Annotated in this window: 125 protein-coding genes and 1 riboswitch (1 of these 126 running past the window's edge); of the genes, 81 read left to right on the top strand and 44 right to left on the bottom strand. The window is 33.6% G+C overall.

The window, feature by feature from the left end; genetic code table 11:
* From KF896_16220 to KF896_16210, 3 genes are all read right to left on the bottom strand, one after another.
* Positions 1–936 carry the 5' end (the start) of a peptidylprolyl isomerase gene (locus KF896_16220; protein MBX3045260.1) on the bottom strand. It extends 1260 nt beyond the left edge of the window, so the window shows 936 of its 2196 coding nt (coding positions 1–936); the start codon lies at positions 934–936; its stop codon lies off the left edge, out of view.
* A gap of 218 nt (positions 937–1154) precedes the next feature.
* Positions 1155–1883 carry a hypothetical protein gene (locus KF896_16215; protein ID MBX3045259.1) on the bottom strand — a complete coding sequence of 243 codons (729 nt, stop codon included), beginning with the start codon at positions 1881–1883 and terminating at the stop codon, positions 1155–1157.
* Between the two features lie 136 nt (positions 1884–2019).
* Positions 2020–3591: a 30S ribosomal protein S1 gene (locus KF896_16210; GenBank protein ID MBX3045258.1), complete on the bottom strand. Its 1572-nt coding sequence runs from the start codon at positions 3589–3591 to the stop codon at positions 2020–2022.
* 348 nt (positions 3592–3939) lie between these two features.
* Here KF896_16210 and KF896_16205 point away from each other — a divergent pair, with 348 nt between their 5' ends.
* The 6 genes from KF896_16205 (at position 3940) to KF896_16180 (ending at position 8908) form a co-directional block, all read left to right on the top strand.
* Complete coding sequence (locus KF896_16205; protein ID MBX3045257.1) at positions 3940–6138, top strand: sodium-translocating pyrophosphatase; 2199 nt, start codon at positions 3940–3942, stop codon at positions 6136–6138.
* Between the two features lie 537 nt (positions 6139–6675).
* Positions 6676–6858 carry a hypothetical protein gene (locus tag KF896_16200; GenBank protein ID MBX3045256.1) on the top strand — a complete coding sequence of 61 codons (183 nt, stop codon included), beginning with the start codon at positions 6676–6678 and terminating at the stop codon, positions 6856–6858.
* A 4-nt stretch (positions 6859–6862) separates the two neighbouring features.
* Entirely contained in the window at positions 6863–7096 is a 234-nt protein-coding gene (locus KF896_16195) for a DUF2283 domain-containing protein (GenBank protein ID MBX3045255.1), read from the top strand.
* 149 nt (positions 7097–7245) lie between these two features.
* Positions 7246–7455: a HEPN domain-containing protein gene (locus KF896_16190; GenBank protein MBX3045254.1), complete on the top strand. Its 210-nt coding sequence runs from the start codon at positions 7246–7248 to the stop codon at positions 7453–7455.
* 152 nt (positions 7456–7607) lie between these two features.
* Positions 7608–7871, top strand: coding sequence for a hypothetical protein (locus KF896_16185; GenBank protein MBX3045253.1), 264 nt, complete (start codon positions 7608–7610; stop codon positions 7869–7871).
* A 323-nt stretch (positions 7872–8194) separates the two neighbouring features.
* The gene (locus KF896_16180) at positions 8195–8908 is read left to right on the top strand and encodes a hypothetical protein (protein ID MBX3045252.1); all 714 of its coding nucleotides are present in this window, start codon (positions 8195–8197) and stop codon (positions 8906–8908) included.
* Positions 8909–9253: 345 nt separating this feature from the next.
* On the opposite strand, the gene KF896_16175 is transcribed toward KF896_16180, so the two are convergent.
* The 4 genes from KF896_16175 to KF896_16160 are packed head-to-tail and all read right to left on the bottom strand — an operon-like array spanning position 9254 to position 12908.
* A complete protein-coding gene (locus tag KF896_16175; GenBank protein MBX3045251.1) occupies positions 9254–9781 on the bottom strand; it encodes a hypothetical protein in 528 nt (175 codons plus the stop codon).
* Positions 9778–11721, bottom strand: a complete 1944-nt coding sequence (locus KF896_16170; protein ID MBX3045250.1) for a TonB-dependent receptor — start codon at positions 11719–11721, stop codon at positions 9778–9780. Before KF896_16170 ends, KF896_16175 begins: the two co-directional genes overlap by 4 nt.
* Positions 11714–12304, bottom strand: coding sequence for a hypothetical protein (locus KF896_16165; GenBank protein ID MBX3045249.1), 591 nt, complete (start codon positions 12302–12304; stop codon positions 11714–11716). The genes KF896_16170 and KF896_16165 overlap by 8 nt, the downstream gene beginning before the upstream one ends.
* Positions 12297–12908 (bottom strand): hypothetical protein, encoded by a 612-nt coding sequence (locus KF896_16160; GenBank protein ID MBX3045248.1) that lies wholly within the window; start codon positions 12906–12908, stop codon positions 12297–12299. Before KF896_16160 ends, KF896_16165 begins: the two co-directional genes overlap by 8 nt.
* Before the next feature lie 97 nt (positions 12909–13005).
* A riboswitch (molybdenum cofactor riboswitch) is annotated at positions 13006–13134 on the bottom strand.
* A gap of 279 nt (positions 13135–13413) precedes the next feature.
* Here KF896_16160 and KF896_16155 point away from each other — a divergent pair.
* Entirely contained in the window at positions 13414–15669 is a 2256-nt protein-coding gene (locus tag KF896_16155) for an NADP-dependent malic enzyme (GenBank protein ID MBX3045247.1), read from the top strand.
* A gap of 95 nt (positions 15670–15764) precedes the next feature.
* Here the strand turns inward: KF896_16155 and KF896_16150 are convergent, their stop codons facing one another.
* The 4 genes from KF896_16150 to KF896_16135 all read right to left on the bottom strand — a co-directional run bounded on the left by KF896_16150 (position 15765) and on the right by KF896_16135 (position 22807).
* A complete protein-coding gene (locus KF896_16150) occupies positions 15765–17117 on the bottom strand; it encodes an OmpA family protein (GenBank protein MBX3045246.1) in 1353 nt (450 codons plus the stop codon).
* Between the two features lie 115 nt (positions 17118–17232).
* Positions 17233–18690, bottom strand: a complete 1458-nt coding sequence (locus KF896_16145; protein MBX3045245.1) for a hypothetical protein — start codon at positions 18688–18690, stop codon at positions 17233–17235.
* A gap of 42 nt (positions 18691–18732) precedes the next feature.
* On the bottom strand, positions 18733–20451 hold the full coding sequence (locus KF896_16140; protein ID MBX3045244.1) for a hypothetical protein: 1719 nt from the start codon (positions 20449–20451) through the stop codon (positions 18733–18735).
* Positions 20452–20521: 70 nt separating this feature from the next.
* Entirely contained in the window at positions 20522–22807 is a 2286-nt protein-coding gene (locus KF896_16135) for a hypothetical protein (GenBank protein MBX3045243.1), read from the bottom strand.
* Between the two features lie 356 nt (positions 22808–23163).
* Here KF896_16135 and KF896_16130 point away from each other — a divergent pair, with 356 nt between their 5' ends.
* The gene (locus KF896_16130) at positions 23164–23787 is read left to right on the top strand and encodes an HD domain-containing protein (protein ID MBX3045242.1); all 624 of its coding nucleotides are present in this window, start codon (positions 23164–23166) and stop codon (positions 23785–23787) included.
* Between the two features lie 5 nt (positions 23788–23792).
* On the opposite strand, the gene sprA is transcribed toward KF896_16130, so the two are convergent.
* The 3 genes from sprA to ispE form a co-directional block, all read right to left on the bottom strand.
* A complete protein-coding gene (gene sprA, locus KF896_16125; protein ID MBX3045241.1) occupies positions 23793–30716 on the bottom strand; it encodes a cell surface protein SprA in 6924 nt (2307 codons plus the stop codon).
* A gap of 259 nt (positions 30717–30975) precedes the next feature.
* The gene (locus KF896_16120; protein ID MBX3045240.1) at positions 30976–31383 is read right to left on the bottom strand and encodes a CoA-binding protein; all 408 of its coding nucleotides are present in this window, start codon (positions 31381–31383) and stop codon (positions 30976–30978) included.
* 91 nt (positions 31384–31474) lie between these two features.
* Entirely contained in the window at positions 31475–32314 is an 840-nt protein-coding gene (ispE, locus tag KF896_16115; GenBank protein ID MBX3045239.1) for a 4-(cytidine 5'-diphospho)-2-C-methyl-D-erythritol kinase, read from the bottom strand.
* A gap of 52 nt (positions 32315–32366) precedes the next feature.
* Here ispE and KF896_16110 point away from each other — a divergent pair, with 52 nt between their 5' ends.
* The 5 genes from KF896_16110 (at position 32367) to KF896_16090 (ending at position 36767) form a co-directional block, all read left to right on the top strand.
* Positions 32367–33119, top strand: a complete 753-nt coding sequence (locus tag KF896_16110; GenBank protein ID MBX3045238.1) for a dolichol kinase — start codon at positions 32367–32369, stop codon at positions 33117–33119.
* Between the two features lie 7 nt (positions 33120–33126).
* Positions 33127–33648, top strand: coding sequence for a hypothetical protein (locus KF896_16105; GenBank protein MBX3045237.1), 522 nt, complete (start codon positions 33127–33129; stop codon positions 33646–33648).
* 6 nt (positions 33649–33654) lie between these two features.
* The gene (locus KF896_16100) at positions 33655–34695 is read left to right on the top strand and encodes an aminotransferase class I/II-fold pyridoxal phosphate-dependent enzyme (protein MBX3045236.1); all 1041 of its coding nucleotides are present in this window, start codon (positions 33655–33657) and stop codon (positions 34693–34695) included.
* The gene (locus KF896_16095) at positions 34695–35171 is read left to right on the top strand and encodes an acyl-CoA thioesterase (GenBank protein MBX3045235.1); all 477 of its coding nucleotides are present in this window, start codon (positions 34695–34697) and stop codon (positions 35169–35171) included. The genes KF896_16100 and KF896_16095 overlap by 1 nt, the downstream gene beginning before the upstream one ends.
* Positions 35172–35492: 321 nt before the next feature.
* Positions 35493–36767 (top strand): site-specific integrase, encoded by a 1275-nt coding sequence (locus tag KF896_16090; protein MBX3045234.1) that lies wholly within the window; start codon positions 35493–35495, stop codon positions 36765–36767.
* 8 nt (positions 36768–36775) lie between these two features.
* Here KF896_16090 and KF896_16085 read toward each other — a convergent pair whose 3' ends face one another.
* Positions 36776–37180, bottom strand: coding sequence for a hypothetical protein (locus KF896_16085; protein MBX3045233.1), 405 nt, complete (start codon positions 37178–37180; stop codon positions 36776–36778).
* Positions 37181–37463: 283 nt separating this feature from the next.
* Between KF896_16085 and KF896_16080 the strand changes: the two genes are divergently transcribed.
* The 10 genes from KF896_16080 to KF896_16035 all read left to right on the top strand — a co-directional run bounded on the left by KF896_16080 (position 37464) and on the right by KF896_16035 (position 44017).
* Positions 37464–37715 carry a helix-turn-helix domain-containing protein gene (locus KF896_16080; GenBank protein ID MBX3045232.1) on the top strand — a complete coding sequence of 84 codons (252 nt, stop codon included), beginning with the start codon at positions 37464–37466 and terminating at the stop codon, positions 37713–37715.
* 99 nt (positions 37716–37814) lie between these two features.
* Complete coding sequence (locus KF896_16075) at positions 37815–38135, top strand: hypothetical protein (protein ID MBX3045231.1); 321 nt, start codon at positions 37815–37817, stop codon at positions 38133–38135.
* Positions 38136–38202: 67 nt separating this feature from the next.
* Positions 38203–38988, top strand: a complete 786-nt coding sequence (locus KF896_16070; GenBank protein ID MBX3045230.1) for a hypothetical protein — start codon at positions 38203–38205, stop codon at positions 38986–38988.
* 55 nt (positions 38989–39043) lie between these two features.
* Complete coding sequence (locus tag KF896_16065) at positions 39044–39556, top strand: hypothetical protein (protein MBX3045229.1); 513 nt, start codon at positions 39044–39046, stop codon at positions 39554–39556.
* Between the two features lie 179 nt (positions 39557–39735).
* The gene (locus KF896_16060; protein ID MBX3045228.1) at positions 39736–40425 is read left to right on the top strand and encodes a hypothetical protein; all 690 of its coding nucleotides are present in this window, start codon (positions 39736–39738) and stop codon (positions 40423–40425) included.
* Between the two features lie 63 nt (positions 40426–40488).
* On the top strand, positions 40489–41052 hold the full coding sequence (locus tag KF896_16055; GenBank protein ID MBX3045227.1) for a hypothetical protein: 564 nt from the start codon (positions 40489–40491) through the stop codon (positions 41050–41052).
* Positions 41053–41075: 23 nt separating this feature from the next.
* The gene (locus KF896_16050; protein ID MBX3045226.1) at positions 41076–41540 is read left to right on the top strand and encodes a hypothetical protein; all 465 of its coding nucleotides are present in this window, start codon (positions 41076–41078) and stop codon (positions 41538–41540) included.
* 304 nt (positions 41541–41844) lie between these two features.
* Positions 41845–42249, top strand: coding sequence for a hypothetical protein (locus KF896_16045; protein MBX3045225.1), 405 nt, complete (start codon positions 41845–41847; stop codon positions 42247–42249).
* A gap of 118 nt (positions 42250–42367) precedes the next feature.
* Positions 42368–43384, top strand: coding sequence for a hypothetical protein (locus KF896_16040; GenBank protein ID MBX3045224.1), 1017 nt, complete (start codon positions 42368–42370; stop codon positions 43382–43384).
* A 12-nt stretch (positions 43385–43396) separates the two neighbouring features.
* Positions 43397–44017: a hypothetical protein gene (locus tag KF896_16035; GenBank protein MBX3045223.1), complete on the top strand. Its 621-nt coding sequence runs from the start codon at positions 43397–43399 to the stop codon at positions 44015–44017.
* Between the two features lie 354 nt (positions 44018–44371).
* On the opposite strand, the gene KF896_16030 is transcribed toward KF896_16035, so the two are convergent.
* The gene (locus KF896_16030) at positions 44372–44971 is read right to left on the bottom strand and encodes a hypothetical protein (protein ID MBX3045222.1); all 600 of its coding nucleotides are present in this window, start codon (positions 44969–44971) and stop codon (positions 44372–44374) included.
* A gap of 495 nt (positions 44972–45466) precedes the next feature.
* On the opposite strand from KF896_16030, the gene KF896_16025 reads away from it, so the two are divergent.
* The 4 genes from KF896_16025 to KF896_16010 all read left to right on the top strand — a co-directional run bounded on the left by KF896_16025 (position 45467) and on the right by KF896_16010 (position 54072).
* Entirely contained in the window at positions 45467–49276 is a 3810-nt protein-coding gene (locus KF896_16025; protein MBX3045221.1) for a class I SAM-dependent DNA methyltransferase, read from the top strand.
* A 10-nt stretch (positions 49277–49286) separates the two neighbouring features.
* A complete protein-coding gene (locus KF896_16020) occupies positions 49287–50723 on the top strand; it encodes a hypothetical protein (GenBank protein MBX3045220.1) in 1437 nt (478 codons plus the stop codon).
* A 658-nt stretch (positions 50724–51381) separates the two neighbouring features.
* The gene (locus tag KF896_16015) at positions 51382–52125 is read left to right on the top strand and encodes a hypothetical protein (GenBank protein ID MBX3045219.1); all 744 of its coding nucleotides are present in this window, start codon (positions 51382–51384) and stop codon (positions 52123–52125) included.
* Between the two features lie 231 nt (positions 52126–52356).
* Positions 52357–54072: a multicopper oxidase domain-containing protein gene (locus tag KF896_16010; protein ID MBX3045218.1), complete on the top strand. Its 1716-nt coding sequence runs from the start codon at positions 52357–52359 to the stop codon at positions 54070–54072.
* A gap of 59 nt (positions 54073–54131) precedes the next feature.
* On the opposite strand, the gene KF896_16005 is transcribed toward KF896_16010, so the two are convergent.
* The 12 genes from KF896_16005 to KF896_15950 all read right to left on the bottom strand — a co-directional run bounded on the left by KF896_16005 (position 54132) and on the right by KF896_15950 (position 67157).
* Positions 54132–54683, bottom strand: coding sequence for a CueP family metal-binding protein (locus KF896_16005; GenBank protein MBX3045217.1), 552 nt, complete (start codon positions 54681–54683; stop codon positions 54132–54134).
* 113 nt (positions 54684–54796) lie between these two features.
* Positions 54797–56371, bottom strand: coding sequence for an efflux RND transporter periplasmic adaptor subunit (locus tag KF896_16000; protein ID MBX3045216.1), 1575 nt, complete (start codon positions 56369–56371; stop codon positions 54797–54799).
* A gap of 1 nt (position 56372) precedes the next feature.
* On the bottom strand, positions 56373–58430 hold the full coding sequence (gene cadA / locus KF896_15995; protein MBX3045215.1) for a cadmium-translocating P-type ATPase: 2058 nt from the start codon (positions 58428–58430) through the stop codon (positions 56373–56375).
* Positions 58431–58432: 2 nt separating this feature from the next.
* Entirely contained in the window at positions 58433–59665 is a 1233-nt protein-coding gene (locus tag KF896_15990) for a TolC family protein (protein MBX3045214.1), read from the bottom strand.
* Positions 59662–63486 carry an efflux RND transporter permease subunit gene (locus KF896_15985; protein ID MBX3045213.1) on the bottom strand — a complete coding sequence of 1275 codons (3825 nt, stop codon included), beginning with the start codon at positions 63484–63486 and terminating at the stop codon, positions 59662–59664. The genes KF896_15990 and KF896_15985 overlap by 4 nt, the downstream gene beginning before the upstream one ends.
* Positions 63487–63544: 58 nt before the next feature.
* Positions 63545–63895: a hypothetical protein gene (locus KF896_15980; GenBank protein ID MBX3045212.1), complete on the bottom strand. Its 351-nt coding sequence runs from the start codon at positions 63893–63895 to the stop codon at positions 63545–63547.
* A 30-nt stretch (positions 63896–63925) separates the two neighbouring features.
* Positions 63926–64297: a hypothetical protein gene (locus tag KF896_15975; GenBank protein ID MBX3045211.1), complete on the bottom strand. Its 372-nt coding sequence runs from the start codon at positions 64295–64297 to the stop codon at positions 63926–63928.
* A gap of 12 nt (positions 64298–64309) precedes the next feature.
* Entirely contained in the window at positions 64310–64969 is a 660-nt protein-coding gene (locus tag KF896_15970) for a T9SS type A sorting domain-containing protein (GenBank protein MBX3045210.1), read from the bottom strand.
* An 84-nt stretch (positions 64970–65053) separates the two neighbouring features.
* Complete coding sequence (locus tag KF896_15965; GenBank protein ID MBX3045209.1) at positions 65054–65644, bottom strand: hypothetical protein; 591 nt, start codon at positions 65642–65644, stop codon at positions 65054–65056.
* A 116-nt stretch (positions 65645–65760) separates the two neighbouring features.
* The gene (locus tag KF896_15960) at positions 65761–66078 is read right to left on the bottom strand and encodes a four-helix bundle copper-binding protein (protein MBX3045208.1); all 318 of its coding nucleotides are present in this window, start codon (positions 66076–66078) and stop codon (positions 65761–65763) included.
* Between the two features lie 16 nt (positions 66079–66094).
* Complete coding sequence (locus tag KF896_15955; protein ID MBX3045207.1) at positions 66095–66475, bottom strand: hypothetical protein; 381 nt, start codon at positions 66473–66475, stop codon at positions 66095–66097.
* 112 nt (positions 66476–66587) lie between these two features.
* A complete protein-coding gene (locus KF896_15950; GenBank protein ID MBX3045206.1) occupies positions 66588–67157 on the bottom strand; it encodes a hypothetical protein in 570 nt (189 codons plus the stop codon).
* Positions 67158–68033: 876 nt separating this feature from the next.
* Here KF896_15950 and KF896_15945 point away from each other — a divergent pair.
* The 8 genes from KF896_15945 (at position 68034) to KF896_15910 (ending at position 71957) form a co-directional block, all read left to right on the top strand.
* Positions 68034–68672 (top strand): hypothetical protein, encoded by a 639-nt coding sequence (locus KF896_15945; protein MBX3045205.1) that lies wholly within the window; start codon positions 68034–68036, stop codon positions 68670–68672.
* Positions 68673–68727: 55 nt separating this feature from the next.
* Positions 68728–69594: a DUF1738 domain-containing protein gene (locus KF896_15940; GenBank protein ID MBX3045204.1), complete on the top strand. Its 867-nt coding sequence runs from the start codon at positions 68728–68730 to the stop codon at positions 69592–69594.
* A gap of 79 nt (positions 69595–69673) precedes the next feature.
* Positions 69674–69856 carry a hypothetical protein gene (locus KF896_15935; GenBank protein ID MBX3045203.1) on the top strand — a complete coding sequence of 61 codons (183 nt, stop codon included), beginning with the start codon at positions 69674–69676 and terminating at the stop codon, positions 69854–69856.
* 4 nt (positions 69857–69860) lie between these two features.
* Positions 69861–70067 (top strand): hypothetical protein, encoded by a 207-nt coding sequence (locus KF896_15930; GenBank protein MBX3045202.1) that lies wholly within the window; start codon positions 69861–69863, stop codon positions 70065–70067.
* Complete coding sequence (locus KF896_15925) at positions 70064–70423, top strand: hypothetical protein (GenBank protein ID MBX3045201.1); 360 nt, start codon at positions 70064–70066, stop codon at positions 70421–70423. The genes KF896_15930 and KF896_15925 overlap by 4 nt, the downstream gene beginning before the upstream one ends.
* Positions 70424–70425: 2 nt before the next feature.
* On the top strand, positions 70426–70683 hold the full coding sequence (locus tag KF896_15920) for a hypothetical protein (GenBank protein MBX3045200.1): 258 nt from the start codon (positions 70426–70428) through the stop codon (positions 70681–70683).
* Positions 70684–70956: 273 nt separating this feature from the next.
* Positions 70957–71157: a hypothetical protein gene (locus KF896_15915; protein ID MBX3045199.1), complete on the top strand. Its 201-nt coding sequence runs from the start codon at positions 70957–70959 to the stop codon at positions 71155–71157.
* A 161-nt stretch (positions 71158–71318) separates the two neighbouring features.
* Positions 71319–71957: a recombinase family protein gene (locus tag KF896_15910; protein MBX3045198.1), complete on the top strand. Its 639-nt coding sequence runs from the start codon at positions 71319–71321 to the stop codon at positions 71955–71957.
* 313 nt (positions 71958–72270) lie between these two features.
* Here the strand turns inward: KF896_15910 and KF896_15905 are convergent, their stop codons facing one another.
* Complete coding sequence (locus tag KF896_15905; protein ID MBX3045197.1) at positions 72271–73266, bottom strand: tyrosine-type recombinase/integrase; 996 nt, start codon at positions 73264–73266, stop codon at positions 72271–72273.
* 246 nt (positions 73267–73512) lie between these two features.
* Here KF896_15905 and KF896_15900 point away from each other — a divergent pair, with 246 nt between their 5' ends.
* Both KF896_15900 and KF896_15895 read left to right on the top strand, forming a co-directional pair.
* Entirely contained in the window at positions 73513–73668 is a 156-nt protein-coding gene (locus tag KF896_15900) for a hypothetical protein (GenBank protein ID MBX3045196.1), read from the top strand.
* On the top strand, positions 73649–73909 hold the full coding sequence (locus KF896_15895) for a hypothetical protein (GenBank protein MBX3045195.1): 261 nt from the start codon (positions 73649–73651) through the stop codon (positions 73907–73909). Before KF896_15900 ends, KF896_15895 begins: the two co-directional genes overlap by 20 nt.
* 69 nt (positions 73910–73978) lie before the next feature.
* On the opposite strand, the gene KF896_15890 is transcribed toward KF896_15895, so the two are convergent.
* A complete protein-coding gene (locus tag KF896_15890; GenBank protein ID MBX3045194.1) occupies positions 73979–74131 on the bottom strand; it encodes a hypothetical protein in 153 nt (50 codons plus the stop codon).
* A gap of 38 nt (positions 74132–74169) precedes the next feature.
* Here KF896_15890 and KF896_15885 point away from each other — a divergent pair, with 38 nt between their 5' ends.
* Together KF896_15885 and KF896_15880 are read left to right on the top strand one after the other, a co-directional pair.
* Positions 74170–76194 (top strand): N-6 DNA methylase, encoded by a 2025-nt coding sequence (locus KF896_15885; GenBank protein MBX3045193.1) that lies wholly within the window; start codon positions 74170–74172, stop codon positions 76192–76194.
* The gene (locus tag KF896_15880; GenBank protein MBX3045192.1) at positions 76188–77780 is read left to right on the top strand and encodes a restriction endonuclease subunit S; all 1593 of its coding nucleotides are present in this window, start codon (positions 76188–76190) and stop codon (positions 77778–77780) included. Before KF896_15885 ends, KF896_15880 begins: the two co-directional genes overlap by 7 nt.
* A gap of 30 nt (positions 77781–77810) precedes the next feature.
* Here the strand turns inward: KF896_15880 and KF896_15875 are convergent, their stop codons facing one another.
* Positions 77811–78002, bottom strand: coding sequence for a hypothetical protein (locus KF896_15875; GenBank protein MBX3045191.1), 192 nt, complete (start codon positions 78000–78002; stop codon positions 77811–77813).
* A gap of 107 nt (positions 78003–78109) precedes the next feature.
* Between KF896_15875 and KF896_15870 the strand changes: the two genes are divergently transcribed.
* The 5 genes from KF896_15870 to KF896_15850 are packed head-to-tail and all read left to right on the top strand — an operon-like array spanning position 78110 to position 82282.
* Positions 78110–78802: a hypothetical protein gene (locus KF896_15870; protein MBX3045190.1), complete on the top strand. Its 693-nt coding sequence runs from the start codon at positions 78110–78112 to the stop codon at positions 78800–78802.
* On the top strand, positions 78787–79545 hold the full coding sequence (cas6, locus tag KF896_15865; protein ID MBX3045189.1) for a CRISPR-associated endoribonuclease Cas6: 759 nt from the start codon (positions 78787–78789) through the stop codon (positions 79543–79545). Before KF896_15870 ends, cas6 begins: the two co-directional genes overlap by 16 nt.
* Positions 79532–80980 carry a hypothetical protein gene (locus tag KF896_15860; protein MBX3045188.1) on the top strand — a complete coding sequence of 483 codons (1449 nt, stop codon included), beginning with the start codon at positions 79532–79534 and terminating at the stop codon, positions 80978–80980. The genes cas6 and KF896_15860 overlap by 14 nt, the downstream gene beginning before the upstream one ends.
* Positions 80973–81677 (top strand): phosphoadenosine phosphosulfate reductase family protein, encoded by a 705-nt coding sequence (locus KF896_15855; protein MBX3045187.1) that lies wholly within the window; start codon positions 80973–80975, stop codon positions 81675–81677. Before KF896_15860 ends, KF896_15855 begins: the two co-directional genes overlap by 8 nt.
* Positions 81674–82282: a hypothetical protein gene (locus KF896_15850; protein ID MBX3045186.1), complete on the top strand. Its 609-nt coding sequence runs from the start codon at positions 81674–81676 to the stop codon at positions 82280–82282. The genes KF896_15855 and KF896_15850 overlap by 4 nt, the downstream gene beginning before the upstream one ends.
* 145 nt (positions 82283–82427) lie before the next feature.
* Here KF896_15850 and KF896_15845 read toward each other — a convergent pair whose 3' ends face one another.
* The 6 genes from KF896_15845 to KF896_15820 all read right to left on the bottom strand — a co-directional run bounded on the left by KF896_15845 (position 82428) and on the right by KF896_15820 (position 86526).
* A complete protein-coding gene (locus KF896_15845; protein MBX3045185.1) occupies positions 82428–83393 on the bottom strand; it encodes a DNA/RNA non-specific endonuclease in 966 nt (321 codons plus the stop codon).
* Between the two features lie 7 nt (positions 83394–83400).
* On the bottom strand, positions 83401–83898 hold the full coding sequence (locus KF896_15840) for a tetratricopeptide repeat protein (GenBank protein MBX3045184.1): 498 nt from the start codon (positions 83896–83898) through the stop codon (positions 83401–83403).
* Between the two features lie 383 nt (positions 83899–84281).
* Entirely contained in the window at positions 84282–84773 is a 492-nt protein-coding gene (locus KF896_15835) for a hypothetical protein (GenBank protein MBX3045183.1), read from the bottom strand.
* 76 nt (positions 84774–84849) lie between these two features.
* Complete coding sequence (locus tag KF896_15830; GenBank protein ID MBX3045182.1) at positions 84850–85602, bottom strand: hypothetical protein; 753 nt, start codon at positions 85600–85602, stop codon at positions 84850–84852.
* A gap of 26 nt (positions 85603–85628) precedes the next feature.
* Positions 85629–86075 carry a S24 family peptidase gene (locus KF896_15825; GenBank protein ID MBX3045181.1) on the bottom strand — a complete coding sequence of 149 codons (447 nt, stop codon included), beginning with the start codon at positions 86073–86075 and terminating at the stop codon, positions 85629–85631.
* Positions 86076–86085: 10 nt separating this feature from the next.
* Complete coding sequence (locus tag KF896_15820; protein MBX3045180.1) at positions 86086–86526, bottom strand: hypothetical protein; 441 nt, start codon at positions 86524–86526, stop codon at positions 86086–86088.
* Between the two features lie 235 nt (positions 86527–86761).
* On the opposite strand from KF896_15820, the gene KF896_15815 reads away from it, so the two are divergent.
* The 29 genes from KF896_15815 to KF896_15675 all read left to right on the top strand — a co-directional run bounded on the left by KF896_15815 (position 86762) and on the right by KF896_15675 (position 104128).
* On the top strand, positions 86762–86941 hold the full coding sequence (locus KF896_15815; GenBank protein MBX3045179.1) for a hypothetical protein: 180 nt from the start codon (positions 86762–86764) through the stop codon (positions 86939–86941).
* Between the two features lie 76 nt (positions 86942–87017).
* Positions 87018–87260: a hypothetical protein gene (locus KF896_15810; protein MBX3045178.1), complete on the top strand. Its 243-nt coding sequence runs from the start codon at positions 87018–87020 to the stop codon at positions 87258–87260.
* Positions 87257–88255, top strand: a complete 999-nt coding sequence (locus tag KF896_15805) for a ParB N-terminal domain-containing protein (GenBank protein ID MBX3045177.1) — start codon at positions 87257–87259, stop codon at positions 88253–88255. The genes KF896_15810 and KF896_15805 overlap by 4 nt, the downstream gene beginning before the upstream one ends.
* Positions 88256–88317: 62 nt before the next feature.
* On the top strand, positions 88318–88566 hold the full coding sequence (locus KF896_15800; protein MBX3045176.1) for a hypothetical protein: 249 nt from the start codon (positions 88318–88320) through the stop codon (positions 88564–88566).
* A gap of 3 nt (positions 88567–88569) precedes the next feature.
* On the top strand, positions 88570–88809 hold the full coding sequence (locus KF896_15795) for a helix-turn-helix domain-containing protein (protein ID MBX3045175.1): 240 nt from the start codon (positions 88570–88572) through the stop codon (positions 88807–88809).
* Positions 88810–88902: 93 nt separating this feature from the next.
* A complete protein-coding gene (locus tag KF896_15790; GenBank protein ID MBX3045174.1) occupies positions 88903–89154 on the top strand; it encodes a hypothetical protein in 252 nt (83 codons plus the stop codon).
* Complete coding sequence (locus KF896_15785) at positions 89151–89393, top strand: hypothetical protein (protein MBX3045173.1); 243 nt, start codon at positions 89151–89153, stop codon at positions 89391–89393. The genes KF896_15790 and KF896_15785 overlap by 4 nt, the downstream gene beginning before the upstream one ends.
* A gap of 3 nt (positions 89394–89396) precedes the next feature.
* Positions 89397–89774, top strand: a complete 378-nt coding sequence (locus KF896_15780) for a hypothetical protein (protein MBX3045172.1) — start codon at positions 89397–89399, stop codon at positions 89772–89774.
* Positions 89771–89962 (top strand): hypothetical protein, encoded by a 192-nt coding sequence (locus KF896_15775; protein ID MBX3045171.1) that lies wholly within the window; start codon positions 89771–89773, stop codon positions 89960–89962. The genes KF896_15780 and KF896_15775 overlap by 4 nt, the downstream gene beginning before the upstream one ends.
* Before the next feature lie 10 nt (positions 89963–89972).
* On the top strand, positions 89973–91265 hold the full coding sequence (locus KF896_15770) for a hypothetical protein (protein MBX3045170.1): 1293 nt from the start codon (positions 89973–89975) through the stop codon (positions 91263–91265).
* 18 nt (positions 91266–91283) lie between these two features.
* Entirely contained in the window at positions 91284–91928 is a 645-nt protein-coding gene (locus tag KF896_15765) for a hypothetical protein (protein MBX3045169.1), read from the top strand.
* Between the two features lie 36 nt (positions 91929–91964).
* Positions 91965–92543, top strand: a complete 579-nt coding sequence (locus KF896_15760) for a hypothetical protein (GenBank protein MBX3045168.1) — start codon at positions 91965–91967, stop codon at positions 92541–92543.
* A gap of 93 nt (positions 92544–92636) precedes the next feature.
* Positions 92637–93002: a hypothetical protein gene (locus KF896_15755; protein MBX3045167.1), complete on the top strand. Its 366-nt coding sequence runs from the start codon at positions 92637–92639 to the stop codon at positions 93000–93002.
* Positions 92968–93210 (top strand): hypothetical protein, encoded by a 243-nt coding sequence (locus tag KF896_15750; protein MBX3045166.1) that lies wholly within the window; start codon positions 92968–92970, stop codon positions 93208–93210. The genes KF896_15755 and KF896_15750 overlap by 35 nt, the downstream gene beginning before the upstream one ends.
* Positions 93200–93478 carry a hypothetical protein gene (locus KF896_15745; GenBank protein ID MBX3045165.1) on the top strand — a complete coding sequence of 93 codons (279 nt, stop codon included), beginning with the start codon at positions 93200–93202 and terminating at the stop codon, positions 93476–93478. Before KF896_15750 ends, KF896_15745 begins: the two co-directional genes overlap by 11 nt.
* Complete coding sequence (locus tag KF896_15740) at positions 93475–94191, top strand: 3'-5' exonuclease (GenBank protein MBX3045164.1); 717 nt, start codon at positions 93475–93477, stop codon at positions 94189–94191. The genes KF896_15745 and KF896_15740 overlap by 4 nt, the downstream gene beginning before the upstream one ends.
* On the top strand, positions 94191–94712 hold the full coding sequence (locus tag KF896_15735) for a hypothetical protein (GenBank protein MBX3045163.1): 522 nt from the start codon (positions 94191–94193) through the stop codon (positions 94710–94712). Before KF896_15740 ends, KF896_15735 begins: the two co-directional genes overlap by 1 nt.
* 1003 nt (positions 94713–95715) lie before the next feature.
* Complete coding sequence (locus tag KF896_15730) at positions 95716–96183, top strand: DNA cytosine methyltransferase (GenBank protein MBX3045162.1); 468 nt, start codon at positions 95716–95718, stop codon at positions 96181–96183.
* 324 nt (positions 96184–96507) lie between these two features.
* Positions 96508–96765 (top strand): hypothetical protein, encoded by a 258-nt coding sequence (locus tag KF896_15725; protein ID MBX3045161.1) that lies wholly within the window; start codon positions 96508–96510, stop codon positions 96763–96765.
* Positions 96766–96862: 97 nt separating this feature from the next.
* On the top strand, positions 96863–97207 hold the full coding sequence (locus KF896_15720) for a hypothetical protein (GenBank protein MBX3045160.1): 345 nt from the start codon (positions 96863–96865) through the stop codon (positions 97205–97207).
* Between the two features lies 1 nt (position 97208).
* Positions 97209–97418: a hypothetical protein gene (locus KF896_15715; GenBank protein MBX3045159.1), complete on the top strand. Its 210-nt coding sequence runs from the start codon at positions 97209–97211 to the stop codon at positions 97416–97418.
* Between the two features lie 47 nt (positions 97419–97465).
* Positions 97466–97657 (top strand): hypothetical protein, encoded by a 192-nt coding sequence (locus KF896_15710; protein MBX3045158.1) that lies wholly within the window; start codon positions 97466–97468, stop codon positions 97655–97657.
* Positions 97658–97660: 3 nt separating this feature from the next.
* Positions 97661–97873: a hypothetical protein gene (locus KF896_15705; protein ID MBX3045157.1), complete on the top strand. Its 213-nt coding sequence runs from the start codon at positions 97661–97663 to the stop codon at positions 97871–97873.
* Positions 97866–98228 carry a hypothetical protein gene (locus tag KF896_15700; protein MBX3045156.1) on the top strand — a complete coding sequence of 121 codons (363 nt, stop codon included), beginning with the start codon at positions 97866–97868 and terminating at the stop codon, positions 98226–98228. Before KF896_15705 ends, KF896_15700 begins: the two co-directional genes overlap by 8 nt.
* Before the next feature lie 22 nt (positions 98229–98250).
* Positions 98251–100866, top strand: coding sequence for a hypothetical protein (locus KF896_15695; protein MBX3045155.1), 2616 nt, complete (start codon positions 98251–98253; stop codon positions 100864–100866).
* 833 nt (positions 100867–101699) lie between these two features.
* Entirely contained in the window at positions 101700–102260 is a 561-nt protein-coding gene (locus KF896_15690; GenBank protein ID MBX3045154.1) for a hypothetical protein, read from the top strand.
* A complete protein-coding gene (locus KF896_15685; GenBank protein ID MBX3045153.1) occupies positions 102260–103504 on the top strand; it encodes a DEAD/DEAH box helicase in 1245 nt (414 codons plus the stop codon). Before KF896_15690 ends, KF896_15685 begins: the two co-directional genes overlap by 1 nt.
* Complete coding sequence (locus tag KF896_15680; protein MBX3045152.1) at positions 103494–103763, top strand: VRR-NUC domain-containing protein; 270 nt, start codon at positions 103494–103496, stop codon at positions 103761–103763. The genes KF896_15685 and KF896_15680 overlap by 11 nt, the downstream gene beginning before the upstream one ends.
* A 74-nt stretch (positions 103764–103837) precedes the next feature.
* Positions 103838–104128 (top strand): hypothetical protein, encoded by a 291-nt coding sequence (locus KF896_15675; protein MBX3045151.1) that lies wholly within the window; start codon positions 103838–103840, stop codon positions 104126–104128.
* A 56-nt stretch (positions 104129–104184) separates the two neighbouring features.
* Here the strand turns inward: KF896_15675 and KF896_15670 are convergent, their stop codons facing one another.
* Complete coding sequence (locus tag KF896_15670) at positions 104185–104430, bottom strand: hypothetical protein (protein MBX3045150.1); 246 nt, start codon at positions 104428–104430, stop codon at positions 104185–104187.
* Positions 104431–104722: 292 nt separating this feature from the next.
* Between KF896_15670 and KF896_15665 the strand changes: the two genes are divergently transcribed.
* Positions 104723–104920, top strand: coding sequence for a hypothetical protein (locus tag KF896_15665; protein ID MBX3045149.1), 198 nt, complete (start codon positions 104723–104725; stop codon positions 104918–104920).
* Positions 104921–104943: 23 nt separating this feature from the next.
* Here KF896_15665 and KF896_15660 read toward each other — a convergent pair whose 3' ends face one another.
* From KF896_15660 to KF896_15635, 6 genes are read right to left on the bottom strand one after another with little or no spacing between them, the layout of a single operon-like run.
* On the bottom strand, positions 104944–105405 hold the full coding sequence (locus tag KF896_15660) for a phage virion morphogenesis protein (protein MBX3045148.1): 462 nt from the start codon (positions 105403–105405) through the stop codon (positions 104944–104946).
* Complete coding sequence (locus KF896_15655) at positions 105396–106079, bottom strand: hypothetical protein (protein MBX3045147.1); 684 nt, start codon at positions 106077–106079, stop codon at positions 105396–105398. Before KF896_15655 ends, KF896_15660 begins: the two co-directional genes overlap by 10 nt.
* Positions 106072–107586 (bottom strand): DUF935 family protein, encoded by a 1515-nt coding sequence (locus tag KF896_15650; protein ID MBX3045146.1) that lies wholly within the window; start codon positions 107584–107586, stop codon positions 106072–106074. Before KF896_15650 ends, KF896_15655 begins: the two co-directional genes overlap by 8 nt.
* Positions 107587–107595: 9 nt before the next feature.
* Positions 107596–108804 (bottom strand): PBSX family phage terminase large subunit, encoded by a 1209-nt coding sequence (locus tag KF896_15645; protein MBX3045145.1) that lies wholly within the window; start codon positions 108802–108804, stop codon positions 107596–107598.
* A gap of 7 nt (positions 108805–108811) precedes the next feature.
* On the bottom strand, positions 108812–109489 hold the full coding sequence (locus KF896_15640; protein ID MBX3045144.1) for a hypothetical protein: 678 nt from the start codon (positions 109487–109489) through the stop codon (positions 108812–108814).
* Positions 109489–110904: a DNA modification methylase gene (locus KF896_15635; GenBank protein ID MBX3045143.1), complete on the bottom strand. Its 1416-nt coding sequence runs from the start codon at positions 110902–110904 to the stop codon at positions 109489–109491. The genes KF896_15640 and KF896_15635 overlap by 1 nt, the downstream gene beginning before the upstream one ends.
* Positions 110905–111159: 255 nt before the next feature.
* Between KF896_15635 and KF896_15630 the strand changes: the two genes are divergently transcribed.
* From KF896_15630 to KF896_15600, 7 genes are read left to right on the top strand one after another with little or no spacing between them, the layout of a single operon-like run.
* The gene (locus KF896_15630) at positions 111160–112365 is read left to right on the top strand and encodes an ATP-dependent Clp protease proteolytic subunit (protein ID MBX3045142.1); all 1206 of its coding nucleotides are present in this window, start codon (positions 111160–111162) and stop codon (positions 112363–112365) included.
* 1 nt (position 112366) lies between these two features.
* Positions 112367–113338: a major capsid protein gene (locus KF896_15625; protein MBX3045141.1), complete on the top strand. Its 972-nt coding sequence runs from the start codon at positions 112367–112369 to the stop codon at positions 113336–113338.
* Positions 113331–113642 (top strand): hypothetical protein, encoded by a 312-nt coding sequence (locus tag KF896_15620; protein ID MBX3045140.1) that lies wholly within the window; start codon positions 113331–113333, stop codon positions 113640–113642. Before KF896_15625 ends, KF896_15620 begins: the two co-directional genes overlap by 8 nt.
* Positions 113632–113985: a hypothetical protein gene (locus KF896_15615; protein MBX3045139.1), complete on the top strand. Its 354-nt coding sequence runs from the start codon at positions 113632–113634 to the stop codon at positions 113983–113985. The genes KF896_15620 and KF896_15615 overlap by 11 nt, the downstream gene beginning before the upstream one ends.
* A gap of 7 nt (positions 113986–113992) precedes the next feature.
* The gene (locus tag KF896_15610) at positions 113993–114451 is read left to right on the top strand and encodes a DUF1320 family protein (GenBank protein ID MBX3045138.1); all 459 of its coding nucleotides are present in this window, start codon (positions 113993–113995) and stop codon (positions 114449–114451) included.
* Entirely contained in the window at positions 114441–114866 is a 426-nt protein-coding gene (locus KF896_15605) for a hypothetical protein (GenBank protein MBX3045137.1), read from the top strand. The genes KF896_15610 and KF896_15605 overlap by 11 nt, the downstream gene beginning before the upstream one ends.
* A complete protein-coding gene (locus KF896_15600; GenBank protein MBX3045136.1) occupies positions 114863–115294 on the top strand; it encodes a hypothetical protein in 432 nt (143 codons plus the stop codon). The genes KF896_15605 and KF896_15600 overlap by 4 nt, the downstream gene beginning before the upstream one ends.
* Positions 115295–115343 lie beyond the last annotated feature (49 nt).

Genomic DNA, 115343 nt, shown 5'->3' with positions numbered 1-115343 from the left:
TAAATATAAATCAAAAATGCTGTCACGGGAATCATCATCTTCAACACTTTCAAGGTCGTCAAGAATGTTTGTAACTCTTTGTATATATTTAGAGCTGTCATCGCTTGAAGGCAGCATATTAAATGTAACATATTTTAATCTTCTTTGAGCTTTTTGCTTGAAAAGATGCTTGTTTTCATTATAAAATTTTTCAATATCTTCTTTTTTAATTTCCATTGCTTCTTGCGGAACATCTTTTGTAGTAACTGCAATGAATTTAATATCAGCTATACTATTTTCTTCTGTATATTTCAATTTTGCAAATGCAGGCGATATAAATCCTGTTGCAGTTCCGACAGCACTTTGTAATTCGTTGGTAGCAAGATTCTGACGTAAATATTTTTCGATATTCATTAAGTCTTTTCTGAAATTATTAACAGCAGCTTCGCGCTCTTCAATAGGAATCTGAGATGGGTCAGCACCTAGATAATTAACATAGCTCTGAGGGCTTGTAATTAATTCTACATATACATCACGCATAAAATTTCCGGCTGAATCTCTGAACATATTTGCTAGATAATCTGGCGGATTGTCAAGCATTTGCTCTCGAACCTGAGCATCTGAAATTGTTATTCCATATTTATCCATTTGCTGCCGAAGTAGAATCTCGTCAACCATCTGGTCCCAAACTCTTTGTCTGATAGTCTTATCGTCAGTTACATCCTGATTCTGGCGTTTCATGTTTTCGATTTCATCACGAACACGTGTTTCATAATCAACATAGAGAATTTCGTCTCCATTAATCTCTGCCAAAACCTGTGATGTAGGACTTCCCGAAGAACCTCTAAGTCCTTCGATAACAGTTGGGTCACCAATTGTAAAAAATGCTACTAACAGTACTGCAAAAATTCCAAACACATAAGGTGAAACTCTTCTAATCTGTTGCAAAGTTCCCATTCTTTAGAATACTCCTAATATTTGCTTTTAATAATGTTCTTTTTTCAAATGCGAAATAATTCAAGCTACAAAATTAACTGTTTATTTATTAATATGCAATTATTTTTACTAACTATATGATAATTATAAAAATAGAGCTGTTGAAAACTCGATATTTTTTTACATTTTTCACTTTAGTAACAAAAGTAAATAATTTTCATACCGGGATTTTTGTAAAATTATTTTATAACAATTCTTTTTCTGATATATTTTTCATTGCCAATTCGAACTTCTGCGATATAATCGCCGGCTGGCATAACCTTTCCTTCCTGATTTCTACCATTCCAGGTAAGGGTATAACTGCCGGGTGTTTGAAGTCCGTTAAACAAGGTGGCAACAACTACTGACCTGATTGAATATATAACCACTTCGACATTGGTTGAATAGTCAATCGAATACTGAATTTTTGGCGAAACATCCTCCACAAGTCCGAAAAATGAGAGTATTTCCTGCAAATCAAATCTATTCATAAAAGGATCATAAGTCCGTACAAAAGGTACTTCGAAGGCGCTCATCTTCATAATTTCACGGTGAACCATTTCGACAGGTGAAGGATTATAGAACTCCGGCGGTATATTTCTTACATTTTGAAGTGCAATTTGCCAAGGCGTTCCTTCAGCAATTCTCTTTTCGAAATTCCATATATCATCTGTAAAAGTGAGATTATTCATTAATATTACATTGACCGGAAGTTGAAGATTTACAATTCTATAAAATGCACTATCCTGCTCAGGTAAATAAGTTTCCTGTCCACTGGGGAGCTCGCTTTCGGAAAGCTTTTGGTTTAGGGCTGCTTCCTGCATTATTTGCAAGGGGGTTTTGGGTTCTGATTTTTTTAATATTGTACTTGTATTGTTGGAATCCAATCTGCTATATGCTGAAGCTTGGCTTAAAAAAACCGTTAACATTAAAAAAGTAAATATGTAAATTATTTTATGCATAGTTGATTTTTTTTTAAGATATTCATCTGTTAAAATTTAAAAAAACCGATATTAAATAATTAATATCGGTTTTGCAAAGAAAAAATTTTAAAATAAAATACTTTTATCTGTTAAGTAAGTTATCTTTAGCATTATCCGACAATAAATCAAGCATTGTAAATGCAGATGGTTCTGCAGCAGTAGAAGTAGAAGCTGGTGCTTCTTCTTTCTTTTCTTTCCTTTCACGGCGTTTGCCGTCGAATTTGCCCTGCTCTTTAGGTTGAGAATCGGGTTTGTTTTTGAAAGGTGGAACAACAATCATTGATTCTTTTTCAAGGTCTATGCTGTCAATCATAATTTCAACTATGTTTCCTTCAACAGCAGAATCCTTTGGAAGAAATCTCATTTTGCTGTGTGGCATAAATGCATCTATTTCATCATTTATATTTATGATGCAACCTTGAGGTGCAATTTGCTTGATTTTACCGGTAGTTTCTGATTTAACGGGATATTTATCAGAAAATGTACTCCAAGGATTTTCAGTCAAACGTTTGATACTAAGATTCATATTCTGCTTTTCTTCGTTAACTGAAATCACGTAAACATCAATTTCCTGCTTTGGTTGAACCATTTCTTTTGGATGTTTAATTCTCAAAGTCCATGATAGTTCGCTTACTTTTATGAATCCTTCGACACCTTCTTTAACTTCGCAATGAACACCATATTCATATACTCTGGAAACAACAGCTTTAACAATTGAACCGGCTGGAAATTCTTCAGAAATACCTTTCCATGGCGATTCTTCGAATTCTTTAAGACTAAGTCCGATGCGTTTTTGTTTCTTGTTAACTTCGACAATTTTAGCTTTAACAATTTGGCCTTTTGTAAATTTTGTGCTCAAATCATCAACTCTGTGGTATGAAACTCTCGAAATGTGAAGCAAGCCCTCTACACCGTAAACATCAATAAATACTCCAAATGAAGCAATTGATGTTACTGGTCCTTCAATTACATCACCTACTTTGAGTGAATCCCAGAAATTTTCCTCAAGAATTTGCTTACGACTAACTATAACAGTCAAACGCTTGACATCATCCTTTTGTAATTCATGAATTTTTACTGCAAAAGTTTTTCCGTTTGCTTCCTGTAATGACTGTTCGCTTGGACTTCTTTTCAAATCAAAATGTGAAGCAGGAAGAAACATTGGAAGGTCCTGATATTTAACTCTCAAGCCACCACGAATTCTATCTGTTACAACAACTTCTATAGTTTCACTTCTATCTTTTATTCCAAGCAACTCCTGAAACACAGCTTCAAAACGCTCATTCTGGAGTGCTTTTTCTTTTGCTTTTCTTTCTTTTTCTTCTTGTGTTTCTGCAGTCACCGTTATCTTGGCAGGTGCTTCCTGAACTGGCAATTCCTGAGATGTAGCTTCTGCAACCGGAGCGGGAGCTGCTTCTTTTGCAGGCTCTGCCACAGGAGATTCCATAATTTCTACAGATTCAGCCGGTTTATCATCATTTGGGACATCATCAGCCGTGACGACTTTTTCCGTTGCTTCTGCCGCTTCAGGCGTCTGCTCTGATAATTCAGTTTGGTTTTCAACATTGTCCGAGATTTCTGAAGTCCCGGTTATCTGGTTTTCTACTGATTCCGTTAGCGGAGTCATCTCGTTTTCAGTGATATTTTCTGTCATTCTATGCACCCATAATGATAAAAAACTGCGTATTTCAAAGTATAAAAATACTTTAGAAATATAATTATTTTAAAAATGTATAAATATAGATTACAAAGATAAGTATTTATTGGTAATTATATTTAAAAAAAATTCTGAAATAGCAGTATTTATTGAAAAATAAATGATTTTAAAAAAAATGCAGATATTTAACAATAATTTATGAATTTCAAAGTTTCATAATAATTTGAAATTTACGACGGAAAATTCTGAAAATTTCCGATTATTAAATTTTGGGATATGCTGATTAATTTTGATCAGTTTAATAATTTCGCATTAGTTTTGTTCATTAATAAATTAAATGTTGGTATGAATAACTTATTACTACTTATTCCTGCAGCCGGTTTGCTTGCTCTGGTTTTTACATTTGTTAGAGCGAGATGGGTTGCCGCACAAGACCCCGGTACTGAAAAAATGCAAAATATTGCAAAATTCATTTCAGATGGTGCAAAAGCGTTTCTAAGTGCCGAATATAAAGTCATTTTAATATTTGCTGTTATTATAGCAGTTTTATTAGGAATTCAGGGTGCTACATCAGCAGATTCATCACCCCTAATAGCTGTTTCTTTTCTTATAGGTGCATTAGCTTCAGGCTTAGCCGGAAATATTGGTATGAATGTAGCAACCAAAGCAAATGTTCGCACTACAAACGCTGCAAGAACCGGACTGAATGCAGCACTTATGGTTGCATTCACAGGTGGATCAGTCATGGGAATGGGTGTAGTAGGACTTGGAGTGCTTGGTCTAAGTTCCTTGTTTATAATCTATGCCCTTATGGAAGGAATATTTACAAGCGGTGATGTTAATGCCGTAAATTTAGTGATTTCTGTACTGACCGGTTTTTCTTTCGGTGCATCATTAATAGCACTTTTTGCACGTGTTGGTGGTGGTATTTATACCAAAGCTGCTGACGTTGGAGCTGACCTTGTTGGCAAAGTTGAGGCGGGTATTCCGGAGGATCATCCTCTCAATCCTGCTACAATTGCAGATAACGTGGGTGATAATGTTGGTGATGTTGCAGGTATGGGTGCTGACCTTTTCGAATCTTTTGTTGGCTCGATTCTCGCTACAATGGTACTTGGCGTTGCATTTTTTAATCTACCGGAGTTCCAGAACACTCCTCTCGGAGGTTTTTCTGGCATTCTTTTACCTCTAATTCTTGCCGCATTTGGTATCATAGTTTCAATTTTCGGAACATTTTTCGTCAAAGTAAAAGAAGGCGGTAATCCTCAAACTGCACTTAACACGGGTACTTTCCTTGCATCTATCTTAATGGTAATATTATCATATTTTGTGATTACCTGGATTCTTCCTTATTCTTGGGTATTTGATGACCCCCTTTATGGTGAAACAAAAACTATTACTTCACTTGGTATTTTCCTTGCAACAATAGTTGGATTGGGCGCTGGTGTGGGTATTGGTCTTATTACTGAATATTACACGGGTCTTGGAAAACCTCCTGTAAGAAAAATTGCTGAGCAGTCAGTAACAGGCTCTGCTACGAATATTATAGCCGGTCTTGGTACAGGTATGATAAGCACTGCAGTTCCGATAATTCTTATTTCAATAGCAATTTTAGTTTCATTCCACTTCGCTAACCTTTATGGTATAGCAATTGCAGCTGTTGGTATGCTGGCTACAACAGGTATTCAGCTTGCAGTTGATGCTTACGGACCTATTTCGGATAATGCCGGTGGTATTGCCGAAATGTCAGAACTACCAAAAGAAGTACGTCAGAGAACAGACAAACTTGATGCAGTTGGAAATTCAACAGCCGCTATTGGAAAGGGATTTGCAATTGGCTCAGCCGCTCTTACTGCACTTGCACTTTTCGGTGCATTTATGACATCAGCAGGAATTAAATCAATTGATATATCAAAAGCCAACGTAATGGTTGGATTGTTCATAGGTGGTGTTTTACCATTTGTGTTCTCTGCAATGGCAATGGGTGCTGTTGGTCGTGCTGCCCGTTCTATGATACAGGAAGTGCGTCGTCAGTTCCTTGAAATTCCAAAATTAAAAGCCGCTCTCGATATTATGCGGAAAAACGATGGTAAAGAAATGACTGTTTGGTCAAAAGAAGATTTAGACGTTTATCATCAAGCTGAAGGGGCTGCTGAATACGCTAAATGCGTTGAAATTTCAACAAAAGCATCAATAAAAGAAATGATGTTACCAGGTCTTCTTGCTGTTCTAAGCCCTGTAGTTATCGGCTTTACATTTGGTGCTGAGACACTCGCAGGCATGCTCGCAGGTGTTACTGTTGTCGGCGTTTTGATGGCAATTTTCCAATCAAATGCAGGTGGCGCATGGGATAACGCTAAGAAAATGTTTGAAGAAGGCGTGAATATTGAAGGTGTTATGCACTACAAAGGCTCAGAAGCACACAAGGCTGCTGTTACAGGAGATACAGTAGGTGACCCGTTCAAAGACACTTCAGGACCATCTATTAATATATTAATCAAACTTATGAGCATAATTGCTCTGGTACTGGCAACTTCGTTGTAATACAGATTATTAGTAGCTTTTATAAGGTGGACTCCAATTTGAAAATGGAGTCCATTTTTTTAAATTTCAACTGATTACAGACAAAGAGAAACAAAAGTAATTGATTTTTAAAGTTTATATATTAGAAATTTGTTTAAAAATACTTGTTGTTACTTGAATTGAATTTTGAATTTTATGGATTAATTATCATGTAAATAGAATTGTTTATTTAGTATATTTGTAAGCGTGGCTTACTTTCGTTCTGTCTTGAAAATCGCAAATTTTAGTCAGTAGAACGGCAGGAAGGCACGCTCCGGAAACGGGGCGATATTAATTTTGTCAGTAGCATCATTTACTTATTTTCCCATCATTTTCTCTGCATACATAAAATAATTCAAAGCAAGTAATATTTTTCAATAATTATTTTTTTATTTAAAAATTTGGAATTATTTTGCAGGTTGAAAATTGAACAATTTAGAAATGAATAATTTTCACAATAAAATGAAGTTTTCAAAGCATTATAATGAATATTCATCCAAGTTAAGAGACTATCTTAGTTTGGAATTATGTGAATTCGCCGTGAATAATTATGTAAAACGTGAAGTACAGGATGATGGAAGAGTAAGATATTGGGCATATATAGAAAAATATAACAAGTACTTGCGTGTCATATTAGAAAAAGATAACGAAACAATTTTAACGGCATTTTTTGACAGAGACTTCGAAAAGAAAGGAAAATAAAATTATGAAATTGAAATATTTGGAAGATACTGATACTTTTTATATGATATTAAGTGATAAATCAAGCATTGAATCTGCTGAAATATCCGATGGGCTCATTGCCGATTTTGATATACAAGGCAATTTAGTCGGTTTTGAAATTTTATCTGCAAAAAGCAAAATTGATTTTAATGATTTATTCCTTGAATCTCTTCCTTTAACAAGTATAAGATTTGCAAACGAAGAGATTGATGTATAATACTAATTGAATTAATTCGCATAAGGTTAATTACAAAACCTTTTGAAAAGGAAGTTGTTAGTGTAAGTTAGAAAAAAAAATGTTTTAAAATATTTGTATGCGTGGCTTATTACGTTTTTTTGATAAAATCATTATATGTATAAGAAGATATGAAAGAATCCTTTAGAAATAGAGCATTGGAAAATATTAGAGCCGCGGAAGTCTTGTTTGAGCAAGAATTTTTCAATGCATCTGCAAATAGGGCTTATTATGCCGCTTTCCATGCGGCTATCTCAGCAATATTATCTATTGGTATTGAACCAAAGATAGAGCATAAACCTGTTCATTCGATATTTACTGAAAATTATTTCAATAGATGAAAAATTATATCGTCTAAATTCAAAGGATATTTAGGAGAATTGCAAAGGAAAAGGAATATTGCGGATTACAAATCAGGGGTTGGTAAAAAAGAAGCAAAGGAACAATTAAATAATGCAAAAGAAATTGTTGAAATAATCTTAGAGGTAATATAATGAGGCTAAATCTAAAGCAAGAACAACTTATAGAAGAATTATTTGCAAAAGTTAAAGCAGTATATCCTGAAATTGTTTTTAAGAATTTGGGAGTATCACCTGATGATCCTGAGCATATTTGGATTAATATAATAGCAGATATGGATGAAGACCGTGAAATTGAAATGACTCATTTTTGTTCTGAACTTGAAATTGATATTTTAATGGATTACGGTTATTCAATTTCAATAATGCCCGAAAATCCACAAAAGGTTTATGCTTAAATTGAGGTTATACTTTAAATAATTAATATTACAATGGCTTAGAGCAATTTGTTCGAAATAGTTGCTTGATATTTTGTAATAATAATACTAATATTGAGGTTGATATTTCTAAATGCTTTAATTATATTAAAAAAGTAAATAATAGAAAAGTAATAATAAAATTATTACTATTACTTTTATTAATTCAATATCCCGCTTAATCAAGTGATTTACTATTCATTTTCAAAAGTAATTTTTTTGCTGAATATAATATTGATAATAACATCAATTCTGAAAGTACTATTTACTCTTTTGATATCGGATTTTCGGGACATAGAAAAGTATTGTCACAGAATAACATTGCATTTTTTAGGAATGTTGACGTACTCAGATTAGGATTAAATCATGGCAATAATGTTAATTCATTTAATTTTAATTTAATTCAATTTGAGGAGTCATTTTTTGAGACAACCCGTAAAGAATACTCATATTTTCATAATTCTTACATATTTTATTCCTTTTATGATTTAATAAATTTGAGAAGAGATGTGCTGTATGACAAGAATTATCAATGGTTTAAAATAGGCTTTGGTTATGGTAAGGATTTAATCAGAAATTTCGAAAATATATTAATTTTTGGATTATATTTTAAAACAGGTTATAGCACTTTGGAATTTAACAATTCAAATATTCCTGCAAACCTAAATATGAATACTGCATTTAATGGTTTAGACTTTGAAATTGGACCAAACATTAGATATCAAACAAGAAATCTGAAGATTAAGCTAAATTCAAACTACAGAACATTATTTTTTTCACAAGGATATAATGCATTAGAAAACAGTATTGAGATAGACTATTCTTTTTTTAAGGAAAGGTTTATGCTATATCCTGTAAGTGCAAAAGACATGAACGGTACAGCAGCTATTCCTGAGTATATTGACATGTTAACATTTACTCTTTTTGGTAATTATAATCATTATTATCTCAATGATCATTTTTTTGATTTTTCAAGGATTGGATTAAAAATTAGAGTTTTCGCTGGATTATTCTTTTGAATCTTATACAGATAATCAGTAGCTTAGTGTTATTATTTTTGTAATTCAAAGTTGAATTAGTACAGAATCTAAAGATTTTGTTCGCGGATTGTTTGAAATGTATGGTATTGGCATATCACCTGTGCCGTATAATTTTATAAAATTGGAGTAAATTATTCAAGTGTTTTACAGCAAATGAATTCTTTATTACATCCGGTCATCAAAGCCCTTAAATTACCCGCTAAGTGCTTTAATTGTAGGTGGGTGTTTGATCTTTAACAATTTCTGATTCTCCGAAAGGTTATACTTTCAAGATTATAAGTAATGAACAGCAATCACCTGAAAAAGGACTATGCCGATACCGAACTAATCAATAGAAATTTGAGCTGATATTTCATCAGTCAGCTTTGCAATTTCATTTTCAGAATCAATTTTATAAACTATTGAATTATGAAATTGATATAATTCAATTATTTTATCCAGTACACTTAACCTCAAACTCAGAACAAGAACCTTTACATTTGATTTCAGTAATCTTCTTAGTAATTCAGACCAGCCCTGATTGTCTGCTTCAAGAATTCCGACTTCATCAAGAAAAAATGTCTCAGGGAAATTATCACCTGTAAATGACTCGCCTAATGAAAACGCCTGAGCACTGAAACCATATTTGAATGTGGAAGTTTTAGCAACAAGTCCGCTATGACAAAGTAATTCAGTTTTTTTATCCGATAATCTGACAGATTCAAAGCCCGTTTTCTCCCCTTTGAAATCAAAAACTGCTCGTGATATTATTCCATCGAAATTCAAATTCGATTGCTCTGCACGCGAAATCAAAGAGCCGACAAGCGTAGTCTTGCCGGCTGATTTATTACCTGTTATGATTATTATTCTCATCTTACGTTTAGACGAACACCTGCCTGAAAGCTGAAGCCCTGTTGCGGAAGCCCCCACTCTGTATAGTAAAACTGATTAAGTAAATTATTAAAAACAAAATAAAATGAATGGTATTTGAAATTTCTGTCAAGCGAGAGATTAAGCAGAATATAATCATCTAGCTTTTCGATTTTACGTGTATCAGGATTATTTGTATATTGCTCCAGATAATACAGTCCATCAAGATATATGTTGTAATATTTAAATATACTTACAGAGCCGGAAAATATTAAAGTGTGCATTGGTCTGTTTACCATAGTTTTGGCTTCGGCATTATCACTTAGATTTTCAGCACTCAAATAGCTATATCCGAGAGATAAAAAATAATTTTCTTTACGGTAATCAGTTTTAATTTCTGCACCAGTGAATACTGCTTTTCCAAAATTCTGGAATTGGCGGAAATTATCTGGTAGAAAAACTACTTCGATTAAGTTGGAAACATTATTATGATAAATACTTCCGGAAAATGATATATCCTGAATCTTCTCGGGATAATATGTAAATCCCAACTCGACATTCTGCCCTGTTTCGGCTTTTAAGTTCGGATTTTGAAGAGCTGTACCCGAAATTTCGGAGTAGAATTCTTTTTGAGTCGGGAAGCGGCTTTTCATCGAAATATTAGCAAAAATGTTGATTTCATCAAAGCGGTATGATGTCCCCAAGTGATAGTTTAGGTTATTTGCATTTTCACGTAATTCATTACCATTTGCATTATGAGGCACGAGCATATCATAGCTCAAACCGGCAAGTGCAGTGAATTTATCATAACTGAAATTCTGCTCTGCTGCGAGTGTCATCATACTTGTTTCGTATTCTGTCCAGTCCAGTCCGGTATTTGCCTGCGCCCTGTGATTATCAAGCTGATAATTTATTGATAATTTTGTCAAATCTGCAAGTCCTGTATTGATTTCAGTAATTAAATTTCCGCCGAATTTATAGTCATCATAAATTGAGCTAAACGAACTGCGTGCATTCTGCGAGGAAAATGTACTGTCATCAAAAGATTTTAACAGATTATAACTCTTTTCATAATAAACATTTCCACGTACAGTGAATGCCTCACTTAGCTTATAATAATGAGTGAAATTCACAATATCACGGTTAATTTCAGGCATCTGCCAGTAGCGTGGTCTGGTAGTAAGCTGATTTACAGGAATTTGCTTATCAGCCCTGCCCAAAAGATATGAAAGTGAAAAAATAGAATTATCAGATGCGACAAATCCTACTTTTGCGTAGGTATTCAGCATATTACTTTTACTATTTGGCACAACTTGTGTTGAGAACATATCATCAGGATCAGCGCAACGGAAATTATTATTGGATATATAATTTGCATTTACCTGAAATGAAAATTTCGATAAATTATAATCAAATCCCAATTGATAAGAATCGCTAATTTCACCAACCTGAACATTTCCATAAACCGAATTTGATTTATATATATTATCAGTTACAATGTTAATCGTTCCGCCAATGCTGTTAGAGCCATAATACATAGAAGGCATATTTCGGGAAATATTGATTTTAGAAACATTACTTAGAGAGAAAATGCTCAAATCCAAAGCCCCATCATAAGGACTGCTGATTGGAACACCATCGAAAAAAATACCAATCTGCCTCTGGTCATAGCCCCTAAGTCGTATAAAAGCTTCATTTCGGGTATTCTTCTGGAAAATTATACCTTGCGAAAATTGCAGAACATTGTCAACTGTCAGAAATCTATCAGCAGTAATTTCACTGATTGATATTTCACTTATGCGGCTTGTAAGATTCAGCGGCTCGTCAGCTGGCAAAACAACAAGCTCGCCTGTGTAAAAAACTTTTACGCTGTCTTTTGAAAAAGCAGTATTTAAATTTAAGCAAAAAAGCATTATAATTAAAGCGAGTAGAGTTTTAGTCATTACCTTGCTCCTTGGATTTTTGATTAGGATTAATTAATAGTTCAGCTAAATTCCTTGAAATCAAGTCAATAAAGCTTTCTTTTTTTCCTGATTTTAATTCCTTATAAACATTTTTTGCCCGACCTTTTATGACTGGTACAAGAGCGTCAACTTCAGTTTTAATCTCTTCGTAATTATCAATACCAACTTTTCTCCATAGAATATTTATATCGTTATTTCGATTGGCATTATTCAATAATGATAGTGCTGTCAAAATCATAATTGCCCGCATTACCATACTTATACTTGATTTCATCAAATCAAGATTATAATTAATTGCACCAAATATTTTCAAACTATTTTCAGACTCAGTCATAGGATAAAAAACTATTGTCAATAATAGAAATACCCACAAAAAATAGCTGTTTAAACGTTTGAAAGCAAAAGGACTTGATATTGTAAGGAAAATTATATAGAAGCTGAATAAAAAAAGATTATAATTGAATGGCAGAATAAAAGTACAAACAATCAATATTAGCGGAATAATAAACGCCTTTTTGTACATTTGATTGATTATTCGATATTTTGCGGCTAATTTATCCATTTTGCAACTGTTCGATATGCTTCAAAGTGCGTTTGGAAAATCTGTATCCTGTCAAACCGACGATGCCGCCCACAAAAATATGAAGAATACCATAAATGCTCAATACTACAATAGCTATACTGAAATCATGAGATTCAATATTACTGAAAAGAGTAGAAAAAGTTTTGTCATAGAAAGTGATAATATCAACGCCGAAGAAAAACAGTTGAGCTGCAAGTGAGTGCAGAAATGTATAGAGCAGGACAGCACTCCCTGCAACAATACTGCTAAATGGTGTAATTCTTAAAAACAAAAAAATAAGTTCAGCAACAAAACTTTCTAATAAAATTGCCGCTATAGGATTGATTAAAAATGCGCCCGTTGTAGCTGTTTTCAGCGTTGCACAGATGATGCCTATAACAATTAAAGACCCCTTGTATTGAATTATTCCTTTTGCTGTAACCAAAATTATAGCGGCAATAAATGATAGTAAGAATCCCCGAAAAGGTATTTTTGCCAAATGAAGTGCATTGCCGGCTGTAATCTCAATTATTCCCCATACCACTCCAAAAACAGCGGAGCGGTAAATATCGGTTTTGCTAAGATTATTTTCAACAAATTTCATAAAAAAAACCTTTCCTAAATATAATTTGGAAAAGGCTTTAAAGATTGCCATATTAACGTTATATTCAATAACGTAATAGAGATGTTTTTTTAACATCTTTCCTTAATTGCCTTCTCCTTTCCAATTCAATACACATTCGGGAGGCGGAGCCGTTTCCAGCTCAACCCATCGGCAATATTACCCTTGAAACAACTTTAGGCAATATTGCTCGGAGAAGCAACGCAAAATTAAGTATAATTATAATTATAAAAAAGTGAAATAATTATTTTGTATCATATTTGTTGTTTTTGCTCAAATTCAAAAATAAAACACATAGTTATTACAAATATTATAGTGTTCCGTAAAATTTCTGTTAAACAAACATTTCAGCGTAAGAATTTGATAACAAAAAATAAAAGCAAATAATTTTAAAATATTTCCTTTTTTTGTAGTAAATTAAGAAAAAAATCATTAGATTGCATATATAATAAACTGCAATTTATAACAAAGATTTTTGAGGTTTGTAATGAAAATCAGTCGTGAAGATGCCCTTGAGTATCACAGCATGGGGCGAAAAGGCAAAATTGAAGTTATTCCTACAAAACCGACCGCAACACAAAGAGACTTATCACTTGCATATTCTCCCGGAGTTGCTGAGCCCTGCAGGGAAATTTTCGAAAATCCTGAGAATGTTTTCAAATATACAGCAAAAGGTAATCTTGTAGCTGTTGTATCAAATGGTACAGCCGTTCTCGGTCTTGGCGATCTCGGTGCATTAGGCGGAAAACCTGTAATGGAGGGTAAAGGACTATTATTCAAAATTTTTGCAGACATTGATGTTTTCGATATTGAAATAGAATCCAAGAGTATTGATGAAATAATTCGCACAGTCGAGTTAATTTCACCTACTTTTGGTGGAATCAATCTTGAAGACATCAAGGGACCTGAATGCTTTGAGATTGAAGAAGCACTAAAGAAAAAGTTGGATATTCCCGTATTTCATGATGATCAGCACGGTACAGCAATAATAAGCGGAGCCGCACTGCTGAATGCCTGCGAAATAACAGGGAAGAAAATTGATGAAGTCAAAGTAGTTGTCAATGGTGCCGGAGCTTCGGGTATTGCTTGTGCTAAATTCCATATAAGCCTCGGGGTAAATCGTAATAATGTTCTGATGTGCGATTCAAAAGGAGTAATTTATAAAGGCAGGACAGCTGGAATGAATCATTACAAAGAAGAATTTGCTGTTGAAACCGATTGTCGAACACTTGAAGATGCTATGAGAGGAGCCGATGTGTTTATAGGTCTTTCTCAGGCTGATTGCGTTACTCCCGAAATGCTTAAAAGTATGAATAATGACCCTGTAGTATTTGCAATGGCAAACCCTGACCCTGAAATTAGATATGATATTGCTGTTGCAACTCGAAATGATGTGATTATGGCAACAGGACGCTCAGATTATCCTAATCAAGTAAACAATGTACTTGGTTTTCCATTTATTTTCAGGGGTGCTTTGGATGTACATGCAACTGCAATTAATGAAGAAATGAAGAAAGCAGCCGCTTATGCATTAGCTGATTTGGCAAAAGAAGAAGTACCTGAAAGCGTGATGCGTATTTATAACGTAGATAAAATGAGCTTCGGAAGGGAGTACATCATTCCTAAGCCTTTCGACCCGAGAGTTTTGACTCGTGTAGCTCCTGCCGTAGCTAAAGCTGCTATGGATAGTGGTGTTGCACGTACTCAAATTGATGATTTTGACAAATATCGCTCAGAGCTTGATATAAGAATGGGCAGAGCTTATGAATTTATGTACAGAGTATATCAAAAAGCGAAGAAAAGTCCTAAAAAAATTGTTCTTCCTGAAGGCGATAATCCAAAAATAATAAAAGCTGCTACTCTTGCAAAAGAGATGAATATTGCTCAGCCAATACTACTTGGTGATTTTAATATGATTAAATCTGTTGCTGATAAGCACGCTTACGATATTTCAAATATTGAAATTATTGACCCTAAAACTTATAGCAATACTGATAAATATGTTCATGATTTTTATATTTTAAGACAAAGAAAAGGTTTTATAAAAACCGAATCTGAAACTAAAATTCTCGGCAGCAGAAATTATTTCGGCTCTATGATGGTTCGTTCCGGTGATGCTGATGGTATGGTTACAGGTGTTACTCAACATTATCCTGATGCTCTGCGCCCATCACTTGAAGTAGTAGGAAGAAGCTCTGAGTACAAAGTTGTTTCAGGATTATATCTTGTTAAAAGTAAAAACAAAATGTTTTTCCTAGCTGATACTACGGTAAATATAGACCCAACAGGTGAGGAACTTGCAGATATTACACTTCAAACAGCTAAATTTGCTAATTATTTTGATATCGAACCAAAAGTAGCATTACTATCTTATAGTAATTTTGGTTCAGCAAAAGGTGAAATACCGGACAAACTTCGCCAGGCATTAAAAATAATTAAAGAAAAATCACCTGAACTGATGGTTGATGGAGAAATGCAGGCAGATACAGCTGTAGTGCCGGAAATCATAGAGCGCACATTTCCTTTCAGCAACTTGAAGGGAGGTGCAAATGTTCTTATTTTCCCAAATCTAAGTTCAGGTAATATCGCTTACAAATTGCTCAACAGAGTTGGTGGATCCGGAGTTGTTGGACCAATACTACTTGGCATGAATAAGCCAATTAACATACTTCAACGCGATGATGAAGTTGACCAAATTATAGATATGATAGCTATTACAGCAATGGAAGCACAAAAGTATTAATATATTATGTCATTATCAAATTGATAATAAGTAAAATGTCCGGCACTTAATAAATGTCGGACATTTTTAAATTTTTGAGATTATGCATAAGCAATTTACTTTGCAACTATTATAATCTCAGTTCTTCTGTTTAGTCTACGACCAAATTCATTATTATTCGAAGCCAAAGGCTTTCTCTTTCCGAAACCAGTTGTGGATACACGTCTTGCTTCAATTCCATACTTTACCAGATATGCCTTGACACTTTCCGCCCGTCGTATTGAAAGAGCATCATTAACCTCATGCGAACCAATTGCGTCAGTATGACCTTCAATCATAATTTCGATATTTGGTTTAGCCTGCATAAAGTCTGCTAAGATATCAAGCTCTCTGACAGCGCCGGGAAGATTAGCACTTGCAGTCTGGAAAAGTAAATTCTCAATAATAAGTTTTCTTCCAAGTTCAACTATGGGAATAGTCTTTTTAACAAGTTGACGTTTTTCAGTAGAAAACAAAGCAATTTCTATGGAATCAGGTACAGTTTCCTCATCAGATTTATAGATTAAATTGAAAAGGTTTGTTAGTTGATTTGAAAAATTATCCAAAATAGTTGAAAATGGATAATCTATATCATAGAAAGTACCCCGGGTTTTACTTGCCATCAATTTATAACTTGTCAGTTTTGGTGGCACTATAGAAAAAAGCCTTAAATCATGCTGTTGCATCAATTCGATTGATGATTCAGTAGTCTGGTCGGTAACGCCATGACCATCCTCACCCTTTTGGTGATAAGGTGCATCTGTGATAAGAACAGCAACTCTATTGGCTTCCTTGCGCCATTTAATCTGCTTGCATGCTGCTTCAATAGCTTCAAGAGCATTCTCTTTTTCGTCGCCACCACCTTTAGCCCTAACGGGATTAATCCATGCAAGAAAATCAAGTACATTTGCAGTCGGATTGTATACTTTTTCAATATCATCAGTAAATAATATCAAACCTATTCTATAATCAATGCCTCGTTTCATCAAACTTTGAGTAAAATTTGAAATATTTGATTTAACTGAGTTAATCTGAGGCTGCATAGAGCCGGTAATATCTATCAGAAATACGAAGTCAACAGGAACATTTTCGGCTGCAGGTATTTTTTCAACACTTAAAACTTTCTTTTCTATACCATTTTCAAATACAAATAAATTATCTGAATTTAAAGAATCAAGTGGATTGCCGAGTTTATTATAGGCTTCTATCATAATCTTAATCATTGGAAAATTAGATATATCAACACTGCGAACAGTAATTTCTATTTCCCTTTTTGAAGACTCTACTTTTGCATCCTTTAGAATATCTTTCGCCTTTTGAAGAGTATCCAACTGATTGGAATTTAATAATTCGTCTTGAGAAAATGCAATGTTAACAGTTTGGAGTAAAACCGTCAGTATAATCCCAAAACTTAACATTAATTTCAACATTTATATTTTATCCTCTTTATTTCTAAAAAAAGTAATCTTTCTGATTACCAAAATTAGAAAAAATCCCCTTGAACAAATCATATTGCCGAGGGGATTTTTAATTCATTCACATTAATTAAATAGTAAGTCGAATTACCGGTGAAATCATAAAGAAATTCTTTATTTCGTAAGGTCTTGCATCTCTGAGAGGTGTAGAGTATTTACCTTCAAGATATAACCAGTTGCCAAATAACGGAAGATAAAGTCTTCCAAGGAAAATCTGATTTGATATCTGAACACTCGCACCAAACGGAAACGCTGCCTGACTGCGGTAGTCAACTTTGAAATATAACCATTCAGTAAATTCTTCAGGTTTGTACATTTTAAGACCACGTACACCAGATGTAGTGATATTAGTAATATCACCTGTTTCGGTCGGTTCCTGGTAACCTGCTGCTTCAACAACTTCACTATAGCTTATACCAAGGTCAAATCTGAAATAATTTTCAGGGTTTTTCTTGTCAAGCCACAAATGGTAGAAACCTGTAATCTGACCGGTTGACCTAAGAATAGGAGCAACAAAATCAATTGGATAATTTCTAGGGTCATTCGGGTCGAACTCAATTCTTTCAGATGGAATTATCCTTCCATAAGTATTGATATCAATAGTCTCGGTTGTAAGAGATTGCAAAGGCAATTCCAGATTTAATGAAAGTCCTGCTTCCGGATGGAACCATGCATGCACATCAGTACCGAAAATAATCTTTCCACCGGGACCGGTATTCAGAACTCTTTCAGGTATCCAACTGAGTAACGTATTTTCATTCGATAAACCGGTCTGAATTCTGTAACCGCCACCTAAATAAGCATTAATCAAGTAAGGAATACCTTTTCTTGTATTAGGGTCCTGATTGATATATAGTGGCCTTTGGAGGAGAATCTTAGATTCACCTGCTGTCCAGAAAGGCAGACCAACCTGATCTGTACCCATAATCGAGCGAATCCAGAAACCTGTTTCACCAACTTTCAAGTTCTGCTCAAAGAGTGACAAGGAGAAAGAGTGGTCAACATTAGTCGGACGCTCAATATAGCTTACAATGATATCAGCTTGTGACGGTGTAACAGGGATCTCGCGTGGCACTTCACTAAAGCAGTAATCCCTTTTTATGCGGTTATCAGGATGCTGAAATCCCTTGTCCAGACCTTGATACTGCAATTCGCCTGAAAGAAAACCTATTAAAAGTGAACTCATGGTTGATTGAATTTCAACTGAATTCATACTTTCCCTACCGCATTTCAACATCAAAATTTCAAAGGGATCTGCAGGGTATTCTTTTGGTGCTGCCAAAACTTCAATATCCTCACGGCTCAAATTGCTCTTAGGATAACCTTTGTAAACAAAGGCGGCATAAATTTGAGTCATTAAGTCGGGCTCACAAATTTTCCAACGTGGGAAATATGATACAATTTCCGGGTCTATTGTTGTTAATGAATCAATGATTCCCTCTCGGTCAATCACTTGTGATTTCAGGTTCGGAGTATAAACACCGAGATAAACAATAGCTAAAACAATTATAATTAAATATTTCTTCATAACTTATCTTTTTAATATTTTCAACTTCACAAATTAAATAAATTAGAAATTAACGATAAATCTTGCCATAGGAATAAACACACTGTTATTTTCCCAAGCTCTCGGTTGATTAGCAAATGCTTTGAAATATCCTTTTGCATCTAATCTTAGCGCAAGTGTATTTTCGATTAATGGAACCTGAAGCCAAATATTAGCAAAAAGTCCTTCATCGAAATACTGGGCTGTAACACCAAACGGCGTAGCTACATTTCTTGCCATAAAGTCAATTCTGCCAGAAATTCCGCCCACAGTTTCATCGCTTAGTCTTTCGTATTTGATTGTGTTTCTTCTGGTGTCAGGATCTTCCACATTATTATTGTACCAGCGTTCAACACCATAAACTGTACCGCCGAGACCAAAACGCAGAAGATAGTTATCATCTATAGCAACTCCAAAAGTATAGTGAAGTTGAGCATTATATCTTATTAAGTGGTCATTATCCTGGAAGTCTGTAAGATATGAGTCAGGATTAAGATTACGTTTTACAGGACCTTCAACTGCATCACCAAGTATGTATGCAAAATTTGCATTGAATACACCACTCTTTGGAATAACAGCAATCGGAAAATCTGCTTCGCCTGCTATACCGACGCCTGCATGAGTCAACTTTCTGTCAATATTGTAAACATCTTCCGAAAGTGATGACCATCCGTTAGTTGGAAGTACCAAACCAAGTTTGACGCCCTGCCATACAGCACTTAAAGTTAGTCTTTCACTCCAGAATGATGGGTAGTTGATTGCTTCAGCACCATATTTCAGTTCAAGACCATAAAGCGGCAGACCCATGTTGGTTGTACGGTCTAATGTATCGGCAAAACCATCACTGTAAACAAGCTGAGGATAATCATATCTTCTCCAGCTGATTAAATCAGGACTTACAATGACTTCATTAAATTTGTCTTTGATATCCATAGACTGACCTTCTGAAATTCTCTTGAAGAGTTGAATATCAAAAGCGCTTACAGTTCCTTCTTTGTTGAGGATTGATTTAGTTACACCGGCTTTTGGTGTGTACCACTCAATCAATGTACCAAAACCTTGTGCTTCTAAGGTTCTGTCTTCAACCTGACCCTGCATAAATGCATTCGTAAGCAAATCATACATATTATCAGATCTGTATTCTACAGGGTTTAGAGCAAACTCTTTGAGTTCAGGATATGTATAAATATTCTTTGGACTTGAATTATCCAATTGCTTTTTCATTGTTGCTGCGTCTTCATAATCAACTATCATAGCGATAAGGTTATGAGGCATAATTGCATCGGGTGCCTTACGTGTTGTAACAACATATACATTTCTTACTCTTCTGGTGTCTCCAATTTTAGGAGCATAAAAATTGTAAATGTCTTCAACATTTGTAGGTATTGCTATACCACGTGATGCCAAAGTTCTCTGAACAGTTATCAAAGGGTCACCAGCTTGAGCACCTCTTTGTATAAGCTGAAGAGTAGCCGCATCAACACCCTGAGTTGCTGATGCATCAACTGCTGCGGCTTCACCACCCATTTCTGCTGCATCTTTTTCTCTTATAAGTTTTGATACGTCCCTAATATCTTTCAGTTTATAAACAGAAACCATTGAAAAACGGTAGTTTTTATAACTGTAAAGAATGCTTTCAAGTTTAAGTCTGAATGACTCATCACCCTGAGATTGTAATCCGGCAGGCAATATTACACTTAAAAGAGTCAAACATAAAACTAACTTTGATATTTTATTTATCATTTTATAGCCCTTAATTAAGATATAACTTAACTTTTTCTCTCAAAATTTTACAAATTTATTTAACTATTTATTATCTGCCTTGTCTTCTTGGTCCGCCACGATCCGGCTCGTATTCAATCGGAATAGAAAGAACTGAGCGACTCACATCTGAGCGAACACCATTTACAGGATTGACTGCTGAACCAACAATCGGAATCGAAACTGTACCGCGAATTTTACTTTGTCCCGGTTCTAATTTACCCTGCATTTCAAACTCAAGGGTATAACCGGACTCGGCATCGCCTTCGAGAATTGCTTCTGTCGAGAAATCGTAATTAGTTAAACCGTCAAGTTTTTCGGGTTGTCCCTGAATGCTCAAATTAATTGTCGCATCTCTGCCTTCAATTCCGGTAAGTGGTTTACCAACTGATATACCGGTAGCTAAGACTTTGAATTTAGCAGAAGTGCCGCTGAATGAATAGCGTACCTGATTAGTTCTGATTATCGGTTCTTCCTGCTTAATTTTCGTACTTAAAGCAAAAAGTTCAACTTCGTTATTAGTATATGGTTGATTCCAAACGATTCTAACATTAAGCTGTTTTGATTCAGGAGTAAATGTAATTCCATTTTGACTTGTAACAGCAAGACCTTGAATAGGTGCTCTTTGGTTGTCATTATCTGTTGTTACATAAATTCTGAATTCATTCGGCTTAATCTTACCACCTGATGAAGGCTCAGCAGAGAATGAAAGCGGGTAACCATAGTATGCATAAAGAGGAACATTACTCTTTACAGTATTTTCACTTTGCTCAGTAAGAGATGATTTAAATACTTCAAGCACATTTGTTGTAGGTGTGCTTGCTCTTCCTGATAGTCGGTGAGTAACGGAATATTCATATTTGCCAACTGGCAGAACTTTGTCAACTGAAGCACGATACATACGCATTTCATTGGCAACCGGTTTAGCAAAATTTAATCCTGCAATCTCATCAAGAGCTACAAAGTTTATTGATGCAACTCTGTTGCCACCGGCATCCATAACCACACCTTCGATAGTATTTTGTCCCGGTTGATAAGGACTTATCTGACATTCAAATACAGCTGCCACTTTATCAAATGTTGGAACATAGTCTGGAGTTGTCGCAATTGGCTGAGCAACATTTGGTTTTGGAGTAACAACACGAATGTTAAACTCAATAGCACCACGGTTTTGGTCAAAATTAGTGGACATACCGGGAGCGAGAAGCTTAACAATATAACCATACAGATTTATATTACCAATTACTTCTTCGGCTTTTTCTTCGCTTGCAGCTTTTAGTTTGGATTCAGCAAGTTTTTTATCAAAAGCAAGGATATCGCCGTTTTCAGACAATTCCTCCAAAGTAGGAAGTTCATATTTGTCAAGCCTGGAAGTGAGTTCCTTCTTGACTTTTTTGAGGTCATAAACTTTAAGCTGGACAGTACCAATATTAACTGTAGCATCATCGCTTATATCTTCAGCTTTCTGGCCTGCTTTAACACCAAGGATTCTGTTTGTCTTTGATGCAAATCTTAATTTGTACCAACCGGCTTGAGACGGAGGCTGGAAATTAACAACAAAAGAGCGTTTCAGAATTTCCGAAGTAGTGCTCATATTCTTGTATGTCTCATCACCTGAATAGTAAAATGAACTATCTTCAGGCACATCTTTAGGATTGAACACCGGACCGACTTTTTTCTTAATTGCATCAGGATAAACCGGTGATATCTGCATTATATTGACATCAGACAAGTTGATATTATTAAAAGTAGCATCCTTATCAATATTTAACTCCTGTAAACCTAAAAACTCCCATGATACATCAGGAACATCACCTGAAACACTTGCTCCGGGTTCGAGAGAGCTTAAATCCATTCTTTGTTCAAGCAGATACTCTTCGCTCGGGAAAGGAGGTGCATTGACAGGATTCTGGTCTTTGCTGAAAAACACCTGATACTGAATCTGCTCTACGTTTGCAAGCTCAACCAGCTTCTTGATTCTTGTGACATATTCTTTCTCTGTTTCAAACTCACGCTTCTTCATAGAAGTACTGACATCTGTTACACCAACTTCAATAATGTACTCGCGGCTGGATTTGATATCGCTACCCAATACGTCTTTAATATTCACGCCCGGAGGTGGAATAGTAATTTCATCCTGAGGTCTGGTATTTATACCTTCTGTACCAGCACCGGACTGAAGTTGAGATAGAATACTTTCAACGATTCGCATCGCTTCTTTGGTTTTCTTGTGCAAATGCTCTTCGGCTTCATCACGCTCTACAATGATGATGAGAAGCTCAAGAACCACTGCAAGATACAGCACGAAATAAACTTTACCGGCTCCACCTTTAGACATAATATCTGTCTCCTAAACTATACATATTTTTAATTTCTAAATAATTTTAATTTCAATTTAAGTAATTTAACTATTTTTAAATGATAATAAACATTTTGAAAAAAGTTTTCTGAAATTTTAAAAAATTTCAAAACTAATATACAAAATAATTTTCTAACACAATACAAAAAGTTAAATATTTTTCATAATTTATTTATTTTTTTTCAATAATTCTGAAATTGTACTCAAAAAATATCATAATCAATAATAATAATTTAAATTAAAAAACTACATTTAAAATTACACATAAACAAACTACTAATTTAAAATTTATTTTGTTAATATCGTTAAGATTTTTTTAATTTTGCACTTTTTTTATGAAACTTTTAAACGAAATTATAAATTGTCTTAACAATTCAGACAATCCATCAGAAATATTTGCACAAATCAGGGCAGAAAACCAAATTGGATATCTGACTGAGTTGAACTTATTAATTGGCTGTATTCACGACCCAATCTGGCATCCGGAGGGAGATGTATGGACTCACACTATGATTGTTATAGATGAAGCCGCAAAATATCGTCATTTTTTTAAAACTAATGATGAAAAAACATCATATATGCTCGCGGCTTTATGTCACGATTTGGGTAAACCATACACGAACGATTATCTAAACAGCAGAATCAGGTCAGTTATGCACGACCAGTATGGAATAATTCCGGCTAAATCATTATTGACCAAAATTGGAGTGAATGATACAAATATAATTAATAAGGTATCGGCTTATGTGAGATATCACTTAGTACCGATGCAATTTTACAAAAGCGAAGGGAAAGTTTCGGATAAAGCAATTCGAAAATTAAATGAAAATATTTATATTCCTGACTTAGTTTTGCTGACAAGAGCTGACCATGCCGGACGAACAGACGATGAAGCAAAGATGAATCTCTGCCCTCCGGCAGATTATCTGTTGGATAGATTTAAAAAGCTAAAGTTATGAAAAAACTATCTGCCGCCGGCGATTGAGATTCTTAAATCAAATCCAACTTGAGTTGTATGGAAACCCGGCTGAGCTGCACCTTCTGTAAAAGTACCTTCATATCTGACAAAAAATGATGCTGTCAGTCTGCTGCTAAGAGAATATCTTGCTCTTGGCTCGACAATAATCTGAGTATTTCCGTCAAGAGTTTCACCTTCGCTGTTATCACCTGCATAAGTATCAGAGGGTCTTGTTATATCAAATGTGTGACGTTTGTTGCGCTTGTATGTAAGAAGGAAACTGTATTCAAGGTCATTTTTGAGATTTATACCAAAAATTGGGAACTCGAATCCACGCATAGTATAGCTTGCCTGAGCTGTAATTTCATTTGTAAGCTGAGAATTTACACTTGCACGGGCGGCATTATTAATATTGTATGATTTTGTATTCGACCATCTGAGAGTAGCTGTAAGAATACCATCAAGCATATCTTCATCAAACGCAACATTTACACCTATAAATGGCTGGAAGCCGTACTGAACAGTTTGAGTAAGGACGGCACGCCCGTTATCAGTTATTTGTGCATTCTCCTGATATGTAGATACGTACTGATGGTCAACAGACATTCGTGTAATCAAGTTTTTCCAAAGGGCAAATTTTTCAAGTCCTTCCCATCTGATAGACCAATTTACAGCCGGCAGGAATTTTCCTGCTCCGCCCTTCGATAATGAAAATGCTTCCAATCCTTCATAAAATGAATTATTAAGTGCTTCCTGATATCTTTGATTTCTCTCAACATCATTTATAATGCCTGCTTCCCATGCCTGATCAATGAATACTTTTTCCTGCTCATATAAACGGATTACATTCTCTATACTATTATTGAATACGTTAAGACCGAAAATAGTAGGAAATGTATGGAAAGTTCTGTTAAATGATTCAACTGAAATAATGTTTGTAAAGGAAGGATTACCAAACTCATCAGTAACAACGGTTTGATTTTTGTTAAATCCAACTTCAGTCTTCCAGTTTAAATCAATTCTCGCACCCTCCCAGAGTGGCCTGGAAGTCTTTATTTCAAGGTTTGTAGTTTGTCTGAAATTATCCTGCAATCGTGCATTTGCAGGTCTGAGTCCGGGATAGGTCTCGGCTCTGATAAAAGGAAAACTTGCTGAAGGAAGAAGGTTAAATCCTCCATGCGGATGCTCAATCAAACCCATCTGATATGCCCAACTCGGTCCTTGCGACATTTGACTTTCTCGGAATGTCATACCGTTGACCCAGAAATTATGCATACCTGTACCACCGAACACACCGGGATTTGTTGATGAATTTTGTTGATTGAATACAAAGTCAACTTTTTCCCAGTCAAAGAATATTGTTTTCAATATCAGCAAAGGCATTGAGATTGTGGGTCCTGCTTTTTTGGTTGTGTCCGGAGGTCTGTTTGTTCTCAAACCCGGTGGTGCCTTGGGTGCCTGCTGAATTCCGAACCATTCTTCACCTAATGATTTCAATCTGAATCCTAAGCTGAACCTGATTGAATTGTTAAAACTCGCATTTTTAACAATATCCCTAATTTCAGGATTCGACTGAAGCGGGTCAGTCCAGTTATACGTAGTATTGAAAAGTCCTGTTATATCAAAATACTTATTTATACTAAATACATTGGGTAGCATTGGTCTGAGATTAATAGTTACTACCTGAGTGTGCATATTATTTATACCAAAGTCTATCAACTGTCCGTCTCTAAACATCATTTGATTGAATATTTCACTTCCGGTACGCTGATTTCCAAATTCATCAAATTCATGATTTACCAATGTGCTGTTTGTATTTACCGAGTAATCAATTACAGGATTCAGAAAACCTCCTTCAGTTAATTTCCAGCTGAAACTATATAATCTGTTTGCCGAAAAATCGCGTATAATCGGGCTTGGGAAATCAAGAAAACGTGATTGCTCAGTTTGCCTGCGGCGATTCATTGTAATATTTGTATTAAACATTGCCGGAAGGAAATTTATTTTCCACTCACTATATGCACCAAAAAATGGCACTCCCGCAAGCCATGTCAGTGGTTTAACAACTAGCAACTCAGGGATATTCAGATTATGCTGCAAATTAAGTCGCCACTGCCAGTTAAATCTTTCCTCGTAGATTGGTGTTCTTTCGTACTGCTGATTATAGGAATAACCAACAGTAACCTTATTAAAAGTCTCAGATATCAGCCAATGTTTCACAGGAATACCTAATTTGAAACCGGTTATAGCCCAACTGTCAGTAACCTGCATTGTTTGAGAACGGTTAATGACATTATCTCTTGCCGCCTGAGCTTCACCGGGAGTTTTTCCATCGGCAATAGCTTTGTTATAAGCGGCAGTAGCAGCTTCATTCAAGTTTATATCATTATTAGCAACAAATTCCGGTGTCTGAACGATTTCTGAGTGAGTATATGTTATTGGTATTCGCATCTGATTAAAGCTTTTTGGAGCAAATTTTTCGAGATTTCCTGTCATTGTTACATTCCAGTTCAGAGTATGGGCACGGTCACCGAATCTCTCCTCAAGCTGATGGAAGTTTGGCAATTTTTGCTGAAAATTAGCATGAATTGTACCCAAATCAGCAAGAACTAGATTCATAGAGCCAATACCCGACCAATCAGCACTTTGTTCGGGACTAAGAAGTCTTAGTTCATCAACCCACATAGTTGTAGTAAGGTCATTTGGAAATCTTTCATTCGGATTGGATATACCTAACCCGAAGAATTGCACACGAGTTAAAATTGGATTTCCTTTAACTACGAAAGTTGCATATGGATCACCCGGTACAGGCTGCTCAAATCTGTCATACAATACTAATGAATCACGAATTTGTTTGATTGACGAAAGCTGTATCAGGTCTATACCAACATCAGTCCAACCACGTGTAAGCGGTCGGCGGTACTCATAATAATTAGATGAGTCAATACCAAATCGAATGAATGCATAGGCTTTCGGAACTGCTCCCGGAATTAGAACATCAGGCATCGAACCATCACCATGGATAAAGAATTTCAATTTTTTGTAGAAAAATATGTCCATTGGTCTGAAAAATCTTACTGACATTCTTTCTTCACCGTATCTCAGGTTTTTCACACCGACAGCAATAGACTGTTCGTTCATTCTGACATCACGAGTAGGGTCAGGATTATTAAGTAATCTTGGTGCGGCTACACCGGGAGGCATAGTGTAATAATCAGGAGGTCCTGAGTTTTCCCATAAATTTACAAAAGCAACAGATAAAACACTGTCTTTTTCATCTGTTTCAGTAAGGTTACTGACTCTTTGCCACTGCGAACCGACAAGTCGCCAGTCAGCAATAGATGCATCTAAAAATCCACCTTGAACTCTTACTCTTACATACTGGATATTTGAGAATAATGGATTACCCACTGAAGAATTTGGTTTACGGATTGGAATTCTGTACAAAAACCATCCGGCTTCAGGATTACCACCTATGATTTGCGAATTCTGTTCAGCTTCAAAGTCATATTGAGATAGGTTGACTTCATAAGAAAAATATGAGTTGTCGAGTGAAATTTCTTGTCCGTTATTTCGGTTCAAAACTTCCTGGTCGGGAAACTGTCCAAGTTCGGAAACTGTTGCATTACCTTCATAATTATTATATTTAACAAAGTCATCAGGGGTTCTGTCCCTGTCATCCTTTTGGAAATTAAAAGCGTAGTCGTCACGTGCCGGATCCTGCTCCTGATTTATAGGGAACGGATAGTCTTCACGCTCTCTGTCATTAGCTTTAGCGTCAATACCGATATCTTCACCCGGGTCAATAATCCCGTTTACTCTTGGACTTGCCGGTGTGATACCGTCTTCAGTATCGTTCACTTGATTAGGAATGACATCTTCACTAATTTGACCTAAGTCAATAAACAACCTTGTCTGTCCCGGGTCACGACCATTTACTTTAATCATCAACTCAAGAAATTCTACGTTCTCATTATCAAAATTTGTATTAAATGTAGAAAGCAGACGCATCATACCACCCCAAACACGCGGCTTAACTGTATCTCTCTGAGAGAATCTGTCATTAGGATTGAAGTAGCCCTCATTATTTTCATCAAGGTATTCAGGATTTTTATTATAAATACCGCGGATATTTGGATCAAAATTTATATGCAAAGGATTAAGGAAGTTTCTGCCAGCCTGATATGTCTCATTATTAGGATATACTTCTCTTATCGGAACTCTTGGAATAAAATACTGATACCAGAACATTCTGCCTTTGAAATTAACTGCAATTGTATCGTGTTCCCAATAATCAGTATCAACTGCAGGTGAGGCGTGAGACCACTGACTTGCGTTAAGTCCAAGAGGTATATATCTTTGGGCACCTTCAAAGTCATCAATATAAACAACCGGTTCATTATTATCTGAAGCAATATCTGAGGTTCTCTTATTCGGTGTAGGCAGAATCATAGCCCATTCACCACGCATAGTAAGAGAAGACGGTGCTTTAGTATCATAAAACGGTAAATAATCAAGTGCTTTTGTAAGCCACGGAGCTTGTAAATCAAGTGTACCGTCAAAACCGAAGATTGAATTTGACATTGGCTCTTCTCCAAGTCTTACACGGTCAATAACAGCAGCCTGATCATAATGCATAAATGTAAAACCAAGATTTGCCAAAGTATTTCGGCTTTTGTGAAGTATAAAATCACCTCTTATACCTGCGAGGGTCTTGGTAGCAATATTAAAAATATCACGCTGTTCATATTCTACTTTCAAATTTGCATTAGGAAGAGTTGCCCTTTGATTTCGCAAAGTAAGGGTTCCTGCGAAATAGTCAATCACATAATCCTGATTCTCGATTAATTCCACACCATCCAAAGTAACACGTACTGAGCCGCGAGCAATATTGAAGCCACCAAGCTGAATTCTGTTACTTGCTCTTCCTGATACTTCACCTGAGATGATGAATCTGTCACGTGCTGTATTAAGTCTTGCAATTTCATAAGTCGTATCGTATGGAGCACTGAACATATATTGAAAAGCAAGTTCAGGATTGCCTATTTCCGGTCTTGAGAAATATTTAACAAGTGCAGAATCAAATGGTCTTACATTTGGAAATGTAATCAAACCTTCATTTGCATCAAAGAATGGTGGAACCAAATCAAATAATCCGTCTGGTTGTGGAGCGCCACTTGCATTATTAACCTGATCAACCTGAAATATAGTTACAAGTTTATCAGGTGCTCCTTCTATAACATCAGTTGAGTCGTTGTTTCTATTCAAATACCAAACATTGATATTTGTCTCAGCTACATTGATATTTCTGGAATTAATATCGAAAATATTCTTCATCTGCCTGTCCCATAGTGACTTGAATCCGGGTTGCAGATTTGGGCGATATATAAGTTTTAATATTAATGTATCTTTTGGACCTGCAATTGAAGCAAGATTACCGAAACACAAGTCATCTTCTCTTGCTGAAGTTGGACCTTCAATTCGGTAAGCGACGGCATAATATCTGTCAACTCTCATATTACGTATGTGAATTGTACCAAGATTAGGGTCGTAACGGTATTTTGAACTATCCATTCTTGCAAAGTTTCCACGCTCAACAAAACCTGCACGAATTGGTGTTTCAAGGAGCTGTTCAGGATATTTTTCACCTGCGAGTGCTCTGATTGGCTCTAAGTCAGCAATTGCTATTGAGCGACCGGCGATAATTTCACCTTCGCGAACATCATTGGTTGACTCATAAACTTCAATTTCTTTAATTCGGTAAGGGTCTGCTTCAGGTGGTATTACAGGATTTGAATTTTCAAAATATTTATTATAAATTTTGAAATATGCTGTATCCAAAAAGAAGTGATTTCTTGCGAAATCATAAGCTCTCAATGAAAAATACTGCTTGCTGGCACCACCCTGAACATCAACAAACCTTCTTTCTCCCCGTCTTTGCGAAAACAATGTTTTGAGGAAAAGAGGTCCGAATTGAAAGTCTGCTCTTACACCAAATAATGTCTGTCCGCCTCTGATAAGAGTAGTAGGCAGAGGCAAATTCACATTACCAACTTCGACAAGTTTGATTATATCATCATCATAACCTTCGTATCCAACTTTGAAGGTATTGTCCATATCGAAAGTACGTCGTGTATTCCAGTCAGTATTCAGTTTAAGTTTATCGCCAACTCTACCACTTACATTTACTCTGATATCCTGATGAAAAATAGGAGCTGACTGCGTCTGTCCAAACTGAGATACAGTACCGAGATTCTGAGAATCCCATCTCCAACCTATTCTAAGGTTAACTTCGCCATTGACATTTATTCCGATTTCAGGTTTACCGAATATGCTCATAACAGGATTTGGTGGCACTGGAATCGTAAGTCCCGTCGCAGAGCCGATAAGTCTTGCGAGGTCTCCCTGAGACAGAGCCATTGTCAGGTCATATCTTGTTAGAAGGGAGTCCCAGATTTGCTGTTGTAATTGCTTTTGTCTGATTTTAGTATATTCGTCCAAATTCATCACATAAGGTATGCCGACTTCATTTGAATCAACCATCTCGACAGAAACAAATTTTTCTCCCATTTCATCCATTGATTTTCTGACATTAAGTCCATCAGGCTGATTTTGCTGGTTTAACCCAAACTTATGGTCGTAAAAATTTGTCCTTTGAACATCAGGCTTTTTGAGATATGTTGGTGTAGCAAAGTGATAAGTTGAAACAGTATCACGCTGAAATAGAGGATTATCTTCAAGCTCCCATTCGCTTTGAAGGTATATCGGCAGAAAGAAGTTGTAATTTAAGAAAAACCAGGAGGGCAGTTGGCTACCTGCAAGATTGCTTAAGGGGTTTGAGTAATATATAAAAGAAAAGTTATTATAAGAATAACTTTTCCCTGTAAAAAGCATACAGAGTAACAATATGACCGGAGCTGACTTCTTCAAACTGCAACGCAAAATTTTACTTACACAATAACTGACACATACATTGAGTAAATGTTTTTTATCTCAAATCTCATACCGAATTTTAGTATCTAAAACATTCTTGACGAAAAATTATCTAAATCGTAGCAGTTTTCTATAGAATTCTCCAATTAATTATTTTTTTGCACATTATCAAAAACAAATATAACTAAAAATACTGTTTTGTTACAAATTTTATTTTAATTTGTCGTTAATAGTTGGAAAAATTTAAAAAAATATTTTATTTGCTCAATATGATATATTCTCTGTACATACATTTATCTTCAATGTATTCTATACCATTTGCTTCAGCAAGCAATTTGCCTTCCGGACTGACAATGTCCTGCTGAAGCCAAATAACTTTGATGTCACCACGCGTATTTTTCCGTTCAACTGCCTCCTTTATAACATCCAGAGCTACTTCAGATGGTCTGAAAACATTCAAAATATCAATTTCCTCGGGGATATCAGCGATATTCTTGTATGCAGTTAAATTTGAAATCTGCCCGGTAGTAGGATTAATAGGTATAACGTTGTAACCTTGTTTTTTCATAAATAACGGAACTGTATGAGAAGGTTTATAAGGCTGTTTTGACATCCCGTAAACTGCGATTGTATTATAATTATCAAAAATTTCTTCGATGCTCATAAGATAATATTCTCTTGTAAATTTCAACTTTAAAAACGTAAATGAAATAGATTTCTTGTAAATTTCATGTTAATTAATCTTAAAACAAAAATTATGCCGAAACATAACAAAAATAGTCAGGAAATTCTTTCTGCAAATCGTTTATTTTGATTTCTGTATCAAACAAACCAAATACAGTCGAACCACTACCAGACATAAGTGCAAAATCAGCACCCATTTCGTATAGTCTTTCTTTGATTAGTTTTATTTCAGGATACTTTTCAAAAATTACATCTTCGAAGTCATTAGTCAAGAAGTCCTTAAATCTTGAAGGTTCGTGATGATATTCTTCAATAAATTTCTCATAATCTATATCAACCATATAACGTGAATTGCGATTAAGCATAGAATAGGCTTCAGGAGTGGAAATATGAAGTCCCGGATTGACAATTGCAACATTTGTCAAAATCGGAGCATGTATTACTTTGATATTTTCACCTCTTCCCCACCCTTTAGCAAGTCTGGCACCACTTAAAAAAAAACCACAGTCAGAGCCTATCATATTAGTTACTTTTTGCAAATTGTGATAGGAGGCTGCAACATCATACAGCCTGTTGAGTGCAATTATAGTTGTGGTTGCATCACTACTGCCTCCACCAAGACCACCTCCGAGCGGAATATTCTTTTTAACATCAACTCTGAATCCACCTTTGACGTGAAATTCTTTTAAAAATAATTTTCCGGCTTTGTATATTAAATTTTCCTCTATGGGTATATTTAACTCAGGCTCAGTAATGATTTCGATAGTATCTGATTTCGAAAAAGTCAGCTCATCATATAAATTTATCAAATAAAATACAGTATTTATATTATGATATCCGTCTTTTCTCAAATTTAAAACCTGAAGACCTAAATTTATTTTTGAATATGCGTAATAATTTAATACATTCATATTTTTAAAAAGTGATTATTCAAAAAAAGTTTTTTCAAAAATACAAAACAATATGGAAATATACACAGAAAATAACGAAATAAATGAAAAGGACTTATCAAATGGTAGTCCTCTTGAACAAAATTCCAATAAAAATAAGAAGAAAAACAAAAAAAAGAAACAAATTCCCTATTCACAGGAAGTTTTAAGGAAAAGTGTCCATCTTATATCCCTTAACATTCCTATTATATATATATTCGTATCGCAAAAATTTGCACTATCGATTCTTATTCCAATGGCATTAATTGCAGTAACACTTGATATACTAAGCAGGAAAGAAGATTCATGGGCAAACAAATTTATATATGGGCTTTTTGGTGGTATGCTTCGCAAACACGAACTCAAAAAAAACAAACTCATTCTAAATGGTGCTTCTTGGGTTTTGATTAGTGCAGTACTGACAGTTCTTGTCTTTCCAAAAGTTATCGCCGTAATATCTTTTATAATATTAATTGTATCTGATATTGCAGCGGCTCTTGTTGGAAGGAAATGGGGAACAACCAAACTTGGCAAAAAATCTTTGGAAGGAACCCTGGCATTTATGGTTTCCGGGATTTTAGTCGTGGCTATTGTGGGCATAATTTTTAACGCAAATATTTATTTTTATATAGCAGGAGTTCTTGGGGCTGTCGTAGGTGGTTTTGGTGAACTTTACGCCAAAGAACTTAAACTTGATGACAATTTAAGCATTCCGGTTGGTGTAGGCATTACAATGCTTGCAATTGCAAGACTTTGGAATGATTCTTTTCTTTACTTAATGAATTGATTAAAATATGAATAATTCTGAAAAAAAATCAAGACTGTTACCTTACATATTTGCAGGTTTTGGCGTTGGAATTCTGCTCGTAGCTTTTTATTTCCAATTTTCTAAAGCAAAATTTGAAATATCCGATATTTATACAGACAGCTCAGAAACAGGAAAATATGTTTTCTTATTTGTTGAAACAAAATCCAATAAACACAATGAGCTCCTTAACTGGGCAAACGACATTAAAAACAGTGACGATTTACTCTCGATGCCAGATAAAACAAAACCGGCAATTTTGACAGTGTATTTTTATAATCCAAACGATACAACTGAACTTGATGAAAAAACAACAAATTCACTCAAGGAAAGGTATTCTGATAAAACTGATTTTACTAAAAAAATCAACTACTCGCCTCATGGCTGGCAGTATATCGGACATAACGACAGCTCAATAGAAGAGCTTCCACGCGATACAGTATATAAAACTTATGTATTTGTACCAAAAACAGGTTACCGAGCACATGAAATTATCAAACAAATATATTGATGCCTTATGATTGACTTAAGAAGCGATACAGTAACTGTTCCAAGCGATGAAATGCGTCGCTATATGATGTACGCACAAGTAGGCGATGACGTCTATGGTGAAGACCCAACAATTAATGCTCTGCAAGAAAAGACTGCTGAACTCTTCGGAAAAGAAGCAGCACTTTTTGTACCTTCAGGGACTATGAGTAATCAAATTTCACTAAAAGTACTCACTAATCCTGCTGATGAAGTAATTATTGAAGCAGATGCACACGTCTTTTATTACGAAACAGCCGCACCTGCTGTAATTTCCAATGTGCAGTTTTTTACAATACCATCAGAATCAGGCGAGATTCCACTTGACAAAATCGAAAAGGCTATCAGACCCGATATTTATTATTTTCCTAAAACTAAGGCAATTTTTGTTGAAAATACTCATAACCGTCACGGCGGTACAGTTATTTCAATTGATTATATCAAAAGTTTGAGAGAATTAGCAGACAAATACGGGCTTTATCTTCATCTCGACGGTGCAAGAATTTGGAATGCTCATATAGCTTCTGGTGTCAGTCTCGAAGAATACGGCAAATATTTCGATACAATTTCAGTTTGCCTTTCAAAAGGAATGGGAGCGCCCGCCGGTTCACTAATGGTTTCTGATGCGAGCAAAATTAATGGCGGATTGAAATGGAGAAAGATTTTGGGTGGTGGAATGCGTCAAGCCGGAATTCTGGCGGCAGCAGGAATTTTTGCCATCGAAAATAATCTTCAATTAATAGCTGATGACCACATTCGTACAAGAAGATTTGCTAAAGCTGTCGCTGAAATGGACTCTGTTGAGCTGAATCTTGAAAGTGTTCAGACTAATATGGCAGTATTTAAACTGGATGATAATATATTGACGTCAGATTTTGTAAATGAGTGCAGGAGTCGCGGACTACTGCTTTCAGAAATTGGTGACAACAAAATAAGAACAGTTTTCCATCTACAAATTTCAGATATAATGACTGATAATGCAATTGATATAATTTACGAATCAATAAAAACTATGCTCGGAGAACTATAATGAAAAGATTGACAGAAGAAGAAGTCCAGATTGAAGTATCTAAATTTAAATTTGTTACTCACGACCAAGTAAAATTTCACGAAGTGGATTCATTTGGAGTGGTTCACAATATACAGTATTTCTACTTCTTTGAATGGGCTCGGACAAAATATCTCGAGTGGGTCGGTTTTCCGTTAAATCACCGCACATTTACTGCCGAGCATCCTATAATGACTGTACATCACGAAATGGATTATTTCAATCCTCTATATTTCACAAGCGAATACGAAATATTAACAAGAGTCAGGGTTATCAAAAACTCATCTCTTGTAATGGATAATATCATACGTAATCTTGATGGTAAAATTTCTGCTAAAGCAAGTGTAACACTTGTCTATATGAGCAATGAAGACTACAAGCCTACAAGAATACCGGATGTTCACCGCGATATGATTATTCAAATGGAAGGAGATGATATCGAGGTAATTGATAAGTAAAATTGAATGACAAGTTTAATTTCAAATGAGATTTGTCCAAATTCCGTACAAAATAGATGTAGATGAAAGCTTGAAAATAATCGAAAAAAGGCTGTGATTGATTTCACAGCCTTTCTAAATTTTACGTGGTCAGAGAGGGATTTGAACCCAGTGAATCTACATGAAACCTAATGAAACTAAATAAACCTCAAAACTATGACATATAATGTAGTTATAGAAAATATGAAACTTAATCATTCAGATAATTATTTTTGATTTCACACTAAACTGTCAAAACTTTCGTCAAAACTATTTTGTAAACAATTGAATTATAGGTGTTTAGTGGGTGAGTATAAAATAAACTATTATTTGCAGAAGGTAGTTAAAGAAAAAACATATCATTTTATCCTGATTTCCGTTGCATGGAATAATCAACGAATTCGTACAACTTTAAAAATTAATATTGAAGAAAATCTATGGGATATAAGAAAACAACGTGCAAAAGCATCGTCTAAGAACCCCCGCCAGATAAATGATAAATTAGATGATATTCGTGTAAAAATGAAAAATTATTTTGCAGAAAGCGAAAAAGAATTAAACAGAGTTCCTACAGTTAAAGAAACCAAGACTGTTTTAGATGCTATAATTAATAATCGGGAATTTAAGCAGAGTAAAGATAAAAATGATTCAAAGCAAATATCATTTATGCGGGTATTCGATTTATTTATAGAAGATACAACAACAGGAGCAAGATTATCCGGTAGCGGTAAACGTATTAAAAAATCAACAATAACAAGCTATGTGACCACAAAAAATCATCTTATAGAATTATCTAAAGGCAAAAAAAAAGAATTATATTTTGACGATATAAATGATACTTTTTTTGCAAACTTAACAAATTACCTTACGGAGAAGAAATTAGCAAATAATTCGCAGGGGAGACTTGTGAAAATTGTAAAGACGTTTATGCACTGGTCTCTTGAAAAAGGTTTTCATAACAACCGGACATTCATTAAATCACTTAAAATCTTTGATGAAAAAACAACAAAAATAGCATTGAATAAATCAGAACTTGAAGCAATTGAAAACATAACAGATTTATCACCGCGATTGGAACGAACCCGTGATATGTTCCTAACCCAATGTTATTGCGGTTTAAGATTCTCTGACCTCATAAATTTAAAACCCGAAAATATTAATTTTGAAGAAAAGATAATTTCAATTTACACTGTAAAAACAAAAGATCCGCTGATTGTACCGATTACAACAAAACTACAAGTAATTTTGAAGAAATATAAATCAAAGTTTCCAAAAATATCAAGCCAAAAATATAATGAAGCAATCAAAGAATTGTGTCAAGAAGCAGGTATGACAGATAATATTCAGTTAACATATAATATAGGTTCTGAACGAATAGATGAAATTAAACCTAAATATGAACTTATAAGTTCACATACTGGTCGCCGGACATTTATAACTTTAAGCCTCCGCAGAGGCTTATTGGAAGATGTCATCATGCAGGTATCAGGACATACAAATAAAAAAAGTTTTCAGCGGTATGTTAGAATTGCCAAATCAGATGCAATTAATGAAGTCCGCAGTGCATGGGAAGATTAATATGTTTATTATTTCTGCTTATTTATATTAGATTCAAATCCTGAAATAAGAGAATTAATTGTAGCGCTTGTATTGCTTTTATGAATCGCTTTATATTTTTTTACGAAATTTACCGCTTTATTTATTGTTTTTTGTGTTGCTTCTTCAGAGTATTTCGATTTTAAAACTTCTCTTATACGTTCATAATTAACATAAGAAAGCTTATCTTTTTCAGATCCAGAAGATTTCTTTTTATGAGCAATCCTATATTCTACTTCTTCATCATTCATTTCCCACGTCATAAAAGTAAATCTACAATCCGAACATTCCCTTCTTATTTCAGGAGAATTATATCTACCATTCTTTATAGTCGTCTCATTTCCACAAAATGGACATTTTACTTTATTAATATTCACTATCTTTTGAGTTTTCATACAAAATCCTGTTTTTAAATAATTATTAGTTTAGAAACTTTAAGATTAAGATAATATTGTATAATGATCAAAATTCAATAAATTATTAATATCAGATTATAACATTATAAAATTGAATCCAAATTACTTATTAGAACTTGATGATATTTTAAAATATATTAAAAAGCCACAAAACTCAGTTTGTGAAATAAAAAAAAACACAAACTAACTTCTGATGAATCAAGCGTAAAAAATGGTATTATATTTGAATATAATTTATTATCATTATGAAGGAAAACATATTTTGAAACCTGAAAAGCTTGTAAAATTAGTTAGAGCTACAATACGGCAAGAACTATCGGAGTACAAATTGAATTTCGGAAATCCGGTTCAGGAAGACAAACTTTACACACGTAAAGAAGTAATGCAGGAACTTAAATTAAGTTCTACATCAGTTTGGAAAATGTGCCGATCAGGAGAACTAAAATTCACAAGGATCGGTAGGAAGCTCTATTTTTCTAAGTCAGCAATTGATCATTTATTTAGCCAGAATTAGACAGAGTATTTTATGATTTATGAAATTTATAAATTGAAATTTGAAATTTGGAATAAACAGTACGGCCGTACTTTTAATTAACATTTATGAGGAGTTTTTATGACAGAAAAAATCAGTCCCGTGTCACATCTCTGGGACAGATACGGAATCATCGAAGATTGTATATATGAAATCGATGGTGTTGTAAATGTAATAATTGGTAAAGAAAATCAAATTATCGGAGAATTTGATGCTTTATCCATTATTCAGCAAATAATGGAATGTTCCAATCCGATGATGCATCCCAATTACTCTTATGAGTACCGTCTTGCAGAAAGTTATATTTATTCTTTTGCATGGAATATTGTTGGTACATTTAAGTACAGCGACTATTCTGCTGAGTTAGTAATTAACTTGGTAGAATCGATACAGAATTTGTAAAACTATTTTATTAACAACCCTGCCCTGAATATTAAACAAGCAGGGTATAAATATAGAGATAAATGTTATGGGAAAATCTAAAAAAAGAGTCCGTAGAAATAATGGACAACAAGCGTCAAAAAGCTCATCAGTATTGATGAATAATGGTAATCAAGATGCATTTGCTCCGATACCTAAAGCTACTCAACTCTCAACAAAAAAGTTTTCAATAGAAAAAGTAGAAGAATTAAGGCACTTGCTTGACAACTATGGTGTTTTAATTGTAATGAAAAACCAGGAATCATATTTATATATTCCTTTTCTTAAACTCATCAAAATGAAAGATAAGATTGAATCCGAATACTTAATTTTGGCTCGTGTATTTATGGATGATTTCTTATTCAGACAAGACTTGTTTAGTAATTTTGATTTTGAAACCGTTTCATACTTACGCGACATACCAAAGATGCTGAGCAATACACCAGATTGGTTGGATAGTTTGAGCATTATGAATCAAGCAAATGCTGAACGAGTTCTACCCGAAATATTTTCTTTACCAATTTCAGACCGAAATTCTGCATTGAACAAGTATTTTGGAACTCCCAAATCATCTTCATACAATGATAAGGATGTAAAATCTGTAATTATTGGTAAAGATGCAATTGTTGCAGAAAATGGTATAACCATAGATTTAGATGCCATCAGCAAACTTGATAAGAAAGAATATCCTTTTGTCGTTATTGATTCAACAAATAGTCAGTATCCAATGACAGAAGCGGACTTTGAGAGATTCCGAGAATTAGCAACTAAAGGTAACGAGGGCAAGGAATATCTTGATGAATTATTGTCTAAAAGAAGACAAAGCAACATTTAATTTTTATTAACAAATTACCGGGGGCAACTCCGGTAAAATTTAGAAGGAGACTGAAATGGAGAAATACTATGACGAACCATTGAATGAAGACGAATATGATAATTATTATAATTATGAACTCTTCTATGCAATGGAAAAAGAAGAGGCAGAAGCAATTGATAAAATCAGGATGTCTTATTCAATTAACCCTTGGGAGTTAATAGCTATTGCTATTGGTTTAGATAGAACGGCAAAAAGGCATTATTACAGCAAAGAACACGAAACTCCATATTATGGGGAACCAACCCCAGATTGGTGGATAGGGACGCGATCATTAGCAAAAAAAATTGGACTACATCTTTTTAATCCTTATTCTTTTTACGAATTTGTTTCTGGTAAATGGAGTTATGAAGAACTGATAAAATATTTAGGTTATGAAGTTGACGAATACGGTCTGGTTTGGTACACGGAAGAAGAAAAAGCTAATATTGGCAAAGAAACTACTAAAGTGGATTATCAGGAACAATCAGAAATTATATTACCACCGGAACAAGTTGCTTCGATGAATGAAATTTTGGGGATTCTATAACAATTAACATCCGGCGGTATAAGTGCCGCCGGCAATATTAATTATAAGTTATTTAATATTGATGATATATCTAATCAAGTTTACGGATTTGATATTATTGAATAACTGGAAAATGAAGTCTTTGTTAGAAGAAATTTGAGATTTAAAATAAACTTTTTTTTACTTATTAGGAGGGTATCATGGATTATACCACAATTAAGAATAAGCAACGATGTGCATTCAAGCTATTAGACCCGTTACGTTATTCAATAAACGACTTCGCCATTCAATTTGGTGATGCAGTAATAATCAGGATGAAAGACGATTCATACTTCATATTGGGTTTGGATGAAATTGCGTTATATAGCGAAAACAAAGAAGCTAAAATTCAACAAAATTTAAAAGCACCAGTGGCAATTTATGAATTAGCTGAGATGGGCTTCCGATTGATGAATTACTATTACGAGAACATACCTCATGAAGTACCATTTCTAATTATGGATTCGTATTGTAATAAGGTTGGTAAACGTTTGAAAGTTGACAGAATTGCTTTTGTTGACGAAAAGAAATTCCTGATTAAGATGTCCAAGAAACATATTCAGCAGAATATTGATACATATTTCAAAAAAGAGTCTCCTGTTCCCAGGAATATGAAATTTTACGGGAGAAGCAAGATAACAATGCCAGTAATTTATATGCCAGGAGAGTTTGATGAAATCAACAAAGTTCAAGAATTAGTTTCTAATTCTCGGTCATTAATAGCTGAATCTGGTAATGTAATTATTGACAATGTTGCAGCAACTGTGAACAAGATTGATGATATTGTAATATCAGGTGATATGAGCAATATGAATGTGGATTCTGAAATTCAACTGACGGAAAGTACATAAATCAAATAATACCCGGCATATCATGTGCCGGGACATTTTAAAAAATATATTTTACGGAGAAATATGACAACAGAAGATAGAGCATATTACAACGACTTACTCAAAAGAATGAAAATTGCAGATGCAGATACTTTCGTGTTTTTAAGTAGTGATTATGTTGTATTGGTTATAAGAGATGCTTCAGAGGTGTTTTTTAACGAAAGTGAACCGAATTTAGCTAAAGTATGTGCCGACAAAGGAGAACTATTTGTTTTTTTATCGAATAACGATATATCAATTGAAGAGAACAGAATAAAATTTAGTGAGTTGTCAAACAAGGCACTGGAAACAAGATTGGAATTAGGTTGTTCCCCTAAAGTTTTTATTTTAGATTCAGAAAAACATTTAGCAGCTATGGAACGAATTGAATCGGATTGGGGATATATGTGGGAATTTCTACCTAAACTACTAAGAAGTGAAGCCGAGTATGAGCAGTTCATGGTGGAAGTTAAACAAACAATTGAAAAACAAGAAGAATGTGAAAAGAAACGAAACGAACAACGAATAATTACTTTACAGCAATTTTCTGACCAATGTCAGGAAGTTCTTGGAAAACCTATTGATATTGACAATTTTTTAATCAATTAATTTTAAAATTTAAAGAGGTAAATATGGCACAATCTGTTGTGTGTAAATGGGATGACATGGAAATTGATTCAATTCTATATTCGTTCCAAAACGAAATAATAAGAATAAGCTATCAACTGGAAATTTTAGATACCGAGAATGAATCTAATAAATACCAAGAGCTTATATCTTATAAGAAGATTATTGAAAGCTCAATGGAGAGAATTTTAAGTCAATTGCGACAGATGAAATTTAAAACATTTTGTGATTTACAAAGACATTACCGCTTCTTGAAGCTAACTCACTTTAAATACTCTAAAAAAGTGCAGGAATCAGTCAATGTACTACCGGTATTTGATAATGACGAGACAGAAACACCTTTCGGTGATATTGACTTCGAGAGCATCTTAACGCCGGATAATGAGGAAGATATTCAGATAATTAATAGTATTGGGCGCGAGAAATTGATGAAAATACTCAAAGAAAATCACATTGGAATAAGAGGTTAAGATGAGCACATCAAAAATAGAATGGACTGGCGCAACTTGGAATCCTAAGCACTTACATTTAACTAATATTTTATAAATAAAAGGAGTTTTTATGGAAGAGAGAATTTTTCATTACACAAAAGGAATTCACATGAAAAATATTCTTACTCAAAAAGTCATAAAGCTGAGCAAAGGTTTTACGGAATTTGGTGAGCGGTCATGTGTTAGCTTAACAACAAATCCAGTCTTCGCGAAAAGTATTTTACCAGCGAAACCTGTTGATCCCAATATGTCGTTGGATAAGATAGCAAAGAACGGAATTATCATGTCATATGATATACCTGAATATCAGCAGATTACAGACATGAAGGAGGCAACGAAAGTAAGCAAAGGATATTACAGATTTGAAGTAAGTTCAGATATAGATCTAATGAGTTGGTACGAATACAGGAGTTATTGCAAAAGTCATGGAAGAATTAATGAGAAGTATTTCAATGCTCTGGAGAATTTCCTTTATGATAACGAATCGTATTATGATGTCCTATTCTCATTAAAAACGATATACAAGGATAAATGGTTGAATATTGAGGTAAGAGATGTTGAAACATCGAATTGGAAACGATTAACAACGAATGATGTTCTCAATATCATGACAATGAAAGAAGTTAAGTTGACCGGTTTAAAAATAATCAACCCCAGCATGGAAATTCTCGATATATATAATAATTAGAATATATACTATGTACTAACAATAGGTGGCTTAATTAACCAGCTAGCCGGATGGGAGTTCTATAGCTCTTTCTCTCATCCGGCAAATTTTAAAAAGAGTAATAAAAATTAAGAGCTAAATGAATTCTAAACTTCAAAATAGTGCAAATCTTGAACTTGAATCTGGTCTTACTCCAGCTATCAAAAAAACTGGTTCATTTGCAATGATACCCGACCATTATTGGAATAAAAAGTGGTATCTTAAACCCAACTATCATATCATTTTCAACTACCTCATCTACCAAGCTAAGTGGGCGAAGGGTGGACTTTCAATAGGTAAAATCAGTATCGGAACGTATGAATTATCACAAAAATTAAATGTACCGCAGAAAACAGTTCACCGTATTTTGAAGTATTTAGAAACTCAAGGCGAAATATCTTTGACACCAACAAGCAAGTTTACTATTGTAACCGTCAACCATTTATTAAAAAATGACTTACAAAACGAAAAAAATGACTTACAAAACGAAAAAAATGACTTACAAAACGACGTTGTAAATAACGATATATCAATAGCTTACAACAATGATGAAAATGGAATGACTTACAAAACGGAAAAAATGACTTACAAAACGAAAAAAATGACTACACCTATAGATACTATAGATATAGATAATAATATTAACGAAAAAAATATTTTCGTTGAAGATAATAATGTTATAGAAAAAGGTAAGAGAATGAAGAAGAAAGAAGAAGCTAAAGCAGCTCCACAGATAATTGAACCTAATTCTGTTAAAGCTAAATCGTTAAACGCAATGGTACTTGATATCTGGATGGAAGAATATCAGTTAAATAAAAATTTTCTTTGGCCTGTAAAGTATGGTAGAGACAACAAAGCAGTTAAACACCTTTTGGACTATTTCAAGCAAAGTAAGCCTGAAATGAGTGAGGAAGAACTTACTGAGTATTTAAGGCAATTGTTCAAAGATGCTTTAAGTATTAAGGATAAGTACATTAGGCCTGATTCACTACTTACCATGTTTTCTAAACTTGGTAATATTCTTGAGAATTTAAATGCTAATAAAAAGAATACATCTTCATCTGTTGGTCAAGCTAATGGTAAAGGTAATTATAATTTAACTTTTGATAATGTATAATTGGAGTACCACATGAAAATACAAATTTTAGGACAAATACTAAAAAGGTTAGAAGTAAAAGACCTGAGCGACGATGAGTTATTAAATCTGATAGGCAAAACTTTAAACTCGAAGTTTGAAATTAATCATGATAATAAAGTAGTTTTTCAAGAGCTAAAATATTACTTTACTAATGACGATAAATTTAATCACGACTTAAAGAAAGGGTTGTTAATAAATGGAGGTTATGGTACGGGTAAAACAATGGCATTAGATATTTTTCAAATTTTTACAATTAAAAGGAATTTGAGAAACACTTTTGAAATGTTTGATTCAGATACAGTTATTGATGAATTTACAAAAACCGGACGTCCAAGTATTGAAAACTTCAATAAGGAAGCAAATATCGGGATTGATGACTTGGGTGAGGACAGCGGAAAACATTATCATTTTGGAACTGTCGAAGATCCTATTGATGTTCTTTTGAGCCGTAGATACAGAATGTTTACAAGTTACGGTTATAAAACTTTCGCAACATCAAATTTAGACCTAAAACAACTACAGCAACGTTTTTCAGGTAAAGTTTTTGATAGGATGAAAGAAATGTTTAATGTTATACCAATGAAGGGTGAATCTTGGCGTGGAAAAAGATAATTCAATTTCTGTTGTTATAAAAATTCTAAAATTATGTTACGAAATTCTTAGAGTAAATTACATTTAAAATATTCAAAAAACGGTTGCATTTTAGTTCAGTTAAACGTTTACATACTTTGACAAGTATAAGTTCAAAGACAATTCAAAGTTGTTTAGAAACGACTTGGTAGAGATTAAGTAAACATGGTATGTTGGGATGCCCCACTATTTTTAGCGATGGTGGTTTTTAGTAGGTATAGTGTTGCATCAGATAACATGGCTATGGCATTTATTGCCGGATCAAAATTTTGAGAATTTTTGAAAATCATCATTTTAAGCATAATTATCAGATGGTATGAATAACATTTTTCTATTTCAAATTGAATCTAATTCTATTGTTTCAAGGACAAAGCCGTCATAAGCATATCTGAATCCACACCCAATGTATTTAATCTCATTACCGTATTCATCAATCTTTGTATAATTTTGATTCACAATTTCAATACATTCCATACAATCAACAACCCTAACTATAAAACCTTCTTCTGTATTCTGCATGTCAACATTATACCTATCTAAAATAGGTGTTTCAAAGTCGTGAATCTTACAAAAGTTGGCTTTGTTTTCATTAACAGTTTCAGAAAGGAAATAAAATAGGATAGGTTTATAACTTTCTTGACGAATTAAAGTAGTGTCGCAATCATATACAATTCCGAAATATTTCAAATTTGATTCCGGCAAAATAGATAATAATTCAATTAAAATAAGGTTTAAACTTCCGAAAACTTCAATATAATCTTCTTCTAATCTATCATGCAAGCTGAGCACACCAACCTTAAAGTCAATTTTATTTTCAAATGTTACCGATAATTCGTTCTTAATCCGGTTAATAAATGATGTCTCAGAAAATAGTAATTCAGTGAAATTTTGTTCAATTATTTCTTTCAGGATCGAAAATATTTTATGGTAAAGCATTTTGTATCTCCATTTAATTATTGATATTTAAACTAATATATTGTCAAAGTTGACAAAAATTTTCTTATTAACGTCATATTAAAAATATATTTTATTTCTCAAATGGCGACTGTCCTTACATTCAAAAACATACTCTCAATACTAATTGTCGAGTTCAAAAAATAATGTCTTAGAACTCGTTAGGCTATAAATGACGAAGAATCAAAATATACCTGAAATGATTGTTTTCCTGCATTTTCAACCCCAAATCACTTTGCTTTAAAATTAATGAAAAATTTCTATATTATTTTACAGAAATTGCTTTGTTAATACTGATTTTTTAGTTATTTTAGAAAATTAGTAAAGATTTAAAATGATTTTATTTCGATAAAAAGGATTAATGAGCAATTTTATAACAAATCAAGAGCCAAAAGACTTAAAAAAACGTCTTATACAGTTGATTAATGAAAGTGAAAACTCTTTACTTTTAGTACTATGTTCATTTGGGAATCCGGCATGAAGTTTACAAGTATCAAACCTAAACAATCACTTAATAAAGCATTCTTAAAAAAAAGACCGTTACGTGATGAAATTGACAAGTTTAAGGCTAATTTCATCAGACTTTTAAGTAAAGTTAGTGAAATTGAAAGAGAGGAAAACCAAAAGAATCATATCCGGGATTTTCTCAGAGATACATATTATTTAGAATCTAACGAGATTAACACTAAAGATAGTAAAGACCTTGTAATTCATCTTGGTAAAACTAATAAAGAAAAAGTTGGGGTAATAATTGAAGCTAAAAGACCGGGGAACAAAAGTGAAATGTTTTCACCCGAACGACCTTTTACAAAAGCCTTATCTGAAATTATCCTGTATTACCTTGATGAACGCTCTAAACAAGACAATAATGAACTCAAAAACCTAATTATTACTAACGTTTACGAATGGTATATTTTTGATGCTAATGTTTTTGATAAGGTTATTTATCGAAATACTAAAATCAAAAATCTGTATCAAACCTACCTCAATGATAAAAAGGATACACCTTTTTTCTATGAAGAAGTTGTAAAAATTTTACCGACAATTGATTCTGAAATTATCTGCACTCAATTTGATATTCGTGATTACGATAATATCGTCAGAAATGATGATAAATCAGATGATAAAAATCTAATTGCACTCTACAAAATTCTTTCACCTAACCATCTTTTGAAAGTTCCGTTTGCAGACGATAGCAACTCACTTGATTCAGGATTTTATAAAGAGCTGTTACATATTATCGGGCTTGAGGAAATAAAAGATTCAGGCAAGTTTGTCATCCAGAGAAAAAAGACAAACCGAAATTCAGGTTCTTTAATTGAAAATACTATCAATCTACTTGAAACTGAGGGGTTTGGAAAAATTCATAACCTATCTACTTTTGGAGATACCAGAGATGAACAGCTATTCAATATTGCACTTGAACTTGTAATTACATGGATTAATAGAATTCTATTTTTGAAATTGCTTGAATCCCAGCTTGTAAGTTATCACAATGGAGATAAAAGTTACCGCTTTTTAAATAAAGGTGTTATATTTGATTTTGATGAACTTTACAAACTTTTTCATCAGGTTCTGGCGAGACTGCCAAAAGACCGGACAGAAAAAATCCAGTCAAAATATATCAGAATACCGTATCTTAATAGCTCCCTATTTGAAATCAGTGATATTGAGCAACAAGGAATCAAAATAAACTCTCTTGATGATTCGGAAAAACTTGAGTTTTTCGGTAGTACTATTCTAAAAGAAGATAGAAAAATTTCAAAATCATTACCTACTATCGAATACTTATTCAAATTTCTTGATGCTTATGATTTTGCAGGTGAAAGCTCAGAGGAAATTCAGGAAGAGAGTAAGTTACTGATAAATTCATCAGTATTAGGTAAGGTTTTTGAAAAAATAAACGGGTACAAAGACGGTTCATTCTTTACACCCGGATTCATTACTATGTATATGTGCCGTGAATCAATCAGATTGGCTGTGGTTCAGAAATTCAGAGTTCAGTATGGTTGGAATATTGAACACTTTAACGACATTAAAAACTACCTTGTTGACCGTAAAACATTAAAGGACATACTTGAATTTAATGAAGTCATTAACTCTCTCAGAATCTGTGACCCCGCAGTTGGTAGCGGACACTTTTTGGTTTCTGCACTTAATGAAATGATTGCTATTAAGAGTGAACTTGGCATTCTTGCAGATTCATCAGGTACAAGAATCCGGGATTATGAAATAGTTGTCGAAAATGATGAACTGATAATTACTAATTTTGAAGGTGATATTTTTGAATATAAAATCAGAAATAACAGACCACTCAATAGTGAAATACAACGTTTACAGAAAACTCTGTTTCAAGAGAAACAGACAATTATCGAAAACTGTTTGTTTGGAGTGGACATAAATCCAAAATCTGTAATAATTTGTAGATTACGTCTATGGATTGAGCTTCTCAAAAATGCTTATTATAAAGAAGAAACCGGATTTAAGGAACTTGAAACACTTCCGAATATTGATATTAATATTAAATGCGGTAACTCGCTTGTTAGCAGATTCCCACTGGATAGCGACCTCAAAAAGGCTCTTAAAAGTATAAAGTATGATATAAAAGCATATCAGGGATTTGTTCAGGATTACAAAAATGAGAAGAATCGTGAAGTAAAGCAGGAATTACAAAAGTTAATTAATGACATCAAGAATCATTTTTCAAAAGAAATCAACCAACTTGATAAAAGAATGATTGATTTTAATAATGCAAAAGGTGAACTCGAAAAATTACAGGGACAATTTTCAATACTTATGAGTGATGCCGATAAGCTTAAATACGAAAAAGAAGTTGAGATTGCTACTAAAAAGAAGTTGAAATACGAAGCTATATTTAATGATTTCACATATAACCCATTATATGACAATGCTTTTGAATGGCGTTTTGAATTTCCTGAAGTATTGAATGAAAATGGTGATTTTGTTGGTTTTGATGTTGTGATTGGGAATCCGCCGTATTTTTCGATTACAGTTTTGAACGAAAATATAAAGAAAGTTTTAGCAAGTTTGAATTATTCAACATTTACAAAATCAACTGATATCTATACAATTTTTATTGAACGTGGATTTCAAATGTTAAATAATTCTGGATTACTTGCTTATATTACATCAAATAAATGGATGCGTGCCGGATATGGAGAGCAAATCAGGGGTTACCTTTCAAACAGAACAAATCCTTTAAAGTTAATTGATTTTTGCGGTTTTAAAGTGTTCGAGTCTGCTACTGTTGATACAAATATAATCATTAGTGCAAAGTTCAATGAAAACAATTTTCCATTTTATGCTTGTAACGTAAATAAAGATTTTACTATTGATACTTCAATTGAAAATTATTTTGGAATTAATAAACAATTGATGCCAAAAATTAGCAAAGACGCATGGGTGATTTCATCAAACATTGAATTGCAAATCAAAGAGAAAATTGAACGAATTGGTACTCCCCTTAAAGATTGGGATTTAATTATTAATCGAGGTATTACTTCTGGTTTAAATGATGCATTTATAATAAATAATAAAAAGAAAGATGAATTAATTGCCAAAAACCCAAAATCTGCTGAGATTATTAAGCCAATACTTCGTGGACGTGATATTAAAAGATTTAAAGTTGAATTTGCTGATTTATGGATTATTAATTCACATAATGGCATAAAAGAAAAAAATATACCACGTATAGATATTCCTAAAGATTTTCCAGAATTATTTGAACATTTAAAAAAATATGAAAACGAATTATTGAAAAGACTTGACCAAGGTGACCATTGGACAAATCTTCGAAATTGTGCTTATATTGAAGAATTTGATAAGGAAAAAATTTGCTTTTCAAAGGCTTCTAAAGAACAAGCATTTTATAACAATAACTCAGCTGTTAAATATTATTTGTTAAATACTTGTTATTTCATTATTCATAAAAACTCAAATATATTTTTAACTTCAATACTTAATTCTAAATTAGCAAGATTTGCATTTTTAAATTATTATCAAAGTGGTGGTATTAATGGCGAAATCACAATTCAAGGAATTTTAGAGTTACCAATTCCCAAAATTACACCCGAAGAGCAAAAACCCTTCATAGATTTAGTAGATATTATCCTTGCCAAGAAAGAAAAGAATGAAGACACGAGTAAAGAAGAAAAACAGATAGACTTGATGGTGTATAAGCTGTATGAATTGACTTACGACGAAGTAAAAATAATTGAGCCGGAGTTTGATATGAGTAGTGAAGAGTATGAGAGATTTGAGGTGTAAGGGATAAAAGATGGACTTTAATAAAGAAATAAATATGATTACAGATTTGGAGAAAGAAGGTATATTCGAAGGCTATTGGTGGATTCCGGAAAATCCTGATGAAAAAATTGCAGGTGTAGCAAAATATGATGGTAAACATCATATAGTTCTAAAGCTTTATGGTCATTTTTCATGTATGGAATTATTTAAAAAAAATCAACCATTTCAGGTGATTCTTGGTCAATACGGTTTTAACAATAGAATATCATTGTTGGACTGCTATGGTTCATTTCCTTCGATGTCTAAAACACTTGATGGAGTTTTTGATTATTCGTTTTTTACTTGCGATGAATTTATTGAAGGTTATCATGTTCAAAAAATCTCAGAACTGCTCATAACAAGGGTTGATATATCTTTTACTAATCTTTCTCATTGGTTTGATTCAAGGTTTAATTTGGATGAATCAGCTATAGAAAGTGATAATTTAGTTAAGAAAAGTGATTATCTTTTAAATGATGTTGTAGTTTTATCAGACGGTTTGAAAATTGAATTTATAAGTCATTTAACTTCAACAACACCTAATAATATTAGAAAACAATCTGAAGTAAAATCATACATTAGTCTGTATCATTCAGAAGGGAAAAGTTTATCATACTTTAAGAAGATTATTTCAAAACTCCAAGCGCTTTTATCATTTGCTATGAGGGGGCAGGCATACCCTAAGGAAATAAAAATTTTCCCAACTGAATGTGGTTTACAAATAGATAATTTCATTCTAAATAATGATTTAAAGATAAAATATGTTTTCCCTCAGCGCGGTGATTTTAATGAATGTAAGGAAAAATTAGCTCAAAATATGTTATTCAATTATTCTCATGTTAAAGAGAACATTTCTGAAATTTTAAGTAAGTGGATAATTGAATCTGAAGAATTTGGTTTAGCTTTTGAATTGTATTTTTCAATTTTATTTAACCAAAATATGTATATGGAACATAAGTTTTTGTCTTATGTCCAAGCAATTGAAGGTTTATTAAGAATATTTCAAGATGGAAAAACTATTATTGACCCTGAGAAATTTGTTGATGATATATACAATCCTATAAAAAATATTTTACCAAAGTATATTGATAATTCATTTAAAAGTAAAATTTGCACTGAAGTAAAAAGACTAAACGATTTAAGTTTAAAAAATAGGATTGATTTAATTGTTCAAGATTTTTCGATTGATTTTAAAACTAATTTGTTTTTTAAGGGTATCAATGAATCTTGCTTTACAAGAGATATCGCCGATATTAGAAATTATTTATCTCATTTGTTTGTATCTGCTCCTAACTCATATAATAATCATGAGTTATTTAATAAATATATTCATAGATTGAAGGTGTTGCTGGAAATACTACTTTTTAGAGTTATTGGTTTGGAACAAAAAGAAATTGAGGAAATTATCCCAAGAAGTTTTTTTAAATAATAGATTTAATATGTATATTGAGAATATCTTAACCAAAATAGTGAATTGATTCCATTAATTGCTACTAAAGTTTGTGTAACAATTATTGGGTAGTATGAATTATTTGCAAAATAGGAAGTAAAATTTATCTGACATGAATATTCCTGATTTCCGTTGAAACAATATTTAATTAACTTATGAAAATCACCATCAACTTCGACCCTATAATATTTGAGGACTTGCCCCTGAGGAGAAGTCCTCAGATGAATTGATTTATCAAGACTTAAAGACTTATTCCAATAGTTCTGCCAGTGAAATACATAATAGAATTGGAATTGAAATTCCTATTAGGAAAATTAAAGATTTTCTTTATAAAATGGTTAAATCCAATGAGATTAATGTTATCGGCAAACTAAGATGGGCTAAATACTCTATAAACAAAAACTATGTAAAATAAATTTGATTTTGTTTATAGAATGTTTATAGAATGTTTATAGTAAATGTTTATATTTTATTTATTTGATTTGTAAATAATGTGATTAGCGATATAAATTGTACAAATAAGTAAATAGACCTAATGGTATATAAATCTACTTATGATGAAGTAAACTGAGAAATTTGCATTTTATTAGATTATGTAAAATACATAATCAATTTATAAATAATAAAAGGTTAAGAAATGATTATCTGTAAAAATCTGAATCAATCTGAACCTATCATTACTATTGATGATTGGAAAAGACTTTGTCCTCCACAAAAGAAAGATGAGCACTGGAAAGATGGCAGAAGTGCAAAAGAAACTGCTAAACTCTGGATAAATGGTGCACCTGTTGAATATCTTGATACCATCAAGCCTTTAAAAGTCTGCTCCGAAATAGTATCACCGGAATATGTATCATATTTTGATAAAAATGGTGGAAATGGTAGAAACCATGATTTATTAATTTTGGATACAGCAAATAAAATTGTTGTTGGAATCGAATCTAAAGTTGATGAAGCTTTTGATAAGACAGTCGAAAAGAGATATTATGATGCAATTATTGACAAAGATAAAAATAAGGACTCTTTGGCAAAAGAGAGAGTTGAAGAATTAATCCCAGCCTTATTCAATCAAAAACTTGAGACTATTTCTCAATTAAAGTATCAATTACTAACATCAGTAGCCGGTACTATAGCTGAAGCTAAAAAGAAGGAATGCAAAAAGGCAGTATTTTTAGTTCAAACGTTCATATCACAACAAATGAACTCAAAAAGACACAGACAAAACCAATTAGATTTGGATTACTTTGTTGAAATAATTAGTAATGGTATGTATAAAATCATTCACGATGGAGATTTACTTCATATTGGTACACTTCCGGGAAATGAATTTATTCCTAAAGATGTTGATTTGTATATCGGTAAATATTCAATCAGATTATAACAGAATTTAATTCAACCGTCAATGAACGTTAGTTTGTTGTAAGTGTACCACTTTTTTGGGGTGGTACACTTTCACCGAAACAGGTGGTAACTTTTAGCGAAAATATACATAACAAAAGACGTTTATGTATGTTTCGGAATTGATATAATACAAAAACTTACAATAATTTTACATAATGTCCTTCATTAGTGTTTTAGTTGTGTATAATTTTATAAATAGGACATACTAATTATGAATACCAGAAGAAAATTTATTAAAAATACAAGTGCCCTTACGGTAGGTTTAATCGCAAATAATTTCCTTTTCAATAGCAAGGCATATTCTAAAGATAATATTGATAACAAAATACTCGGAACAGAAAATTTATTTCAAAATCCACCTTTGTTTGATACTACAAATGTGATGATGATAATGAATTCAACACATGAATTTGTTTCCGGTGTTAATAGCAATATTATAAGTCTTGGAGGGGGTTTTCCCGCACCCACAATAAAAGTAAAAAAAGGAGATACTTTAAATGTGTCTTTCCATAATATGCTTGGAGAAAATACAAATATTCATTGGCATGGGATATATGCACCTGAGAATATGGACGGGCATCCCTCAAATTTTCTTAAACCGAATCAGGCTTTTACGTATGAATATCAAATAATACAAAGAGCCGGAACTTATTATTATCATTCGCATAACCACATGACTACAGCTAAACAAGTTTATAATGGAATGTACGGATTCCTGATTATTGTAGATGATGAAGAAAAATCCCTAAATTTACCGTCGGCAGAATTTGAGATGTTAATGGCAATACAAGATATAAGATTAGGAACAAATGATAAACTCTTATATGCTCCAAATGCTCTTGATAAGATGGAAGGCTGGTTAGGCAATATTACTCTCCTCAATGGAATCATGAATACAGTAAAAAAAGTCAGCAAAGATTCTTATCGTTTAAGGTTAGTCAATGCATCAAATGCAAGGATTTACAAATTAGCTTTTGATGATTTAAGAACATTTAATATAATCGGTACAGACGGAGGACTTCTCGAAAAGCCATTTGAAGTGACATCTGTTTTTTTGGGACCTGCTGAAAGATTGGATATAATTGTTGATTTCAAGGGTGACTCCGTTGGAAATTCAGTGAAATTTATATCCGAATCATACGATCCACCTGTGGGACATATGGGAAAACCTACTTATCCGCAAGGAATAAAACTTGATATAATAAGATTTGATATTCTGGATGAATCCAAATCTTCATTTACTTTACCTTTAAAATTATCTGTAATTGAAAAAATTCCTGAATTAAATTCAGTAAAAACAAGAAATTTTGAACTTCAGATGCAAATGATGAGTATGAAGCATACTATCAATAATAAATTTTACGATATGGATAGGATTGATGAAACAATCAATTTCGGTGATATTGAAATCTGGAATTTTGTAAACAAAGATATTGATATGATGCATCCGATTCATATACACGGCTTACAATTTCAAATTCTCAGCCGATCATCATCTCCTGAAATACCCGAATATGAGCAGGGATGGAAAGATACTTTTTTGATAAATGGCGGTGAAACAGTTAGAGTTATTGCCAAATTTAACGGTTATGAAGGCAAATATTTGCTTCACTGCCACAATCTTGAACACGAAGATGACGGTATGATGCATAATTATAATGTTATCAATTCTACATCCGTTGAAAATGAATCAAAAAGTGCAATTGAAATATATCCAAATCCCGCTAAAGATTTTGTAACAATTACAAATATTGACCAATCGAATATTAATGATTTGAAGATATTTGATTTTAATGGAAATATTATAACCAAATACAAATCAAGTTTAAATAATGGAATTCTGACTATAAACTTATCGGACATAAGCAGTGGAAATTATTTTATTACGTTGAAAAATCAACTTTTAAAGTTTAGCATTGTAAAATAAAATATTTTTAAAAAAGCAACAGACATATTTTAAACAGACTGTTGCTTCAATTTTACAGTTTAAAATACTTCTTTGAGCTGGATTGTGGTTATGCAAGTTCTACTGTCACTCATCGATTGTACAATTTCTTCACCAACCAAATTATTATATTTAATAGTAAATGTGATGTTTCGGTTTCTTGGTAGCCATATTTCGAAAAAGCCGTGTTTTAAAGTAGCAATATTTCCATCAAAATAAATCGATCCATTCTCATCTTCAGCCTTAACTTTTACATTCTTTTCAAACAATTCTCCGGTACAACTCGAAGGGTAATGTAGAGTGCATTCATGTGTAGTATTGATATAAGGTGCAACTGCAATATAAAATAAACTATCGGGCAGAGCTTTTTTAACTACACTACCATCAGGAAAGTCAAAAATTACTTCTGTTTGTGTAATATGTGAAGTAATTTTAGGTGCTGAATCTCTCCACTCATTTGCCTTAGCTATTGACTGCTTTGCATCAAGGTTTACCAAATCGCTACTTAAATTATTATAGTCAGGTTCAGTAGTGTTTGAACAACCTGCTGTAAATAAACTCAGAACAAACATTATTATAATTAATGTTTTCATCAGTACTCCAAAAAGGATTTATTTAAAATTAAATTTCACGATAATTATATATGCAAAAATAAACATATTTAATTATGATACAACAAAAAAAAAATAACTGTAACTTTCTATAACTATTTCACTTTAAATCCATTCTTCATTAGATTGGATTTAGCTGATTCAAGTGTAACTTCCTCTAAAGTCATTTTACATAAAGGGCATTTACCTGCTTCATCAGATATAACATTCCAATGCATTGGGTCCTGAAATACTTTACCATCTTTGTTTATATCAATTTCATAGACATCAATTTTGCCTTTTCTGATTATTTTGGAATTATCTTCATTTGAACTCTGCTTAATTTTGTTATTATGGTCTTGTGCATTTTGAGTTTTCTGTTCGTCCTTAATTGTTGATTTATTTGTCTCGCCATGATTATGTCCAGTCATCGCAGGTCCGCCATCAGGACTCATCATACTTGGTTTACCTGCTAACTGTGCGGCAGCATCAATACTAAATGTACCATTGATTGCAATTTCTTCACCTTCCATTAAACCACTTTCAACCAAATAGCTCTCTCCCAAAGCAGGTCCCAAAGTTACTTCACGCATGATAAAATTGACTCCCTTATCTGAATTTGATTTAATGTAAACAACAGAACGTTTGCCTGTCCACATAACGGCTGTTTTGGGCACAACAATTGAATTTGATTTGTTGGTCAATTTAGCTTCAACAAAACCGGAGACAAACATTTCAGGTTTTAGTTTTCCGTTTGCATTATTATACTCTACTCTTGCTTTTACCACCCTTGTTTTAGGGTCAATTATAGGGTCGAGCCAGGTTATGTTTCCCTTAAAAGAATTGCCGGGCATAGAGGCTACAGTAAAGTCAACTTTATTACCTTTTTTTATACAGTTCATATCTGATTCATACACATCAAATAATACCCAAAGTTTAGAAAGGTCTGAAATTTCGTAGATAGTTTCTCCTCTGCGTACATAGTCACCCAAATTGATCATTTTAGATGTTACAAACCCTGCAACATCTGCTTTTATCGGAAATTCATCCTGTGTCTTTCCTGTAGTCAGAATTTCTTCAATTTGTTTATCAGATAGTTTCCAGTTTTTTAACTTTTCTTTGGCTGATGTAAATAATTGAGGTTGCGATTCAGCTATTTTTTGTGCTTCTAATAATTCTTCCTGAGTTGTAACCAATTCAGGTGAATAAATATATGCAATAATTTGTCCTTTTTTCACAAATTCACCTGTAAAATTCACCAACAATTTTTCAATTCTACCAGGTATATGCGAAGATTGAGAATAAACTAAACGTTCATCCGCCTGCACTTTACCACTCAAACGAACTTGCTTAATGGGATTCATTTTTCCCACTATTGCTGTACTCACATCAGCTAACTGCATGGCTATAGAAGACATGCTTACAGCATTAGGGTCAATATCTGAGTTTTGGTCATCATCCAAGGGGATTAAATCCATACCACAAATCGGACAGTCGCCAGGCTCATTTTGACGTATTTGCGGGTGCATGGAGCAAGTCCAGACCGTCTCGTCGGCTATTTCAGTTTTCTCGTGTTCAAGGTCATCGTGAGAAGTACCCTTATTACCGCCAAAAATCAACCAACCTGCCAGCAAACCAATAATTAGAGTGATTGATGCTATTATTAATGTTTTTTTATCTATTGCTTTCATGTTATTTCTTAATTTGATTTTTTAATAATTGTGCATTTAGTGCAACTATTACCGTACTAAGACTCATTAAAACAGCACCGACTGCAGGACTTAGAATGATGCCAACGCCTGCCAGAACTCCGGCAGCCAACGGCACCGCCACAATGTTGTAACCTGTTGCCCACCAAAGGTTTTGCATCATTTTTTTATATGTAGCAGTACCGAAAAGAATCAGGTTGGCAATGTCATTGGGATTGCTGTTTACCAATATTATATCTGCGGTTTCTGCGGCTACATCCGTTCCCGACCCGACTGCAATACCAACATTAGCCTGAGCTAAAGCTGGTGCATCATTCACGCCATCACCAGTCATAGCTACAAACTCTCCCTTTTCCTGAAGTTTTTTAATGATACGTTGCTTGTCTTCCGGTAGCACTTCTGCGTAAAAATCGTCCAGTGATAGTTGTTCGCTAACCGCTTTTGCTACTTGATGGTTGTCACCTGTGACCATCAAAACCTTTATCCCTCTGTCTTTCAGTGTTTGAATAGCTGATATGGATTCAGGTCTGATTTCATCTGCAAGAGCGATGAAGCCTGCCAACATATTGTCAATCAGAATAAAAACCACAGTTTCGTCTTCTGTCTTGAATGCGTCAGAAGGCGTTTCTATTCCATGTTCTTTCAACATTCCCGGACTTACTATTTTGATTTCCTGCCCTTTTAAAGTTGCCTTTATTCCTTTCCCTGTGATGTTTTGGAAATTTTCTGGTTCGTCAAACTTTAAGTTTTCTTTTTTAGCTTTTCTAACGATTCCTCCTGCAATTGGGTGTTCCGAACTGTTTTCAACCGAAGCTGCAATTTGAAGTAACTCATGGTCTGTCTGTTTTTCTGTGGTACTCTTGAAACGGGTTACCCCAAACTCTCCTTTGGTCAGAGTTCCTGTTTTATCAAAAATGATAGTGGTTAATTTTCGTGCATTTTCAAAAGCGGTTCTGTTTCGAATGAGCAATCCATTTTTTGCTGAAACCGCTGTAGAAATTGCTACAACCAAAGGTACAGCCAATCCTAATGCATGAGGACATGAAATTATCATCACAGTAACCATTCGTTCCAGTGCATACTCAAATTCTTTTCCCAGACTTAACCAAACAATCAAGGTTGTAATCCCTGCACCCAAGGCAATGTAGAACAACCATGCGGCTGCTTTATCAGCCAAATTTTGGGTTTTAGATTTAGTTTTCTGTGCTTCTTTGACCATTCCAATCACTTTATTCAGATAGGAGTCTTCTCCTGTATGTTTGACTTTGATTTTTAAGGTACCATTGTCATTTACTGAACCACCAATCACCTTATCGTCCTTTTTCTTAGAAGCAGGTTTCGATTCTCCGGTAAGCATTGATTCGTTCACATGGCTTTCTCCTTCAATTACCGTTCCATCAGCCGGAATCTTTTCCCCTGGTCTTACCAGAATAATATCATTGCTTTGCAAATCTTCAATTGGTACATCTTCATGTTCCCCGTCCTTATTGATTCTTCGGGCAGTGGAAGGCATCATTTTGGCGAGTTCTTGAAGTGCGTTTGATGCACCCATCACAGATTTCATTTCTATCCAATGGCCTAAAAGCATAATGACTATCAGGCTTGCCAATTCCCAAAAAAAGATATTACCACCAAGCCCGAAGACAACTGCCGAGCTGTAGAAGTATGCAACGGATATTGCCAGAGCAATCAAGGTCATCATTCCGGGGGCTTTCTTTTTAACTTCATCAACCAATCCTTTCAAAAAAGGCCATCCGCCATAAAAGAAGATGATAGAGGAAAGCACGAACTGCACATAGCGATCACCATTGAAGCGAAGCTCATAACCAACCAGTTCTTGAATCATTGGTGCAAGCACTACGATAGGGAGTGTTATGAACAATGAAATCCAAAATCGCTTTTTGAAATCTTCTATCATCATGACATGATGGTCGTGATGGTCATTATGAGAGTCGGGTTGGTTTTTATGACCACTCTTGTCATGATGCTCATGAGTTTGATGGTGGTTTTGATGCGAATGATTATGATGTTTATTTTCCATGATTATTTCGATTTTGCAGTGATATAATCCAACTCTGCTAATGCTGTGTAGTATTCAGTCAGAGCAGTTGCTTTCATTTTTTGGTATTTCAACAATTGTTGCTGCATTCTCAGTACTTCTTCGAATTCCTTCCCGGAATTACCATACGAAGTAAAAAGTAAGTTTAACGATTGTTGCGAGGTTTGTATTTGTTGTTCGTAAAGTGATAATAGTTGCAACTGTTGTTTTACCTGAAACCAGAGCATTTCATATTCGGAAATAAGATTATTTGCGACTTCTTGTTTTTGGTGATTATAGCTTTCCTGCATCAGTTGGGCTTCTTTTACAGAAGCGTTGTACTTATCCCTGAATATAGGAATACTTACACTTACCATGGGCATAAGAATATCTTTACCATTATCGGGCAATGACATATCAGTGCGGTTGCCTACCATTACATAATCTATACCTACACCCAATTTTGGCATTCCTTGCTTTTGTGCTGTAAATTCTGAGGCTTTACTTGCCTGAATTTGTAAATCCAGTGCTTTTAATGTTGGATTTGTAGAAATTAATGAATCTTTTCTGAAATTATCTGAAATGATTTCGGCTTTCAATGATTCGCTGATTTGTACTATTTCATTTTCAGGTCTGTTCAATAGTTTGTTGAAAGTAGTAAGTAACGGTTTTTCTTTATCACTTAGTATAATAAGATTGGTTTGTGCATCTTTCAGCATAATATCTACTCGTAAAACATCGACCATTGTTCCTTTTCCGTTTTCGAACTTATGAGTCGCAATGTTTTTGTAAGATTCAAGTATTCTGATATTTTCCTGTTCGATACGAATCCAATCTTTTAACTCATATAGAGGATAATAAGCGGATGCCAACCAGTAATAAAGTTTGTTCCGGGCTTCAATAAAATTTTGAAATTTTACTTCTGCCATTAAAGACGCAGCATCGCCCTGTGCTTTTAATGTGCCAAACCAAGGGAACATTTGCGTAAGCGAGAACCTCGCCTGTTGAGGTCCTACCCTTGTTTCAACCGGGGAAATAAAATACCCGAAAGAAAAGGTTGGGTCAGGTAAAGTACTCACCTGAGGCTCTTTCTGTAATGCAGCCTCGTATTCTTTATAGACAGCCTGTAAACCGGGATTGTTTTCAGCGGCTACTTTAAAATAATCGTCCAATGTTTGAGCAAAGCTTATCGAACCGTACAATAGCATTGCTATTAGTATTGCTATATTATTTTTCATGATTTTTGATTTTTTAGTTTATACTCTTCACGCATACAATAAAGCGTAGGAACAATGTAATATGTAATAGCCGCAACAATCATTCCGCCAAAGGCTGGAATAGCCATTGGAACCATAATATCAGCTCCCCGCCCTGTTGATGTAAGAACCGGCAACAATGCAATAATAGTAGTTGTGGTTGTCATTACGGCAGGTCTTATTCTTCGCTCTCCGGCTTCCACAACAGAAGTCCTGATTTCTTTAATTGTTTTTGTACGATTACGTTCAAAACTTTGGTCAAGATAGGTTCCCATCAAAACCCCATCATCTGTTGCAAGTCCAAACAAGGCAATAAAACCCACCCAAACGGCAACACTCAAGTTGACGGTATTCATCTGAAAAAGTTCACGGATATTTGTTCCAAAAATATTGAAATCGGCAAACCACCCCTGTCCGTATAGCCAGAGCATTATAAAACCTCCGCTAAATGCCATAGCCACTCCGGTAAAAATCATTAGCGATGTAGTAACCGATTTGAATTGGAAGTAGAGTATCAGAAAGATGATTAATAATACAATCGGCACGATTATAATGAGCCGTTTTTCGGCACGTACCTGGTTTTCATAACTTCCAGAAAATTTAAAATTCAACCCTGCCGGAACAATTAACTCGCCTGCATCAATTTTTTGTTGAATCATTTCCTGCGCATCGTTCACAACATCTACTTCGGCATAGCCGTCCCTTTTATCAAACAGCACATAACCGACAAGAAAAGTGTTCTCACTTTTTATGGCTTGCGGACCACGTACATACTCCATATCAACTAACTGACTAAGCGGTATTTGTGCTCCGGTGGGTGTTGGAATAAGAATTTTTCCAAGCGATTCAGGGTCATCTCTTAACTCTCTTGGGTAACGAACCCGTATAGGAAATCGCTCACGTCCTTCAACCGTTGATGAGATTTTCATGCCCCCAATTGCTGTTTCAATGCTTTGTTGCACATCTTCGACACTTAAACCATAGCGTGATATTTCATCTCTGTTGATATTCAGGTGAATGTAAGGTTTTCCTACAATACGGTCGGCAAAGGCTGCTTCAGCTTTTACAGATGGTACTTCTTTTAATATACTTTCGAGCCTCAATCCAAATTCCTCGATTGTTTTGAGGTCGGGACCGAAAATCTTTATGCCCATAGGAGCCCTCATTCCGGTTTGTAACATGACCAAACGAGTTTCTATAGGTTGCAATTTCGGTGCTGAAGTAACTCCGGGTATTTTTGTTACAGCAACGATTTCTTTCCAAATATCATCGGATGATTTTATATGTTCACGCCAATTTCTGAAATAGTTCCCATCTTCATCCGGCAACAACTCATCTGATGAGATACCATTTGCCAGCATTTCCTTATTAGATAGTGTATCTCCATTTTTTAATACAAAGCGGTCATCCCTGTCTGTTTTAAAACGCCTGCGATGCCCTTTGTCATTGAGTTCATATTCAGATTTATAGTTGATAATATTTTCATACATGGAAACCGGTGCAGGGTCAAGCGCAGATTCTACTCGTCCTAACTTACCGACAACCAGTTTCACTTCGGGAATGTTAGTAAGCAACATATCTAATTGCCCTACTACTTTTCTGTTGTAGGCAACCCCTGAATGCGGCATAGAGGTTGGCATGAGTAAAAAGCTGCCTTCATCCAACGAAGGCATAAATTCTTTTCCTATTCCGGGGAATGTATGAGTCATTCCCGACCAAACAGAAGTTGTCCGTATGTTCCATCCAATTTTGTCCGTTCCATTTGCCAGGAACCCAAAAATATTTGAGAATCCCATCCAGATGTTCACGGCTAAGAGTATCAAAAGGGTCGGAATCAATAAAAACTTGACTTTGTTATTCAAACACCAGTTTAATATTCCTTTGTAAGAAATTAGGAGTAAACTAAATGCCCCTAAAATAAAGCCGACCAATAACGCAACAAAAATAAAGTTGATTAGCACACTTTTACCGGCACCGAGCGGTAACCAGTACTTTGCCAAAAGCCAAATAACTCCCACTACCACTAAAACCAATTCAATATTTTCCAAAGCTGTGTGGAAAAAAGGTTTCTTAAATAATTTTTTATCAGAGATTAGTGGTTTAATGAAAGGGATAATGCCAAATAAAATCAATAATACACCCGCCCATACAATATTACTGAATAATCCAATAACACCGGCTAAAATAAGTATAATATTAACCCATCTGTTATGACGTGGATTCTTTATTTTAAAACCAAAAAACCAATGTGCCAATGTGGGCAATATAAACAACGAAACAATTAAAGCAGCCACCAAAGCAAATGATTTTGTAAATGCAAGAGGTCCAAATAATTTACCCTCGGCTGCCTGCATAGTAAAAACAGGAATAAAACTTACGATAGTTGTGGAAACTGCTGTAAGAATTGCCGAGCTTACTTCTGCCGAGCCATTGTAAATTGTTGTTATCAATCTTTGTTCGGGTGGAGCTTCGTCAATATGTTTAACTATGTTCTCCGAGAGAATTATTCCCAAATCAACCATAGTGCCAATGGCAATAGCAATACCGGAAAGAGCCACTATATTTGCATCTACACCAAAATTCCGCATTGCAATAAAAACCATAAGCACAGCAATAGGCAATAAACTTGATATGAGTATTGATGCTCTAAGGTTATAAATCATAACAATTATAACCAGAATAGTTATGAGAATCTGAAGCGACAAAGCTTCTTCCAAAGTGCCAAGTGTCTCATAAATCAATTCAGAACGGTCGTAAAACGGAACAATGGTGAGCTGACTTTCTACACCATTTGCTAATGTTTTTTTCGGTAAGCCGGGTGAAATTTCTGCAATCTTCTCTTTCACATTGTTGATAACCTGCAATGGATTAGCACCATACCTTGCAACTACTACCCCGCCAACCACTTCGGCTCCGTCTTTATCAAGAACACCCCGGCGTGAAGCTGGTCCAAGTGCAACATTAGCTATATCCTTAATACGAACAGGCACATTATCCTGAACTGCAACCACGGCTTTCTCAATATCTTCTACATTTTTTACATAACCTAATCCACGTACAAGGTATTCTGCCTGATTTATCTCTATTGTTTTAGCCCCCACATCACGGTTCGATTTCTGAACTGCCTGCATAACCTTATTCAATGGAATATTGTAGGCATTTAATGCGTCAGGGTTTACGTCTATCTGGTATTCCTGTACAAATCCCCCAATTGAAGCTACTTCTGAAACACCTTCTGTTGCATTTAATCCGTATTTTACATAAAAATCCTGAACAGTGCGTATCTCATGTAAATCCCATCCCCCGGTTGGATTTCCTTCTTTATCACGACCTTCAAGCGTGTACCAGTAAACTTGTCCCAAGGCTGTAGCATCGGGTCCTAATGTGGGTTGAACATCATCGGGTAATAGACCGGAGGGAAGAGAACTTAACTTTTCCAATATCCGTGAGCGTGACCAGTAAAATTCTATATCTTCTGAGAATATAATATAAATGCTTGAAAAACCAAAAATTGAAGAACTCCGTATTGTTTTCACTCCCGGAATACCAAGAAGATAGGTGGTTAACGGATATGAAATCTGGTCTTCAATATCTTGTGGTGACCTACCATTCCAAGGCGTAAAAACAATCTGCTGATTTTCGCCAATGTCCGGAATGGCATCAACAGGAACAGGGTCTTTCGGTAAAAATCCCGTGTTCCAATCGAATGGAGATGTTATAATTCCCCAAAAAACTAAGATAATTAGTAAGAGAACTGTTACTAACTTGTTTTCGAGGAAATATTTTATGAATTTATTAAGCATAATATTTGGTAGTTTAAACTTGCAGGCAGTTATTACCACTGCCTGCATTAATAGTTACTTATTTCACTTTAAATCCATTTTCAGTTAGATTCATTTTTGCTTCATTAAGTGAAACTTCTTCTAATTTCATATTGCACAGAGGGCAATCGCCTGCTTTGTCTGAAATTACATTCCAGTGCATCGGATCCTGGAATACTTTACCGTCTTTGTTAATATCAATTGTATTCAGGTCAATTTCACCTTCCCGAATAATTGATTCCGCCTCTTGTTGTATTTTCATATCTTTGGGATGTTCTGAATTGTCTTGTTCATTACAACCGACAAATAATGAAATTGCTATGGCAAAAATAATTGCCGATAATAATAAGCTTCCTTTTATTTTCGAGAAGCCCTGATATTGATTCATCATCTTCAACCTCACTTAATTGATATTACAAAATTATTCTTTAACTTCGAAATCATTCTGCTTTAAATTCCTGATAGCATCTTTGATTTTTACTTTTTCTAATTTCATGCCACAAATCGGGCAATCAGCCGCTTTGTCTGAAATAACATTCCAATGCATTTGGTCTTGATAAACATAACCATCCTTATCGGAATCCAATTCATAAACATCAATTATACCTTTTCTTATTATTGTAGTATCACTGTCGTTTGAGTTGTGTTTTTTATTGTCGGAATGACCGGAGTGGTTCTCATGCCCCTTCATCATACTACATTGTGCACTAAGATTAGATGACGAAAATGTCATGACTAAACCTATTCCGAAAATAATCGGAATAATCCTTTTTTTTAGACTGAATCTATTCATTTTGATACCCTTTTATTTATTTATGATAAGTTTTCTTACAATAGAATAAGATTGTGTATTCAATGTAATAAAATAAATACCTGACGGTAATTCAGAGCCATCAAAATTTATCCTGTGAATACCCTCTGTCTGAAATTCATTCGCTAATACTTTGATTTGACTACCTCTTATATCAAGCAGATTGATAATTACATATTGACTCTCTGGCAAAGTATAATTTATTACTGTTGTAGAATTGAAGGGATTAGGGTATGCTTGTAACATTAAGCTGTTGTTGTCGGAAGATTCGTAAACATCTGCAACCATACTGACAAGTATTTCAATTGGTACAGTAATAGGTCCGTGATGTGGGTCACCAATCAGTATGTCTGCTTTATATAGTCCTGAATTAAGACTTGTAGCATCAACTATAAGTTTAATTTCAATACTATCCGAAATTGGAATTTCACCTGATGTTGAACTAAAACTAATCCAAGGTTCAGTAGCACTTATCTGATAGCCAAGACTGCCAGAAGGTCCGGCATTTGCAATATGAAGCGTAAGGTAATTCTTTTGACCTTTAATTACTGTTTCATAAATCTGTACGGGATGTGCAGATAGACTGGCATAAGCCCTCGACATAGAGAAAGTAATAAAAATTACTATTATCATCAGAATTTTTGTTTTAGACATATAATATCTCCAATATTTTTGTAAAATGAAACCGTTAGCAACAAGTATCAGACAGGGCAAAGATTGCCCTGTCTGAAAATGATTTTAATTGTTTCTTGTTCTGAAATGAGTTATTATATTAGTATTATCTAAACCTTTATTATGACAATCACAGTCCGACATCATACCCATACCACGCAACATCATTCCATTATTCATCATAACGGATTTCATGTGATTCATCATATCGCTGTCCACAAACATCATATAGTCAGTGTTAGCTTCTAAATCCGAATCCGGTTTGAATTCACATCTTGTCTTATCGGAATTCCATTTGAAATCGCCTTTCGTATGGTGGTTTTCTTTAAGATGTTTCATCATTGTACCGTTCGACATCATTGAATTCATATTCGAATGGTCATAATTGAAACAATCCTCGCCTGAAGCTTCTGAAGCAAAATATCGTCCTATAAGGACAAAATTATCTTCGATAATTTTAGTATCCACAGGTGCGGCAAATTCGATAACAATTGGTTCATTGATTCCAATATTTTCTGAATTATCGCTTGGAGAAATCATTAAAAAATTTCCCACATTCTGACCTACAGGACTATTGTCCATCATATTAGAACAGCCTGCAAAGAATACAGATGATACCAGCAATAAAGCTGTAGTAATTTTAAGTGTTGTTTTCACTATTTCACCTTTTTTTTAGTAAGTAAAAAAAATTATTTTATTAAGAAAAACATTACAATCTTTCTCACAGGCAGAGTCCATATATTGAGACTCTGCCTTTGAAGAATTTATACTGATTATGACTTGCTCATATTACTGCATTCAGCAGCACATTTTTTACAAGCTTCCGCACAATCTTTACAACATACATGATGTGAAGCATGTTTACTGCATTCAGCAGCACAAGCTTCACAAACTTCAGCACACAAAGCACACAGTTTTTGACTAAACTGAGAGTCCCTCGCCTCAAATCTTGCGCATAAGGCACAGATATCGGCACAGTCGCGGCATATTTCTATGCAATTATGATTACCGTCTTTAATACAATCGGCAATACATCTTTCGCAAGCAATCAGACACGCTAAACACGCATCTATACAATTTGAACTTGTCATTTTGTTGCTCCTATGATTAATTATTTATTGAACCCTGGTTAACCCAGGCTTTGATTTTAGCTATTTCGCACTCATCACTTATGTAACTTTTCATACTACCGGTTAAGCTTTTTGTTAATACATCGTTCACAGTATATTTGTTGACATTGTCGTATCCTTCAAGATTAATCTTAGCGGCACTGAAAGAGTTGTTATGACATGAAGTACAGTTCTTTTCCAAAATTGGTCTTACGGCTAAATCAAATGATACATTTATTGTATCACATGAAGAATCAATCGGTTTTGTAGGCGCCAGTTCATCCTGTTCACAGGAATTCAAAACAATTCCAAATGATACTACAATGAGTATCATTCCAATATATTGAAATAACCTGTATAAGTTAATTGACTTTATCATAAAATTCCTAAATTATTTTAAATACGTATAGACTTTCACAAACTTTAATTCAACAAATAAAGATTGAACAAAAATTTGACAAATTAAAATAACAGCAAGTTTTGCTCAGTATTTAGCATTTATGAATTGGAGGCTCTTCAGAATCGTTTTTTGACTGAGAGGAAAAATGTATGAACGATATGGTATGACATATCAGTTCCTGTATGGGGTATTCTGTGTCTTTAATGAAATAATCGGATGTTCTAAATAAATTAAAACATTTATTTGAATATAAAACATTATTTACAATTGCGAAATTTGATAAAATATTAGTTTTAATATTAGTTATAAAATCATCATTAATTGAATAAGATAAATCCGAATCCGAACAGCATGCAGATTTTAGTATTTGAATTCCGGTATTCTTGTTATATTGATTATTTGTTTCATTATTATCACCTGATTTCTCTTCCATATTCGTATTATTGCAACAGGAAGATGCTTCTTGATGAGCAGTCGGATTAATATCTGTAATCTTGCAGCCGCAAATAAATTCATTATTGTTATTTGTTGAACTGAAGAAGCTATAATCAATCGAACCTTTAAGTTTACACTTATGTACAGTAATATTCAAACCTATGGCTGATATAGGGAATATCACCAGTAAAATCAAGACAATAATATTTTTAAATTTACCTGTCATAGAACCGTTTAAATTTTTTACAAATGTAAAAACGTATCTATGTTTTTTTCATTGTAATTTTTTAGAAATTTATTTAATTTTCTTCAAATATTTATAATCGAACTCTAATTCTCATATTAACTGCAACATCTTTAGAGTCTGTTGAAATATTAAAAGCTATGCAAATCATACTTCAATCATTGATTTATGAACTACCTTAATTTAAGTAATTTAGTAGGACAAGCATCTTTGTTTGTCTATCTTTAAAATAGTTTTTCAACAGCCACATAAAAAACTATCGTTGACAGAATGAATTAAATTTATTTTGTTTTAGAAATATTTCCACAAAATAACTATTTCTTATTACTAATCCAATAATTGTAAATTTTGCAAACATTATCAAAGTTATATAATAATAACAGTTACGAAAAAGATATTTTTGTATAAAAGGTAATAACTGTATTAGATAATTTATACAATTGGAATAAAAACTTTTTTTGATTAAAAAGTATGCCATTCTACATATATCACCGCATTAATATATTTGATAAAGAAGCTATTCTACATATATCACCGCATTAATAAATTAGATAAATAACACACCTTACATATATTACCATCAAGACTATCGCTTTTTACACACTTAATTTTTTCGTAATCTGAAATGCCGTATTTATTTATACACATTTTAATTAAAATTTCATTTTTGAAGAATATTTGAAAATATCATTTTTTCATTTTTTATGTATTTTGTATGATTTAAATGCTTGTAAAATATATTAGTTATAAGAAAAATAATGCTTGTTTATTAGGGGAATAGTTAGTATCTTTGTAACATGTTTTAACGTTAAACAAATTATTTAAGTCATTATTTTTAAATCATTTAGGAGAACTAAAATGAAAAAAGAAGTTAAAAAAGTTCAGAATAAAATTGAAAATTCTGAAACTGAAAAACCGGAAGAAATAATTGTTTCTTCAGAAGAAAAGTCAATTGTTCCAACTGTCATCGAAGTAACAGTAGCAGAAACAAAACCAGTTGTTGATAATGCTAATGCTCCATCTGACATTGATGTAAAAGATGCTGAGACAAAACCAGTTGTCGATAATGTTAATGCTCCATCTGTCAATGAGCCGAAAGATGCAAAACCTATAGCTGATGACAAAGAAGCTGATACAAAACCAGTTGTTGATAATGCTGTTTTGAACAAACAGAAAATCAAAGCATTAAAGCGTTCTATTGAAAACAAAGAATTAGCGATTGAACGTGAAGAAAAAAAGGTAAAAGAATGGAGAGTTCAAGCTGCTGATAGAGACAAACTTGCAAAGGAACTATTTGACAAAAAGAAATCGGCTCTCGAAGAATTGTTAAAAAAGAATCAAGAAAAATTTAACAAATCAGTAGAAAGAACGCAAAAATTATGGTATTCTTACTCGGACAACTATGAATTAACCAAAATAAAAAAACTTAAAGATGATCTTGCTTTACTTCAAGCAGAACTTTTGAAGTTTGACACCGAACCTACAGAAACAAAATGAATCACCAGAGAAGGCTACCAAAATCGGTAGCCTTCTCACTTTTTAGGAGAAAAATATGCAATTCATATATCAAAAAATTACAGATTTGATTATAGAGAAACTGCAAAAAGGTGTTGTCCCATGGCAGAAAACTTGGAAAACTGCTTATCCAAGAAATTTCGTTTCAAATATGGAATATAAAGGAATCAATTCATTGATTTTAGGACTTTCAGAATTTGAATCGAATTATTTCATCACATTTAAGCAATGCAAAGATTTGGGTGGAACTGTAAAAAGAGATGAGCACTCAAGTTTAGTGGTTTTCTGGAAACCTTTTGTAAGTTTTAAGGAAAACGATATTGATCAACCAACAGCATATATCAATTTCTTGCTTCGCTACTACTATGTCTTTAATATATCTCAATGCAACTTACCGGATAAGGTTCTAAAGAATCGAAATATCATTTCTACAAATCCCAAGTTTACAGAAGCTGAAACAATAATCAACGGTTATAAGAACCCACCAGAAATAAGTATCAACAACATGATACCGAATCCAAGATACTTGCCAAGATTAGACAGAGTAGAAATTCCATCTATCGAGAATTTTCATACCAGTGATGATTATTATGCCTGTCTATATCATGAACTTGCACACAGCACCGGAGGGAAACATCGATTATGTAGAAAAGGTATTATTGATACAATCCAATTTGCAAGTGAGAACTACAGCAAAGAAGAACTCATCGCTGAAATTTCATCAAGCTACTTGTGTAATATATCAGGTATTCAAAAGACTATCGACAACCATTCGGCTTACATCGCTAACTGGCTTCAAGTCTTGAATAATGATAACCGAATGATACTCATTGCCGCATCTCAAGCCTCAAAAGCCTGTGATTATATTTTAGGAACAAAATCAACAAATCAAACGGAGGATTAATGAATATTTTCGCAGCAGTCATGTTAGTTTTATATGTAGCACTAATTGCAGTTGCTATTTATGGAGCATGGAAGTCATTTTGAATAAAAATTATTTAAATGAACTTAGAGATAAGATAGCAACAGCGGTTTTACCAGTGCTATTGAGTAGATGTAAGCATTTAGAATTTCATCAGATAACAGAACTTTGTTATCAGATAGCAGATGAAATGCTAAAATCAAGAGATAAAGAAGTGTCAATTTTTAACAATATAAAGGAATAGAAAAATGAAAGATGAATTTTTCAGCAAGGTGAATTGCGATAGATGTGGTTCTGAATTAAAGACCAGAACAATGTCTTGGTTTACAGATGAAACAATCTGTATGGACTGCTCTTCAAGTGAAGATAATCTGAAAAAGTGCCTGCCTGATAATGGTAAAGGTTATGAAGGATGTGGCTATTTACCAACTATCAATAATGAGGTGAAACAATGACACCAGAAGAAATCAAATCTCAGCTTGACCAGTTTAATGGTTCAGAAAATTACTTTAAACATCCGTTGATTAAGGGGGTAGTTTATACAGATGGAGTCCGTGAAATGGCACAGATTTGTAAGTCATATTGGCTGATTGATGCATGTTTATCATGGCAATTAGATAAAAAGGTTAGTAATCAAGAATTTCAAGTATTCAAGCTGAAAGTGCATGAAGACAAATCTGCAACTTTAAATATTGAAGATGGTAATTATAATATAATTGCCAAACAAGAAATTGAGTTTACAGATTTTCCACTTGATGAAATTGAACTCTATTTCAGCAATTCTGTCTTGTACTTACCATCTGAGCATTGAGTATGGAAATTCAAGGTAAAATAATCCAAGTCTTTGATAATGGTGGCGTTTCAAACGATAGATATACTATTGTAGTTGATGGTTCTGCGTTTGCAATGAATCAAGTTCCTTTTCATCCGACTTATGGTTTTTCGCAATACTGCGGTGAAGCTGAGCAGGGTTATATATGGAACGAAGATTGGGGCAAAGAGATTCATGATATTTCCGAATTACCGGAAGAAACAGTTAAAGCTATTATTCTACGATTTGAGACATTATGATAATGAAATATATTGCTTGGAGTGTACAAACCTAATAAGCAAATATATAAAGTAAATAGATTAGGTGGTTTCTTTTTGTCGGTAACGTCTTTCATTCCACCAAAGATATTACAGATTTAAATGAAACCACACTTTTTTAAAGAACTTGGTCACTGAATTCAAAAAGTAATTCATAGTATAAGTCAAAAAGTGAATAAATTCTTAACAGAACGTCAATGGTGAAGTGATAGTATTATTCAGATAAGTAAGTTTAAAAAAATATTAGGTGAGAATATGTTTATAGTAAAATGGGTAGAGATGGATGATGTTTTTAGTTATTATCCGCAATGTAAAGTGGTTAAGACTTATGAAGAAGCACGAGTTATTAAAAGTGATATGGAAGAAATTTTAGAATCTCAATATGAACAAAACGGTGATATTTTTTCGGGAAAAATAATCAGCGAAATCTATATTTATGAGATAACAGAAATGTAAGTATTGAGTATTAACTATAAAATCGAACGATAAATTGTTAATATTCAAACTACAAAAAGGGTTGACTTATCTAATTAATATTATGACAAAATAGTATTGATAAGACGTTAAAGTATAAATTTTTAAAAACAGATTGTATAATTTTCTAATTGAAGAAAAACATGAGTAAAGTAATTGGTTACAGCAGGATTTCAAGTTCAGTGCAGGAACTTGATGTTCAAAAACAACTTCTTTTGGAATACGCACAACGGCACAGAATGATAATTGATGAGTTTATTGAAAGTGAAACATCAAGCCGTCTGTCTCCGAAAGAACGGAAAATAAATGAACTAATAAATAAACTGAATTCGGATGATATATTACTTGTAGCTGAATTAAGCCGCTTGGGTAGAAATATGCTTGAAACTTTGAATATCATAAATGAACTTACAGTAAAAGGTATTCAAATAATTTTTATCCGGCAACCTGAATTATCAACTAATTCACAACACGGCAAACTTCTGATGGCAATATATTCTTATTTTGCAGAATCCGAACGAGAATTTATTTCGATAAGAACAAAAAGTGGACTTGCTACAGCAAGAGCGAAGGGGCAATTATTAGGGCGTCCTCGCGGAGCAAAGAACTCAAAAGGTAGTCCCTTTGACGAACTCAAAAAAGATATTCTAAAACATTTGAAGCTCGGTATTCCATTGAACTCGATATTGAAGATAATCAACAACCAGTCTGAGCATAATTTGAGCTATTCGGCATTGAGATATTATATCGAGCATGATAGAGAGTTGAATGGTGTGAAGTAAGCAGTGGTGGAGGTCTATTATATCGTTTTTAAGAAGAATGTATCATCGTAGATATTATAATTGAAGAAGCGACGTATAACAGGGATTATACCCAAAAAAAGAGGGGACAATAATGTCCCCTTTTTTAATTTTCATGTCCCTTAACTTTATTAAATACAATAGTTTACATGAATTTTCAAAACTGTCAAAACTTTTGTCAAAACCAATTTGTGAATTTATTTCGTAAGTCTATAATTTTAAACAAGTTATAAAAGAACAACAAGTGGTCAGAGAGGGAGTTGTTCTCTGTCTGACTTTTTTATCTCTATTATAATCAATTTATTACATCATCGGGGTTCTTTTCTGTGCTTTTTGTGTGCCGTTCATATTTAGTAACAACACTTATGGCATCTTTTAGTTTTTCTACTTTGGTTTTGGTCTTATAATGCTTCTCTTGAATTGCTAATGTATGTCCTAAAATATCAGCAGTGGCTTTTATATTGGCTCCTGCATCAATCATTGAGTTTTCAAAGTACTTTCTTATCCCGTGAAATCCTTTATTTTTAATCCCTAACTTATTACATGCTTTGAGCAGACGCCGATGAGGTACTGCATGTGATTTCCAAAAGAATGCTTTTGGCTTTGCCTTAAGTTCCTGGCATAAATTCCACAATTCACTATCCGGTAAAAGAGGTATTTCTCTTTTTCGATTCCCTTTTCCCGAAAAGGAGATATAACCTTCAAAGAAATTATTGCTTTTTAAACTTAATGCTTCACTAATCCTTAATCCTGTCAAGCTGATAAATTTTAACAACTTCCACATTTCCGAGTCTGGAGTAAATTCATTCAATATATTTTCAATCTCACCACTTTCAAATTGCTCTGTCTCATCTTTCTTAAATTGTTGTTTGAAAGACTTTGAGATTGGCGATTCTTCAATATATCCAAGCTCTTTGATGTATGAGAAAAATGCGGAAAGCAAATCCAATGATTTATTGATAGTATTTGGATGCAGTTTTGAAGTGGATATCCTCTCAAATATATCCTTTTTCAGTTGGTTCATCTCATCAGAGTAATAATCCTCTGCTATCCAATTATTCCAAGCCTGTTTATATTTCTTTATTGCTGAGTATGATATAGACTTTGATTTGAATTTCAGGAAATCCTCAAACAGTTCTGATATATCAACCGCTTTTTCTTTATCATTATTTGGATTAAGTACTTCAAGATATCTGTTCTCCAACAATTTCATAGCCAATTTGAAATTCAATTTATCCCATGTGAGGTTTGTAGTTTCTCTTATCCTTTCACCTTTGTGTGATATTGACATATATATAAGCTCTCCCCTTTTAAAAAGGAAAGCATTTTTATATAAATAATGTGATATTGTATTTTTATTCCTACGATTTGGCATTAAACAATTTGAAATTATTATGTCTGTTCAAAACACAAAAATAAACAAAAATAACACAAAAAAGAATATTTTTAAATAATTTATTTTTCAAATTAGTGATTAATAATTAAATTTGTATTACAGGCTTTGAAAATATTGAAAAAATAGATTAGTGAGGTTACAATGACACAAGGTACTGAATACATTTATGATGAAGAAAGCGGACTACTTACAAAAGTATATAACGATATAATTACTATTGAAAGTCATCGCAGTTCATGGCTTGAGGCATATAGTCAAGGCTTGATACCGGAAAGATGTGAAGGGATTTCTCCTTGATGCCAGAAATACTGAAATCAATATTGAAATTAAAGATTTCAAGTTAATTCTTGATTTTGTTAAAGAACACCAAGAAATATTTAAAGGTAAGAGAATTGCAGTTGTAACAAGTGATTCAAGAAAAGGGATAATTCCATCTCTTGTAGAAGCCAAGTCTTCATCTGAATCAAATGTTTTTCAAATTAGAGCCTTTTTTGATTATTCATCCGCCAAATATTGGGCGTTAAGTAAATGGTCTTAAGGGCTAATTTTTAAAAATTACACGCATTTTGTTCAAATATGGTTCAATAAGAAATTTTTTGTATTTTTTCTATATACAATTGTAGCTTTTTTTGTAATTTTGTAAGTCATTTATTGAGAATTCGTAGATAAGTGATTTAATATTAATTATCGAACCGTCGCCGAACATGTCGGCAAGCAGAAATCCGGTGGACTTCGCCTGCCAACTGGCTAATTGATACATTTGTGATTTTAAAATATTAGATTAAGGACATCCAAATTATGATAGAAGCTAAAGTAATAATATCAATTCCCGAAGGAAAATTAAGAGACTACATTGACGGAACAATTCGAGTTGACACTCCAGAAGAATACGTAAGACAGACCGTTGAAAAAAGATTGATTAACGAACACAAATACTCGAAGGAGCAAATCAAAATTGAGTATGGTGTTCAAATGGGTTCAGGTAAAAAACGAGCTGACATTGTAATTTTCCCCAAAGGCTCAATTACGGAGGAAATGAAAGACCAAGATAATATTTGGTTAGTAATTGAGTGTAAAAAAGAAGCTGTAAAGCCAACCGACAAAAACAATGGAGTTGAGCAGATGAAATCCTACATGGCGGCTTGTGGGAACTGCGAATGGGGAATGTGGACAAACGGAATGCACAAAGAAGTTTGGCGGAGAGTTAGAAACGAGCAAGGAAAATATGTTTACGAAGAGTTTAACGATATTCCTTCTGCTGACGGAACAACTGATGAACACGAAAGACCGAATCGAAACACCTTAATAAAAGCATACGAAGACAATTTGCTCTTTACTTTCAAAACATGCCATAACATTATTTACGTTAATGAAGGTTTGCAAAAACAACCTGCATTTTTCGAGTTTCTTAAAATCATTTTTTGCAAAATTCATGACGAGCGAAACTTGCTTGAACCGGTCGAGTTTTTTACCACTTCAAAAGAAAGAAATTACAAAGACGGACAAGCTAGCGTTTACAAGAGAATTTCTAAGATATTTGAGGATGTTAAAAAGCGACACGGACAAATATTTGATAAAAATGATGAAATTAAATTAGCACCAAGAACTGTTACTTATTTGGTTGCTGAACTTCAAAAATATGCACTGCTCACTACAAATATTGACATAAAGGGAAAGGCTTATGAAGAAATTGTAGGTGCTAACCTAAGAGGTGATAGAGGCGAGTTTTTTACGCCTAGAAACGTAATGAAAATGGCGGTTTCCATGATTAATCCTAAAGAAACCGAACGAGTTTTAGACAGCAGTTGCGGCACGGGAGGGTTTGTGGTTACAGCCATGACAGCAGTAATAGATTCTTTGCGTGAAAGAATGGAAACACAATATGGCGAAGAAGAAGGTTGGAATGCTGACGTAAGAAAAGCATTTAACGATAAAATTTCTGAAATAGCTTCTGAAAATTATTTTGGTTTTGACATAAATCCAGACTTGGTAAAAGCTACCAAAATGAATATGGTAATGAATAATGACGGAAGCGGAAATATTCTACAACTTAATTCACTATTACCACCGCAAGAATGGGAAGAAGAAACTAAAAAGAAACTAGCAAAAGCATTAGGGATTTCAGCAAGTGAAATTCGCAATCACAAGAGTTTAAGTCATTTCGATATTATCGTAACCAATCCACCTTTTGGTTCTAAAATTCCAATCAAAGACCATCAAATACTTGAACAATTTGATATTGCCCACATTTGGAATAAAGATGAAAACGGAAATTGGTTCAAAACAGACCGTTTACAATCTAGCGTACCGCCCGAGCAACTTTTTATAGAAAGAATTATCCAACTATTAAAAGAAGGCGGAAGAACTGCAATTGTTTTACCTGATTCTATTTTAGGTGCACCAGGCCTTGAATACATTCGATATTGGTTAATCAAAAACACTAAAATAATTGCAAGTGTTGATTTACATGCAGACGCATTCCAACCAAGAAACGGAACACAATGTTCTATTCTATTCCTACAAAAGAAAACCAAAGCAGAAATTGCTGATGAAGAAAAATCAAGGCAAATAATTGATTACGATATTTTCATGTCCATGATAGACCATATTGGGCATGATAAAAGAGGCGGGAAAATTTTCAAAAGAGACGAAAAGGGAAATATTGTAATGATTGAAGTTGAGGAACTTGTAAAAGAAAAAGATGCTGACGGTAATTTAATTGCTCGTAAAGAAGTTACACAAGAAAAAATAGTGAATGACCAGACTATTCACGTTGCAGACGTTTTTTCAAAATGGAAAATTAAACAAGGAATAGCATGGTAGATAACAGCAATTTAGCATATAAGTTTACAGAAGTTGAAAAGGAAATAGATTACACCTATTTACCCGATCAACTTAAATATACTTCTGTTTCGCTCACTGAAGTTTTTAATAATAAATTACGTTTAGAGGCAAGTGCTTTTAGTATTGAAGCAAAATTTGCAAAAGAAAAAATATTAAATAACAAAAATGGCTATAAATACGCTTGGTCAAAAGATGGTTTTATAGAAAACTGTTTTTATGGTGGTAGAGCTAAAAGAAATTATGTTGCAAAGAATACAGAAGGAGCAGTAGGTTTTTTGGGTAGTGCTGAAATGCTTAATATATATCCAAAAGCTGTGAAATACCTTTCTTCGAATGTTATAAATATAGTGCCATTTAAAGTTGATAAAGGCACGATTTTAATTTCTCGTTCAGGAACAATTGGAAAGGTAACATTTGTAAATGATACCCTTTCTAAAAACTTAATAAGTGAACATGCCATTAGGATTATAGCTAAAGAATATGCAGGTTATTTGTTTACATTTTTTCAAACTGAAACAGGACAAACACTTGTAAAAAGTAACATTTTTGGTGCTGTTGTAGACCAAATTGAACCACAACATTTTGAAAAAATTGTTGTTCCAAATGCACCAGAGAGCTTAAAAAAGGAAATTCATGAACTTGTAATAGACTCTTATGATTTACGAGATGAATCAAATAATTTAATTGACCACGCAGAGCAAATATTATATGAAGAACTTCAATTAAAACCAATTGAAGAACTAAAAACTGAATACTTTGATAACTCAGTAGATTTAAGAAACTACACTACTAAATTGAGTAATTTACGTTTACGCTTAGACAGTTCTTACCACATTCCAATGGTTCAATTAGTTGAACAAGAAATCAAACGACATGCAAAAGAAATTTCTACAATTGGGCAACTTTCAAAAGATGTAATTCTTGCAGGTGTTTTCAAAAGAACTTATGTTGACAGCGAAAATGGAGTTCCATTTCTTGGTGGTAGAGATATAACTCAGTTAAACCCACAAGTTGAAAAATTTCTGTCCAAAAGTGTTCACGCTACGAGAATTAAAAAGGAATTGGCAGTATTTGAAAACTATGTTTTAATTTCAGACAGAGGCACAATCGGAAAAGTTCAAATTGTACCAAAACATTGGACTGGTTGGGCAGTTAGTCAGAACATTATTAAAGTGATTGCAAACTCAAATGACATAGCAGGTTATTTGTTTTGCTTCTTTAATTCTGATTATGGACAAATCTTAATCAAACGAGAAACTTACGGTTCAGTCGTTGACATGATTGACGACAAGAATGTTAACGGAATCCATGTTCCACTTTTAAAGAACGAGAAAAAGCAAAAAGAAATAAATGACTTGGTTTTACAAGCAAACGAATTGAGATACCAAGCTCATTTAAAAGAGCAGGAAGCGATTAAGAAAATGGAAAACATAATAAACACAACAAATGACAACAAATTTTCAATTGCTTTGAAACATTTACATAGCAACTCCGAAATTGACCAGCTCGTCTATCAGCTCTACGAACTGACAGAAGAAGAAATTAAGATTGTGGAGGGGGATTAGGGTGATATAGCCAATTCTGAAAAATTAAAGTTAGTCGGGTTGATTAATTAAATTGCAATATTCTTTTAGTGTTTTAGTTAAACCGATTGACTCTTTAATATTTAGCTCTGTGCCTCTATTTATTTTTTGACGAATAGTATTAGAGTTCAGCCCTGATTTTTTAGTCAGGGCTTCTATATTTACAATTTCACTTATTCTTTTTAATATTTCTATAGTAATCATATAACAAAAATAATATAATTTTTTGAGAATATAAATAATAATATTACTTTTGTAATATTATTATTACATTTGTAATATTATTATTACACCAATTAAATTATCATTTTATGAATAACATTAAATTTATAGCTAAACACATCAATTATGATAGCGATAAAATTGTAGATTGTGATGCCGTCTGTGCTTTCACAGGTGAAAAAATCACTAAAGGTATTAAGAAAAAAGTTGCTCTTTCGGGTAACTTTACAGATTTTGAATATCTGAAGTTTGAAAGTGATTACATCTCCGTAGATGCTTTTAAATGTCTTGGCGAAATGATACAAACAGAAAAAAAACTTAATTCATTACGTAATTTTTCATATTTTGTATCAGAAACAGAGTTGAAAATCTTAAAAAAAGACGAAATATGGGATATAATTATTAATACCCCTAATGCACCTTTCATTTTAGCTTACACATTCAGCTCTAAAAAACATACAACTTTTAAGAGCAAAATCACTACTGACAAGAATAAAATACAAATTATAACTGACACTTACGGAAATGTTGAAATAGATAAAATTCTGTTAAAAGATGTTATTGGAATAGTACAAAATTGGTACTCCGGGACGGCTGATATGCCTGCTATTGCAACATTTTTTACTAAAGATGAAATTTTGACGGGAAGTGATAATTTCAAAAAAATTACAACCTACGGTATTGAAAAATTTAGTCAAGAAGATAAAATATTAGCGAAATTCAGGAATACTCCGCAATTGTTTTTGTTAACAAGACTGGTGAACAAATGCGTATTAAAATAGATTTTGAAACATCAGGGGTGATGGATGTCCCTTACAGGCAATTCGAGAACCTGCAGGGGCTTGTTATGTCGTTATTATCGAAATATGATAATATAAATTGGCTACATAACGAAGGCACAAGGGAAAAAAGGGTTTATAAACCGCTCTGTTATTCACATTTTATTGGAAATCGTAAAGCTCTAAAGCACAATTGGAGATATTTTGGCAATTTCAGTTTGTACATTTCATCCCCTATGCCGGCTATAATATTTTCAATCGAGAAATTATTGAAAGAAAGGTCATATTTCAGATTTTGCAATAAAACAATAGTATCTATTAATTATGAAATTATTGATACAGAGAATGTAAAATCACATACATTTTCCACGCTTTCACCTATTGTTTGTTCAACGCCGATTACACTTACATCAGGTAAAATCTATCAAAAATTTTTAGATGCTTTTGATATAGATTTTAGCAGAATTTTGCAAGATAATTTAAAAAATAAAGCAAAAGCATTTTACAATTTAGAACTTAACGGTAAATTTGAGATAATTCCTGAGTTCGACAAATCGGAAGTGATCAGTAAATTTCATCTTTATAATTATAAAAATTCAGTCATTAAAGCGATGTCTGGGCGTTATAAAATTAACGCTGATTCTAATTACTTATATGTAGCAAATAATTGCGGGCTTGGGAGTCGTAACGCTCTTGGGTTCGGTTTAATCAATATAATAGGAGATAATTCTAATGCAGAAAATTAATTATACTTTCAAAGCTCTGAGCCCGCTTTATACCGGTGCCGGCTCTGTTTTAGGTATCAAATCAGAACTTCGTAAACAGAAAGTGAAAATTCAGAATAGCGAAGTTATCAACTCAAAATTTGCAAGTGAAAAAGACCGGCAACTTGCAATGACTGATATACTAAGTATTCTTTACACTCAAATCAGTCCTGATTACAGACTGAAAAGGCAACAGGATATTTGGAAAGAATTTAAGTCAGCTCTTATTAGCAGTTGCGGGTCAAAGTCTATATCAAGTTTCTTGACGAGATACGCTGAACGATTCGGTATAGGGCATTATGATATAATATTATCAAAATATCTCGATTTGTTTTCCGACGCCGAATTTTTGCAATATTTACCTGAAAATGCAGATTATTTGATTATGCAAATGAGGATTACACGGGAAGATAAAAATAGTAATTATAAACGGATTAAAGAGATTGATAAGCAATGCAAATCTTTAGTCGAGCTCTTAGACAAAGAAAGTAACAATATGTTTTTTGACGATACAGAAGCAAAACAACAATTAAACGAACTTTGGGCAGAACAAAAGCAACTCGAATTAAGCAAATCAGGGTTTGTTTTTGACATAGAAAATTATAAACAATCCGAGAGTAGTTTAACTTTTAAAAAAGATTTTGAGAATGTCCCCGTTTTTTCTGGCAATTCAATTGCAGGCATAATGCGGAGACTGACGATGGCTGATTATTTGAACAAATTAGAAGTTGATAGTCTGTTCGATTTTACTTATCATACACTTTTTACGGGTGGTACTTTAACTGAAAAGGTATCAGAAGAATTTGTAATCAAATTAGCAGAATTTCAGGAAAATATTCAGGAAAAACTTAGGTTAACTTTACAAAAGAAATCAGAAATAGAAGGTAGCAACGAAGAAATTGTGCCTGAAAAAATCGAGAAACTTGCTTATTACTGCCCACCTTTACGGCTATTCGGTTCTGCAACAAAGGGTGGTATGATTGAATCAGAAATGATTGTCAGTAATGCACGATTGAAGTGTGCGGAGAATGGAAATGGTGATTCAACTCTATACAGTCTTATTCAGGATATATTTTATACCCGGAAAGATTCTGAAAAAACAGAGCGGAATTTTGAGGTATTAGACACTTCAGAAGAAACACATCAGATGAAATATATTATGGAAACGTTGATTGAGGGTTCTGAATTTGAGCACGATTTTGTGTTGAGAAGTCAAAATCAGTATATTTATGATTGTTTCCACGCAACATTAAAATTATTTACAGAATACCATAGAATTGGTGGAAAATCGGCACGCGGACTTGGCAATATTGATTTAACAGACTTAAATGAACAAATAGACTACGACGCAGTAGTACGATATTATGCACACCTTGAAACTAATAAAAATGAAATCAGGGAGTTTTTAGGTGTTTGATAATCGTATAAAACAAATATTTGATACAATTAATAAATCTTTTGAAACAATAAATAAACCCTATTTATCAATAAGCTGGGGTAAAGATTCGATATTATTGCTCTATTTTGTAAGGCAAGTAAACCCTAAAGTGAAATGTGTTTATTTAAATTCAGGATATGCCCTACCAGACACTTACGAAGTAAGGGATAGATTGCTACAAGAGTGGGATATGAATTATAGCGAGATAAAATCAGATTATTTCGCTATAAAGGACTTTAAACCACCAGACCAAAGGACTAAACAAGAACAAAAAAAATATGTTGATATATTAAAAAAAATTCCTTTTGATAAATTTGCTAAAGAAAATGGATATGACGGGAATTTCTGGGGTATCAGGGCTTGTGAATCTATTGGTCGTAAACATTTAATAAAAACGAATGGTTTATTGTTCAAAAGTTCAAATGGATTATATCGTAGCTCCCCAATCGGATGGGTAACAAACGAGGAATTGTGGTATTTTTATGATAAATTTAATATACCAATGAATCTAATTTATACAAAGACTAAATTTATCAATAAAGACCAAATAAGAAATACTGGATGGCTAAGCACTGATGGAGAAGATAGAGGGCGTATAATATGGTTGCGTCATTATTACCCGCAACAATATAAAAAATTAATAACTATGTACCCATACTTAAGAGGAATAACATGAGATACCAAATAACCTTTAAAATGAAGTCGCCGATTATCGTTTATGAACCGATAATGTTTGACAGTTTATTGTTGTATGCTTATATTAAAGATAAATTAGGTTACGTACCGCAGTTACTGGAAATTGATGACGGAAGTGATGTTGAGTTACCTGAAACTCTTTTAAATAAGCACGAAAGCGGGGTTTATTTATCGTCAATTATGCAGTCTGACGACGAACCTTTACTTGATTTAAGCAACTTTACTAAGCATTTTCATAAAAGAAATATTGATTTAGTTGAGAATAAAAAGTTGAAAATTCTAACAAGCAAAGGGCAGTATAAGAGCTATAATTTACCTTATGAAACTAAGAATTACGAATCAGTATATTTCGTTATTGATACTGAAAATATTAATGAAGTAATAGAATTATTGAGTAAACACATTTATAGTTTAGGTAAAAAACGTAATCGTGGGTATGGATTAATTGACAATATCTCTTATGAAATGACGGATAAAGCAATATTACGTCCTGCCCCTGACGATAACGGTGATTTGTATTTGCCGATAAAACCACCTTATTGGCGGATAAATGCTTTAATTACTCAAAAATTGGTAGAAATATAAGGGGCTAAGACGCCCCTTTTTTCCTAAGCGGATAGATGTATTTAAGTTCTCAATTCTAATATAGTTCGATTAAGATTTAATGATTATAGTGAAAATTAGATTACAAAGTAAACAATAAGTCTCTTTTCATTTAATTATTCCTTCTTTATTTAACAAACTTAATTAATCCGTTCTCAGTTCTTACGAAGTACACACCTTTGGGCAGGGCTGAGACATCTATTTTTGAATAGGTATATGTTCCGACCACAAATCCAAGTGAGTTGTAAACCGTGAAGTTTTCAGATGGTATCACCACATAATCAGTAGCAGGGTTAGGATAGATTAAGAGCTGAGAATTATTTGGAACAGATGTAGAACTACGTCCCTCGAGTACGTCCTGAATAGACTTCGGAATTTCCCAAAGAAAATCAATACCTGTGCTTTGCTCAATGTGGTCTATGGTAGTTTTGTAAGTAGTCCAATGGTGATTTTTCACATCAGGGGCATTGTTAGGGAACATACAGGCAATCACTTCTGTATGCTCGTTTACAGCGTCCTTTTTAGAACCGTAAGGTAAAACAACTACTATCTTATAGCAACTGTCAGGAATAGCAACCTTGTCATTGTAAAAAGTATAAGGTTTGTCCTTAGCATAAACCGGACCCGCAAAGATATACATTTCTTTTAAGCTGTCAAGTGCGAGTTTCTCAATATATTCTTCCATACGTAACCAAGTTTGTTGATTCAGTTCCGGAAGTTGCGGAATAATATTTGACATACGGAAAGTAGCTTTATTTTGGTCAACGGTGCGTGTCCGTTCAAGACTTCTGACCATGTGTCCCCTGTCGTAACCTGAATTGGTATAATCGGAATGTCTGATACGGCAGTCAACAGGTAAAAGTGAATCTACTATAAAGTTACCTGTGAAGCGAGGCACGTCTCCGAACCAGTCTTTATTCAGGTTGTATGATACCCAAATTGGAACGCCCAAATCACAGCGGACACCTGAGGCAAATTCGGTTCTGAATACAATTGATAAATCGTAAGAACTTGCGGGAGTTCCAAGCTCCGTATGTGTGTACTGACTGAAAACAGATAATGGCAATAGAAATAAGAGTAAGATATTTTTCATAATAATTTCATCTGCATTTTTCATTAATATTTTTGAACGCTTTGGTATATCCTAAGTCTCCTGCTTGATACCAAAGTTCGCAGGCTTTGTCAAGTTGTTTGAGTTCGTAATAAGCTAAACCTTGATTATAAATTGCTTCAGCAAAATCAGGTTTTATGGAGATGGCTTTCTCTAAATCCTGAATAGCTAAATCGTAGTTATTCCTGAGTATGTTCAGATAACCACGATTATTGTAGATTGTATGGAGTGCCGGATTGAGCTCAAGGGCTTTATCGAAATCATTTAGAGCTTTGACAGTATCACCGATATTGAAGTAAACGAAACCGCGATTTCCGTATGCTTCGGCAAAGTCGGGTTTCATCTCAATAGCTTTTGAGAGCTGAATCATAGCACCGTAGTAATCTTCTTCAAAGAATTTCACAAGTGCATAATTATAATGTTCATCTGCGGTCTGTGAGAAGACCGATAAATTCAGGATAAACAATAAGAGTAATAGTATTTTCATAATCTACGGTATATTATTGAAAAAATAAAATTTGCACATTTCAAATAAAATCCCTATTTTTGTTATGCAAACAATGACAAATGTCATCATTTGTTTACATTATGAAATTTTGATTTTGATTTCGACTTCGTTATCAAAATTTCCAAAAATTGGGGGTTTCATTCTTGCCGGAGTGAAACTCCATTTTTATTTAGTTCTTACTCACAAAAAACAAAGTTCCGATTTCCTTAGGCATTGTCTTCCATACTCCTTTGTATAATGGGAAATGGAATATGTATGGACTTTCATTACCTATAATGCACTGTTTCCACATGGGATTACTGCTCTTAAATCTCCAATAGTTCAATATGTCTACTCTGTAGTCTGGATGCATGGTTTATAATCTATTTGCATTTCTGCTTTGATTTTACGATAGCAATACTTTCCGAATCGAAATTTACTATTATCAGATGGTTATCGTAAATGAAATAATGTACAGGCTTTTCATCATGCCTTTTTACACATTTTGCATCTTTACTTAAAAAATCGATAGATTTCCATAAGTCCTTATAATTATTTGTTAGTACAACAATTGACTCGCTTTTATTTTTAAGCATAGGAATTCTTATCTCGTTAAATTCAAGTTCCTGAAACAATACAACATGCTTAATCAAATAATACTTACCGCCAGCATCATTAGTTTCAATCGAATATTCCATTTTATTTGAATCAAGAATTTCTACAATTCTCTTATTGGTTAAACCAGTGTTTAATCCCTTAAGAAAGTCAAATGAGAAATCTTTTGCCACTAAACTGCCTGAAGTGAAAATGAAAATAAATAATATGAATTTGCGAAAAAACGCTTTGTTAAATTGAATTTTGATTGATGCTTGCATAAAAATATTCCAACAGAATGTTTATTATTAGTTATTTTGATTTTATAGAAAAAGTGTCACTCTTAACTACTATTTGTTACTTGAATTCTTCAATAAAATATGCAAATGAAAACACTAAACCAATTATTACAAAGAAAATACCAATATATATCTTTTTAGATTCATCTTTGAAATTCTTAAGTAGTTCATTTTTTGATTTATTAGTAATTATATATGGCACGTTTTTCTGCTTGGGTTTTTTAACAACAAATTTGCCATCCTGGACATTCAGTGAACCAACAATAAAAACATCAGTATCTGTTAAAACAATTTCTTCTTCAAAAACTTTTCGAATTAGGTATGTATCTTGAGCAAGCTTTTTATTTAAATTTTCTTCATGTTTATAATAAATCAAATTATCAATTTTAGGGTTTTCAGGCAAAACAGTTAAAATATTATTTCCTTTTGTTTTAATTTCAAATTCCATGAATTTGCTTTCAGAAAATTCGACTTCACTGCTAACGGTCTGACCTTTTCTTTTTCTTTTGCCTTCATAATAGTAGTATGGCTTTTTTATATAATTTGTAATCTTGGAATTATAGTATACACATTCTAAATTTTTGATAGGTGAAATTAGAAATTTATCATCAAGTATTTTACCACTAAGTTCAATTGGTGCTTCGAAATTGTCAAATAATGAAGTATCACTTTGTTTCATATCGAATAAAACATCAATATCTGTTGGCGGGTTGCTGTCCAGCCACAAAAAATGCCTTTTATTCCTCAACGAATAAAAAACGAGATACAATCCCCATAATAAAAGTATAACACCTATTATTACATATATCATGACAACCTCACAAATATTTATGATAATTATAAAACAGCATCTTTCACCACTTTCCAAGCTTTACCGATAATATCGCATGTATCAGTGTCATATACTTGAATAGGTTCATAATCCTGATTAACGGAAGACAAATATAAACATGGTGTACCAGGGTCGAAAATTTTAAGGATTAAATCACCATTAAGTATAACTGCAACAACATCTCCTTTCTTTGGTTTTTTGTTTTTTTGATATAACTCAATAATCACAGTGTCGCCCTCATCAATGAATGGCGACATTGAATCACCCTTAACAACTATTAATTTATGTTTTGATGAGTCTAATCCGGGTATGTGTGGAAATTGCACTACTTCAATCCCGTCGTTAATATCCGCTCCAGGGCCCCCAACAAATGAACTTGTGTATAATTCTACATTTGTAATTCCGATTGTAAATAATCTGTCAACATTACTATTATAATTACCTTTTGACATTAAGTGTTCCTTATATGTTTGATGAAATCCGTTTTATAGCATTATCAATATTTTCTAAAAATTTATCAATAGTTTTAAGGCTTTTCTTATATCTATCCTTTAATGAGAATAACTGTTCAATAGTCATATTCGAGATATCGGGTAGATAAAAAGTAACTGCTTTTGTATCAACATCAAGCATGATATTACCAGAGGACTTGCTAAGCAAAGGGCTACCTTCTCCGCTAACATACCACTCTGGATTCAAGCCTAATTCTTTAATTCGTTCAATTTTTTTATGATCTGTCAACGTGATTCTTTTTCCAGTTGATTCTTCCTTGGTGTTGATATATGGGGTTAAATCTTGTGGCTTAATGCCGATAGCAATTGCAAAATCCTTCTTTTTATCAAAGTATTTTTCAACAAAATATCGCAGTCTTTTTTGAGGAGTATTTAAATCCTTTAAATCCATATAATTACAAAGTTGTTAAAAAAAAATAAAAAAATGTTATAAAAAATATGGAAAAATCATATTTTTTATTTGGTTATAATATGGAAATTCCATATTTTAGCATTGTATTTAAATCGCATTTGAAAAAAACAATTTTTTCAGCAAAATAAATACGATGTTCTTTGACAACTGGAAACGCGCAAAAAATCAAAATTAAAAAACTAAATATTTTAATAACTAAATAGGAACTGCTATTATGGCTACTAAAAAATCTATAAAAAGGCTTCCTCTTATTCAAGTTCCTGTCGAGAAAAATTTTCTCGATGACTTTGATGAACTTCGTGAATATGAGGGTAAACCTTCGAGGGTTGCATTAGCTCGCAAAATTATAATGCAACACCTCAAAGATGCACTACCAAAGTACAGAACTACATAACGTTCTTACTCAATAAACAAAAATAAGTAATTTTTTGAAATACACAAAAATTTTGCACAAAATAAATGTGTATTCTATGAAATTTGTATCAACATTTAATGCGAGGTTAAAAGTAAATATGTTTGATTTAAAGAAAATGCAAGATTATAAAGAATTGCCGGATTATCGGAGAGTACATATTCTGCTTCATCCTAATGATGATGAAAAACTTGAAAAGATTAAAAAGGCATCAAATATTAAGAAGGATGCAACAATGGTAAGAGCTCTTATCAATATGGCTTATGAAGAGCTGATAAATTCTAAAGAGGCTAAATTATGATTGTTAAACTTAATGTTCAACAGCTCAAGAAAGAACAGAAATTTCAAAACAGAGCTGAACTTAATCAGGAAGTTGTTCAGGACTATCATGAGAAAATGATGTCCGGTGAGGTTTTCCCTCCGATGACGGTGTTCTTTGATAGCGTTACTTATTATCTTGTTGATGGATATCATAGATTTTATGCTTATATCAAGTCTAAAATTTATGATGTTGATTGTGAAGTGATTGATGGGACACAAAGAGATGCGATTTTGTATGCTTGCGGAGTAAACTCCAAACATGGTCTGAAAAGGTCTAATGCTGATAAAAGAAAATCAGTGATGATGCTACTTAATGATGATGAATGGTGTAAATGGTCTGACCATAAAATTGCTGAAATTGTCAATGTAACTCGTCAATTCGTCACAAAAATAAGAGACGAATTCCAAAATCTCACTAGCAATATTGCTAGTGACGAACTAAACGAATTCCCCCCGGAAGAACCGGAAGCCCCTGAAATCACAGAACCTGAGCTAAGAACTTATGTTAATAAGTATGGAAAAACCGCAACTATGAACGTAAGCAATATTGGGAAAAAGAAAAAGGATGACAATTATAAAGATAATTTTACTATGATTGAGTATCCTGACCTTCATCTAAATGAAAAGCTCAGACGCAGGCTCATTGGAACCAGATTCTTTAACAATAAACCTTCACTTGATTTTATAGCTTCTCTTGATACTCAGTATGACCAAAATGATTGTATTGATTTGCTTATCAAGAGAAAAATTAAAAGAGCTGTTGAGTTTTTGGATTATGTTCCTACGAAAGACATAATTACTGATCAGAATGATCCTGAATTTAGTATACTTGGAAGAGTAAAAAGAGACAAGGATATCATTGACTTAAAAAACGATGTTTTGAATGTATTAGAGGCTTACAAAAATGTTAAGTCTGAGAGATGCAGGGAAATTGTATCAATCCTTTCTGAATACATCAATTATCAGTTATCATAAAAAAAATCCCCTTTGGCACAAGAGGATTATAAACATTCTATAACTTATTTTGGAGCATTTCTATGGACGATAATACAGGGCATTTATTGCCGGAGCATATAATCGAAAAGTTGAATCCCGTTGTGACTGAAATCAGCAAAATAGCTCCTGAACTTTGGGATGAAGCTATCGCTTACCTGACTTATAAACTAAAAAAAAGACATATCCAATTGCGTGGACATCATGTTTTTGGTGATATATTTCTTTGTGATGTTACTACTCACATTGACCATTTAAGTAAAAAGAGCTTTTATAAAGTTGTGAGGAACTAATTTATGACATCTTTATTAACGGCAAGACAAGCATACGAATACCTGAATATTCACAGAACTACTTTTATTCGATATGTCAATAACGGCATTATCCCATCTATAACACTCGCAGAGTATCAGGATGGAAAAAGAAAAGTTCGAAGATTTAAACAGGATGATTTGGATGCACTGAATACTTCTAAGGCAATCATGCCTGCAGATAAGCCAAAAGTACGCAAAAGGCGGAAAAAATTATTCAGCTAAAATGATAAAAAAAAACTCTTGCCGGACATAATTTAACAAAAACCGACAAGAGAAGTCAATAACTTTTATTCAAAAATACGAAGGGGCCACGACATGGCAAAAGAAAAACTTCAAGACGAGCTGAAATTTCAGCAATTAGCAGACTATAAATCATTTCTTGATAAAGCTCTGCATCGGGTAAAATCCGGCACTTCTTTCGATAACTATATCACTTCAGAGCTACTTATGCGTGAAAAGCTCGACTTGTTAGACAAGTTGAAAAATGCTGAGATAGATTCACTCAAAGTTATATTGGAAGAAGAACTCAAATCTGTTAAAATTCAAATCAAACAGGAACTATCATGACAACAAAAACAATTTTGTTACACAAAACTGTAGCGGAGCAAGGGCTTGACAAACTCTTGGACAAAGTTAAACATTTATGTAAATTAAGTCAAGCCCCCGCTTTTAAACCTGTAAGACTGCCTGTAAAGCCTCATCCATACTGGTATCTTCTCAGGAATGAAAAGAGGATTACTGAATTAGCAGTAATCGCAACGACTGCTATAACTGTAATTGTTTTATTAATCAAAAATTTGGGGTAAATTATGAAACAAAATATATCAGATTTCGGTATCGGGACAGCTCCAAGAGCTTTGTTTGAATTCTTAGAAAAATGGGCGAACAGAGATTGGGAGGGAATGTCAAAGATTACTCAAATCACATGGCGAAAAAATGAATCGCATCCTATTGATTGGATTCAAAAATGGTACAGTCAGAAGCGTTTGACATCTTTTAAAATCAAAGCTACATACATAGATGGATTGTTAGCAAGATGTATAGCAGAATTGAGGTTTGGAATTCTTCGAAAAAATGTACAATTCAGAATCATTAAAGAAAGCGATGCTTATCAGCCAAGTCAGGACGGTCAGTGGGGTGTTAATCCTATTTTCGGACTTAAAGCTTTCAAAGGGGATGCACAATGAGTGAATTTATTATAGTCTGGATGTTGGGAGTGATATTTGTAGGACTCCCTGTGATGATGGCTTATGGGATTTACAAGTCAATTAAAAAGACCGGTACAGTTAAAACATCTCTCAAGTCTAATTATGCAAAAGTAGTCTTTTTAGACAGAAAGTTGTCAATGTTAAATAACAAAATATTCATCAATTAAGGAAAAACAAATGCAACACGATGATTTGGTCATAAAGCCTCTGTTTTATAATCAGGAGATTTTACTTACACCTCCTCCGATAGTATACAGACACGATGCAAAAGGGCAAAGAAAATATTATAGCATATCAGAAGAACTCAAATATATTGAAGAAGCCTCAGTGACTACAATATTAGATAAAGTTATGCCAACCCCATATTGGCTCGAACTCTGGAAAGCGTCATACGGACTGAATAAAGCAAACCAGCTTATGAAAGAAGCCGGATTTTATGGAACACTCGACCATACTTGCCTTGCTGAATATCTTATTCTAAAGCAGTTCGATTTGAACTCTATCGAAGCAAGAATCAATACTTTTGTGATGTCAAAACGCATTAATTTTGATACTTGGGAATGGAGCTCTAAACTTAAACATGACTTACTGGCTTTTCATAAGTTTGTTCATGATTACAATGTAGTTCCTCTGGCAGTCGAGATTGTTTTAATATCTAATAAACTTGGATATGGAGGTGCAATTGACCTGGTGTGCCAAATGAGAATAGGCACAGGTGAAAATGGGAAAATTCTTAAAACAGATATTAAATATGATAAGAACGGAGAGATTAAAGAAGACAAGACAAGAACAGTTACTGCTGTTGTTGACTTCAAATCAGGAAGACACGGATTCTCTGAATCGAATGAAGCCCAAGTTCATATGTATAAGAATCTGTTTACTGAATTTTATCCTCATGTCCCTATTGAAAAGGTCTATAATTGGGCTCCTAAAGACTGGAATAATTCTGAAGAGCCTGCTTACTATTTAAAAGACCAAACTAATTCAAATGAGAAAGATTGTATAGAATATTATGTGAAAATATTCAAAACTAAACAACTGCAATCGCAAAATAAAATTATTCACAATTTCAAAGGAGTTCTTGCTTACGGAAAAGATGATTTTAAAGATAATCTTGAAGTAATGACTTTCGAAGAGAAAGCAATCAGCAGGTATAAAAAACAAGCAGGCAAAACGATAAGCAAGCCTGTAAATGTTAATCCTCCTGAGATTGTACTTCTTGCTGATAATATTGATGAGCCGGAAGCAGTTAAGAATATTAAATCTAAAGATATAAAACTCCCTGAAGTGAATGAGGATGTTGTGAGCAAAGTGCTTGAGAATATTTCTCAAGAGGTAAAAAAAGAAGAAATTGCAGTCATTAATACTAAAGATGTGACTGCTGATTATGAAAAAATCAATCCGGCAGAGCATGGGATTGAAATAGAAGAAATCAGTTTTGATAATATAGCTAACTTATTTAAAGATTAATTAGGAGAAAAAAAACAAATGAATGCGTTAGAATCAATGACACTAACAGCAATGGCAAAATTTAATGATGCTAAAGAACAAATCGCTAAGCTTACATCAAATTGCCAAAGAATTGTAATCAATTCAAATGAGTCTCTCGAAACTGCTAAAAACCTTGCTAAAACAGCTAAGAAAGTGGAGACCCTTATCGAAGATAAACGTAAGGAGATTACTGCACCAATACTGGCTGAGAAAAAGAAGATTGACGACTTTGCAAAATCAATCACAAATGATTTGAATAAAGCAATGAACGGATTGAGAAGCCAAATACTTTCTTATGAAAAGAAACTTCAAGAAGAAAGAGAAGCTGAAGCTCGCAGAATTGAAGAAGAAAGGAAAAGAATTGAAGAAGAACTCAAAGCGAAAGCTTTAGAAGGGAAAATTGACGAGAGTGATACTGCTCAGGTTCTTGTAGAACTAAAAGAACAAGAACACCAAGCTCAAATATCAACCAAATCTTCCTCAATCAGACTTACTTGGACCTACGATGTAATTGATGAATCTGTCATACCAAGAGAATACTTAACTATTGACGAACGAAAAATAAAAGATGCTATTACTGCCGGAAAACGTGAAATCACCGGACTGAAAATTTATCAAAAAGAATCACTTGTTCTAAAATAATTATTCACTTTATTAATAATCTTAAGGAGATTTATTATGGGTTATGGTAACCGCACACCGATGTCTTACTTCAAAATTAAAGATGGTAAGATACATGTTTATAACAGAGATGATGAACCAACTATCCACGATTTTTTCAAAGGGAAATTAATTCAAATTGATTTCAGAGAATCTGAAGTGCAATTTAATGGAAAATTGAATAAAATCAAAAACTGGAATGTAATGTTTGAAGATGATGGTGTGAATCATATCTGGTCTACTAAATATGATGGTATTCTCTTTCAATCCTTTATTAACTGCATTGCTTCACTTACGGATTTTAATTCGACAATTGAACTTTATCCTTACATGAAAGATGGAAAAACCAAACTCTGGATGAAGGCTAATGGCGAAGATTTAAGATGGAAATTTAATGTTGACGAGATGCCTAAAATTACACCACTGATTGCTGAAGGTGAGCCGGTATTGGATGCTCAAGGCAATCAAATGTACTCCACTAAAGCAAGAATGGAATGGACTCAGAAATTGGTTGAGGCTATTAATGCCAAAATTAGAAGTGTCAAGCAAGTAGAAGTTCATGAAGATTCATTCGTTGAAGAAGTTGAACAATTTTAATAACTAATTCTCTTTGCACAAGCCTCAGGATTATTTGATATTCCCCCCTCATTTACCTGAGGCAGTGCAAAGTGCTGATTGTAAGGGATAAATATGACGAATAATGTATTTAATGAATTCTTAGATAAACAACTACTTAAAAGGAAGATGGTTCTTTCATATAAAGCTGATGAGTATGCTGTAGATAATGATAGATTTCACAACTTCAATATTGCTGTGGATATCTTGAAACATGTTGGAATAATTGATACTCCTGCTAAAGTTGCTTTTTGCTTTCGAGTAAAGCATATTGTGAGTGAAATTGATTTACTAAATGGAACTACTGAACTCACTGAAGATATTATTGAAGAGAAATTCGGTGATGATATTAACTATGCCTTTATGCAACAAGGAATGCTGTTTAATCAATTAAAAGAGGATCAAAATGAAATGCCTAAAATGCGACCAGGTGAAACCTGAAAAGCATATGAAAAATAGAATTACTTGCTTAGATTGCTTCCGGTCCAAACAAGCTAAATATATGAGGTCATATAAAAGACCGAAAATCAAAAAAAGACTGGATGTTCAGTATAATCCTAATCCTAAAAATCACCCATTGTTTTATAATCAACTTTTTGGCAAATGCGTAGTGAATAATTTTATTCACGGAGAAAGTCATGGGCGTTGAGCAAATACTTGATAATTTATTGAAAGTCAACAACATTGACAGCATGGATAAGCTGCATTTAGATGATAGACGGAGGCAAACATCGGATATTCGACATCTTGCTTGTTATTTCTTAAAGCGTAATGTTGGTTTGTCTGAAAGTCAAATATCAAAATTAATGAAAAGAGACCGCTCAACTATCTATTCTTCAATAAAAAGAGCTGAAGAATTGATTGAATATGACAAAGATTTTAACAGGTTATTTAATAAAATGAAGGTGATTCTATGATAGTTTTTTTTGATATTGAGACTACAGGTACTGATTTAAATAATGATAAAATTGTTGAGATTTATCTAAAAAAATTACCTGATAATAAAATTTTGGAATACAGAATTAATCCGGGTATACCAATTCCTAAAGCAGCTTCAGATGTTCACGGCATCACAGACAAAGATGTCAATAATGCTCCATCTTTTAAAGACATTGCAAAAAACATTTTTCAATTTATTGATAAATGCGATTTAGCAGGATATAATGCTATTAAATTTGATATTCCTTTTCTTTACCGCGAATTAAAGGATGCAGGCTTTTTGCTTGACTACAAATCAATAAGGCTCTATGATTCATACTCAATCTTTACTCATTTTGAGAAGAGAACGCTGGAAGCTGCTTATAAGTTTTATTGCAATAAAGAATTGGAAAATGCTCATCAAGCAGGCGCCGATGTCGAAGCTACTATTGAAGTGTTTAAAGCTCAGTTAGACAGATATGGATTGAAAGACAAAAAGGAAATTGCTCTGATAAGCAGTAATAATAAAGAAATTCTTGATATTTCAGGGAAGTTCACCTATAATGATGATGGTGTTGTGGTCTTTACTTTCGGAAATAACAAAGATAAACCTGCTGCTAATCATAAAGATTACCTGGAATGGATGCTACGTTCAAATTTTGCACCTGATACTAAACAAATTATTCACCAAATTTTAAAAGGAGAAATTTAATGGAAACTACTAATGCAAATATAATCCCAATGGGAATTAATGGAGACGGAGTAATTGATGATGACTTCTTTGATGAACTTGATGATGAACTCGATATTGAGGATTTGACCGATGATGCTTTAGAGAACTTGGATGACTCATCAGAAGCTAAGGATAGTTCTTCAAATGACGAGAAATCTTTCTCTTTTGATGTTGAGCACAGGCTTGATGATGATGAAAAAAGAGAATTGGCTGAAAAAATTGTAGCATACGACATGGAGATCAAGGGCTTTCAGTCGGAATTAACAAGCCTGAAAAATACTGCCGCTTATTATAAAAAACAGATATCCGAATTGGAATCTCAGAGACTTAAGCAGTCAGTAATTTATAATTCAGGTGTAGTAAAAAGAACTCATACGGCTTATAGAGAACCGGATTATGAAGCAGGGGTAATCTTTACAAAAGATATTGTTACTAATGAAATTTTGGCTGAAGAAGAAATGCCGGAAGATTCTCTTTTCACTAAAAAAAATGATTTATAGCTTGCCTGTATCATATTATAACCTTACATTAGATATAATTATCGTTGCAATTGTATGATTTATAATGTGTTTACAAATACGTTCTTTGAAAATTGGAAAGGAGGCAATTATGATTTAAAGGTATCAATAATTAATCACGTGAGGGATAAACACGTTAAACGATGTCATTTAAGCAACTCTATGACTAACCCTGACAGCCGGAGAGAATGGACGGCAAGGCTGGAAAGACCACTCCAGCAACAAATAACTAATTTTTTTTCAACAAAGATGTTAAAAAAGTAGATATTATTTTGCAAAGTTTATAACAATAAGCCCTCGACACTCGCAACGGCGGGGGCTTTTTAAAAGGGTTCGGAATTATGATTAAAAAAAAGAAAAAATACAAATATCCAGGTCATAATCAAATATTCTTACTTGAAAAAATAGACGGATACATTTATAAATTTAGCTGTGGGCACTGGTGTACTGATTCTGTTTTTGAAGATATGATAGATGTTGAAAGTAATATACCGAATTGGAAACTAAATAAATTATTTTATTAACCAGCTCCCGACGGAGCTAAATTTAAGGGGAAATGTAATCATGTTTAAATGTTTTATAGAAGCTCCAGACGGAGCTAAATTTATGGGGAAATGTAATCATGGTTTTGTGATTAAATTCGGTGAATATTATTGTCAAGAATGCGGTGTTTCACACGAGGAGGCAATTAAACCATTTTGGAAAAACTGTCCAAAATGTGAATTTAAAGGCACATATGGTCAAATGATAACAGAAGAAGGGTTTTGTACCAACTGTCATTATCGTGGGATTTTTTAGCATAGCATACAACGGAAAATATAAGGGTAGTTGGGGATTTGAAACACCTGGCTACCGTAACCGATTAACTTAAATAAGAGATATGCAGAAACAAATTGATACTAACCCCCAATTACCTTTATATGGTGTTACCAACCGTTTTTGTGCGTTGGACATTTTGGTAGGATGTGAGGAAAGCCAGACGGTAATGAAAGCACTTAGGGAAATTGGCCATAATGCTTATAGCTGTGACTTACAAGAATGCAGTGGTGGGGAGCCAGAACATCATTACCAGATGGATATATTTAAAGCTATTGACCTTAAAAAATGGGACTTGATTATACTACACCCACCTTGCACCGCAATGGCTGTATCTGGTAATCGGTGGTATGGCGTGGGGCAACCAAGACACCATGAGAGAGTTGAAGCGGTTAAATGGACTCAGAAACTTTGGGATAAAGCAACAAGCGTATGTGAGCGTGTGGCGTTGGAAAACCCAGTAGGTGTATTAAATAAGATGGGCAATTTCCCGAAGCCCAATTACATACAGCCGTGGCAATTTGGACACGGAGAAACTAAAAAAACAGGCTTCTGGCTTTACGGATTAGAAGCACTAAAGCCCACTGATATAGTAGAAGGTAGAGAACAGAAGATATGCAGAACGAACAGACTTTAATTGAATTAGGCTTCTCTCGCCACCCTGAATGGGACGGAGAATTGACTGGCTTTCGACACTTTCGAAAGGAGGCAAATGGCAAAGTATTCCGCGCTTATGAGATAGCTTGCAACGGCCCTACTTATGTCTCCTTGGGAGAAGTATCTACACCTGACGGAAAAGTCAAAGGGTGGCGTGACTGCTGTTCATTGGGATCGGTGGCTCGTAAAATTAATTGCCCATAACGTCCGCTTAACGCAATGCGTACAACATTTAATTAAGTGAAGTTATACGCAAATTATTAACCAGCTCCGATGGCTGGGGCTTTTAATAAGGAGAATTATAATGGAAAAAACCGCAAAAGATTTAGCAGATTTAATAGAGCAAAATTCAAATTGCATTATTATAATAGATAATGACAGTTGGGATGTTTTTGCAGATGAAGCAATGTACAAAAAAGCAGAACCTTTGGCTGAAAGCGATGATTACATATTCGATACAAAATGGTACGGCGATGCAAATGAATATGGATTCGGAATAGCGGATGCTCTTGTTCTTCTTTTAAATAGAAAAGGATTTAACATTAAAGCGAGTGCGTGCTAAAATACGGATGGCACGGTAGTTCAGTTGGTTAGAGTCCTGCCCGTGTCACTTTTTATTAACCAGCTCCAGACGGAGCTAAATTTAAGGAGAATGAAAAATGATTAAGATGTATGCAGGTGAATTGAATATTAGTATTATGCAGGAAATTAAAATAAATCATTCTGATAGAATTGTAAGGTTCAAAAAGTTTGTTGAGAAGTCAAGAAATATCATTTTCCAAAGTGGTGAAATTTATAATTATTTTCAAATTATTGACTACTCACTTCTACATAATTTTGATTTGAAATCGGGCTTAAGAAGGTTAAACAATAAGTGCGTTTATTATTATGATTATATAGAAATGAACGGTTTATTGTTTACTTTTCATCGCTGTAATTTGGCAAATTATCACCTATTTTATAAACTAACTAATAATAATCAAGAAAATTTGTTTGGAGAATAAAATGAAATATAAACTTATTACTAAAGATTTTGACGGTACAATACTCGAAGAAATCTTTACTTCAAAAGAACTTCGCAAGTATGGTACTGCCGGTGATGATGCCGCCCAATGTGCAATGTCTATGGTTGGAAGGTATAACGCCGGAAGTCCAAATTTCCCTCGTGAGTTTGTCAGACTTGAAAAAGTTGTTAGGAAGAGCAGTTATACGTAATTTTTTAAACCAGCTCCCAAAAGGTTGAGCTAAATGGAGGAAGAAAAATGGACATAGTTAGAATAACTGATAACGGGCGGTTGTCAGTATCAAAAAGGAATAAAGGAAAACCTTATGTAATTTCTATCAATGTATCAGGCGTCGTGTCTGTTAATGTAGAGATGCTATTTACAAAAGAGAATTTAATTAAGCTAAGTAAAAAATTAAACGAAGAACTCGAACAGCAAAAAGGAGGGTGAGAAATGACAAGAAATGAGCTATGGTTAAAATTAGCAGATGATTTTGACCTGACTTTAACTGAAGGCGAGCTTGATGACGCTCTTGAACACGTCAAAAATAACAGCTTGGATAAAATTGATTTTTTATTTACTTGTAAATTTTCATATTTAAATAATATAATTTACTTATTAATTGAATATGTCAAAAAAAATAAAGGAGAGTTGAAAAATGACTAAACAAGAATTTGATGAAATTAGTTGGAGTGCAAATACTGAAGTGCTCCATAATGGCAAATGGTATAAAGTCAATAGTATAAATTTTGATTTTTATTATATAAATGTAACCTATGATAACCACGCCACGAACACTATAGGCTGCGAATCAATTGAAGATGTCAGGGACACAGATAAAATGTTCCTTGCTCCTCCAAGAGTAATCCGCAAGTATAGTCTTAAACTGATTATATTTTCACTTGCTCTTGTTTTGATTGCCGGCATAGGTGCTATTGATGTAAGATACACCCTGATTGCTGCGTTTCCAATTGCACTGATTCTTGCTTTTGTGTTTAATTATATTAATAACAAATATTAGTTGACTTTTTACTGAGATTTATATGAAATTTGAACTGTCTATTAATAATAAAATTATCAATAAAGGCGATATAAGAGCTTTTGGATGGGTAAATGCTACTTTTACTCCACAACAATTGATGCAACATATTCTAAATGGTTATGCTTATTCTCAAGGTGTTATAAAGCCGGATGTTGGTACCAAAAAACCTAAAGTATCAGACATCTCCCATGCTCAGCTACTATCTGTTGATGTTGATAACGATATTATTGATCCGGTTAAGAAAGTTAAAAGATGTAAAACTTATGATGAAGGGTATTTATCCTGGGATGCTATTATGGAAGATCCATGGTACCATGAGAATGCACTCCTTGCATATACTACAGCATCACACTCGGATAAACATCATAAATTCAGAATTGTTTTTCTGCTACCTGAAATTATTTATGAGCCAAGCAAATATAAAGAAATTGTCTCTGTTTTTATTGAAAAATACCATGGCGATTCTCAATGCTCAAATTTTGACAGGCTTTTCTTTGGAAATACTAACGCTACTTATTATGTCTTCGGAAATCAATTGTCTATCAGCGAGCTGAATAATATTTTGTCAATTCCATCAGATGCAGATATTCAAATTGAAAAATCCTATGCACATTACAATGAGAGATATTCTAACGAAAAACTTACTGAAAGTCAAGTTGCCGACATGCTCTCATATATCCCATCGCAAATGGCTTATGAGGATTGGGGCAAAATTGTATCTGCAATTGGAAATTATTTTAATGAGTCAACAGCTGTTAGACTTATCGAAAATTGGTCACCGGATACGAAACAAGGGACTCTTTATAAAGTCAGACATCGCTCTAAAAGACCTACTATCGCATCTGTTATTTATTATGCAGCTCAAAATGGATTCGATAAGAAAAAACTGCATTCAAGATTAAGTATTTCAAAAAAAGGAAGACTCGTTAAAGATGATAATGAAAATGTTGATGTTGATATTGCTGAAGATGTTGATGATGATGTTTTTAATGAAAATGACTTTTTTGAACAAGCCAATATTCAAAGAATTCATAGATTCTGGTTCGAACAATCAAAAGTTAAACAGGATAAAGATAACCCCTCAAATGATAAATCTGATTATGTCCTGAAAATCAATAAAACCAAAATGATTGAATACCTCGAAGACAGAGGATATAGAAAGCATTGGCTTGATAAGAAAACTTCTATTCTGGTGCAAGTGACTGATAATATTGTTGAGATGATTACTGAAGAGAGAATTATTGACTTCATTAAAAATGAAATTAAAGCTTTTCCATACAGGGTTTCTCAGATGTTTAATAGAAATGACCTAATGGAAGTGTTCTTAAACCAAATTAATAATCTCGGCTCTAAACAGTTCTTAAGAATGCTCTCGGCTATTGAGGAAGAGTTTGTCTTTGATTCGAAAAATGAAGCTTATTTCTTCTTTGAAAATAGTGTTGTCAAAATTACTAAAGATAATTATTACTTATTTAAATATACTGAATTAAACGGATTTATTTGGAAAGAACAAATTATCGATAAACCTATCAATAATATCTTTATTAATCTTAATGATAATGAAGATGATTCAAATGATGTCGGGCAATTCGAATTGTTTCTTAAAAAAGTATGCTCACCAAAAACACACCCGGAACAACAAAGACACGATAGAACTGTCGATGATAAAAGGTTCTATTCGCTTATATCAGCCATTGGATATATGTTGCATACTTTTAAAGACCCTACTGTTACGAAAGCCGTTATACTATGCGAAGAGAAAATTGCTAAAGGAGATGAATCAAATGGACGGACAGGAAAAGGACTGACTGCTAAAGCGATTGGAAAACTTAGAAAACAAGTGCTCTTTAACGGTAAAAATATTGATTTTAATTCGCCTTTCTTTTATCAAACTGTTGATCCGGATACTCAGATTATTTACTTTGATGATGTTGAAAGAAATTTTAATTTTGAAAAATTATTCTCCGACCTTACGGAAGGTATTTCTATTACTCAAAAAGGACAGAAACCAGTCATTATTCCTTATGAAAAATCTCCAAAATTCTTAATCAGCACGAATGCGGTCCTGTCCAATGACTCGGATTCTCATAAAGCAAGAAAATTTGAAATTGAATATAGTGACTATTTCGATGCTGAATATCAACCATCACACGAATTCGGAAATTTCTTTTTTAATGAAGGGTGGGATAAAGATTCTAAAGAATGGGATTTGTTCTATAGTTTTATGATGTCCTGCACTATGGTTTATCTTAACCAGGGATTGATTCCTTATGAACCTATGAACCTGTCAGAAAGAAAACTCTTAACGAAAATGCCTGAAGCTTTTATTGAGTTTGCTGATGAATTGATTGAATCTATCAGCAATAAAGATAAAATTTATCGAGAAAAATTATATGAGGATTTTACGAATAAAAATAAAATGTATGGTCCCTCCGGAAAGAATGCTACTACTCAAACAAGAACTACTAAGTGGTTTAATGATTATCTGACTTTTAAAAATATTGATTTTATTGCCGGTATGAATTCTCTTAGAGATGATAGAAGAAAGTTTTGGGAAATTACTAAATCCAATTCTGAAGATGTTGATGTTAATTATGATGATAATTTAGGATTTTAAGCAATATGTACACAATCTTCTTAGACAAGATGAGTTTCTCACTATTTTTTGAAGTGAGGTTTTTTCACTTCTCACTTATTTTAAGTGACAATTGTTTTTGTGTAATTATTCCACATAACGCATTTTTTGCGTTTTTAAATAGTGACAATGATGTAAAATTTTTCTCACTTACTTATAGTGAAAATCATAAAATCGTCACTTCAAAAAATAGTGAGAATTTTTCGGGATGTTTTTTTTTGATTTTTATAAACATCTTTTTTATTTATCTGTTAGGTGCTATCGTGAAAATTTTTAATCAGCAATTTTATGATTATTCTACAAACGGTGTACACTTTGGAGCCTTGGTGTACACTTGTAAAAATTTCAAAAGTGTACACCGTAACTTCTTGTTTAATTTAGCACTTACAAAGATTTTCATTTTCGGTGTACACTTTGGCATTTTCAAAAGTGTACACCGTAACCCTTTGCTTTATTTAGCATTTACAAAGTAGTGTACACTTTTATTCTATTTTTTAGTAACTTTCGCAGGAAAAAAAAATATAAATAATAAAAAAAAAGGTATAATATGAATGATGCAGAATATAGCGAAATTATAAATTTTATAAATAGAAAAGTCCAAATCAAAGTGTACACCTGTACACATCTTTGGAACTGTTTTATAACTAAATTGGTTACGGTGTACACTTTCAAAATTGCCAAAGTGTACACCAAATTTAAAAATCTTCGTAACTCTTTTAAAATCAAACAAAGTCGGTGTACACTTTCAAAAAATGCACAACTGTACACCAATTTACAAAATTGCGTTATAATGTCAAAAAATATAGGTAGTCGCTATGAATGTTAAAAAAATTGTCAAAGAAATTGATAATTCCAAAAAGAAGGAAGTCTCTGATGACTGCGTGAATGCTGAATCTATGGACGTTTTGCTTAAGAGAAGAACTGAATTATCCGATGCTCTGGAAGCTTATATGCAAATAGGCTTTGAGGATAAAATATCTGAGTTTAAATTAAAGCTGGATCAAGTAAACTTGCTGATAGATAAACAAAACAAAGTGAAATCTTTTTCTCTATCTGCGGAGGCTGAACTTGCTGAGGAGAGAGCTGCTATAATTGAAGATTCAATTAAGGATAAAAAGAAATCTACTGTTCAGGCATATAAGGAGTGTAAGAAACCTCTTGAACAGGGTATAGTGCAATTATGGTTGGAAAGAATTAAGGATCAAACCATAAAGGAAAGTGATTTAATTGATATAATGCTGAAAGAGTATGCTCTTGCAGACACACCGGAAAATGTAACAAAAATGTTAAATGAGGTTTTTAAAGCTGAATATGAAGGATATATTTCAAATACCAGTGAAATTCGGGCTTCAAATCATATTTACAAGGTGGCATGATGGAATTAAGAGATTATCAATTAAAGTTGGCTAAAAAGGGAAACGAAATTCTTCAGCTTTTCGGAATCGTTTATTACGCAATCGAAATGCGTGTCGGCAAAACATTAATTGCACTTAAGACAGCAGAACTTGCAGGAGCTCAGAATGTGCTATTGGTAAGCAAGAAAAAAGCTCTTGCATCAATATGCAACGACTATGAGAAATTTGGATTTAACTTTTACATCAATATAATCAATTATGAGCAGTTAAAAAATCATAGTAAAGCATCTTCAGATGTTATAATCTGTGATGAGGCTCATGGACTTGGTGCCTATCCAAAACCGTCAGAGCGTACTAAAATATTGAAAGATATTCTTAAGAACAATCCCGGTGCTAAACTTATTTTAATGTCCGGTACTCCGAGTCCGGAAAGTTACAGTCAACTATATCATCAGTTCGCAATATCGGCTAACAGTCCTTTTGAGCAATCAAATTTTTATCAGTTTGCAAAAGAGTTTGTAAATGTTAAAGAGGTGACGCGTGGTGGATTAAGATTTAGAGATTACAAAGATTGCAATAAAGACAAAGTAATGCAAGTGCTTGAAAAATATTTTGTCAGATTTACTCAATCAGATGCCGGGTTTAGTCAAAATGAAGTACTTGAAAAGATTATAAAAATACCTGTATCCGATAATGTAAAAAAAATGGTTAAGATATTAAAGAAGGAAAAATATTATCAGTTTAAAGATGGTTCTGAGGTGATATGTGATAGTGCTGTCAAACTGCAAACTAAAATACACCAAGTTTATTCCGGTACAGTCAAAACCGAAGATGATAAATATAAAGTGATAGATATAAGCAAAGCGGAGTGGATTAAGAATTATTACAAGGGTCAAAAAATTGCAATATTCTACAAATTCATTGCGGAAGGTGAGGTTTTAAAGAAGTTAATGCCTAATTCTACGGATAGCCCTGAAAAGTTCAACCAAGAGCCAGAAACCGTTTTTATTTGCCAAATACAATCCGGTTCGATGGGCGTCAATTTGGCATCAGCTGATATTCTAATTTTTTATAATATTGATTTTAGTGCACTTCAATATTGGCAAGCCAGAGCACGCCTACAAGATTTTAAAAGAGATAAGCCACCATTGGTTCATTGGTTGATGATTGAAAATGGTATCGAAGAGAAAGTTTATCAAGCAGTATTAAATAAAAAAGATTATACATTGCATTACTTCAAAAAGGATTTTATAAATGCGTCTTGAAAGTAAAGAGCAGAAATTGATTATGGAATATTTACGAAAAATCAGCTATGTTAAGAAAGTTATAGTAGCGAATGAATCAGGTACCCTTGATATTATTGGTTGCTATCGTGGCAGGTTTTATTCGATTGAAGTTAAGAAGCGAGGTGAGACACCAAGTACATTACAACAGATAAATATGAAAAAAATCAGAGAACATGGTGGAATTGCTTTTTGGACGGATACTTTTGACAAAGTGAAAGACATTTTTAAGAATCTTTAACATCTCGATAATGTGATATAATTACATAGTTTTATAAATATGAAAATATTTCCCTATAAAATAAAGAGGTTAGTATGAAAGAACGCTTTGCAGATATTTTAGAATATCTGACATTTGAAGACCTATCCGGTGATACGAAAATGATAGCAGAAGCAGCCGGAATGGACATCACAAAATTGTTGTTGATGCATTTTGATGGAATATCGCTATCAATCCAAAAGATAAAAAATATGGAGGGGTTGCTGGTTAGATATTTGAGAAAGAAGTATCCGGCAGAAAAGTATAGTAAAAGAGAGAGAATTAAAATTGCTCAGGAGATAAACCGACCACCTAGAGATATACCAAGACTTTTGAGTATGAGATAAAGCAACGAGCAAAAGCCCATTCATTTGGGCTTTGCTTTTTTTTCGAATATTTGTTTTTACAAATAGTCGTCGATATTTTTTTCGATGTGCTTAATTACCTCTTGTTCTTCATACTCGTCCATCTCATCACCAGTTGTTTTTAAAACTTCGATTGATAAAAAAGCAGGGTCTCCATTGTAAAAGTTGTTCTGTCCTGTTTCTGCACAGTAGTCGATTTCAACCAAAACCTCTGAATAGCATTCTTGGTCATCATCGTTTTTCCAAGTCCATTCTAATGTTGTTTTGTAGTTTAAGTCTTTCATCTCTAAATCCTTTAAAATAAATAAGTTAACAATTAATTACACTGCTAAAGTAAGGTTATTATCTTACACACGCAAGTAATTTTTTAACTAATTGCATTATATTTCAAGTATTTACAAGATTTTTTCAACGTATCAATAATTGCGCCTGAAATAGTTGAAAAAATTAAATAAAGTTTTTACTAAATAGCTTATTTTTCAACTAATTACTTGCGTGTTAAAATTAATAGTTGCACATTAGACATAGAATTTTTGAGCAACTATTAAATAACTTATTTTTAAAGGATTTACAAAGATGACAGTAGCTGAATTAATCGAAACATTACAGGATTTTGACTTAGACATGGAAGTTAGAATCGCACATCAACCAAACTGGCCTTTTGAATATTCCATTGAGAGTATTTGGCAAGATGAGGAAGGAGAATATTCAGAAGCGATTTATTTGGTAGAAGGTTCACAACTTGGATATTTTACAAAAAGAGCATGGGAATAAAAAAAGGGGGAGCACCTGCTCCCCTATTTTATTTGAAAGTGCCTTTTAATTAATTTATTAAAAGCATCAGCTATATCTTCAATAACTTCTGAAGGGAATTCATTTTCAGGAAAAATAGGTCTTGCCGGCATACGCCCTGGTACACCAAAGTGAAGATACTCCGCATAGAAAACATTTGTACCGATTTCGACATAGTTATTATTTGCTGTAAAATTAATAGAGCCGAGCAGACCAGCATCTCCGGCTCTTCTTCTTAAGATATTAATTGGAGTAAAACCAAGTCTTTCTCTTACACGAATTGTACTTTTAGCCAGCGGCATCCACGGTGTACCTCTTTGGAAATAAGCACCATCAGTTTCAAAGTTTGTATAAACGGCATCAAGCAGAATTTTTCCTACGTTTTTATAGAAAGGTAAAAAGTTGATATCCTTTATTAAATCCGCAACTGCGAGCTGATATTCTTCAAGTTGCAGTCTTATTTCCATGATAATTTCTCCTGTAGCTCTTTAGGGAAGTTTGACAAATCCGGATTAAAATCATCAGAAGGTAAATTTCTGAATTCCTTTTTATTCCAGTATTTTTCAGGAATATCTTCAACATTTTTTACTGTTAAACCTAATCTTTGCCTTTGTTTTTCAGATATAGCAAAATAAACGACCCTGCAACGGAAGTGCCTTGGAGAGTACATATTATTCAATTTGGGATCTTTAACTTTAAGAACAATACTTTGATTTCCAAGCCATTGGCAGATGTCAGTAGTTTTTTTATCCATCATAACTACAGGTCTGAGATAAGGGAAATCGTCATCAGGGTCATCAATTTGCTGATAGTAACGTCCTGCATTATATGCATTTGAAATATTTTGAGTAACAACTAAATCAGCGTGCCATCCTCTTAAATCAAGACCATACTTTAAGGTTTCTTTAAAAACTTTGAGGTCTGTACCTTTTGTGATAGCTTCTTCGATCAGCTCCTTCGCATCAACAAGGTGTTGAGCATTATTTATGCCTGCAACTTTGAAAGCTTTAGTTTGAAATTGCTCATAGTAATCATCCCATTCATCATCAAGCACCACTCCCAAGCTTTTAAAGTACTCAATAATTTCGGTTGGATCTTTTGAAAAGGCAAACTTCAGATTATCTAAAGTTATCTCAGCCATTTTTAGCCTCGTTATTATATCCATAAATTGCACTTATCATCATAAACTTTGTCACAAGTTCTTTCTTGTTATCAATATCCAATTTATCAAAAATATCATAGATATTATCGAGCATCTTTTCATAAGAATCATACTTATTGATTTCGCTAACAATCAAATTCAATGTATCTTCTTTTATGTTTGCAAACTCATCTGAATTTAAAACAAAGTCCGTAAAATCATCAAGGATATCCGATTGCTTATCAAGTCCTTTACTTTTTGCAAAGAACCTGTCAACAATTTGAGAGTTATTGCTGATTGGAGGTTCTTTAATCTGTTTGACTTGATTTAATTTAAAGAATTTTTTGTCAATATTGAACTCATTTTCAATATAATCTTCATTAAATTCCACTCCGATTTGAGTAAGTTCTCTTGCTAAGATAGCTTTTTCAGTATATTTTTGAATATCATCTTTTTCAAAAAACCTGATTTCACAAAAGTGCTCACCCGGAAAATTCAAATCATGTTGCCATTTAAGAAGTTCATTGATGTAATAAGTCAAATATTCTGTATATGACTCAATTCTGTCGACCTTGGATGACATAGCCATATCTTCATTTCCAAGTTTGCCTGAAGTTGAGCGTGTTGCTGATTCATGACCGAGTATAATGCTTGTAATTTCACCTTTGCAATATTCAAGTAAACCCTTATAAATATCTGCTGAGCTTAAAGTCCCTGCAGGAATGGGCTTGATTTCTGTACCTTCCGGTGTTACAATCACTTTACTTTGCCTCATCTCAGACAATTTATTATAAAAGTATGCCACAAACTCTTCAGGATTCATATTAAAGATTGTAGATGCTTGTTGAGTAAAGTGACCCATTACGCCAGGGCTTCCATAATCTTCAGCAAAAACTGTCCAGAAGTCAAGGATATTATTTTTTATAAAAACGTGTTTGTAGCAATTCAGGAATAGTCCTGTACCATAAGGATTTTGATAATTATCATCATAAGTAGGTAGAATAAATCTGTAAGGATCAGGTTCGACACCTGAAGAACTAAGTATTGATGTTAAAATTCGGGGTTTCCGGTCCTTGTCGAATACTATTGCATCGTGAGGCATCTCAATAATTTTATCGATAGAATAAGTATTTTTATCGAACTGCCAAATGATATTGAGGGGATTAAATCCGTAGAAAATAGCTCTAAGAATTTGCTTAATCAGATTATTTTTGATTAGTTTTTCGATGGTTGAATAAGCTAATTCAATCTCTTTATCTGAAGCTTCATTTTTTACTATTTCCCATTCCAGAGAGCCTACACCTTCAAACACAGTATTCATAGCACCGCGTACTGTAGAATCAGCGGATGTTTCTGCAAATATTTTATAACCTTGCTCTTTAATTAGTTTACTTGGATTAGGCAGCAAGTCCAGCAAACCTCTATAAAAATCTTCGAAAGTTGGTATTCTTTCGGTTAAGTTTTTGCTTGCCTTAACAGCTGCAAAGAATTTTTTTGATTGCATCATACAATTTCCTTAAAATGATTTTAATTTATTTCTAATAGAATTTTCTTTAATTGACTGGATACTACTTGGAAATGCTGATTGAGCGTTGATCCAATATTTCTGTCCGTGAGTAAATACTCCATATCTTATGCCATCCGCTAAATGGTCATTGAACTTCACCGGCTCATCAAGGATATTTCCGTTGCGGTCCTCTTTCCATTTATAAGATTTTAGTTCTTTGATTATGTTAGTACTTTCGCAATGGACATTCAATTTAAATCTTTTGACAAAATCAATCCCCGGTTTGACCGCTTTATCAGCTTTATGGATATTAAAACCTGCTCGATAAATTTCTTCAATACGTTGTGGTTCTTGAGCATCTGCATAAATAAAACTATGTCCAATTTTGAAATATTTAAGTTTTTGAATTAAATCGGAGTTTGTAAGATGGCTTTCATAAATTAATTCTGAAAGAAAAAGCTCTCTATCTCTGCGGATCATTTTGACTAACGCTGTCTGATTGTTAAATCCAAAGTCAAGACCATAAATAGCGTCACCATCCCAATAAGTATCAATAACCTGAAATTTGGGATAAATTAGATTAGTGGCTTGAGCAACTTCACCGAGTCCATAAATTTGCCAATAATTATTGTCTTCATCTTTTAATCTTTCAATCTCTTCAATTTGCTCAATTGGCAAGTAATCATAATTATCAAGATAAGTGGATTTAATAAACTTTACATCCTCCCTTGTAAGGACATAATCATATATCCAGTGATATTCTTCACTTGGATTATAATCAATGAAGATTTTACCTCTTGTTCTCATCAGAAGTTGTTTCCACTCATCGTAAGTTAGTAGGTTTGCTTCATTGATAAATAGAATATCACGTGAAGTTCCTCTCAGCTTGTTTCCGTCATCAGCTGAGAAGAACTCCATATAGGTTTCTGGTGTAAAGCGATAAACCAAGTCAGTTTTATTAAACTTTTTATCTTCGAAGATACCGATACTTTGAGTAATCTTCTCGAAATCTCTCTTTACACCTTTCTTAATATGTGGTAGTGTATGAGAAACAACTGAAATTTCAAGACTTGAGGATGCATTATATCCCAACATAATAAGGAACTGCATAATAGAGTAAGTTTTCCCTGATCGTGTACCACCCTGATTAACAATTATCTTATATTTGTCGTCATAATAAGCTTCCAGATTAGCCAAGTAAACCGGAGATGCATCCATTTGAATTTCAGTGATTATTTTCGTACTCCTTCAAAATCGTTGATTTACTACCATTTATAACAACTTTAATATCAGCTTTAATAGCTCCGCCATTTGAAGTAATATCATTAGCTGCAATTTGAGTAGGTTCGCCGCGTGCTTTCCTTTCCATATCAGCCATTGTATTGATAAGTGGTGCAGATTTATGAACAAGAGTTAGTAATTCAGATAAAGTCATATTATCGAGGTCAGCATCTGTATTAGTAAACCGAATTCCTTCTCTTGCCGCAGTTCTTTTCATATCGTTAATAAGATTATACTTTTTAGCGAATTCCAATATAGGAACATACAGAGATTGCATCGTTTGTTTAGCGTACTCCGCGTGCCTGTGTGCCATCTCCTTAACAGCATTCTTAGTTTCCTCAAGATAGATGGAGTCCATATATCTTTGATATGCAGCTATTCTTTCATTCCATTTGAACTTATAACTCCAGATAAGTATCCCTTGATATTTACTTCTTAGATTCCCCCTTGATAATTTTTGAGCTACGGCTGATAAAGACCTCACGGGACCCATATCCCGATATATTTTGAATGCTTCAAAACTAAGGGGCGTTTCTTTTGTTTGCCTTTCCCATTCAGGGTAAACCAATTCGATTTTTTTTTCATATTTGGTTTTGATGGCTTTTTTTTGTTCTGGTGACATTATCCACCCAATGAATTGTAATCAAAATCTTTGTCATTTTTCTTAAAAAACTGTATTTCGATATTATTCTCAGAGCAATATTTGATATATCTTTTCAATATTGCATCACAGAAAGCAGGCGATAATTCCATAACATAGCACTTTCTTTTTAGTTGGTCTGCGGCAATTAGAGTAGATCCTGAGCCACCAAATAACTCAAGAACTATTTCACCTGGTTGTGAACTATTGGAGATTGCTCTTGCAGGCAATCCTACTGGTTTTTGAGTTGGATGGATATATTTACCATTATGTTCGCGGTCATAATTCCATATAGTTACTTCATTGTTCGGACCGAACCAGCGAGCACCTTCTCCATTACCATTTACGGCTCCTTTACCTCCAAAAAGACAAGGTTCATTTCGACGTTTATACCTTACCCAGCTTAGAGGTGCTACTTGTTTAACCCATTGAATAGGAACTTTATCGTACGGAATAGCATTTTTTTCCATAGCTTCGAGAAGTTCTCTGTAATAAGTAGTCGCGTGCCATATATAATAATGAGCCCAATCAATCATATTTTTTTTAGCATTCTTAATGAAATTAATTAGAAATGCTTTATAATCCGCATCAGACATGTCATCATTCCAATCAGTACAGTATAGTTCACTCCAATCTTTTCCTGTATCACTTCTTTTAACGTTCAGTTCGGCATACTTTACATTATAAGGTGGGTCTGTATGTAGCATGTGAGCTTTTACTCCGTTCATCAACCTATCAACATCAGATGATGTAGAATCACCACACATCAAGCGATGTCCATTAAACTCATAAATATCACCGGGTACAGTTTGAGGTTTTTCTGGAGGTGATTCATCATAATCATCTTCGATAATATCTCTGTTTTCAATACTAATAGTTTCTGCATTAGAAAAATCAAAACATGTTTTTAAAAAGTCTTCATCATAAGGGAGCGTAAGTTTCAAATCTTCTTCTGGAATCTCAATCTTAAGATTCTGGATAAGCAGTGTTAACTTCTCCTGATTAGCTTTGAACTTTGTTTCATTAGTTTCAATAGCTATGAGTTGAGCTTGAGCAAGTGATATGTTCCCATGATCATAAGCAATAATAAACTCCTTGCCAAGTACATCACAAGCATCAAGTCTGTGATTTCCATTAACAACTTCATAATAACCTGTTTTGAGTTTACGGACATGAATATTCTCTATCTGTCCATTTTTTTTAAGATTATTCACAAGTTGCTTGGAAGTAAATTCATCTTCCTCTTTATAATTCCAATCTGCTTTTATCAGGATTTCACGTGGAAATATCTTATAGTTGATAAAGTTATTCAATTCTTCAGCAGGCATGTTTTGCTGATTAATATCATTGGAATTGAGCAATGGAATGATACGTTTATTTAATTCATTTAAATTCATAATACCTTCAATTATTGTTTCAGAAAAAAACTGAAAGCAAAAATGATAAAAAAGTGTGTCAAAATACTTGCGTTTTTGCAATGCGTTTTTGCATGCGTTTTTGCATGCGTTTTTGCATGCGTTTTTGCATGCGTTTTTGCATGCGTTTTTGCAATGCGTTTTTGCATGCGTTTTTGCAATGCGTTTTTGCAAGTGTTTTCGCATAACTTAGTATTTACATTTGTATAAGTTGTTTTTGTAAATCAGGTAAAAGTTATGATAATTGATATTTTCGGCTACATCGGAGCAGGTTGGGATGATGATGATACTTCAACAGTTTCTGCAAAAAGTATTAGAAAACAGTTAGCCAATCATAAAAAAGGTGATGAACTAATTGTATATATAAACTCAGGTGGCGGGAGTGTGTTTGAGGGATTAACAATTTACAACATACTATCAGAATATGACCCCACAGTCAAAATTATTGGAGAAGCATCATCAATCGCATCCGTAATAGCTTGTGCCGGTAAGAGAGTCCTGATAGCTGAAACTGCTTTAATGCTATTTCATAAACCTTGGACAATGGCTTGGGGAAATGAAGAAGACCTTGACAAGGTAAAATCACAACTAACAACATTGAAAGAGTCAATCAAAACTGCTTATCAAAGAAAAACCAATTTGTCTATGGATAGAATTGAGGAAATTATCACTGAAGATAAGTATCACTCAGCTGATAAATGTCTGGAGATGGGCTTTGTTGATGAGATTTATGTTCCATCCGACACCGACAATACTAAAGCACTTGCAGCAATGCAGGCATATAATAAGCAGACAAGAAAATTTTTTAATCTAAAAAACAACCATTTTTCCACAATTGAAGGAGTTCATAAGCAAATGAATTATGAGCAAGAGTATAATAATCTGACTAAATTGCATGCAGGTTTAGAGGCAGATTATAAGAATGCATCCCGTGAAATCGAGGACTTGAGAACTCAGTTAGAAGATTTAAAACCAAAGAATCTTCAACTTAGTGAAGCAGTTGAATCATTACGTAGGGATGTCGAAGTAAAATCTCAAAAGATATCAGAATTTGAATCTAAGGAGATTTTGAACGCGGTCCAACTTGACTTAGTTGAGTTAAAAGACAGAATACTTCCTGCTGAAAATAATGCAGAAAATGAATTTGCTCTAACTAAAGAATTGCTTTGGTTAAAGCAATTTGATAACGATGCAAATGCATTAGTAGCAGGCAAGACGCCATACCAAAGAAAGATTGATGAGATTAAGTCCAGAGCATCTCTTTCAAATCTGAACGCGCCAATTCCGGCACAAGCAACCACATCCACTCACGACAGAGAATTGGACTATAATAACGCCGAAGATAGAAAAATTATTCACACCATGACATTAGAAGTTGCTAAGGCAAAGAATATGACTTATATCGAGGCACTTGAATCAATCATTTCAGAGGAGGCTAACTAATATGGGACTCGGAATTAAAAGAATTGACAATCTTAAATTGGGACAAGATCCAATTTTATCAGAGTATGCACAAAAATTCGAGAATTCGGATTTTGTAAGCAATCTAATCTTACCGGAAGTAAGAGTTGCCAAACAGTCAGGCAAGTACCCGATTTTTGGTAATGAACACATGAGGATTAATGATACTTCTCGTCCTCTCAAATCTCCAATTAAGCAGATGCCTTTGGATGATTGGACAATGAAGGAGTTCTTGCTTGAGAGCTTTGGTTTAGAAGCGGCTATGGATTACCTCGAAATCGAAGCTTCATCAGAAGTGTTAGATTTAGAAAAGTATGCCATGAATTCTATTCTGGATTCAATTGAATTGCAGAAAGAATACAAAGCAGTTGAGCTTTTAACTTCAGCATCAACTTACTCTAATGACCATTACTTAGGACTTGGTGCAGGAGAGCATTTCAATGACTCTTCATCTGACCCTATCACTATACTTCGTGATGCGATGGAAACTATCAGGATGAAAATCAATCGCAAGCCGAACATCATGGTATTCGGACAACCAACATTCAATGCTTTGCAGAACCATCCGAAGCTTCTTGAGTTAATTAAATACACTCAAATCGGTATTGTTACAGAGGATTTAATTGAAACATTGCTTTCAACTAAAGACCACAAGGTAACTGTACGTGTTGGCTCTGGTATGTATGAAGACAAAGCGAGCGCAGAGAACAAAGATTTATGGTCTGATGTTGTAGTAATGGCATACAACAAGAAAATTGGTGGTGCAAAACTTACACAATATGACCAATCTTTTGGAAAAACTTTTGTACAAAAAGGCTATCCATGGGCTGCAAGGTCAACGGACCGGAATGGAATCATCAACTATGTCGCTACACTTACTATGTACAAGAGCTATATCACTCAAAAAGATGCAGGTTTATGTATTCATGGCACTGTAGGTGAGATAAATGAGTAATCAGATATTTAAAGTAAAAATACTTTCAGGTTCAATCAAAATCAACAAGAAAGTTTACTTTCCCGGAGAAATTGTTGAACTTGATCGATACGACTTTGGGAAGTTAAAGCATCAGGTTGAGTTGATTGAATACATCAATGATATTGATGTAGCTGAAACTAATTCAGGAGCTGAAGCCGGAACTGTAGCTGAAACTAATTCAGGAGCTGAAGCCGGAACTGTAGCTGAAACAGCTTTAGCTGAAGAAAAAGAAGAAGTAAAAAATGTAACATCATCAAGAAGGAGAAATTCTAATGTCGGTTAACCCAACATACAATCCGCTAAATAGGCGTGCAATTAAGTTTACTGAGGATGTAGGGCGTTTCAAATTTGTAGGTTATGATGGCAAGAAAACCGGAGACGGTGAACTTGCGGCAGGCGTAACCGAGCATTCGTTCAACAATGGAGATGATGGCAGTGTAATAACAGCCGGAACTGCATTGATGATGATTAAGGCTCAATTGACAGCTGGTACACTACTTAAATCAGACTTAGCTGGAGATGCCATCGCTGCTGTTCAAACAGGAGACTTTGTATTAGCAGTACTTCCTCAGGACGTATCCGCCAACACACTTGCTGAAATTGAATTAGCAAAATTTAAATTATAGGTGTAGGATGTCAACGATAAATTATCAATATATAGCTGACCGCATACCAATTGAGATATTAAAGCCCTTGATGTCAAGTGCCGGATTATCTGATGTGAATGAGGATTTAGTTAATGAATTCATCTCAGATGCAGACGCCGAAGTTGATAATGCGTTGGCTACCAGATACTTATTCCCATATATCAAAACTGATGAAGAATTAGGAGATAAAGCATTTAGTTTAATAAAGAGATGGAAATTTTTAATTGTTAGGCAGTTAATATATTCAAGAAGGTATGATGATGATGAGATGAAAGAAGTCAATTCTCATCATTCAGCAGTCTTGAGTATACTTGAAAGAGTACGCAAAGGGAATTATGAAATTCCAGGTTTAACAAGAAAAACGAATAATCCATCTAAATTAATTAAATCAAAAGAAAACACTCAAGTATTCAACAAAAGAAGATTAAAGACTTATGATTCTTGAAGAAAGAAATAAAATTAAGGAATTATTAGAGCAGGCTTTTGAGATTGCAGGTTTAAAACCGTATATATCTATTACAAGTTTTCCTAAAAATGACGATGCAATGGATGAATTGATAAAGCAGGCAAAATCTTACAGCAATGGCTGTATGTTTGTAACTTGGCACTCTGAGCATCCTGGTCAGAAAGTAGGCAAGATATACCCTTATTTTATTGATATCTATACTGTCTTCTTGATATCAAGTGATTTAACATCAGATGAAGATATAATCAAACGATATGAGCTTGCCCGGGACACTCTTCAAAAGAAGTATTACTTATATTTTGGAGAGAAGTCCCCGGTACGTTCATCTAAAAACGGCTTATATGTAGCTGCATTACAGGTTGGTACACAGAACATATATCAAGGAGTTTCATGAATTTTTCTGATGGTTCATTCTGGATTTTGACAGTAATAATAGGAATTCTCATTTTGCTTGTTGGATGGCTTGGAAAGGAATACGGAAAAAATCAAGTGCAAGCACCAATAGTAGAATTAAAAGCATTATTTAATAAATTAAATGATAGTTTAACAAAGTTGCTTGATTTTATGGCAAGGCAAGATGAGAAAAACCTTAACACTAACAATCAGATTCAGCTTCTTTGGAATAAAATCAGTTCCATGAGACTGGAAGCTGAAGAAAGAGGTTCTATCTTCGCAGATATAAAGCATAAAGTCAATAATTTGGAAGCATATTCAGAAGAATTGGAAGAAAAATATCAGGAAAACAAATTGTCAATACTTAGACATGATGAGAAAATTGAAGATTTGAATAACAAATTTTTCGAACATTTAAACAACAAGTAATCGAAAAGGAGAAATACTAATGAATTTTATTCCCGAAGAAGAAGTGCCA

It is taken from the genome of Ignavibacteriota bacterium (assembly GCA_019637995.1).
Taxonomy (GTDB): domain Bacteria; phylum Bacteroidota; class Ignavibacteria; order Kapaibacteriales; family UBA2268; genus JANJTB01.
Note: the sequence above shows the minus strand (reverse complement) of the source record. Positions and strands in the feature narration are given on the sequence as shown.

Bases quoted from the DNA above. Each gene is read 5' to 3' on its own strand.
- KF896_16215 (MBX3045259.1), bottom strand. From the start codon at position 1,883: ATGTTAACGGTTTTTTTAAGCCAAGCTTCAGCATATAGCAGATTGGAT.
- KF896_16210 (MBX3045258.1), bottom strand. From the start codon at position 3,591: ATGACAGAAAATATCACTGAAAACGAGATGACTCCGCTAACGGAATCA.
- KF896_16205 (MBX3045257.1), top strand. From the start codon at position 3,940: ATGAATAACTTATTACTACTTATTCCTGCAGCCGGTTTGCTTGCTCTG.
- KF896_16195 (MBX3045255.1), top strand. From the start codon at position 6,863: ATGAAATTGAAATATTTGGAAGATACTGATACTTTTTATATGATATTA.
- KF896_16190 (MBX3045254.1), top strand. From the start codon at position 7,246: ATGAAAGAATCCTTTAGAAATAGAGCATTGGAAAATATTAGAGCCGCG.
- KF896_16185 (MBX3045253.1), top strand. From the start codon at position 7,608: ATGAGGCTAAATCTAAAGCAAGAACAACTTATAGAAGAATTATTTGCA.
- KF896_16175 (MBX3045251.1), bottom strand. From the start codon at position 9,781: ATGAGAATAATAATCATAACAGGTAATAAATCAGCCGGCAAGACTACG.
- KF896_16170 (MBX3045250.1), bottom strand. From the start codon at position 11,721: ATGACTAAAACTCTACTCGCTTTAATTATAATGCTTTTTTGCTTAAAT.
- KF896_16165 (MBX3045249.1), bottom strand. From the start codon at position 12,304: ATGGATAAATTAGCCGCAAAATATCGAATAATCAATCAAATGTACAAA.
- KF896_16160 (MBX3045248.1), bottom strand. From the start codon at position 12,908: ATGAAATTTGTTGAAAATAATCTTAGCAAAACCGATATTTACCGCTCC.
- KF896_16155 (MBX3045247.1), top strand. From the start codon at position 13,414: ATGAAAATCAGTCGTGAAGATGCCCTTGAGTATCACAGCATGGGGCGA.
- KF896_16150 (MBX3045246.1), bottom strand. From the start codon at position 17,117: ATGTTGAAATTAATGTTAAGTTTTGGGATTATACTGACGGTTTTACTC.
- KF896_16145 (MBX3045245.1), bottom strand. From the start codon at position 18,690: ATGAAGAAATATTTAATTATAATTGTTTTAGCTATTGTTTATCTCGGT.
- KF896_16140 (MBX3045244.1), bottom strand. From the start codon at position 20,451: ATGATAAATAAAATATCAAAGTTAGTTTTATGTTTGACTCTTTTAAGT.
- KF896_16135 (MBX3045243.1), bottom strand. From the start codon at position 22,807: ATGTCTAAAGGTGGAGCCGGTAAAGTTTATTTCGTGCTGTATCTTGCA.
- KF896_16130 (MBX3045242.1), top strand. From the start codon at position 23,164: ATGAAACTTTTAAACGAAATTATAAATTGTCTTAACAATTCAGACAAT.
- KF896_16120 (MBX3045240.1), bottom strand. From the start codon at position 31,383: ATGAGCATCGAAGAAATTTTTGATAATTATAATACAATCGCAGTTTAC.
- ispE (MBX3045239.1), bottom strand. From the start codon at position 32,314: ATGAATGTATTAAATTATTACGCATATTCAAAAATAAATTTAGGTCTT.
- KF896_16110 (MBX3045238.1), top strand. From the start codon at position 32,367: ATGGAAATATACACAGAAAATAACGAAATAAATGAAAAGGACTTATCA.
- KF896_16105 (MBX3045237.1), top strand. From the start codon at position 33,127: ATGAATAATTCTGAAAAAAAATCAAGACTGTTACCTTACATATTTGCA.
- KF896_16100 (MBX3045236.1), top strand. From the start codon at position 33,655: ATGATTGACTTAAGAAGCGATACAGTAACTGTTCCAAGCGATGAAATG.
- KF896_16095 (MBX3045235.1), top strand. From the start codon at position 34,695: ATGAAAAGATTGACAGAAGAAGAAGTCCAGATTGAAGTATCTAAATTT.
- KF896_16085 (MBX3045233.1), bottom strand. From the start codon at position 37,180: ATGAAAACTCAAAAGATAGTGAATATTAATAAAGTAAAATGTCCATTT.
- KF896_16075 (MBX3045231.1), top strand. From the start codon at position 37,815: ATGACAGAAAAAATCAGTCCCGTGTCACATCTCTGGGACAGATACGGA.
- KF896_16070 (MBX3045230.1), top strand. From the start codon at position 38,203: ATGGGAAAATCTAAAAAAAGAGTCCGTAGAAATAATGGACAACAAGCG.
- KF896_16065 (MBX3045229.1), top strand. From the start codon at position 39,044: ATGGAGAAATACTATGACGAACCATTGAATGAAGACGAATATGATAAT.
- KF896_16060 (MBX3045228.1), top strand. From the start codon at position 39,736: ATGGATTATACCACAATTAAGAATAAGCAACGATGTGCATTCAAGCTA.
- KF896_16055 (MBX3045227.1), top strand. From the start codon at position 40,489: ATGACAACAGAAGATAGAGCATATTACAACGACTTACTCAAAAGAATG.
- KF896_16050 (MBX3045226.1), top strand. From the start codon at position 41,076: ATGGCACAATCTGTTGTGTGTAAATGGGATGACATGGAAATTGATTCA.
- KF896_16045 (MBX3045225.1), top strand. From the start codon at position 41,845: ATGTCATATGATATACCTGAATATCAGCAGATTACAGACATGAAGGAG.
- KF896_16040 (MBX3045224.1), top strand. From the start codon at position 42,368: ATGAATTCTAAACTTCAAAATAGTGCAAATCTTGAACTTGAATCTGGT.
- KF896_16035 (MBX3045223.1), top strand. From the start codon at position 43,397: ATGAAAATACAAATTTTAGGACAAATACTAAAAAGGTTAGAAGTAAAA.
- KF896_16030 (MBX3045222.1), bottom strand. From the start codon at position 44,971: ATGCTTTACCATAAAATATTTTCGATCCTGAAAGAAATAATTGAACAA.
- KF896_16025 (MBX3045221.1), top strand. From the start codon at position 45,467: ATGAAGTTTACAAGTATCAAACCTAAACAATCACTTAATAAAGCATTC.
- KF896_16020 (MBX3045220.1), top strand. From the start codon at position 49,287: ATGGACTTTAATAAAGAAATAAATATGATTACAGATTTGGAGAAAGAA.
- KF896_16015 (MBX3045219.1), top strand. From the start codon at position 51,382: ATGATTATCTGTAAAAATCTGAATCAATCTGAACCTATCATTACTATT.
- KF896_16010 (MBX3045218.1), top strand. From the start codon at position 52,357: ATGAATACCAGAAGAAAATTTATTAAAAATACAAGTGCCCTTACGGTA.
- KF896_16005 (MBX3045217.1), bottom strand. From the start codon at position 54,683: ATGAAAACATTAATTATAATAATGTTTGTTCTGAGTTTATTTACAGCA.
- KF896_16000 (MBX3045216.1), bottom strand. From the start codon at position 56,371: ATGAAAGCAATAGATAAAAAAACATTAATAATAGCATCAATCACTCTA.
- cadA (MBX3045215.1), bottom strand. From the start codon at position 58,430: ATGGAAAATAAACATCATAATCATTCGCATCAAAACCACCATCAAACT.
- KF896_15990 (MBX3045214.1), bottom strand. From the start codon at position 59,665: ATGAAAAATAATATAGCAATACTAATAGCAATGCTATTGTACGGTTCG.
- KF896_15985 (MBX3045213.1), bottom strand. From the start codon at position 63,486: ATGCTTAATAAATTCATAAAATATTTCCTCGAAAACAAGTTAGTAACA.
- KF896_15980 (MBX3045212.1), bottom strand. From the start codon at position 63,895: ATGATGAATCAATATCAGGGCTTCTCGAAAATAAAAGGAAGCTTATTA.
- KF896_15975 (MBX3045211.1), bottom strand. From the start codon at position 64,297: ATGAATAGATTCAGTCTAAAAAAAAGGATTATTCCGATTATTTTCGGA.
- KF896_15970 (MBX3045210.1), bottom strand. From the start codon at position 64,969: ATGTCTAAAACAAAAATTCTGATGATAATAGTAATTTTTATTACTTTC.
- KF896_15960 (MBX3045208.1), bottom strand. From the start codon at position 66,078: ATGACAAGTTCAAATTGTATAGATGCGTGTTTAGCGTGTCTGATTGCT.
- KF896_15955 (MBX3045207.1), bottom strand. From the start codon at position 66,475: ATGATAAAGTCAATTAACTTATACAGGTTATTTCAATATATTGGAATG.
- KF896_15950 (MBX3045206.1), bottom strand. From the start codon at position 67,157: ATGACAGGTAAATTTAAAAATATTATTGTCTTGATTTTACTGGTGATA.
- KF896_15945 (MBX3045205.1), top strand. From the start codon at position 68,034: ATGAAAAAAGAAGTTAAAAAAGTTCAGAATAAAATTGAAAATTCTGAA.
- KF896_15940 (MBX3045204.1), top strand. From the start codon at position 68,728: ATGCAATTCATATATCAAAAAATTACAGATTTGATTATAGAGAAACTG.
- KF896_15930 (MBX3045202.1), top strand. From the start codon at position 69,861: ATGAAAGATGAATTTTTCAGCAAGGTGAATTGCGATAGATGTGGTTCT.
- KF896_15925 (MBX3045201.1), top strand. From the start codon at position 70,064: ATGACACCAGAAGAAATCAAATCTCAGCTTGACCAGTTTAATGGTTCA.
- KF896_15920 (MBX3045200.1), top strand. From the start codon at position 70,426: ATGGAAATTCAAGGTAAAATAATCCAAGTCTTTGATAATGGTGGCGTT.
- KF896_15915 (MBX3045199.1), top strand. From the start codon at position 70,957: ATGTTTATAGTAAAATGGGTAGAGATGGATGATGTTTTTAGTTATTAT.
- KF896_15910 (MBX3045198.1), top strand. From the start codon at position 71,319: ATGAGTAAAGTAATTGGTTACAGCAGGATTTCAAGTTCAGTGCAGGAA.
- KF896_15905 (MBX3045197.1), bottom strand. From the start codon at position 73,266: ATGTCAATATCACACAAAGGTGAAAGGATAAGAGAAACTACAAACCTC.
- KF896_15900 (MBX3045196.1), top strand. From the start codon at position 73,513: ATGACACAAGGTACTGAATACATTTATGATGAAGAAAGCGGACTACTT.
- KF896_15890 (MBX3045194.1), bottom strand. From the start codon at position 74,131: ATGTATCAATTAGCCAGTTGGCAGGCGAAGTCCACCGGATTTCTGCTT.
- KF896_15885 (MBX3045193.1), top strand. From the start codon at position 74,170: ATGATAGAAGCTAAAGTAATAATATCAATTCCCGAAGGAAAATTAAGA.
- KF896_15880 (MBX3045192.1), top strand. From the start codon at position 76,188: ATGGTAGATAACAGCAATTTAGCATATAAGTTTACAGAAGTTGAAAAG.
- KF896_15875 (MBX3045191.1), bottom strand. From the start codon at position 78,002: ATGATTACTATAGAAATATTAAAAAGAATAAGTGAAATTGTAAATATA.
- KF896_15870 (MBX3045190.1), top strand. From the start codon at position 78,110: ATGAATAACATTAAATTTATAGCTAAACACATCAATTATGATAGCGAT.
- cas6 (MBX3045189.1), top strand. From the start codon at position 78,787: ATGCGTATTAAAATAGATTTTGAAACATCAGGGGTGATGGATGTCCCT.
- KF896_15860 (MBX3045188.1), top strand. From the start codon at position 79,532: ATGCAGAAAATTAATTATACTTTCAAAGCTCTGAGCCCGCTTTATACC.
- KF896_15850 (MBX3045186.1), top strand. From the start codon at position 81,674: ATGAGATACCAAATAACCTTTAAAATGAAGTCGCCGATTATCGTTTAT.
- KF896_15845 (MBX3045185.1), bottom strand. From the start codon at position 83,393: ATGAAAAATATCTTACTCTTATTTCTATTGCCATTATCTGTTTTCAGT.
- KF896_15840 (MBX3045184.1), bottom strand. From the start codon at position 83,898: ATGAAAATACTATTACTCTTATTGTTTATCCTGAATTTATCGGTCTTC.
- KF896_15835 (MBX3045183.1), bottom strand. From the start codon at position 84,773: ATGCAAGCATCAATCAAAATTCAATTTAACAAAGCGTTTTTTCGCAAA.
- KF896_15830 (MBX3045182.1), bottom strand. From the start codon at position 85,602: ATGATATATGTAATAATAGGTGTTATACTTTTATTATGGGGATTGTAT.
- KF896_15825 (MBX3045181.1), bottom strand. From the start codon at position 86,075: ATGTCAAAAGGTAATTATAATAGTAATGTTGACAGATTATTTACAATC.
- KF896_15820 (MBX3045180.1), bottom strand. From the start codon at position 86,526: ATGGATTTAAAGGATTTAAATACTCCTCAAAAAAGACTGCGATATTTT.
- KF896_15815 (MBX3045179.1), top strand. From the start codon at position 86,762: ATGGCTACTAAAAAATCTATAAAAAGGCTTCCTCTTATTCAAGTTCCT.
- KF896_15810 (MBX3045178.1), top strand. From the start codon at position 87,018: ATGAAATTTGTATCAACATTTAATGCGAGGTTAAAAGTAAATATGTTT.
- KF896_15805 (MBX3045177.1), top strand. From the start codon at position 87,257: ATGATTGTTAAACTTAATGTTCAACAGCTCAAGAAAGAACAGAAATTT.
- KF896_15800 (MBX3045176.1), top strand. From the start codon at position 88,318: ATGGACGATAATACAGGGCATTTATTGCCGGAGCATATAATCGAAAAG.
- KF896_15795 (MBX3045175.1), top strand. From the start codon at position 88,570: ATGACATCTTTATTAACGGCAAGACAAGCATACGAATACCTGAATATT.
- KF896_15790 (MBX3045174.1), top strand. From the start codon at position 88,903: ATGGCAAAAGAAAAACTTCAAGACGAGCTGAAATTTCAGCAATTAGCA.
- KF896_15785 (MBX3045173.1), top strand. From the start codon at position 89,151: ATGACAACAAAAACAATTTTGTTACACAAAACTGTAGCGGAGCAAGGG.
- KF896_15780 (MBX3045172.1), top strand. From the start codon at position 89,397: ATGAAACAAAATATATCAGATTTCGGTATCGGGACAGCTCCAAGAGCT.
- KF896_15775 (MBX3045171.1), top strand. From the start codon at position 89,771: ATGAGTGAATTTATTATAGTCTGGATGTTGGGAGTGATATTTGTAGGA.
- KF896_15770 (MBX3045170.1), top strand. From the start codon at position 89,973: ATGCAACACGATGATTTGGTCATAAAGCCTCTGTTTTATAATCAGGAG.
- KF896_15765 (MBX3045169.1), top strand. From the start codon at position 91,284: ATGAATGCGTTAGAATCAATGACACTAACAGCAATGGCAAAATTTAAT.
- KF896_15760 (MBX3045168.1), top strand. From the start codon at position 91,965: ATGGGTTATGGTAACCGCACACCGATGTCTTACTTCAAAATTAAAGAT.
- KF896_15755 (MBX3045167.1), top strand. From the start codon at position 92,637: ATGACGAATAATGTATTTAATGAATTCTTAGATAAACAACTACTTAAA.
- KF896_15750 (MBX3045166.1), top strand. From the start codon at position 92,968: ATGAAATGCCTAAAATGCGACCAGGTGAAACCTGAAAAGCATATGAAA.
- KF896_15745 (MBX3045165.1), top strand. From the start codon at position 93,200: ATGGGCGTTGAGCAAATACTTGATAATTTATTGAAAGTCAACAACATT.
- KF896_15740 (MBX3045164.1), top strand. From the start codon at position 93,475: ATGATAGTTTTTTTTGATATTGAGACTACAGGTACTGATTTAAATAAT.
- KF896_15735 (MBX3045163.1), top strand. From the start codon at position 94,191: ATGGAAACTACTAATGCAAATATAATCCCAATGGGAATTAATGGAGAC.
- KF896_15730 (MBX3045162.1), top strand. From the start codon at position 95,716: ATGAAAGCACTTAGGGAAATTGGCCATAATGCTTATAGCTGTGACTTA.
- KF896_15725 (MBX3045161.1), top strand. From the start codon at position 96,508: ATGGAAAAAACCGCAAAAGATTTAGCAGATTTAATAGAGCAAAATTCA.
- KF896_15720 (MBX3045160.1), top strand. From the start codon at position 96,863: ATGATTAAGATGTATGCAGGTGAATTGAATATTAGTATTATGCAGGAA.
- KF896_15715 (MBX3045159.1), top strand. From the start codon at position 97,209: ATGAAATATAAACTTATTACTAAAGATTTTGACGGTACAATACTCGAA.
- KF896_15710 (MBX3045158.1), top strand. From the start codon at position 97,466: ATGGACATAGTTAGAATAACTGATAACGGGCGGTTGTCAGTATCAAAA.
- KF896_15705 (MBX3045157.1), top strand. From the start codon at position 97,661: ATGACAAGAAATGAGCTATGGTTAAAATTAGCAGATGATTTTGACCTG.
- KF896_15700 (MBX3045156.1), top strand. From the start codon at position 97,866: ATGACTAAACAAGAATTTGATGAAATTAGTTGGAGTGCAAATACTGAA.
- KF896_15695 (MBX3045155.1), top strand. From the start codon at position 98,251: ATGAAATTTGAACTGTCTATTAATAATAAAATTATCAATAAAGGCGAT.
- KF896_15690 (MBX3045154.1), top strand. From the start codon at position 101,700: ATGAATGTTAAAAAAATTGTCAAAGAAATTGATAATTCCAAAAAGAAG.
- KF896_15685 (MBX3045153.1), top strand. From the start codon at position 102,260: ATGGAATTAAGAGATTATCAATTAAAGTTGGCTAAAAAGGGAAACGAA.
- KF896_15680 (MBX3045152.1), top strand. From the start codon at position 103,494: ATGCGTCTTGAAAGTAAAGAGCAGAAATTGATTATGGAATATTTACGA.
- KF896_15675 (MBX3045151.1), top strand. From the start codon at position 103,838: ATGAAAGAACGCTTTGCAGATATTTTAGAATATCTGACATTTGAAGAC.
- KF896_15670 (MBX3045150.1), bottom strand. From the start codon at position 104,430: ATGAAAGACTTAAACTACAAAACAACATTAGAATGGACTTGGAAAAAC.
- KF896_15665 (MBX3045149.1), top strand. From the start codon at position 104,723: ATGACAGTAGCTGAATTAATCGAAACATTACAGGATTTTGACTTAGAC.
- KF896_15660 (MBX3045148.1), bottom strand. From the start codon at position 105,405: ATGGAAATAAGACTGCAACTTGAAGAATATCAGCTCGCAGTTGCGGAT.
- KF896_15655 (MBX3045147.1), bottom strand. From the start codon at position 106,079: ATGGCTGAGATAACTTTAGATAATCTGAAGTTTGCCTTTTCAAAAGAT.
- KF896_15650 (MBX3045146.1), bottom strand. From the start codon at position 107,586: ATGATGCAATCAAAAAAATTCTTTGCAGCTGTTAAGGCAAGCAAAAAC.
- KF896_15645 (MBX3045145.1), bottom strand. From the start codon at position 108,804: ATGGATGCATCTCCGGTTTACTTGGCTAATCTGGAAGCTTATTATGAC.
- KF896_15640 (MBX3045144.1), bottom strand. From the start codon at position 109,489: ATGTCACCAGAACAAAAAAAAGCCATCAAAACCAAATATGAAAAAAAA.
- KF896_15635 (MBX3045143.1), bottom strand. From the start codon at position 110,904: ATGAATTTAAATGAATTAAATAAACGTATCATTCCATTGCTCAATTCC.
- KF896_15630 (MBX3045142.1), top strand. From the start codon at position 111,160: ATGATAATTGATATTTTCGGCTACATCGGAGCAGGTTGGGATGATGAT.
- KF896_15625 (MBX3045141.1), top strand. From the start codon at position 112,367: ATGGGACTCGGAATTAAAAGAATTGACAATCTTAAATTGGGACAAGAT.
- KF896_15620 (MBX3045140.1), top strand. From the start codon at position 113,331: ATGAGTAATCAGATATTTAAAGTAAAAATACTTTCAGGTTCAATCAAA.
- KF896_15615 (MBX3045139.1), top strand. From the start codon at position 113,632: ATGTCGGTTAACCCAACATACAATCCGCTAAATAGGCGTGCAATTAAG.
- KF896_15610 (MBX3045138.1), top strand. From the start codon at position 113,993: ATGTCAACGATAAATTATCAATATATAGCTGACCGCATACCAATTGAG.
- KF896_15605 (MBX3045137.1), top strand. From the start codon at position 114,441: ATGATTCTTGAAGAAAGAAATAAAATTAAGGAATTATTAGAGCAGGCT.
- KF896_15600 (MBX3045136.1), top strand. From the start codon at position 114,863: ATGAATTTTTCTGATGGTTCATTCTGGATTTTGACAGTAATAATAGGA.